This window comes from Flagellimonas algicida (assembly GCF_049629585.1).
GTDB lineage: Bacteria > Bacteroidota > Bacteroidia > Flavobacteriales > Flavobacteriaceae > Flagellimonas.
This window is the reverse complement of the sequence record NZ_JBMYIX010000001.1, coordinates 1,842,060-1,923,010: the sequence shown is the minus strand read 5'-3', so window position 1 is coordinate 1,923,010 and position 80,951 is coordinate 1,842,060. Positions and strand designations below refer to the sequence as shown.

The 80,951-nt window shown below is 43.8% G+C and carries 70 protein-coding genes, 2 tRNA genes and 1 rRNA gene (1 of these 73 only partly in view); 41 read left to right on the top strand and 32 right to left on the bottom strand.

From position 1 onward, the window contains the following. Nucleotides 1-92, top strand: a 5S ribosomal RNA gene (rrf, locus tag ACPD8L_RS08740); the annotation flags it as partial. 55 nt (nucleotides 93-147) lie between these two features. On the opposite strand, the gene ACPD8L_RS08735 is transcribed toward rrf, so the two are convergent. The 4 genes from ACPD8L_RS08735 to ACPD8L_RS08720 all read right to left on the bottom strand — a co-directional run bounded on the left by ACPD8L_RS08735 (nucleotide 148) and on the right by ACPD8L_RS08720 (nucleotide 8,825). Next, nucleotides 148-996: a hypothetical protein gene (locus ACPD8L_RS08735; protein ID WP_423942949.1), complete on the bottom strand. Its 849-nt coding sequence runs from the start codon at nucleotides 994-996 to the stop codon at nucleotides 148-150. A gap of 390 nt (nucleotides 997-1,386) precedes the next feature. Next, nucleotides 1,387-2,853 carry a glutamate synthase subunit beta gene (locus tag ACPD8L_RS08730; RefSeq protein WP_293302397.1) on the bottom strand — a complete coding sequence of 489 codons (1,467 nt, stop codon included), beginning with the start codon at nucleotides 2,851-2,853 and terminating at the stop codon, nucleotides 1,387-1,389. 8 nt (nucleotides 2,854-2,861) lie between these two features. Further along, nucleotides 2,862-7,367, bottom strand: coding sequence for a glutamate synthase large subunit (gltB, locus tag ACPD8L_RS08725; RefSeq protein WP_423942948.1), 4,506 nt, complete (start codon nucleotides 7,365-7,367; stop codon nucleotides 2,862-2,864). A 315-nt stretch (nucleotides 7,368-7,682) separates the two neighbouring features. Further along, the gene (locus ACPD8L_RS08720) at nucleotides 7,683-8,825 is read right to left on the bottom strand and encodes an acyl-CoA dehydrogenase (protein WP_116218666.1); all 1,143 of its coding nucleotides are present in this window, start codon (nucleotides 8,823-8,825) and stop codon (nucleotides 7,683-7,685) included. A gap of 239 nt (nucleotides 8,826-9,064) precedes the next feature. Between ACPD8L_RS08720 and nhaD the strand changes: the two genes are divergently transcribed. The 6 genes from nhaD to ACPD8L_RS08690 all read left to right on the top strand — a co-directional run bounded on the left by nhaD (nucleotide 9,065) and on the right by ACPD8L_RS08690 (nucleotide 13,838). Beyond that, complete coding sequence (gene nhaD / locus ACPD8L_RS08715; RefSeq protein WP_116218665.1) at nucleotides 9,065-10,450, top strand: sodium:proton antiporter NhaD; 1,386 nt, start codon at nucleotides 9,065-9,067, stop codon at nucleotides 10,448-10,450. A gap of 58 nt (nucleotides 10,451-10,508) precedes the next feature. Continuing rightward, nucleotides 10,509-11,201: a MotA/TolQ/ExbB proton channel family protein gene (locus tag ACPD8L_RS08710; RefSeq protein ID WP_116218664.1), complete on the top strand. Its 693-nt coding sequence runs from the start codon at nucleotides 10,509-10,511 to the stop codon at nucleotides 11,199-11,201. 9 nt (nucleotides 11,202-11,210) lie between these two features. Beyond that, a complete protein-coding gene (locus tag ACPD8L_RS08705) occupies nucleotides 11,211-11,597 on the top strand; it encodes an ExbD/TolR family protein (protein ID WP_116218663.1) in 387 nt (128 codons plus the stop codon). Next, the gene (locus tag ACPD8L_RS08700) at nucleotides 11,597-12,478 is read left to right on the top strand and encodes an energy transducer TonB (protein ID WP_116218662.1); all 882 of its coding nucleotides are present in this window, start codon (nucleotides 11,597-11,599) and stop codon (nucleotides 12,476-12,478) included. The genes ACPD8L_RS08705 and ACPD8L_RS08700 overlap by 1 nt, the downstream gene beginning before the upstream one ends. Continuing rightward, nucleotides 12,478-13,689, top strand: a complete 1,212-nt coding sequence (locus tag ACPD8L_RS08695) for a bifunctional folylpolyglutamate synthase/dihydrofolate synthase (RefSeq protein ID WP_423942947.1) — start codon at nucleotides 12,478-12,480, stop codon at nucleotides 13,687-13,689. Before ACPD8L_RS08700 ends, ACPD8L_RS08695 begins: the two co-directional genes overlap by 1 nt. A gap of 74 nt (nucleotides 13,690-13,763) precedes the next feature. Beyond that, nucleotides 13,764-13,838 (top strand) — tRNA-Val (locus tag ACPD8L_RS08690). A gap of 44 nt (nucleotides 13,839-13,882) precedes the next feature. Here the strand turns inward: ACPD8L_RS08690 and ACPD8L_RS08685 are convergent. The 7 genes from ACPD8L_RS08685 to galK all read right to left on the bottom strand — a co-directional run bounded on the left by ACPD8L_RS08685 (nucleotide 13,883) and on the right by galK (nucleotide 20,143). After that, the gene (locus ACPD8L_RS08685) at nucleotides 13,883-14,773 is read right to left on the bottom strand and encodes a mechanosensitive ion channel family protein (RefSeq protein ID WP_293302385.1); all 891 of its coding nucleotides are present in this window, start codon (nucleotides 14,771-14,773) and stop codon (nucleotides 13,883-13,885) included. A 13-nt stretch (nucleotides 14,774-14,786) separates the two neighbouring features. Continuing rightward, nucleotides 14,787-16,076 (bottom strand): APC family permease, encoded by a 1,290-nt coding sequence (locus tag ACPD8L_RS08680; protein WP_423942946.1) that lies wholly within the window; start codon nucleotides 16,074-16,076, stop codon nucleotides 14,787-14,789. Between the two features lie 10 nt (nucleotides 16,077-16,086). After that, nucleotides 16,087-17,316 carry a glycoside hydrolase family protein gene (locus ACPD8L_RS08675; RefSeq protein WP_423942945.1) on the bottom strand — a complete coding sequence of 410 codons (1,230 nt, stop codon included), beginning with the start codon at nucleotides 17,314-17,316 and terminating at the stop codon, nucleotides 16,087-16,089. A gap of 37 nt (nucleotides 17,317-17,353) precedes the next feature. Then, complete coding sequence (locus ACPD8L_RS08670) at nucleotides 17,354-17,509, bottom strand: hypothetical protein (RefSeq protein ID WP_293302377.1); 156 nt, start codon at nucleotides 17,507-17,509, stop codon at nucleotides 17,354-17,356. 9 nt (nucleotides 17,510-17,518) lie between these two features. Then, nucleotides 17,519-17,878 carry an outer membrane protein assembly factor BamE gene (locus ACPD8L_RS08665; protein ID WP_293302375.1) on the bottom strand — a complete coding sequence of 120 codons (360 nt, stop codon included), beginning with the start codon at nucleotides 17,876-17,878 and terminating at the stop codon, nucleotides 17,519-17,521. 92 nt (nucleotides 17,879-17,970) lie between these two features. Beyond that, complete coding sequence (locus tag ACPD8L_RS08660) at nucleotides 17,971-19,005, bottom strand: UDP-glucose--hexose-1-phosphate uridylyltransferase (protein ID WP_423942944.1); 1,035 nt, start codon at nucleotides 19,003-19,005, stop codon at nucleotides 17,971-17,973. After that, complete coding sequence (gene galK, locus ACPD8L_RS08655; protein WP_423942942.1) at nucleotides 18,992-20,143, bottom strand: galactokinase; 1,152 nt, start codon at nucleotides 20,141-20,143, stop codon at nucleotides 18,992-18,994. The genes ACPD8L_RS08660 and galK overlap by 14 nt, the downstream gene beginning before the upstream one ends. Before the next feature lie 164 nt (nucleotides 20,144-20,307). Here galK and ACPD8L_RS08650 point away from each other — a divergent pair, with 164 nt between their 5' ends. Together ACPD8L_RS08650 and ACPD8L_RS08645 are read left to right on the top strand one after the other, a co-directional pair. Next, the gene (locus ACPD8L_RS08650) at nucleotides 20,308-21,021 is read left to right on the top strand and encodes an NUDIX hydrolase (protein ID WP_423942940.1); all 714 of its coding nucleotides are present in this window, start codon (nucleotides 20,308-20,310) and stop codon (nucleotides 21,019-21,021) included. A gap of 90 nt (nucleotides 21,022-21,111) precedes the next feature. Beyond that, nucleotides 21,112-22,662 (top strand): sodium/sugar symporter, encoded by a 1,551-nt coding sequence (locus tag ACPD8L_RS08645; protein ID WP_421810058.1) that lies wholly within the window; start codon nucleotides 21,112-21,114, stop codon nucleotides 22,660-22,662. Between the two features lie 14 nt (nucleotides 22,663-22,676). Here the strand turns inward: ACPD8L_RS08645 and ACPD8L_RS08640 are convergent, their stop codons facing one another. Further along, nucleotides 22,677-23,564: a LysR family transcriptional regulator gene (locus ACPD8L_RS08640; RefSeq protein ID WP_423942939.1), complete on the bottom strand. Its 888-nt coding sequence runs from the start codon at nucleotides 23,562-23,564 to the stop codon at nucleotides 22,677-22,679. A 73-nt stretch (nucleotides 23,565-23,637) separates the two neighbouring features. On the opposite strand from ACPD8L_RS08640, the gene ACPD8L_RS08635 reads away from it, so the two are divergent. From ACPD8L_RS08635 to ACPD8L_RS08625, 3 genes are all read left to right on the top strand, one after another. Next, nucleotides 23,638-24,546, top strand: coding sequence for a DUF1338 domain-containing protein (locus ACPD8L_RS08635; protein WP_293302362.1), 909 nt, complete (start codon nucleotides 23,638-23,640; stop codon nucleotides 24,544-24,546). 142 nt (nucleotides 24,547-24,688) lie between these two features. After that, entirely contained in the window at nucleotides 24,689-26,527 is a 1,839-nt protein-coding gene (locus ACPD8L_RS08630; protein ID WP_423942937.1) for a glycoside hydrolase family 2 protein, read from the top strand. A 5-nt stretch (nucleotides 26,528-26,532) separates the two neighbouring features. Beyond that, nucleotides 26,533-27,660 (top strand): aldose epimerase family protein, encoded by a 1,128-nt coding sequence (locus ACPD8L_RS08625; RefSeq protein WP_423942936.1) that lies wholly within the window; start codon nucleotides 26,533-26,535, stop codon nucleotides 27,658-27,660. A gap of 6 nt (nucleotides 27,661-27,666) precedes the next feature. Here the strand turns inward: ACPD8L_RS08625 and ACPD8L_RS08620 are convergent, their stop codons facing one another. Further along, complete coding sequence (locus ACPD8L_RS08620) at nucleotides 27,667-30,414, bottom strand: alpha-L-rhamnosidase (RefSeq protein ID WP_423942934.1); 2,748 nt, start codon at nucleotides 30,412-30,414, stop codon at nucleotides 27,667-27,669. An 86-nt stretch (nucleotides 30,415-30,500) separates the two neighbouring features. Here ACPD8L_RS08620 and ACPD8L_RS08615 point away from each other — a divergent pair, with 86 nt between their 5' ends. From ACPD8L_RS08615 to ACPD8L_RS08595, 5 genes are all read left to right on the top strand, one after another. Further along, a complete protein-coding gene (locus tag ACPD8L_RS08615) occupies nucleotides 30,501-30,911 on the top strand; it encodes a 6-pyruvoyl trahydropterin synthase family protein (protein ID WP_116218652.1) in 411 nt (136 codons plus the stop codon). A gap of 325 nt (nucleotides 30,912-31,236) precedes the next feature. Further along, entirely contained in the window at nucleotides 31,237-31,662 is a 426-nt protein-coding gene (locus ACPD8L_RS08610) for a helix-turn-helix domain-containing protein (RefSeq protein WP_423942932.1), read from the top strand. A 409-nt stretch (nucleotides 31,663-32,071) separates the two neighbouring features. Then, on the top strand, nucleotides 32,072-35,290 hold the full coding sequence (locus ACPD8L_RS08605; RefSeq protein ID WP_423942930.1) for a SusC/RagA family TonB-linked outer membrane protein: 3,219 nt from the start codon (nucleotides 32,072-32,074) through the stop codon (nucleotides 35,288-35,290). A 139-nt stretch (nucleotides 35,291-35,429) separates the two neighbouring features. Further along, nucleotides 35,430-36,665: a SusD/RagB family nutrient-binding outer membrane lipoprotein gene (locus ACPD8L_RS08600; protein ID WP_423942929.1), complete on the top strand. Its 1,236-nt coding sequence runs from the start codon at nucleotides 35,430-35,432 to the stop codon at nucleotides 36,663-36,665. Between the two features lie 493 nt (nucleotides 36,666-37,158). Continuing rightward, nucleotides 37,159-37,233, top strand: a tRNA-Val gene (locus tag ACPD8L_RS08595). A 50-nt stretch (nucleotides 37,234-37,283) separates the two neighbouring features. Here the strand turns inward: ACPD8L_RS08595 and ACPD8L_RS08590 are convergent. After that, nucleotides 37,284-37,445 (bottom strand): hypothetical protein, encoded by a 162-nt coding sequence (locus ACPD8L_RS08590; protein ID WP_423942928.1) that lies wholly within the window; start codon nucleotides 37,443-37,445, stop codon nucleotides 37,284-37,286. Nucleotides 37,446-37,611: 166 nt separating this feature from the next. On the opposite strand from ACPD8L_RS08590, the gene ACPD8L_RS08585 reads away from it, so the two are divergent. The 6 genes from ACPD8L_RS08585 (at nucleotide 37,612) to ACPD8L_RS08560 (ending at nucleotide 41,021) form a co-directional block, all read left to right on the top strand. Continuing rightward, nucleotides 37,612-37,818 (top strand): helix-turn-helix transcriptional regulator, encoded by a 207-nt coding sequence (locus ACPD8L_RS08585; RefSeq protein WP_116218651.1) that lies wholly within the window; start codon nucleotides 37,612-37,614, stop codon nucleotides 37,816-37,818. Between the two features lie 101 nt (nucleotides 37,819-37,919). Beyond that, nucleotides 37,920-38,564, top strand: coding sequence for a hypothetical protein (locus ACPD8L_RS08580; protein ID WP_147300867.1), 645 nt, complete (start codon nucleotides 37,920-37,922; stop codon nucleotides 38,562-38,564). 90 nt (nucleotides 38,565-38,654) lie between these two features. Further along, on the top strand, nucleotides 38,655-38,927 hold the full coding sequence (locus tag ACPD8L_RS08575; protein WP_423942925.1) for a hypothetical protein: 273 nt from the start codon (nucleotides 38,655-38,657) through the stop codon (nucleotides 38,925-38,927). A 386-nt stretch (nucleotides 38,928-39,313) separates the two neighbouring features. After that, nucleotides 39,314-39,838 (top strand): hypothetical protein, encoded by a 525-nt coding sequence (locus ACPD8L_RS08570; RefSeq protein ID WP_423942924.1) that lies wholly within the window; start codon nucleotides 39,314-39,316, stop codon nucleotides 39,836-39,838. An 85-nt stretch (nucleotides 39,839-39,923) separates the two neighbouring features. Further along, nucleotides 39,924-40,502: a hypothetical protein gene (locus ACPD8L_RS08565; protein ID WP_423942922.1), complete on the top strand. Its 579-nt coding sequence runs from the start codon at nucleotides 39,924-39,926 to the stop codon at nucleotides 40,500-40,502. A 72-nt stretch (nucleotides 40,503-40,574) separates the two neighbouring features. Beyond that, nucleotides 40,575-41,021 carry a hypothetical protein gene (locus ACPD8L_RS08560; RefSeq protein WP_423942921.1) on the top strand — a complete coding sequence of 149 codons (447 nt, stop codon included), beginning with the start codon at nucleotides 40,575-40,577 and terminating at the stop codon, nucleotides 41,019-41,021. A 19-nt stretch (nucleotides 41,022-41,040) separates the two neighbouring features. On the opposite strand, the gene ACPD8L_RS08555 is transcribed toward ACPD8L_RS08560, so the two are convergent. Both ACPD8L_RS08555 and gldJ read right to left on the bottom strand, forming a co-directional pair. Next, on the bottom strand, nucleotides 41,041-42,315 hold the full coding sequence (locus ACPD8L_RS08555) for a UDP-N-acetylmuramoyl-tripeptide--D-alanyl-D-alanine ligase (RefSeq protein ID WP_423942919.1): 1,275 nt from the start codon (nucleotides 42,313-42,315) through the stop codon (nucleotides 41,041-41,043). Between the two features lie 64 nt (nucleotides 42,316-42,379). Then, nucleotides 42,380-44,035, bottom strand: a complete 1,656-nt coding sequence (gldJ, locus tag ACPD8L_RS08550; protein ID WP_116218645.1) for a gliding motility lipoprotein GldJ — start codon at nucleotides 44,033-44,035, stop codon at nucleotides 42,380-42,382. Between the two features lie 384 nt (nucleotides 44,036-44,419). On the opposite strand from gldJ, the gene porV reads away from it, so the two are divergent. From porV to ACPD8L_RS08520, 6 genes are all read left to right on the top strand, one after another. Further along, entirely contained in the window at nucleotides 44,420-45,565 is a 1,146-nt protein-coding gene (gene porV, locus ACPD8L_RS08545) for a type IX secretion system outer membrane channel protein PorV (protein ID WP_116218644.1), read from the top strand. A gap of 77 nt (nucleotides 45,566-45,642) precedes the next feature. Then, nucleotides 45,643-46,134: a cytidine deaminase gene (gene cdd, locus ACPD8L_RS08540; RefSeq protein ID WP_423942918.1), complete on the top strand. Its 492-nt coding sequence runs from the start codon at nucleotides 45,643-45,645 to the stop codon at nucleotides 46,132-46,134. 81 nt (nucleotides 46,135-46,215) lie between these two features. After that, nucleotides 46,216-47,214 (top strand): pyruvate dehydrogenase (acetyl-transferring) E1 component subunit alpha, encoded by a 999-nt coding sequence (pdhA, locus tag ACPD8L_RS08535; protein ID WP_116218642.1) that lies wholly within the window; start codon nucleotides 46,216-46,218, stop codon nucleotides 47,212-47,214. A 4-nt stretch (nucleotides 47,215-47,218) separates the two neighbouring features. Then, nucleotides 47,219-48,844, top strand: a complete 1,626-nt coding sequence (locus tag ACPD8L_RS08530; protein WP_423942916.1) for a dihydrolipoamide acetyltransferase family protein — start codon at nucleotides 47,219-47,221, stop codon at nucleotides 48,842-48,844. Nucleotides 48,845-48,938: 94 nt separating this feature from the next. Then, nucleotides 48,939-49,964, top strand: a complete 1,026-nt coding sequence (locus tag ACPD8L_RS08525) for a M28 family metallopeptidase (RefSeq protein WP_423942914.1) — start codon at nucleotides 48,939-48,941, stop codon at nucleotides 49,962-49,964. A 174-nt stretch (nucleotides 49,965-50,138) separates the two neighbouring features. Further along, a complete protein-coding gene (locus ACPD8L_RS08520) occupies nucleotides 50,139-50,816 on the top strand; it encodes an SDR family NAD(P)-dependent oxidoreductase (RefSeq protein ID WP_293302328.1) in 678 nt (225 codons plus the stop codon). A gap of 24 nt (nucleotides 50,817-50,840) precedes the next feature. Here ACPD8L_RS08520 and ACPD8L_RS08515 read toward each other — a convergent pair whose 3' ends face one another. Continuing rightward, nucleotides 50,841-51,761, bottom strand: a complete 921-nt coding sequence (locus tag ACPD8L_RS08515) for a hypothetical protein (protein WP_423942912.1) — start codon at nucleotides 51,759-51,761, stop codon at nucleotides 50,841-50,843. 85 nt (nucleotides 51,762-51,846) lie between these two features. Between ACPD8L_RS08515 and ACPD8L_RS08510 the strand changes: the two genes are divergently transcribed. The 3 genes from ACPD8L_RS08510 (at nucleotide 51,847) to ACPD8L_RS08500 (ending at nucleotide 55,266) form a co-directional block, all read left to right on the top strand. After that, nucleotides 51,847-52,446 carry a SprT-like domain-containing protein gene (locus tag ACPD8L_RS08510; protein WP_423942984.1) on the top strand — a complete coding sequence of 200 codons (600 nt, stop codon included), beginning with the start codon at nucleotides 51,847-51,849 and terminating at the stop codon, nucleotides 52,444-52,446. A 282-nt stretch (nucleotides 52,447-52,728) separates the two neighbouring features. Then, the gene (locus ACPD8L_RS08505) at nucleotides 52,729-53,808 is read left to right on the top strand and encodes a mannose-1-phosphate guanylyltransferase (protein ID WP_421810047.1); all 1,080 of its coding nucleotides are present in this window, start codon (nucleotides 52,729-52,731) and stop codon (nucleotides 53,806-53,808) included. 3 nt (nucleotides 53,809-53,811) lie between these two features. Next, a complete protein-coding gene (locus tag ACPD8L_RS08500) occupies nucleotides 53,812-55,266 on the top strand; it encodes a DUF389 domain-containing protein (RefSeq protein ID WP_293302322.1) in 1,455 nt (484 codons plus the stop codon). 3 nt (nucleotides 55,267-55,269) lie between these two features. On the opposite strand, the gene ACPD8L_RS08495 is transcribed toward ACPD8L_RS08500, so the two are convergent. The 3 genes from ACPD8L_RS08495 to ACPD8L_RS08485 all read right to left on the bottom strand — a co-directional run bounded on the left by ACPD8L_RS08495 (nucleotide 55,270) and on the right by ACPD8L_RS08485 (nucleotide 58,723). Then, nucleotides 55,270-57,099, bottom strand: coding sequence for a metallophosphoesterase (locus tag ACPD8L_RS08495; RefSeq protein ID WP_423942910.1), 1,830 nt, complete (start codon nucleotides 57,097-57,099; stop codon nucleotides 55,270-55,272). Nucleotides 57,100-57,218: 119 nt separating this feature from the next. Beyond that, nucleotides 57,219-57,986 (bottom strand): ABC transporter ATP-binding protein, encoded by a 768-nt coding sequence (locus tag ACPD8L_RS08490; RefSeq protein WP_423942909.1) that lies wholly within the window; start codon nucleotides 57,984-57,986, stop codon nucleotides 57,219-57,221. Continuing rightward, nucleotides 57,986-58,723 (bottom strand): MlaE family ABC transporter permease, encoded by a 738-nt coding sequence (locus ACPD8L_RS08485; RefSeq protein WP_116218634.1) that lies wholly within the window; start codon nucleotides 58,721-58,723, stop codon nucleotides 57,986-57,988. Before ACPD8L_RS08485 ends, ACPD8L_RS08490 begins: the two co-directional genes overlap by 1 nt. 117 nt (nucleotides 58,724-58,840) lie before the next feature. On the opposite strand from ACPD8L_RS08485, the gene pafA reads away from it, so the two are divergent. Next, nucleotides 58,841-60,523 carry an alkaline phosphatase PafA gene (gene pafA, locus ACPD8L_RS08480; RefSeq protein WP_423942907.1) on the top strand — a complete coding sequence of 561 codons (1,683 nt, stop codon included), beginning with the start codon at nucleotides 58,841-58,843 and terminating at the stop codon, nucleotides 60,521-60,523. On the opposite strand, the gene ACPD8L_RS08475 is transcribed toward pafA, so the two are convergent. From ACPD8L_RS08475 to gcvP, 4 genes are all read right to left on the bottom strand, one after another. Continuing rightward, nucleotides 60,515-61,360, bottom strand: coding sequence for a glycosyltransferase family 2 protein (locus ACPD8L_RS08475; RefSeq protein ID WP_423942906.1), 846 nt, complete (start codon nucleotides 61,358-61,360; stop codon nucleotides 60,515-60,517). The genes pafA and ACPD8L_RS08475 overlap by 9 nt on opposite strands. 193 nt (nucleotides 61,361-61,553) lie before the next feature. Then, complete coding sequence (locus ACPD8L_RS08470) at nucleotides 61,554-62,072, bottom strand: class I SAM-dependent methyltransferase (RefSeq protein WP_423942904.1); 519 nt, start codon at nucleotides 62,070-62,072, stop codon at nucleotides 61,554-61,556. Then, nucleotides 62,073-63,131 carry a 3-oxoacyl-ACP synthase III family protein gene (locus ACPD8L_RS08465; protein ID WP_423942903.1) on the bottom strand — a complete coding sequence of 353 codons (1,059 nt, stop codon included), beginning with the start codon at nucleotides 63,129-63,131 and terminating at the stop codon, nucleotides 62,073-62,075. A 165-nt stretch (nucleotides 63,132-63,296) separates the two neighbouring features. Then, complete coding sequence (gene gcvP / locus ACPD8L_RS08460; RefSeq protein WP_421810041.1) at nucleotides 63,297-66,149, bottom strand: aminomethyl-transferring glycine dehydrogenase; 2,853 nt, start codon at nucleotides 66,147-66,149, stop codon at nucleotides 63,297-63,299. Between the two features lie 126 nt (nucleotides 66,150-66,275). Here gcvP and ACPD8L_RS08455 point away from each other — a divergent pair, with 126 nt between their 5' ends. Further along, a complete protein-coding gene (locus ACPD8L_RS08455; protein ID WP_421810040.1) occupies nucleotides 66,276-67,100 on the top strand; it encodes a UbiA prenyltransferase family protein in 825 nt (274 codons plus the stop codon). Here the strand turns inward: ACPD8L_RS08455 and ACPD8L_RS08450 are convergent. Together ACPD8L_RS08450 and ACPD8L_RS08445 are read right to left on the bottom strand one after the other, a co-directional pair. Next, nucleotides 67,097-67,327 (bottom strand): hypothetical protein, encoded by a 231-nt coding sequence (locus ACPD8L_RS08450; RefSeq protein WP_116218627.1) that lies wholly within the window; start codon nucleotides 67,325-67,327, stop codon nucleotides 67,097-67,099. The genes ACPD8L_RS08455 and ACPD8L_RS08450 overlap by 4 nt on opposite strands. A 2-nt stretch (nucleotides 67,328-67,329) precedes the next feature. Further along, on the bottom strand, nucleotides 67,330-67,884 hold the full coding sequence (locus ACPD8L_RS08445; protein ID WP_116218626.1) for a sigma-70 family RNA polymerase sigma factor: 555 nt from the start codon (nucleotides 67,882-67,884) through the stop codon (nucleotides 67,330-67,332). Between the two features lie 226 nt (nucleotides 67,885-68,110). On the opposite strand from ACPD8L_RS08445, the gene ACPD8L_RS08440 reads away from it, so the two are divergent. Next, on the top strand, nucleotides 68,111-68,470 hold the full coding sequence (locus ACPD8L_RS08440) for a hypothetical protein (protein ID WP_421810039.1): 360 nt from the start codon (nucleotides 68,111-68,113) through the stop codon (nucleotides 68,468-68,470). Here the strand turns inward: ACPD8L_RS08440 and ACPD8L_RS08435 are convergent. The 3 genes from ACPD8L_RS08435 to ACPD8L_RS08425 are packed head-to-tail and all read right to left on the bottom strand — an operon-like array spanning nucleotide 68,467 to nucleotide 72,166. Further along, entirely contained in the window at nucleotides 68,467-70,503 is a 2,037-nt protein-coding gene (locus ACPD8L_RS08435) for a M3 family metallopeptidase (RefSeq protein WP_421810038.1), read from the bottom strand. The genes ACPD8L_RS08440 and ACPD8L_RS08435 overlap by 4 nt on opposite strands. 12 nt (nucleotides 70,504-70,515) lie before the next feature. After that, nucleotides 70,516-71,007 (bottom strand): 5-(carboxyamino)imidazole ribonucleotide mutase, encoded by a 492-nt coding sequence (gene purE, locus ACPD8L_RS08430; RefSeq protein WP_116218623.1) that lies wholly within the window; start codon nucleotides 71,005-71,007, stop codon nucleotides 70,516-70,518. A 4-nt stretch (nucleotides 71,008-71,011) separates the two neighbouring features. After that, nucleotides 71,012-72,166 carry a 5-(carboxyamino)imidazole ribonucleotide synthase gene (locus tag ACPD8L_RS08425; protein WP_116218622.1) on the bottom strand — a complete coding sequence of 385 codons (1,155 nt, stop codon included), beginning with the start codon at nucleotides 72,164-72,166 and terminating at the stop codon, nucleotides 71,012-71,014. A gap of 118 nt (nucleotides 72,167-72,284) precedes the next feature. Here ACPD8L_RS08425 and ACPD8L_RS08420 point away from each other — a divergent pair, with 118 nt between their 5' ends. The 6 genes from ACPD8L_RS08420 (at nucleotide 72,285) to ACPD8L_RS08395 (ending at nucleotide 79,519) form a co-directional block, all read left to right on the top strand. After that, nucleotides 72,285-73,394 carry an adenylate kinase gene (locus ACPD8L_RS08420; RefSeq protein ID WP_116218746.1) on the top strand — a complete coding sequence of 370 codons (1,110 nt, stop codon included), beginning with the start codon at nucleotides 72,285-72,287 and terminating at the stop codon, nucleotides 73,392-73,394. Between the two features lie 50 nt (nucleotides 73,395-73,444). Further along, complete coding sequence (gene obgE / locus ACPD8L_RS08415) at nucleotides 73,445-74,446, top strand: GTPase ObgE (RefSeq protein ID WP_116218621.1); 1,002 nt, start codon at nucleotides 73,445-73,447, stop codon at nucleotides 74,444-74,446. A 65-nt stretch (nucleotides 74,447-74,511) separates the two neighbouring features. Further along, nucleotides 74,512-75,036, top strand: coding sequence for a DUF4136 domain-containing protein (locus tag ACPD8L_RS08410; protein WP_293302272.1), 525 nt, complete (start codon nucleotides 74,512-74,514; stop codon nucleotides 75,034-75,036). A gap of 143 nt (nucleotides 75,037-75,179) precedes the next feature. Next, nucleotides 75,180-77,204 (top strand): S9 family peptidase, encoded by a 2,025-nt coding sequence (locus tag ACPD8L_RS08405; protein ID WP_423942900.1) that lies wholly within the window; start codon nucleotides 75,180-75,182, stop codon nucleotides 77,202-77,204. Between the two features lie 534 nt (nucleotides 77,205-77,738). Continuing rightward, entirely contained in the window at nucleotides 77,739-78,797 is a 1,059-nt protein-coding gene (locus tag ACPD8L_RS08400) for a sensor histidine kinase (RefSeq protein WP_423942899.1), read from the top strand. Then, entirely contained in the window at nucleotides 78,794-79,519 is a 726-nt protein-coding gene (locus ACPD8L_RS08395; protein ID WP_423942897.1) for a LytR/AlgR family response regulator transcription factor, read from the top strand. The genes ACPD8L_RS08400 and ACPD8L_RS08395 overlap by 4 nt, the downstream gene beginning before the upstream one ends. Nucleotides 79,520-79,624: 105 nt before the next feature. On the opposite strand, the gene ACPD8L_RS08390 is transcribed toward ACPD8L_RS08395, so the two are convergent. The 3 genes from ACPD8L_RS08390 to ACPD8L_RS08380 form a co-directional block, all read right to left on the bottom strand. Further along, nucleotides 79,625-80,002: a DoxX family membrane protein gene (locus tag ACPD8L_RS08390; RefSeq protein ID WP_421810032.1), complete on the bottom strand. Its 378-nt coding sequence runs from the start codon at nucleotides 80,000-80,002 to the stop codon at nucleotides 79,625-79,627. Between the two features lie 96 nt (nucleotides 80,003-80,098). Beyond that, nucleotides 80,099-80,884, bottom strand: a complete 786-nt coding sequence (locus ACPD8L_RS08385) for an SDR family oxidoreductase (protein WP_423942895.1) — start codon at nucleotides 80,882-80,884, stop codon at nucleotides 80,099-80,101. Nucleotides 80,885-80,887: 3 nt separating this feature from the next. Further along, on the bottom strand, nucleotides 80,888-80,951 hold the final stretch of the coding sequence (locus ACPD8L_RS08380; RefSeq protein WP_293302256.1) for a cupin domain-containing protein. Its footprint extends 248 nt past the window's final position; only the last 64 of its 312 coding nucleotides appear in the window; its start codon lies beyond the right edge, outside the window — the gene reads right to left on this strand; the stop codon is at nucleotides 80,888-80,890.

Sequence of the window (80,951 nt, the reverse complement as noted above, 5' to 3'; positions counted from 1 at the left end):
GGCCCACCCCTTTCCATTCCGAACAGGGAAGTTAAGCCCGTTTGCGCCGATGGTACTGCCACACCAGGTGGGAGAGTAGGTCGCCGCCTTCCTCAAAGCCCTTTACGTATGTAGAGGGCTTTTTTGTTCCTGGAAGTTTATTCTATATTATTGGATAGAGAAGGGGTGCATCAACTTTTTCTTATCGGCTTCCGGTACTTCGGATATAAACACATAATTACCGGGCGCTAAATCAACTTCAAAATAACCTTTGTCCCCTGCAGATAGATTGTTCATGCCGCCCAAGAAGGTAAAGCCTTCAGGAGAGGGGGAGCGTAATCCCCTTGGATTCATCCAATTCATCCACAAAAGCAAGGAATCCATAGAAGCGTTGGTTTCATATTTCACCAAATTTATATCATGTCCCACAAAATGTTCATAGGCTTTTTGGTCTAGAAAATTGGTCTCTATAATCTGTTTTCCAGCAGATAGGCTGTCTTTAAGGATAATGCCATTGGTGCTGGAGATATCAATGGTAGCCGTGGGAGTAGGTTGTGATAGCGTTGTGGCTTTGTCCGTTACCATGAACTCCTTTATCATACCATGGGAAGTATGCCATTCCCCATTGAACATTTTAACGTAACATTCCATGGCATAACGACCGGGTTCTAGATATACAGTACTACGGGCAATGTGCTTGGGTGATATAAATCCTGTGCCACCACAGAACTTTATCTGATGAAACCACTCCGGTAGTTTGCCGAAAGCTGCTACAGCATTGTCCATATCTCCTTCCATGATAAGTTTCATGCCTTCATCAAAAGGGGGTATTACCTCGGCTTTGGTATTGGCAATGCCCTTTCCTTCCGGATATCGGTCAAGCAAAATAAAGTGTACCTCGGTAGACTTGTTGTCATATACAAAGGTATTCCAGCCAGACATTAAGGTGTCTGCGGTAATAAATTCCATGCTTTGGGTGAGGACATGTACTTCACCTTTTTCCAAAGGGGATTCCATTAAGGTCATCTTTTCTTGTTCGGAGGTTTCTTTCTTATTTTGATTTTTACAAGCTAAGATGCTGATTAAAATAATGAGTAATGTAAACGAGATTCTCATGACAGGTATTTTTAGGTTTCTACAAATACCATGGCAAACGGCAATAACATGCCTTGAGATTGGTTGAATCTTGGTCGGAAGGGACTGTACTAAAGATATGAATGTTTTTTTACCGTTGTTTTTTGAAATGTATATCTGGGAGGATAATGTGTATGGTCGATATGTTGCAATATCCTGTGCAAAGGAAAAATTTGGGAATTCAACCTAACCCCAAAAAGTAAAACTCCCTGAGAATAAATTTTCTCAGGGAGTCTCCATAAAAATGGTTTGGTTGGGTATTTACTTGTTATATCAAACCCTTGGCAGGTCGCCTTCTCCTTTTAAAGGAAGATTTGATTGTCCCATTAAATAGGTATCTACGTGGTGGGCTGCCTGTCTACCTTCAGATATGGCCCAAACAATCAAGGATTGCCCCCTTCTTTGGTCACCGGCCGCAAATACGCCAGGGACATTGGTTTTATAATTGACAGCGGAAGCATTAATATTGGTCCGTGGGTCCATTTCAAGGCCCAATTGATCGGCAATGGTAGTTTCGGAGCCTGTGAACCCTAGGGCCAAAAGGGCCAAGTCACATTCCCATTCTTTTTCAGTACCCTCTACTTCTTTCAGAATTGGACGCTGTCCGGGTGCTTTTTCCCACACCACTTCAGTGGTTACCAATCCTTTTAAATTGCCATTGTCGTCACCAACAAATCTTTTGGTTGAAATGCTAAAAACACGTTCAGCTCCTTCTTTGTGCGATGTGCTGGTTCTCAAACGCATGGGCCAAAACGGCCAAGGTTGTCCCTCTGGACGGTCAGGCGTACCTTTTGGCATAATCTCAAAATTCACCACAGAATTAGCCCCATGGCGTATGGAAGTCCCAATACAGTCCGAACCGGTATCCCCTCCACCAATTACAATCACTTTCTTGCCTTTGGCGGAAAGATCTTCGCCTTTAAACGGAATGCCGTCAACCTTTCTGTTGTTCTGGGGAAGAAAATCCATGGCTTGTACCACCCCTTTCAAATCTGAACCGGGGATAGGAAGATTTCTTCGTACCGTGGCACCTCCACAGAGTACAATGGCATCGAACTCATTTTTAAGCTCTTCCGCAGAAACATCCACACCAACATGTACGCCGGTCTTGAATTGAATGCCTTCTTGCTCCATCACCTCCAAACGTCTGTCAATGACATTCTTCTCCATTTTAAAATCAGGGATACCATATCGCAATAGTCCTCCAACTTTCTCATCACGTTCAAAAACGGTCACGGTGTGCCCAGCGCGGTTCAATTGTTGGGCCGCGGCAAGTCCTGCTGGTCCGGAGCCTATCACGGCAACGGTTTTTTCAGTTCTTTTAAGGGGAGGCTCAGGAGTGATCCATCCATTCTTAAAAGCGGTCTCCACAATATTTTTTTCAATATTTTCTATGGAAACCGGGTCTTCGTTGATGCCCAATACGCATGCTTCCTCACATGGGGCAGGACACAATCTGCCTGTGAATTCTGGAAAATTATTGGTGGAATGCAATATCTTGGTCGCTTTCTCCCATTTTCCTTGATATACGGCATCGTTAAAATCGGGAATGAGGTTTCCAAGGGGACATCCACTATGGCAGAACGGAATACCGCAATCCATACAGCGGGCGCCTTGATTTTTAAGTTCAGCTTCTTTTAACGGGTTGGTAAATTCCTTATAGTTTTTGATGCGTTCTTTGACAGGGGCGTAACCTTCATCCTTTCTGTCAAATTCCATAAATCCTGTAATCTTTCCCATATCTCAAATTATAAGGTTTCCATTTTTTCTTGTTCCAAACGAATGAGTGCTTGTCTGTATTCTTCAGGGAATACTTTGATAAACTTGGGAAGGTTTTCTTCCCACTTCTCCAAAATCCTTTGGGCCAATGGGCTCAAGGTGGCATTATAGTGGTTTTCAATCAACTCCCTAAGTTGTTTAATGTCATTGTCCTCTTCCACGGGAAGTAGGTTTAGATCCTCACCGTTGCATTTTCTTTCAAAAGCGCCATCTGCATTGTACACATAGGCGATTCCACCGCTCATTCCTGCACCGAAGTTTCGACCTACAGACCCTAGGATCACGGCGACACCACCGGTCATGTATTCACAGCCATGGTCACCGATACCTTCAACTACTGCTTTGGCTCCCGAGTTTCTAACACAGAAACGTTCCCCGGCCTTTCCGTTGATATACGCCTCTCCGGAAGTAGCCCCATATAGGGTCACGTTTCCGGTGATGATGTTGTCTTCCGGTTTTAGGGTAGACTTGTATGGCACTTTAATGATCAGCTTGGCGCCAGAAAGACCCTTGCCCAAATAGTCGTTGGTGTTTCCATTTACGATCATAGTCAATCCTTTGGTGGCAAATGCACCAAAACTTTGTCCGGCAGAACCGGTGAAGTTCAGTTTCAATGTATTGTCAGGTAGACCATCTGCACCATAAATCTTGGAAATTTCGTTGCTGATGATGGCGCCCACGGCCCTATCGGTATTGTAAATAGGGAAATCCAATGACGTTTTTTCCTTTCTGAACAATGCAGGGTGTGCTTGAGCAATGATGTCAAACTCTATGGACTTGTCTATATCGTGGTGCTGTTTTTCGGTATTAAATAGTTTGGTCCCTTCCGGTACATCTATTTGGTACAGGATAGGACTTAGGTCGATTCCAGCTGCCTTGTAATGCTCAATGGCCTTGTTCCTATCGAGTTTTTGTACTTGGCCAACCATTTCATTAACGGTTCGGAAGCCAAGCTTGGCCATGATTTCGCGAAGTTCTTGCGCCACGAAGTACATGTAGTTGACCACATGCTCTGGTTTACCCTTGAATTTTTTGCGCAGCTCCGGATTTTGGGTTGCGATTCCCACGGGGCAGGTGTTCAGATGGCAAACGCGCATCATGATACAACCTGAGGCCACCAAAGGTGCCGTAGCGAATCCGAATTCCTCTGCTCCCAAAAGACAAGCTATGGCCACATCCCTTCCAGTTTTCAATTGTCCGTCGCACTCCAGAACAACCCGGTTTCTCAAATCATTGAGTACCAAGGTTTGTTGCGCTTCGGCAATACCCAGCTCCCAAGGAAGTCCGGCATGCTTCAAAGAGGTTAGGGGCGAAGCTCCCGTACCCCCATCAAAACCTGAAACAAGGATAACATCGGCCTTTGCTTTGGAAACCCCTGCAGCTACCGTACCCACACCTACTTCCGAAACCAATTTTACGTTGACTCTCGCATCTCGGTTTGCCGATTTCAGGTCGTAAATCAATTGGGACAAATCCTCAATGGAATAAATGTCGTGGTGGGGCGGTGGTGAAATCAATCCCACGTATGGAGTGGAATTTCTTGTTTTGGCAATGGCGGGGTTCACCTTTGGACCGGGAAGTTGTCCTCCTTCACCTGGCTTGGCACCCTGCGCCATTTTAATTTGGATTTCCTGGGCACTGGTCAGGTAGTTGGAAGTAACCCCAAACCTACCCGAAGCTACCTGCTTGATGGCACTGTTTTTCCAATCCCCGGTTTGATTTTTATAAAAACGAGCCGAATCCTCTCCACCTTCACCTGAATTACTCTTACCACCAATACGGTTCATGGCAATCGCAAGATTTTCATGGGCCTCCTTACTGATACTTCCGTAGGACATGGCCCCAGTCTTGAACCGCTTTACGATCTCGGTCCAAGGCTCAACTTCTTCAATTGGAATGGGGTCGTAGTTTGAAAATTCAAACAGTCCACGGATGGTCATTAGGTTTTTGGATTGCTCATTGACCAATTGGGAGTACTCTTTATAAGTCTCCGGCTCGTTATTGCGTACCGACTTTTGAAGTTTGGCAATCGTCAATGGATTGAACATGTGCTTTTCACCATTTCTTCTCCAGCGGTACTCACCACCAATCTCAATATCCAGATTGGCTGCTAATTCCTGTGTCCTGAATGCCTTTTTGTGGCGTTTGGCTATTTCCTTCTCTATTTCGTACAAGCCAATTCCCTGAATACGCGTTGGCGTATTGGGGAAGTATTTGTCCACAACCTTGGTATTGATACCAATGCATTCGAATAGCTGGGATCCCCTGTACGAGTTCAAGGTGGAAATCCCAATTTTGTTCATCACCTTCAAGATGCCCTTGCCAATGGCTTTGTTGTAATTTTTTATGGCTTCATCAAAGGTGTATTCCGTGATGTTGTTCTCTTTCATCTGTTCCCCAATGATCTCGTTGACCAAATAGGGGTTGATGGCACTAGCGCCGAAACCAAAAAGGAGTGCAAAATGGTGTACTTCCCTTGGTTCTGCAGATTCCACGATGATGCTCAGTTTGGAACGACGGCCCATTTTCTGAAGACCGCTGTTTACATAGGAACAGGCCAATAGCGCAGGAATGGCGGCCATTTCAGCGCTTACCATTCTATCGGAAAGGATGATGATGTTGGCACCCTCGTCAATGGCGTTGAAGGCCTGTTGTAAGATGGAATCCAGTGCTTCCTCCAATCCGTTATGGCCTTTGGCCACTTCGTACAGTGCGGAAATGGATACCACCTTGTAATCGGGGCTGGAATCGTAATTTTTGATTTTATCCAAATCCTCTTTGGAAATCACCGGATTTTGGATCTTCAATTTTCTGCAGTGCAGCTCATTGATGTTGAAAATATTTTGGTCACTCCCCAGTGTTAGACTGATATCGGTAATCAGTTCTTCGCGAATCCCATCCAAAGGTGGGTTGGTAACCTGGGCGAACAACTGTTTAAAATAGTTGTAGATCAATTGGGGGCGTTCGGACAGTACGGCAATAGGTGTATCCGACCCCATGGAACCGATGGGCTCTTTGCCGTTTTGTGCCATCGGCATAATAATGGTGTTGATGTCCTCCAAGGTATATCCAAAGGCGGTTCTTCGGGTTTCCAAAGGAAATTCCCCAAAGAAAACGGGACAGTCATTATAAGGGATGTCCTTTAAATGCACCAAATTATTGTCCAACCATTTTTTGTAGGGATGTTTTTTGGCGATGGATTCCTTGATTTCCTCATCATTGATGATGCGTCCTTCCTCCATGTTCACCAAGAACATTTTTCCAGGTTCCAATCTTCCATGGAATTCAATATCTTCAGGTTCCAATCCCACTACCCCGGTTTCAGAGGACATGATCACGTAGCCTTGCTTGGTCACGGAATATCTTGATGGGCGAAGTCCGTTCCTATCCAATACGGCACCAATGTAGTTTCCGTCGGTAAAAGGAATGGAGGCGGGACCGTCCCAAGGTTCCATCAAACAGGAATTGTATTCGTAGAATGCCCTTTTGGATTCTGACATATCCGCGTTCTTTTCCCAAGCTTCGGGTACGAGCATCATCATTACCTCGGGAAGGGAACGACCCGTCATCAACAGAAGTTCCACGACCATGTCCATGCTTGCCGAATCTGATTTTCCGGGCAATACGATGGGTAATATTGTTTTGATATCCTCGCCGAACCAATCACTTTCCATCAACTCTTCACGGGAACGCATACGGGAAACGTTTCCGCGCAAGGTGTTTATTTCCCCGTTATGGCACATGTATCGGAATGGTTGGGCCAAATCCCAAGTAGGGAAGGTGTTGGTTGAAAATCGTTGGTGGACCAAGGATAGTCTGGTGACCACTCTTGGGTCCAATAGGTCTTCGTAATATCTGCTGATGTCCTTTGGGACCAGCAATCCTTTGAAAATGATGATTTTAGTGGAAAGACTGGGTAAGTAAAAGAATTGGCTCTGTGACAATTTACTTTTGATGACCGCATGCTCCGTGACCTTACGGGCAATAAAGAGTTTCAAATTGAATTGAAAATCATCCAAATCCTCTCCTTTGTCAATAAAAACCTGCTTTACAAAAGGCTCGGTCTCCGAAGCAATACGTCCGGGTACGGAACGGTTCACGGGAACATCACGCCAACCGAGTAACTTTAGACCCTGCTTTTCAATATTTTCCTCAAGGACGGAAATACAGAAATCCCTTTGGTTTTCCTTCTGGGGAAGGAACACATTGCCCACGGCATAGGCTCCTGCTTCCGGCAAGGGGAATTTGCAAACTTCCACAAAAAAGTCATGTGGGATGTCTATCAAAATCCCGGCGCCATCCCCAGTTTTGCCATCGGCACTTACTGCGCCCCTATGCTCCAGTTTATCCAGAATCTCAAGGGCTTTATGGATTATATCGTTGGATTTTCTTCCTTTAAGGCTGCAGATAAAACCTGCGCCACAGTTATCATGTTCAAACTCGGGTAAATATAAACCTTGTCTCTCCAATTTCATCATTACGGAATTTCCTCAAAAATATCAAATATGATGAATAAATAATAGGGTTTCGGGACAATGTCAGCTAAAAAACCAAGGTTACGGTTCAAAGGTTAAAAAATATTCAATTTTGGAATTTAGGTAATGTTAAATTATGATAATCACAATATCAATTTTCTGAAAAGGGAATACCTATAAATAATAAGGGTCAACTCATATTTTTAAGCAAATATGAGTATGCATCTACCAATAAGTAGAGGGGAGATGTGGTTTTATTGTCTATTTCGATTGATACCCCCCAATTTTTTAGGGGTGTTTTCCGAAAACCATTCTTTAATCTTTAAGGATGCTCCTGGAAATGACAATTTTTTGAATTTCTGAGGTCCCTTCGTAAATCTGGGTGATTTTGGCATCACGCATAAAACGCTCTACATGATATTCTTTTACATAGCCATTTCCACCATGTATTTGGACGGCCTCAATGGCAGTTTCCATGGCCACTTCGGAGGCGTATAGTTTAGCCATGGCCCCAGAAAGTGTGTAGTCCTTTCCGGTATCTTTGTCCAATGCAGCCTGATAGACCAAATTACGGGCGGCTTGGATTCTGGTATGCATGTCCGCGAGCTTAAATGCAATGGCTTGATGATTGGCGATTTCCGTGCCAAACGCTTTGCGTTCCTTGGAATATTTTAAGGCCAGTTCATAAGCGCCGGCAGCAATTCCCAAGGCTTGGGCCGCTATTCCAATTCTACCGCCTGCCAAGGTTTTCATGGCAAATTTGAACCCAAAGCCATCTTCGCCAATCCGATTTTCCTTGGGTATTTTTACGTCGTTGAAAAGCAAGGAGTGGGTGTCACTGCCCCTGATGCCAAGTTTGTTTTCTTTTGGACCTATTTCAAAACCTTCCATGTCTTTTTCAACGATTAGGGCATTGATTCCCTTATGGCCTTTTTCCACATGGGTCTGGGCAATAACGAGATATACTTCTGCCGAACCTCCGTTGGTGATCCAATTTTTGGTGCCGTTGAGGAGGTAGTGGTCGCCTTTGTCAATGGCCGTGGTTTTTTGCGAAGTGGCGTCGCTTCCGGCCTCGGGTTCGGAAAGGCAAAAGGCGCCGATGATTTCTCCTGAAGCCAAACGGGTAAGGTATTTTTCCTTTTGGGCTTCTGTCCCAAAGTTTTCCAGTCCCCAACAGACTAAGGAGTTATTGACCGAAACCATTACAGAGGCGGAGGCATCCACCTTGGATAGTTCTTCCATGGCCAGAACGTAGGATAGGGTATCCAATCCGCTGCCACCGTATTGTTCGTTGACCATCATGCCCAAAAAGCCCAATTCTCCCATTTTTCTACATAATTCGGAGGGGAATTTTTGGGTTTCATCGCGTTCGATCACGCCTGGTAAAAGTTCGTTTTGCGCAAAATCCTTTGCGGCTTGTTGAATCATCAATTGTTCTTCGGAAAGTGTAAAGTCCATAAAAATGATAAATAGTCAAAAAGAGTATGTAAATATAGCTTTATGCTAGAAATTTTTCACAAAGAATAGTGGTAAAATGAGAAAGACTTAAGGTTTTATACTTTTTTTAGGGAATGGGTTTTCCTGATTTCACAATAATTTATTGGAAGAAGATTATGCCAAAAAAGTCATTTTGAATATCTTTAGCGCAGTTGAGAACTACTTCAAAAAATAAATACCTTAATTAAACCAAACTTTATATGGAGACCCTTTTAGTAGTCATTTTTGTCGTTGGATATTTGGCCATTACCCTTGAGCATAATTTAAAGATAGATAAACTTATTCCCGCATTGGCAATGATGGCCATTATGTGGGCGCTCATGACCTTTGGTCTGGACAGCTTTACCACCTGGTTTGATTCAGGGAACCATGCCCTGTTGGAAAACTTTGGAGCTTTTGGACATGAGGAGAAAATGCACCTTTTGGAAGAAACCTTGCTCCATCACTTAGGAAAGACCTCGGAAATATTGGTCTTTCTGTTGGGGGCTATGACCATTGTGGAAATCATTGATTATTTTGATGGGTTTGCCACAATCAAAACCTTTATAAAAACCAGGAGCAAGAAGAAAATCCTTTGGATTTTTTCTTTCTTGGCCTTTATTCTTTCTGCGATCATTGATAACCTTACCGCAACTATCGTATTGATATCCATCCTTCAGAAAATCATCAAGGATAGGGAAACAAGATTGTGGTTTGCAGGTCTAATTGTTATTGCGGCCAACGCTGGAGGTGCCTGGTCCCCCATTGGAGACGTTACCACTACCATGTTGTGGATCGGTAATAAGGTTACCACGGCCCTATTGATAGAACATTTGTTGCTACCTTCTTTGGTGTGTATGGTCATCCCATCATTTATTGCTTCGTTCCTTCCGATATTCAAAGGGGAAATTGATGTTGAGGATGAGGAACCTTCCAAGTCCAAGTTTGGTTCCACTATGCTGTATTTGGGATTGGGAGCGATTATTTTTGTACCCATTTTCAAGACCATAACCCATTTGCCTCCTTATGTGGGGATGATGTTGTCCTTGGCCATTGTGGCCACGTTTGCTGAGATTTACAGTAGTTCCAAGTTTTCCATTTCCAATGTGGATGGGGAAAGCGATGCGGCATCGCACCATAGTCCGGTGCATAGTGCCCTTACCAAGATTGAGTTGCCCAGTATCCTATTTTTCTTGGGGATCTTGATGGCCGTTGCGGCATTGGAGTCTTTAGGGATGTTGTTCAACTTCGCCGAAGGTTTGAAACAGGGAATGCCTTTGATGGGTACTGAAATGGCCGGTACCAAAGTTTCCGATTTGGTGATACTTTTGTTGGGTATCGGTTCTGCAGTTATAGACAACGTACCCTTGGTGGCGGCGAGTTTGGGGATGTTCTCTGAGCCAACAAACGATCAGTTGTGGCACTTCATTGCCTACTCTGCAGGAACAGGCGGTAGTATGCTCATTATTGGTTCTGCGGCCGGTGTTGTGGCCATGGGAATGGAGAAAATAGACTTCTTTTGGTATTTGAAAAAGATTTCGTGGTTGGCACTTGTTGGATTTATTGGAGGGGCCATATGCTACATGCTCATGCGAAATTTGTTCTAGAAAAATACTTTAGCTCGAAAATCTCCGTTATTATTGCAACTTAAATTGGGGATTTTATATGATTATTTTTCAAGATTTAGCGGAAGGGGCTGAAGCAACCGCTTCTATTTCGGAAGAAAAGACCCTTTCCGTCATCGATTTGATTGTTAACGGAGGAACGGGTAGCATTGTTATCATCATAGTGCTATTTATACTTCTATTTACCGCACTCTACATTTATTTTGAACGAATCTTTGCTATAAAGGCGGCGTCCAAGATCGACAAAAACTTTATGAACCAGATTCGTGACCACATCATGAATGGCAAAGTGGATGCAGCCAAAATTCTATGCGCCCAGACAGATTCGCCAGTGGCACGTTTAACGGAAAAAGGGGTTTCCAGGATTGGTAAGCCTTTGGACGATATCAATACGGCCATTGAGAACGCGGGCACCCTTGAGGTGTACAAGTTGGAAAAGAATGTGAGCGTTTTGGCCACTGTGGCCGGTGCTGCGCCCATGATCGGGTTTTTGGGAACCGTAATCGGTATGATTTTGGCTTTCCATGAAATGGCAAGTAGCGGCGGACAGGCCGAGATGGGCTCGTTGGCATCAGGAATCTACACAGCCATGACCACAACGGTGGCCGGATTGGTGGTGGGTATCATTGCCTATATAGGGTACAACCACCTAGTGAACCGGACGGATAAAGTGGTCCATCAAATGGAAGCTACTGCCGTTGAGTTTTTGGATTTGTTGAACGAACCCATTTAAGATTTCAATATGAAACTGAAGGGGAGAAACAAAATAAGCCCGGAGTTTAGCATGTCATCCATGACGGACATTGTGTTCCTGTTGTTGGTGTTCTTCATGCTAACGTCCAATGCGCCCAACGCCTTGGATTTGCTTTTGCCAAAGGCAAAGGGGAAATCCACCAATACACAAAATGTCTCGGTGACCATCAACAAGAATCTGGAGTATTTTGTGAACAACGAGAGAATCAACAAAGAATACATTGAAATTGAACTAAAAAAAGCACTTGAAGGTCAAGAAAAGCCGACAATCATCTTAAGGGCAGAGGAAAGCGTTGCCATCAAGGAGGCGGTCAACGTTATGGATGTTGCCAATAGGAACAGCTACAAGGTCATCTTGGCGGTGCGGCCAAAATAATGCCGTTTTTAGATACGAGACACAAGAAAAAATCATTTACGCTCACAACCCTCATTTTGAGCGTATTCCTGTTATTGCTTTTTTACATAGGTCTTACCTATATGGATCCACCCATTGAAAATGGGATTGCCGTGAATTTTGGCACCATGGATTTTGGGAGTGGACAGGTGCAGCCTATGGAAAGGGTTCGTTCTGAACCCAGAAATGTAGAACGACCACCCGCAGAGCCTGTGCAACAGCAACAACAGCCCCAAGAACAGGAAGTACAGGAAGAGCCTGTGGAAGAAGTCCTGACCAGTGAAACCGAGGAAACCATACGGATAAGACAGCAGCAAGAAGCCAAGCGAAAAGCGGATGAAGCTGCTAAAAAGGCCCAAGCCGAAGCGGAACGGATAGAAAGGGAGAAAAGGGAGGCCGAAGAACAAAAAAGACAGGAGCAGGAAGCCAAGAAAAAGAGCTTGGACGCCTTGATAGGCGGTATTGGTAAATCAGATGGTACTGCCACCGGAAGTGAAGGTGATGACAATAGAGCAGGTGACAAGGGACAACCTGATGGTGATCCCTATGCCACATCGTATTACGGAGCTCCTGGAAGCGGAAGCGGCGGTGGTGGATATGGCCTTAACGGAAGAGCGTTGGTCAATAGCGGTAAAGTACGTCAAGAATGTAATGAGGAAGGCAGGGTTGTGGTGCGGATTACCGTAGATAGGACGGGTAAGGTAATCAAGGCCGAGCCCGGTGTAAAAGGAACCACGAATACGGCCCAATGCCTTTTGGAGCCTGCTAGACGAACTGCACTTCTTCATAAATGGAACACCGATTCCAATGCCCCATCCCAACAAATTGGATTTGTGGTGGTCAACTTTAAACTGGGACAATAGTGACCTATAAGGAAACGCTGGATTGGATGTTTTCCCAACTTCCCATGTACCAGCAGAAAGGGATAGCGGCGCTCAATGCCAAAATGGACAATATCATCCATTTTTCGGACTTTTTGGGAAACCCCGAGAAGAGATTCAAAAGCATCCACGTAGCCGGTACCAATGGAAAAGGTTCAAGTAGCCATATGTTGGCTTCCATATTGCAGGAAGCCGGTTATAAGGTAGGTCTTTATACTTCCCCTCATTTAAAGGATTTTAGGGAGCGCATAAAAATTAATGGCCAAGTGGTCAGCAAGAAGTTCGTCAAGGATTTTGTGCGAGATCATAAAGCCTATATGGAAGGACATGAGCTGTCGTTTTTTGAAATGACTGTTGGGATGGCCTTTACCTATTTTGCGAACGAGAAGGTTGATGTCGCCATCATTGAGGTTGGTTTGGGTGGTCGATTGGATTCAACCAACATCATTGTTCCGGAAGTATCCTTGATCACCAATATAGGATTGGACCATACCCATATTTTGGGGGATACCTTGGAGAAAATTGCTTTGGAAAAAGCAGGGATCATTAAAAGAGGAGTTCCAGTGGTCATCAGCGAAAAACAGCCTGAGACAGAAGCAATATTTAGCTTGATAGCCCATCAATTGGGTTCGGGCATCGCTTTTGCGGATGATATGGATATTCCAGATTATGGCACAGATTTGCTTGGGGATTATCAGAAACGAAACATGAGAGGGGTGGTGGGTACCATTAGATCTTTGAAAGGCTTTGAAGTATCCGAGAAAAATATTGTTGAGGGGTTGAAGAACATTGTCAAGAACACCGGGCTTATGGGCAGGTGGCAAATTTTACGGGAAAAGCCCTTGGTGGTCTGTGATACGGCACATAATAAAGAAGGACTTCAGTGGGTCGTTAGGCAAATAAGTAGGCAGAAATACAATAAACTGCACTTGGTGCTCGGGTTTGTGAATGACAAGGATGTAAAAGGAGTGCTGTCCCTTTTTCCCAAAGAGGCCACTTTCTACTTTGTTAAACCCAACATGCCTAGGGGAATGGGGGTTGAACAATTAAAAGAGATTGCTGGCGAACAAGGTATTTTTGGAAATACGTATGGCACAGTAAAAAAGGGTGTAAAAGCAGCAAAATTGAATGCTAAACCTGATGATTTGATCTTTATTGGTGGCAGTACTTTTGTGGTTGCTGAAGTAGTGTAATTTTTTTTCTGATTATTCTTGTTTGTATAAAAAAAATGGTGCTATATTTGCACTCCCAATTAGGGAAATGAGTGGGGCTCTTAGCTCAGTTGGTTCAGAGCACCTGCCTTACAAGCAGGGGGTCACTGGTTCGAATCCAGTAGGGCCCACATCAAAACAGAAAGGTTGTATCTTAAAAAGGTGCAACCTTTTTTTATGTCTTTACATTAATGTCCTTATCAAATAGGGATACTCCACCTTTAACCCCAAAATCCAAAGTGGTTACGGGATAGGCTATTGAAATGTTCTCTTGTTCAAATCGATTTTTTATTCTCATGATGACATCACTCATTCCTCGACAGAAATCATCATTGGATTCAAATTTTACCCAATACCGAAGCATAAAGTTGTAGGTAGAGCTGTCTATTTTGGTAAAATAGAAATCAATGCCTTCTTCCGGAAGTAGTTCATCAATTTTTTTTACTTCATCCAAGGCTACAGTCCTAACATGGTTCAAATCATCCCCATAAGAAACACCGCTTTCCAGAATGATCCGTCTTTTTCCCCAGGTTGAGAAATTTGTAAAGGTGCCATTATATATAATCTGATTGGGAACGAAAACCTCTTGTCCCGGTACTGTTTTAATTTTTGTGGTCAGCCAACTGATATCCATGACCACACCATATTTCCCATCTATTTCTACCCAATCCCCCACTTTATAGGGGCGCTGGACATCCACTAAAAGTCCAGAGAACATGTTGGAAGCAATGTCCTTAAGTGCAAACCCAGCAATGATTCCAATAATTCCGGCTCCAGCCAGCATTTTTTCAAGAGGCTTATCAAGTCCCAGAATGTGGAGTGCCAAAAAAATACCAATTGCAAAAAAAAGCGCATAGAACATTGATGCAATTATGCGTTCTATGTTCAGATAGTTTTTTCTGAAGACCCTTTTATAAATTTTAACGCACAGGTTTTTAATGATGTTGGCTATAAGGGCAAAAAGAAGAATCACTATGATGGCCAAGACCACTTTGGGAATATGGTCAATTACGCTTTGGTGGAACTCAAGCCAGACTTGTTGTACGTTTTCTGTTATTTTTTCCATACTCGACTTGTGTTTAATGGTCGTCTTTCCTTCTTTTTTTATAGATCCATTCCACTAAAAAGCAAAAGAGCATAATGGCCACGGAAACCAATACTCCTGTTAGGTTGGATTGCAGCTGTTGATGGATAAGAATGATCAAGGCCACAATGCAAAGCACAAAGCCCGATATGGGTATTATTTTGTTTGCCTGCACTTCATTGGATAGTTTAAACCCTACAAAATTCACAATGCCGAAAATGAGTATGAACCCTACGCTCCCTGCAGTGGAGATACTTTCAAGTTGAAGGACGTTCACGAGGATCAACGTAGTGACTGCGGTAATCAACAGACCAATGGGCTGTCCCCAGAGTTTGGCCAAAAAGTGATGCGGCAATTCATCATCTTCCGCAATCTCATAATTTACCTTGCTTCCCCCGTACAGTGAAGCGTTAATGGCGGAAAATGTGGAAATTAGGGCGGCAATGGTGATTATGGTAAACCCAAGCTGTCCCAACATGGGTTTGGCCGCTTCGGCCAATACATAGTCTTCTGCTTTTGCAATCTGTTTAAAAGGTAATGACCCCACGGTGACCACGGCTATCACAATATAGAGCAGTATCACAAAAATTACGGAGAAATAATAGGCCCTTGGGATGTTCTTTTCTGGTTTTTCTATGTCCGGGGCGGCATTCGCAATCAATTCAAACCCTTCATAAGCCACAAATATGACCATTCCCCCTGCGAACAATTTTATGGGGGTTTCCCAATTTTCCAAAGCCAATTGATCTAGATTGGGATTTCCCATAAGTCCATAGGCGCCAACGCCAATGAACCCAAGAAGAATGATGAGTTTAATGATCACGGCATATGATTCAATCTTGCCCACCACTGCAATACTATAATAGTTGATGCCTGTTGCCAAAAGAATGATGGCACTTGCATAGATATGGAAATCTACGGTTTTGTTTGAGGTAATTTCCCATAGATTTGGGGCGTAGGAACCAAAAGCTGAGGCGTACAAGGAGAGCATTACAATATAGCTTACCCATAATAGATTGTTTATGGCTCCACTAAAGACGGTTTTCCCGAACCCTTGGTTGATGAATTTTACGGTTCCGCCACGATCGGGATATTTTTTGGATAGCTTCACGTAGCTGTATGACGTAAGTAGGGCTAGAATTCCGGCAAATAGAAAGGCTACAGGTGTACCACCTTTGGCGAGGGAAGCGGCCAAACCCAGTACCGCGAATATACCGCCCCCAACCATTCCGCCAATTCCTATGGAGATGGTATCCTTGAGACTTATTTTCGGGGTATCTTTCATTTTTTTGGTGTTAATCCGTCCTAATTGGAATCTGTACGTTGAACGATGAGCCATCCTTTCTTGGTCCTACGTTTATAAGGGAACAGGCCCCGTACAGGACCAACGGGTTCCCTATATCATCCAATAAAAGCTGCGGTCGCTCCAGATGATGTACCTTAATGGTATCGGAATTCTTTAAGATGACTTCCTTGGCCATGAAAAAGGACGACTCTGGTTTGGTCCAATCCATCCCATCCAAGGATTCAAGTACGGCCAATCCAGGTTCTTTGCCGGTAATGTTTCCGGTAAAATCCTTAAAGACAGCATAGAACCTTTTATGTTTTTGGTGATACCAGACGTAAGGGTCCTCCGCAGAGCTTATTTTGCCATTTTTATCCTTAATATCAAAAACAAAATCATCTGAAGGGATAAAAGGACCCGTTGGGGAGTCGGAGATGGCAACACCGTGAACCCCTTTCCAATGGGGCTCGTAGAGATTTCCTTTGAAAAACAACAGAAATTTTCCGTCTGAAGGTCGTTGGACCACAGCCGGATTGACAACAATAATATTATCGGGCATGGCTTGGGTACCTTCGGGGGAAGGGTCTACAATGTCGTTGCTTTTTACCCGTGTTCTGGGTGACAATAGAGGTTGGTCCGGTCTTTTAAAGTTGCCCGACATCAAATCTTGAAAATTATTGAATGCAATGACCCCGATTTTTTGGGACTGCTGTACTCTATTTCTCTTGTTTACATTTTCTCCCTTTGAACCTTGTGGCTGTGGGCCGGGATCTTTGGAGCCGATATAATACAGGTAATAGGTTCCATTGAATCTTTTTAGGTGGGGGTTGTGCACCATTTGTGCATCCCAGGCCAAGGAATCGCCTTCAAGGGCCCTTCCTTGTAACACCACTTTTTGGAATTTAAAATCCCTATCAGGATGGTCAGAGACCGCATAAGCAATTTTGGAATGGAGCACCCATGAATCCCCAAATTTGGGAAGGGAATCCCCAGACTCCCAAGTACTGTATAGCATGTGGTATTTTCCATCGTCTCCTTTGAGGGCACTTCCACCCCAAACAAACCTATCAGGGTCGTTCAATACGGATGGCCCTTCAAGAATATCTCCCTGTATAGTGGCATTAATGGGTAAGGGGTGAATAGTAAGTGTAGGGGATTTGTCTTCATGGCAGCTCCATAGAAACGCATTTGCCAGTAGGAGCAGTAATATGTTGGTGGTCGGGGTTATCTTTTTGTTCATATGGTTTTTCGTCGGTTGGTCTTTTTTAAGATGAGCTCTATTTTTTTTCCTCTATTGACTTGAGGGTGTATTTGTCGTAGGCCATTACATCAAATATTTTTGATTGCCCTGTGTTCAGCCATTTTTTGTAAATGAGCTTCCCGTTCATGTAGACGTACAACTCATTGTCTTTTGTTTCTTCTGTATAAACCATAATATCTGTTTATCCGTCCCAAACCGAAAAGTCGGAGACTCTGTTATTATCATCAAAGAGAATGGTAAGTCTGCCTGTGTTGATTCCCCGTTTTGAAGCTCCCAAATAATAATCAAACTTGTTTTTTGTCTTGGATTCAGGCTCACCCAATAGGTCAAGGATCTCTGTTTTTGTCATTCCTTTTAACAGGTGCTTCTCTAGCAAACTGCTCATCATGTTCCAGCGTAAAGAAGGTTCAGATTCAGACTCAACCCAATTTTTCCATCTATCCGGTTCAAAGGATTCGTGGTCAACATTTCCCCTTAGAGCCAGTCCAATCATGATGGTCGCTCCGAAAACCAACAGGCCATATGTAAAAACCTTTCTCAATAGTTATCGCTTGGGTGCTTCGCATTTATTTCCATCTAAATGCCTCTGTATCCAACAAGATAGTAATCTTTTGGAAAGCGTCCAATGGGGATCTACGCTTTGATGAAATGGGTGCGGGGCAGTTTGCGGAGAATATCTGCCGCTTGTTCTGCGGTAATATCGCGTTGGGGATTCGCAAACATTTCGTAGCCTACCATGAATTTCTTTACCGTGGCCGACCGCAATAAAGGGGGATAAAAAGACATATGGAAGTGCCACTCTGGGTGATCTTGCCCATCGGTTGGCGATTGATTGATCCCAGCCGAATAGGGAAAACTGGTTTCAAAAAGGTTGTCATAGAGGGTAGTCACCTCCTTGATGACTTGGGCAAAGGAGTTTCTTTGCGCATCATCCAATAGGGATATGTGGGCCAAAGGTTCCAAAGGAACAATCATGATTTCATATGGCCAGACCGCCCAATACGGTACCAAGGCAACAAAGTGGTTGTTCTGTACAACGATACGTTCCCCTACTTCAATTTCTTGGGATATGTAGTCGGACAGTATGGTTTTTTGATGTTGTTCCCAATAGGAAGCAAAGGCATTGTTTTTTTTCTGAACCTCTGTCGGAATGGATTGTTGCGCCCATATTTGGCCATGGGGGTGGGGATTGCTGCAGCCCATAAGCTCCCCTTTGTTTTCAAAGATCAGTACATGGTTGATATTGGGGAGTTTTCCCAGTTCATCATACTCCTTTTGCCACAGGGTGATGACCTTCTCAATGTCTTCCACTGTCATCAAGGGTAAGGTAAGGGAGTGGTCAGGGGAAAAACATACCACCTTACAAATACCGCTTTCACTCTTGGCCTGGGTCAATCCTTCTTTGAATACCTCATGGGGCACATCGGGCAACAAAGCGGCATAATCATTTACAAAGGAGTACGGCTCGGTGTATTCCGGATTGGCGGCACCACTGGCCCTAACATTTCCCGGACACAGGTAACAAGAAGGGTCGTAAGGCTTTTGCGGCGCAGCAACGGTCTTTTCATTCTTGCCCTGCCAAGGACGTTTGGTGCGTTGCGGCGATACCAAGACCCATTCGTTGGTAAGAATGTTTAGCCGGTAATGGGGTTTTTCATAGAGCTGCATCCGAGAGTTTTCTTAGGGTTGTGCCATTGCTTGTGCGTACCGGGATGGCACCTAGGTCTATGCCAAACTCCTTTTTGTAGACCTCCGAAATTTCTTTGATATAGCGCTCCATGTGGTCTCCGTGCACCAAATGGATGGTGCAGCCTCCAAATCCGCCGCCCACCATCCGGGCTCCCGCCACATAATCTTGTTCTTTGGCGTAGTCTACCAAAAAGTTCAGTTCGGGACAGCTGATATCATAAAGGTCTCTGAGCCCTTCATGGCAGGTATATAATAAACTACCCAATTGCTCAATGTCTTTTGATTTTAAGGCCTCAGCAGCATCCAGTACCCGTTGGTTTTCCTGGACAATGAATAAGGCCCTTTGGTATTGGATATCGGTCAACAAAGCTTTGGATGAAGTCAATAGGTCCAAGTCAACATCCCGAAGGGATGTGATGTGGGGATGTTGCTTTTGTATTCGTGCAACGGCCTCAAAACATTCATCCTGTCTAGAATTGTACTGTCCGTCCGAAAGCTGGTGCGATATATTGGTATTCAACAGGAGCAACTCATATGGGCCCATGGATGCAGGTACGTACGCATGATGTAAGTTGGAGCAATCCAAAAAAATAAAATGGCCGGATTTTCCATGGACCGATGAAAATTGGTCCATGATACCACACTTGGTCCCCACAAACTCATGCTCTGCCTGTCGGGAAAGGGTAATGATCTCCAATTTTGAAAGTCCAAGTTCGAATAATGCATTGAGTCCGGAAGCAAGCCCACATTCCAAAGCAGCCGAAGAACTCAACCCCGATCCAATGGGAAGGTCGCTCTCGATCTCGCAATCAAATCCTTCAAGGGAATGTCCGAGTTTTTGTATTCCCGCAATCACTCCCAACAGATAATTTTCCCATTCAATGGAGCTTTTTTCAACCTTTTGCAGGTTAAGGCGTAGAGGTGTCCCATACCCCTTGCTATGGATATGGCACATTTGGGCAGAACCATTTTTCTTGAGCCTGAAAGCGATTTTTTTATCTATCGCAGCCGGAAGGACGTAGCCATTGTTATAATCGGTATGACCACCAATTAAATTGATTCTGCCGGGAGAATCAACCGCTATTTCATCCAAGGTATGGGCCATTATACTATCCATAGTGCAATGATACAAAATAAAAGTAAAAAAAACTTTTATTTTTCTGGGCCAATGGAAGAAAAAATTGGATGCCGCAGATGGAACAAAGTGCTTATATTTAAAAAAGGTAAATAATTCATTTTGGTATATTTGGAAACATTTTTATCAACCTATCCGCACATATCTTGACCGTACATAAGTATAGACCCGAACAAAGTATTGCAATCGCTGTGGATTGTATCATATTTGGTTTTGATTCCAAAGATTTGAAACTTTTGTTGTTTCGGCGTAAAACTGACCCCCTCAAAGGGTCTTGGTCCTTGATAGGGGAATTGATAGATAATGATGTGTCTTTGGACCAGAGTGCCAAAGACATATTGTACAGGTTGTCTGGTCTCAAGAATGTTTTCCTGAAACAGCTCAGAACCTATGGTTTGGTAGATAGGGACCCCTTGGAGCGCGTGGTTTCCGTGGCCTATTACAGTTTGATCCGGATTGATGAGTTCAACCTTCAATCTTTGGAAAACCATGATGCCAAGTGGTTTGATTTTGACCAGATACCCGATTTGATCTTGGACCATGGCCAAATGGTGGATGATGCCATCAAAAGCCTACGATCCAGTGCACGATACAATCCGCTGGGCTTTGAGCTTCTCCCTGAATATTTTACCATCCAACAGTTGCAAACGCTTTACGAAAGCATATACCGGACCGCTTTTGACCCGGGCAACTTCAGAAAAAAGATGCTTTCCCTTGATATTTTGGAAAGAACGGGCGAAAAGGACAAATCAGCGTCCAAGAAGGGAGCTTACCTGTATCGTTTCAAAAAAGAAAATCTGAAACAGTTTCCAACCCAGACGGGGGATTTTGAAAGTATAAAGGAGGTGATAAAGTTCTAAATACCAATTCATTGAAATAATAAAAGTTTGGTTTACATTTATTATTTCTATATTGGAAGCCAAACATCCCCTTGGGGATAATTTGAAATTATGGATTTTGCCAAACTGGATTTCATTGTTTTTATTGGATACTTGGTCATGTTGGCCAGTATAGGTATTTGGATTTCGGTCAAGAATAGAAACCGGAACGAACAAGAGTATTTTTTGGCGGGGAAATCCCTTCCTTGGTGGGCCATTGGGGGCTCGTTGATTGCCTCCAATATTTCTGCGGAGCAATTTATAGGGATGTCCGGATCAGGCTATGTAGTGGGCATGGCAATTGCCTCCTATGAATTGATGGCGGCCCTGACCCTTATCATTGTGGCCAAGTTCTTCCTGCCCATCTTCTTGAAAAACAACATATACACCATGCCCCAGTTTTTGGAGCGCCGCTTCGATAAGCGTGTCAAAAGTACCATGGCGGTGTTTTGGGTGTTGCTCTTTGTGTTCGTAAACATTACTTCGGTACTCTACTTGGGTAGTTTGGCCCTGAAGACCATATTGGATATTGATATGCTGTATGGGGTAATAGGGTTGGCATTGTTCGCGGCTACATTCTCCATTTTTGGGGGCTTAAAAGCGGTAGTATGGACCGATGTCATCCAAGTGGTCGTGTTGGTGTTTGGCGGACTGGTCTCCAGTATTTTGGTGCTTGAGGCCTTGGGAGGAGATTTTCTAAACGGATTTATAACCTTGATCGAAAAGGCCCCGGAGAAATTCGATATGATTTTGGACAAAGGCCATCCCGAGTATAAAAATCTGCCTGGAATCAGTGTTCTGGTTGGCGGTTTGTGGGTGGCGAACCTGTATTACTGGGGAACCAATCAGTACATCATTCAACGTTCCTTGGGGGCCAAGAATATCAAAGAAGCGCAGAAAGGAACCATTTTTGCCGCCTTTCTCAAAATTTTATTGCCCATTATCGTAGTGGTGCCCGGTATAGCGGCCTATGTCTTGGGTGCTGATTTGGATTTGCCGGACGAGGCCTATCCATGGGTGTTGAAAAATTATGTGGGAACCGGACTCAAAGGATTGGCGTTTGCTGCATTGATTTCGGCTATTGGATCTTCCCTTAGTTCCATGGTCAACAGTGCCACCACCATTTTTACCTTGGATATCTACAAACCGTTGTTCAAGGAAGAGTCGAGTAAAAGACTTGTTTTCATCGGAAAAGCTTTTGCAGGGCTATCATTGCTCTTGGGTGTGATTGTTGCCCCGATGTTGGGTGGGTTGGACCAGGCATTCCAATACATACAGGAGTATACCGGTTTTATAAGCCCAGGGGTCGTGGTGGTATTCTTGTTTGGGATGTTTTGGAAGAAGGCTTCCGCCAATGGCGCCTTTTGGACCATAGTGTTCTCCATTCCCCTTTCGGTTGTTATCAAGTATGCGTTTCCCGACTTCCCTTTCATGGATCGTATGGGAGTGAGCTTTCTGGTACTTACAGCGGTATTGGTGATTATTTCACTGGTGGAGAATAAGGAAGGGGATCAAAAAGCGATTTACATCAATCCGGAACTCTTTAAGACTTCAAGGGCCTTCAACATATCCACCTTCATCATTATTGGAATCCTTGCCTTCCTGTACGCCATCTGGTGGTAGCATTCAAAGATTGATCACAGCATCGGTAGAAAATTCTGGAACGCAGCATTGTCATTGGTTTTGTTCCAGACCGCAAAGAGATTGGTTTTTTGTTTGATGTTGTTCAGTTCTATAAATCGGATGTTGTAATTGTGCTCGTCGCGCAATGAATTGGGCACAATGGAAACGCCCATGCCATTTTCTACCAACATAAAGATGGTAGGGCCATGAATGGAACGGTGGGAAATCTGCGGAACAAACCCATGGAAGGCACACATATTTAAGATCTGCTGGTAGTAGAGGGGGCTTTTTTCATTAGGAAAAAGGATGAAGCGCTCTTGGGCCAACTGCCCCAGATTTTTAAAATTTTCTTGGGTGATGGGATGCTCACTTGGCAATACCAAGGAAAAATTTTCTTCATAAACGGATTTGATGTTCATGCTGTGAGCTATCTGGTTGGATCGCATAAAACCAATGTCCAAATCCCCACTCTTAAGGGCTTCGAGTTGTTCCTCGTTGGTAAGTTCCTCAAGGTGGAGCTGTATGTGGGCGTGGCTGCGTCCAAATTCCTTTAATAAGGGAGGCAGATAACATTGCATGGCGGAACCCACAAAGCCAATGTGGATTTCACCCTGATTTCCTTGGTGTTCGGATTGCCAACGCGCAATGGATTTTTTCAATTGGGCCTCCACCAACTGAGCTTCCCGTAAGAAAAGTTGCCCGGCCCGATTAAGCGCTACGCTGCGGTTGGTCCGATCAAACAAGGTGGTTCCCAGTATCGCCTCGAGCTGTTTAATTTGTTGACTTAACGCAGATTGTGAAATATGTAAGGTTTCTGCGGCTTTCCCAAAGTGTAAGGTTTCCGCCAAAGCCAGAAAACTGCGCAGATGATGAAGCTCCAATTGATTAATTATTCTTATCATTTCATTAAAAATAAGAATTGTTTAGAATCAAAGGTACAGCTAATTTTGATATCCTGATTATTGATCATACGCTATGAAAACAACAGATACAAAAGATTTGCAGCAAATTCTCAAAGCCCTGATGGATCCTTACAAGCAAAGGGTGCCCGATGTGGAAAAGATCACTTCCGCCATGGTGAAGAACGCCATGATAGGGGACACGGATGATATCGTAAACGACCATATCGCCTTTCGGACCTTGGGGGTGCCCCATTTGGGAATCGCTTCTTTTGAAAAAATCTTCTTGCATTATGGATACTCCAAAAAGGACTACTACTATTTTGAAGGGAAAAAATTGAATGCCTATTGGTATGCGCCGCCCAATCCCGATTTTCCAAGAATCTTTATCAGTGAATTACGAGTGGGTGACATGTCCGAAGAAGTTCAGGGCATCATCCATAAGTATGCAGGGAGTCTTAAAGGAGACCCTGTGGATCAACTGGACTTGGATAATCCCCAAGAGGTGGGAGATTTCTTTTACAAACCCCTTTGGCAATTGCCCACCTTGTCCGATTTTAATACACTTGCCCAAGAAAGCGAATATGCGGCTTGGGTCATCTACAACCGCTATTACCTGAACCACTACACCATAAGCGTCCACGATTTACCGGAAACGTACAACACCATTGAAAAGTTCAATATGTTTTTGGAATCCATAGGCGTACAACTGAATTCCTCCGGGGGAAAGATCAAAACAAGTGAGGATGGATTGTTGAAACAGAGCAGTTCCATAGCACAGATGATCGATGCGGAATTTGCAGATGGTGAGACTTCCAAAATTGCGGGGAGCTATGTGGAATTTGCCGAACGCTTGCCGTTACCGGGCCATGTAAAACAATCAGGATTGGTGGACCGTGCCCAACGGAGGGATGGCTTTGAATCTGCCAATGCCGACAAGATTTTCGAAAGCACCTATAGTGAGCAGACCAACACGCTCAAATAAACGGTTTGGTTTAGAGAGATTTACCACTAAAAAATACTCTGCCCATCATCAGTGATGATTTAATAAAAGTTTTTTGTACTTTTATTCTGCACGTAAAAAGGGTCGATGTCAGTTTTGCTCGACCCCTCAAAACAAAACAGATATGATTCGTACAAAGACCATGGTCAGCGGCATTTTAATTCTTTGCTTTTTGGCCCTTTCCCAATTTGTGGATGCCCAGGAGAGTTCTTCAGATTTAAAGACCCAGTGGGCCAGTCAGCTAAATGTTGATGAGCCTTTGCCAGAGTACCCACGGCCCCAATTAAAAAGGACTAAATGGGAAAACCTAAATGGGCAATGGGACTATGGTATCACGAATCAGGCTGGTGAAGCACCTGTAACTTATGATGGGAAGATTACGGTTCCCTTTGCGGTTGAATCCTCATTATCCGGAGTCAAAAAAAGGGTAGGGAATGATGAGGCGGTCTGGTACCGTACAAAATTCCAAGTACCGGCCTCATGGAAAAATCAAAATGTGGTATTGCACTTTGGTGCAGTGGATTGGGAAGCCACGGTGTATGTGAACGGCAAGTTGGTGGGGATGCACCAAGGCGGGTATGACCCCTTTTCATTTGATGTCACCGCTACCTTGAACCGTTCAGGTTGGCAAGAACTGGTGGTTAAAGTATGGGATCCTTCCAGCGACGGTACCCAGCCCAGGGGCAAGCAGGTGACAAAGCCCAGCGGCATATGGTATACCCCGGTAACGGGAATATGGCAAACCGTTTGGATGGAACCCGTTCCCAAAAAATCCATCCAAAATATAAAAATCACCCCCGATATTGATCAGTGCACACTGATGGTAAAGACCGTAGGCAACGGACAGCTCGGAGACGGGTATTCGGTACAGCTTACGGCACTTGATGGAAGCACAACGGTAGCTTCGGCAAAGGGTTCCGTTGGACAAGATGTGGCACTGAATATCAAGGACGCCAAACTATGGTCGCCGGACAATCCGTTTTTGTATGACTTGAAGGTGGCCTTGTTGCGAAATGGCAAAAAAGTGGACGAGGTGGAAAGCTATTTTGGCATGCGAAAGATTTCTGCGGTGAAGGATGCCAATGGTCATATGCGAATGGCCCTGAACAATCAAGTACTTTTTCAATACGGCACCTTGGACCAAGGCTGGTGGCCCGATGGTCTGTACACGGCCCCATCGGACGAAGCTTTGGCCTATGACATTGAGGTGACCAAAAAACTGGGGTTCAATACCATCAGAAAACATGTGAAGGTGGAACCTGCCAGATGGTACTACCATTGCGACCGATTGGGCATGTTGGTATGGCAGGATATGCCCAATGGCGATAAAAGTGCCGATTGGAGAGGACCATCCGGCTATGACGGAAGGGAAATGGAGCGAAGCGCACAGTCGGCCCATCAATTTTATAAGGAATGGAAAGCGATCATGGACGCCAATCACAACAAACCCTCCATAGTCATGTGGGTGCCCTTCAATGAGGCATGGGGGCAGTTCAATACTGTTGAGGTCATCAATTGGACCATGGAATACGATCCTTCCCGCTTGGTCAATGGACCCAGCGGAGGGAATTTCTTCGCGGCTGGCCATACCGTGGATGAGCACAGATACCCCGGACCCTCCATGCCCCAAAGAAATCTTCACGCCCCGGACATCATCAACGGAAGGATCCTTTTGTTGGGTGAATTTGGCGGACTGGGATTGCCATTGGAAGGACATTTGTGGCAAAAGGACAAAAACTGGGGGTATAGAAACCTTACCGGAAGGGACGAATTACTGAGTTCGTACAAAGAGCTGTTGGTCAAAATCCCCGCATTGATCAAGGACGGACTTTCTGCGGCCATCTATACCCAGACCACGGATGTTGAAGGCGAGGTAAATGGTCTCATGACCTATGACAGGGCCATCATCAAAATGGATGTGGATGAAGTGCACAAAGCCAATTCAGCCTTGTACAAAAACTAGGGGCCATGAAAAGAATATTTCATTTAATAGTAGTTTCTTTACTCCTTTTTAGCTGCGTGAAACCTCAAGAAAAGACCATAAAACGGATAGACAAGAAAAATTTCGAGAAGATTGTAGATGGCAAGCAAGTTAGCCTTTACGTTCTTGAAAACGAACAAGGTACGGTGGCCGAGATCACCAATTATGGCGGCAAGGTCGTTTCCTTGTGGCTGTCCGATAAATCGGGTAATTATGAGGATGTGGTCCTTGGGCATGAAAACATCGATGATTTTCTCAATGCCAAGGAAAAATATTTTGGTGCCATTATTGGGCGTTATGGCAATCGGATCGCTCATGGAAAGTTCACCTTGGACGGCAAGGAGTATACTTTGGCCACCAATAATGGGGACAATTCCCTTCATGGAGGGAACAAAGGTTTTGATGCCGTGGTATGGGATGCCAAACAAGTGGATGCACAGACCTTGGAGCTGACCTATCTCTCCAAAGATGGGGAAGAAGGGTATCCGGGGAATCTATCGGTACGGGTGTTGTACCAATTGACGGATGCCAATGAACTCAAAATAGAGTATTGGGCCACTACGGACCAAAGTACCGTGGTGAACCTCACCCACCATTCGTTCTTTAACCTGCATGGCGCGGGCAATGGTACGATCAATGACCATCTCCTTCAGATACATGCGGCGCATTATACGCCTGTGGATGCGGGATTGATCCCGACTGGGGAGATCGCAGCCGTGGAAGGCACTCCGTTCGATTTTCAGGAATTAAAACCCATCGGAGCGGAATTGGAGGTGAAAAACCAACAGTTGGACTACGGCATGGGATACGACCATAATTTTGTGCTTGAGCAAAACGGCGAAGGCCTCAACTATGCGGCCAAGGTGGTGGAACCCACTTCTGGTAGGGCCATGGAAGTATATACCAATGAGCCCGGGATGCAGTTCTACGGAGGTAACTTTTTGGATGGTTCCATTGTGGGCAAGGAGGGCAAGGCCTATGAATTTAGGACGGCATTTTGTTTGGAGACCCAACATTTTCCAGATAGTCCCAACCAACCTGATTTTCCCTCCACCCGATTGGACCCGGGCGAGGAATATTATTCCATTTGCGTGTATAAATTCTCCGTGGAATAATAGGCCCTACTCGCTTATCAAAAAGGTATAGTCGCCTGCAGTAAGGGGAATTTCGTATACCCCTTCTTGGGTCGGTTCCATGGATTTTCCGTTCATGGTGATGTGCCCCCCGTGCAGTACCACGGTGGCGGTGCTGTTCGGTGGGATTGTACAGGAATATGCTATCGGTTCGCCCTTTCTTTCCCATTGGGAAACGATCAATCCATAGCTACTTTGAAATTCCGCTTCAAAATTGGTGAGGCCCTCCACAAAGTTGGGTTTTAGGGTAAAGTCCTTGAATCCGGGAGAGTCTTCATTGGGCAAAATGCCCCCGATTCCCTTGTAGAACCAAGCACTGATGGCTCCGAACATGATATGGTTCCGAGAAAGGTCCGAAGACGCATCAATGTCCCAGTTTTCATAGAGGGTGGTGGCCCCGTTCTTGATCCACCATCCCCATGAGGGATAGGTTTCCTGAGAGGCGAGCACATAGGCCAGGTCTGCATGGCCATTTTGGCTCAAGGCCCCTAAAATGGTCTTTGTGCCCAACAGGCCCACATCAATATGATTGGTTTTTTTGACTTCCCGGGCCAGTTGGTCCGCCACTTTTTGTTTCAATGAATCTGGTACAATGCCCCAATACAAGGGGGCACTCAATTCCGTTTGAAAACCACTGCCGTACAGACCCGTCTCTGGGTTTAAATATTTGGTATTGATGGCATTTTTGATATTTTCGGCCAGCGTTGCATACGTTTTATAATCCTCTTCCTTACCAAAATGTTGGGCCGTTTTGGCCAAGATGGTGGCATCCACATAATAGTAAATGGATGAGGTGAATTCCTTGGGCGTAACCGATTTTACGGGAACCCAATCTCCAAGACCCCAATCCGTGAGTCCGCCTTCATAACTCAGCGAAGTGATATGGTCCACATATTTTTTTAAGGGTCCGTACATCTCGTGCAAAGCACGGTCATCGCCATAAAACTGGTACAGCTCCCACGGGATGATGGCAATGGTACTGGTCCAATCCGGGCCGTTGCCCCAATCGTAGCCCCATCCGCCCCACGTGGGAATAATGGAGGGGAGCACCCCGTTTTCCTGCTGCTCGTCCCGGTGGTCGTCCATCCATTTTTCATAAACACCCAGGGCATCAAAATTATAGAGCCCCGTTTCTATGTTGATGTGTGCATCGCCCGTCCAACCGTTCTTTTCCCGTTGCGGGCAGTCCGTGGGGTAGCCCACCAGATTGGATAGGTAACTGGCATTGGTGGCTTCCCAGATTTTGTTGATGGTCTCGTTGGAGGCGTGGATCTTTCCAATGGGTTTCACATCGCTGTGGATAAAATGGGCCGTGATGTCCTCTAGGGAGAGGTCAATGGGCCTGTTGCTTTGGACCTCCACATATTGGAACCCTTTGTAATTGAAGCGTGGCCTGAACATTTCCTCATCGCCACCCTTAAGGGTGTAGATATCCGTTTGGAAAGGGTCCAAGCTGTCTTTGGGGCGGTAATGCACAATGATGTTGGATAGGTCCAGATTGCCCAGACTGTCCAGTTGTTCGGCATGCGTGACCCTAATTTCTGTGCCTTTTTCCCCTTTCAGTGCCAGTTCGGTGACCCCGGAGATATTTCGGCCCAAATCAAAAATATAGCGTTGGTCGCTCCGTTTGTCCATGCTGGCGAAGGGCAGTTTTTTTCCGGTGATGGCGGGGAGGGACTGTGCCGTAATCTGCTCCGAGGGCGCTTTGGCCTCCAAGGCATTTTTCCATTGGGAATCGTCAAATCCTGAAGTGTTCCAGCCCGGGAGTTCCAGTCGGGCATCGTAGTGTTCTGCCGTGTAGATGCTGTTGAACACCACCGGGCCCAAGGTTGTTTTCCATGTGTCGTCCGTGCCCCATACTTCGGTGGTGCCATCGGTGTACCACACTTTTAGGTCCATCAGAAAACGGGGACGGTTACGCCATCCTGCTTCGTGAAAGTTCCAGACCGCGGTGGATTGATGGTTGTACCACCCATTCCCCAACAACACCCCAATGGCCACTTCGCCTTCCTGAAAAAAGGAAGTGACATCATGGGTCACATAGAGGTTGCGACGGTCAAAGCGGGTATAGATGGGGTTCAGCCAATGGTCGTCCACTTTTTGTCCGTTCAGGTAGAGTTCGTACAGTCCGGCGGCGGTGATGTAGGCCCGTGCCTTCACCACTTTCTTTTCGGGTGCGAATTCCTTTCTAAAATAAGGGGCAGGTTTTAGGTCCATGTCCTCCACATCGGTGATCCAAGTGCCTTTCCAGTCGGAAGTTGCCATCAGCCCCGTTTCAAAAGAGGAAACGGTGATATCGCTCTGGCGGCCATCGTCTGCAGTGATCTGCACTCCCCAATAGTATTTGGTATGCGCCTCGAGCGGTTTTCCGTCGTAGGTCAACAACATACTGTCCGATGTACTGTGCTTTTCCCAAAGGCCGCCCTTGCCCTGGGCCACGGCTACGGAATCCACATCCACATACATATGGAATTCCTGCTGATGTTTCACGCGCTGGTCCCCTGCGGCAATCCGCCATGAAAACCGGGGAAGGTCGGTATCCAATCCCAAAGGCTCTACCATGTGCTCGGTGCGAAGGTCCGTCAAAGCAATGGGGCTCTTTTTTGGGGTACAGTGGATAAGGATGGTGGCAGAAATCAGGGTAAGCAACAGCAATCTGAGCATGGTCGGGTTTTTGGTCTGTGCTAAAATTACGGGAACGGATCGGTAAAACGGCAGCTTGCCCGCTTTTTTCATAAAAACGAGGGTTTCTTAAAAAACCTGATTAATTTTGCAGCCTCGGAGGGATTTTGATGCATCCCTTTGTTAAAATGATCTGCGGTATGATTGCGACAATATGTAGAAAGGCCCATTTCAATGCAGCGCACCGGCTCCACAATCCCAAATGGAGCCAAGAGAAGAACATTGCCATGTTTGGCAAATGCAACAGCCCTAACTATCACGGGCACAATTTTGACCTTGAGGTGCGGATCAGGGGAGAGGTGGACCCGGACACGGGCTTTGTGATGGACCTGGCCGTACTGGGCGAATTGATCCGGGCGGAAGTGGAGGAACGCTTTGACCATAAGAACCTGAACGAGGACTGCCCCGAGTTTGCGGACCTGCTGCCCACCACGGAGTATTTTGTGAAGGTGATCTACGATATTTTAAAGCCCAAACTGGCCCAAGGCCAATTGTTGCACATTACCCTGCACGAAACGCAAAAGAATTCTGCGGAATATGGGGATTGGTAAGAAATTTCAAGCATTGCAATTTCCTTTTTTGATGTTAAAGCTGGTTTATTGGATTGTTGGTTGGGTTGAAGTCGCCGCACCTTTTTATTAATGCCTCCATTTTTGCAAAATCATGATCTTTAAGCTATGTGTCTTTTTTAGTTGAGATTTTGATTTCTGGCCATAATCAGTGGTTAGCAATACCCTTTCATTTTTTCATCCGTCAATTCATTTGGGGCATTCATCAATTGGTATACCCTCTTTCTGTGCATAGTCATTATTTTACCGGTTAAGGTTTTGAAAGGATAATGGCTGGTTTACTATGAAAGATATATTTCAAATTTTTTTGCCAAATCGAAATATTCGGTTTTCTGAAGATGAAAATGGATCTGCCCAGAAGTATGAAAAATCCGGCCTGACTATTGAGCAGGCACTGAGAATCAAAGAGAAGGTTGAAATGGCCCTTAAGGTTGATAAGCTATACAGGAACAATGCATTGGGACTCAATGACCTGTCCTATTATATTGAGGAGGACAGGTACAAGGTCTCCCAGGTCTTGAACGAACACTTTGAGAAAAATTTTTATTCATTGTTGAACCATTACAGGATTCGTGAGGCGAAGGATCTGTTGTTGGAACAATCCTCTTTAAGTGTAAAGGCTATAATGTACGAAGTTGGGTTTAACAGTAAAACCAGTTTTTACAGCGCGTTCAAAAAAGAAACAGGAGTAACGCCAAACGACTACAGAAGCATAGCAGAATTCGCTTCATAAACTAGTTTTGCCTGCCATTTCTTACTTACCCCTTCACCTAACTTCTAATAAATTCATTGAAGACTTCTTGTATAACTTTCCGAAGTGTACTCATGCTTTTATTGGGGAATAACCAAAATGATAAATAAGAGCCGATAAAATTCTGTTAAAAAAAGTTCCTCTTCTTGGGCAATTACTTTTTTGAAGTTCACCCCGTTTTAAAAGAACTGTTTCTAAAAAATCATATAGTTGTTTTGTCCCTGCAATTGTAAAGGTAAGGTGGTGAGATGCCTTACTACTTTATTAAAAAACTTTCCATTAAGTTTTGTTTTCGTACTAAGGATATTATTTGAATTAGCTATCAAAACATTCTCCCACCTGCCTTTCTCAGTTGCACTAACTCAAATCTACTAACAAAACTGTTAACTCTATGAAAGTAACAAGACTGTTTGGGACATTGGCATTTCTTATAGTGTTCATGACATCGGCATGGTCCCAAGAAAAAACAATTACAGGTACTATAGTTGATCAGGATGGATTAACACTCCCAGGGGTCAACATTGTAGTTGAAAACACTGCCAATGGTACCCAATCTGACTTTGATGGTAACTATACCATTAATGCAAGCACAGGTCAGACACTCATATTCACGTATCTGGGACAAAGAACCGCAAGGCGCACAGTTGGTGCGCAAAATGTAATCAATGTCCAGATGGAAGAGGACACCCAAGCTCTTGAAGAGGTTGTGGTTACTGCCCAGGGCATAAAGGCCAAGCCAAGATCTTTGAGTTATTCTATTCAATCTGTTGAGTCTGACGATATACAAAAGGCTAAAGAGACCAACTTGGTAAATGCGTTAAGCGCAAAAGCCGCTGGGGTTCAAGTAACATCATCTTCAGGTTCAGTAGGGGCGTCGGCCAATATCCGAATCAGGGGAAACACATCGATTACCCGATCAAATTCACCCTTGTTTGTTGTTGATGGTGTGCCAATAGACAATTCATCGTTTTCTGAAGATGCCACACAGTCATTCAACAACTCAAGCTTGGGAGGTAGTGACTTTTCTAACCGTGCCATCGATATAAATTCGAATGATATTGAGTCAGTGAACATCCTTAAGGGAATTGCTGCCCAAACACTCTATGGTTTACGGGCAGCAAATGGTGTTGTTCTTATCACGACCAAAAAAGGAAAGGCCGGTAAAACCAGGGTATCAATAAACACTAGCACTTCATTTGCCGAATATAACAGGGTTCCGGCCCTACAAAAAGTTTATGCGCAAGGTCGTCATAATGCAGACGGTAGTGGATTTGAATATAGGGGACCCGAAACTTTTGAAGGAGATTCATGGGGCCCAAGAATTGCAGATTTGGAGTTTGACGGGGCAACAGACTACCCCTTTGATAGGAATGGTAGGTTGGTTTCTGCAGGCACTGGAAATGGAATTTCTGCAAGGGCTTATGACCATTATGATTTCTTTAAGACCGGTTTTACGACCGATGTAAACCTTTCCGTAAGCGGTGGCAACGAAAACATCAATTATCGCGCTTCCATTGGAAGGTTAAATCAACTAGGTATTGCACCAAATGAGAAATTCGAAAGAAAAACCTTTCGGTTGGATTTAAGGGCAAAATTAACAGAAGCTATGACTCTCGATGCTTCGGGGCAATATGCCAACTCTGGTGGAAACCGAGTGCAAAGAGGATCTAACATTTCAGGGATTATGTTGGGTCTTCTCAGAAATTCGCCGACTTTTGATATGGGCAACGGAAAAAAAGGTCAAGCCGCGGCCAACGACCCAGCTACGTATTTTTATGATATTCCCGGAGCAGAACTACCAGGGCACAGAAGTTATAGGGATGGGATATATAACAGCCCATATTTTGCAGTCGCCCGTAACAGAAACAATGATGATGTCAATAGATTTATTGGAAAGTTGGGGTTGACTAATAACCTTAATGATTGGTTATCTTTTTCAACCACGGGCTCCATTGATAGATATACGGACACTAGAAAAATCGGTTTTGACATATTAGACGCCTCTTTTGGAAATGGTAGGGTCATCAATGATGTAATTGCCAACCAAGATGTAAACTGGAATGCTGTCCTTACCGCAAATCATGATTTTAGCGATAAGTTTGGACTGTCCGCAAACATAGGTTATGACGGTTACTATAACAAAACCAATAGACAGTCCGTTATAGGGGATGGCATGACCATACCTGGTTTTTTTAACCTATCAAATGTAAGCACTACTCAAGCCCAAGAATTGTCGACCAAAAGAAAACTTATCGGGGCATTTACAACTGCTACCTTAAGTTACGATAACATGCTGTTTCTTACGCCCTCGTTCAGAAATGACTGGTCTTCCACTCTTCCGGTCAACAACAACACCTTCCAGTCCTATTCCTTAGGGGGTAGTTTTGTTTTTTCAGAATTATTGGGAGAAAGTTTCATGAACTATGGTAAGGTTCGGGCTGCTTACGGTGTAGCCGGTAATGATGCGCCTGTTTTTGCAACAATCACCAATTTTGGAGGCACCACGGTAAGTGGGGATGGGTTTATACAGAATGTTATTTTCCCTGCGTATGACGCTACATCTTTTGAAAGATCGGCTCGTGCAGGAAATCCAAACTTGACCCCTGAGAAAACAACCGAATTGGAATTAGGTGTTGAATTGAATATGTTCAACAGTCGGTTGAAATTAGATTTCACCTATTACGATAAGGAAACAGAGGATCAGATCATTTTTGTTGATGCTGCACCTTCCTCAGGTTTTATTGACAGGTATGAGAACGTTGGCCTTGTAACCAACAGCGGTTATGAAGTATCATTGGGAGGCACTCCTATAAAAAGTGACGATTTTGAGTGGAACATCAATTTAAACTGGACAACCTACGAGAATGTGGTCGAGGAACTGGTTGATGGGGTCGAATCCATTACCTTGAATGGTTTCTCCAGTACCAGCTCCAGAGCTATTGCTGGAGAATCGTATGGTGCTATCTTCGGCCAAAGATATGCCAGAAACGATGCGGGTGAAATCCTGATCGATGATGAAGGGTATCCTCTTGTAGATGCAGAAGACGGTATTATTGGCGACCCAATTCCAGATTGGTTGGCAGGTATCGGTAACACGTTCCAGTATAAGAACCTGGGGTTGTCAGTTCTTTTTGATATTCGTCAAGGGGGTGATGTTTGGAATGGCACCAAGGGTATCTTGGATTATTTTGGAGTATCAGAAGAAACCTTACTAAGAGATCAAACTACCGTTTTTCAAGGAGTGGTAGAATCATCAGGGCAACCCAATACTTTGGAGGTTCCTTATTCAGACCCAACAATCAGTGAAAACAACAACTTTTGGAGAAGATATGGTTTTGGGGATGTTGCCGAAGGGAATGTCTTTGATGCCTCATGGATACGCTTAAGGGAAGTAACCTTGAGCTATAGTTTGCCCCAAAAATGGTTAAAGAATACAGGAATCGAGGAGTTGTCTTTTTCTGCGTTTGGAAGAAATCTATGGCTTGACACGGATTACCCCGGAATTGACCCTGAGACGAATTTGACAGGGGACACAAATGGTATTGGTCTGGATTATTTTAACCAGCCAAACACCAAAAGTTATGGCCTAAATGTTCAACTTAATTTCTAAAAAAGTTATGAAAAATATAGCGATAAAAATCTGTCTATTAACTATTATTTCACTTGTTTCGTGTGAAATAACTGATGTAAACGTAGATCCTGACAATCCTTCGGCAGAACAAGTCAACGTTGGGGCTATTTATCCAGGTATGATTTCCCAGACACACCGCAATTTAGTTGCACTGGGAGGAAGGATTGCTGGAATAGTGGTGCAGCAATTTGAAGGATTGGATGCACAACAGATTGCGTATGGTCAGTATAACATTGGGGAAAGCGATACAGACGATCTTTGGGATTTTGGTCTGTATGCGGGATCTATGAAAGATGCATTTGTGATAATGGACAATAACCCAGGGGAGGCAAGTGCCTTGGCCAAATTGTATATGGCTGTAAATTTGGGAGTGGCCACCTGCACATGGGGCGATGTTCCTTATAGTGGGGCATTCACAGGAGATCAGGGAAACTTAACACCCACATACGACTCCCAAGAATCCCTATATCAAGTCATCCAAACTTTACTTAGTGAGTCCATTTCGGAAGGAGTGGTATCTGGCATAGGGGCATTTGCTGGCGCAGGATCTGCTGATAATGTTGATTGGGAAGGTGTGGCCCACGCATTGAAGGCAAGGTATTACCTTCATTTAACGACGGTGGATGCATCTGCGGCACAAAATGCTCTTGGTGAAATACAACAAGCTTTCTCAAGTACCGCCGAACAACCAGATTTTATTTACAGTACCCCTGCTCAAAATGCCAATCCATTATTTTTATTTGATAACGATAGGCCCAGCACCTTAGGCTTTTCCCAAGTTTTGTATGCTGAAATGGAGGCGAAAAATGATCCAAGACTACCCTTGTACACGGCGGATGGTGAAAGTTTTGCAGGTGTAGATGGTCTGTTTTGGGGACAAGCAGCTTCTCCTACTCCACTAATTTCATATTGGGAAGTTAAATTTATAGAAGCAGAAGCAATTGTTCGGACTGGAGGTTCTGATATTGATGCCCTTGCAGCACTAAGGGAAGCGGTAGTGGCCAATATGCTTTATATGGGCGTATCCCAAACTGATGCAGACTCTTATGTAAATTCTATAGCCTTTGGCGCTACCCAAGAAGAAAAAATTGAAACCATTTTAAATGAAAAATGGGTTGCTCTATACGGCAATGCGCCTATCGAGAGCTGGGTGGACTATAGAAGGACTGGGTATCCTGACCTATTGCCAAATCCAGATGCGGTGCCAAGTGTAAACCCTTCAGGAGTTATACCCAGAAGATATCTTTATCCTATTTCCGAACGTCAGACCAATTTAGAGAACTATGAGGCTGCAATAAACGCCCAAGGAGGCCATTTGTTGGATGATGATATCTGGGCATTCCCCAGTAATTAACGGCTGCTATACAAGTGGTATATAGTTGTAAAAACCACCTTAAAACGAAGTTCCCCCAAATTGTGTCCTAACCTTTTGGGGGTATTTTTATACCTATGGTCCTATATATAAATTATAGCTAACGGGACAGTAGCTATACGATTTTGATACTTTTAGGGGGATTGCCAAATAAAATAATTTTATGAAATAGTCATCTAAAATATTTTAAAGCCCAAACTGGCCCAAGGCCAATTGTTGCACATTACCCTGCACGAAACGCAAAAGAATTCTGCGGAATATGGGGATTGGTAACAATTTTTCCGATATTGCACCGCTTTTTAATCGAAAAGAATTCCTCGCGGCTTGCTGCGGGGTTTCCGATAAAATTGTCATTCCCGTGAAAACGGGAATCTAAATAACAGAAATTAGGTTTTTGACCTTTAGGTCAAAAAAAGAACCAGCCAAATACCCATTAGCTTGCTATGGGGATAGTTGGTTCCAAAAAGTCTTTAATGGGATATTAGCTCAGTTGGTTTAGAGCGCTGCCTTGACAGGGCAGAGGTCACTGGTTCGAATCCAGTATATCCCACTTTCTTTGGCCCCTTGGCCGTTACCGCCCGATGTCCTTCGGGTATTTTTTTACTCGTATTCCGCGATTTTGCTCCTTAGTTTTAGGTTGTCCCGTACCAAACGCTCGTTGCGCAGTTGTAGGAGGTCCATTGCTTTTTGAAGGATCTGGAGGCTCTCCAACTGTAGGCCTATGATCTGTTCCAGGTCGGATTTGGTGTAGGTTTTGCTCATAATTATGTTTTTAATTTCTGAGAAAAAACTTTAAAAGTTTATTTATCTCCCAATAAAGCATATCAAAGTTATATAAAGATTTTTAAAACTCCTAATAAGGTATATTTTAATGCTTACAGTATTTATTTCTCTTGGTTATTTTTATTGTTGAATCATCGCATTTACTATGGATAAACCATTTTATAATAGAGTTAAAGCGGTTTTAGCTGAAAAGGGAAAAACCAATAAATGGCTGGCTGAACAATTGGATATGAATACAAATACCATTTCAAAATGGTGCAGAAACGAAATGCAACCGAGGGTAGAAAATCTATTTCAGATAGCCGAGGTTTTGGATGTGAATGTGAGGGAGCTTCTTGTTTCGACCAAATAAACGATGATCAAATACATTAATTGTATTCCATTTTGGGGTGTATGGATGTGTTTTATATTTATATAAACAAGTTAGCTACAATGCCGAAACAAACTTCATAGATGATTTTATTATTTCTATTTATAACTTTAATCATAGTTCTTATTTATCCTGTTTTGGCGTGGAAAATGTTTAAAGCCTTAAAGGAAAAAAACAAACCGAAATTTTATCGACTTTCGACAATACTTTTAATTCTGATTATGATTCCAGGCTTTTATTGGAAAGTACTGCCAGGTTCAAATCTATTTTGGAATCCAATTGAGAAAGCCGAAGAGCGCAACTACAATTTCGAACTGACTGGATTTGAATTTAACGATGGCGAACTGATTTATGAATACGAAACCGAAAGAGCTTTTAATGGAGATGGATATTCAATTTGGATTTACAAAATTGATGACCAAACATCAAAATATTTTGAAAATCCAAAAGCGGAATTCTTTACTAAATATCCAAGTGAGGAATTAAGGAGTCATTGGGAAACTGAATTTTGGAAAAAGACACCATTTGATAAGCAGGAGAAAAAGTTTTTGGACTTTGCCCACAGCACTCTTGAGGAATTAGAATTTGAATTAGAGGACTTACTTTATGAAAAAGGGAATTACTATGCGTATAAATACTATATGCACAGGTATGGAGTTGGAAATATCGACTTTTACATAATTTGTCCGAATAGACAATTAATTGTCCGAATAAACCGTAACACCTAAAAGCACAGTAGCTAACAAAGGCTATAATTCATTGCAAGAATACAAAAACCCATAGCTGAGAGTGTTGGTAAAGTTCAAATAAACGATTGAATGATAAAGAGTTTAGAAAAAATATATGATGAGTTGAAAGATTCACTGGGGTCGGATAATCTTATGTTCGAATACTTTAATCCTGATGAATCGGAAATTCAAGGGCTTGATGTAGATGAGATTTTAAATAGAATGCTAAGCAAGGTTAAAGTCACATATTTACCATCTCAAAAAATATTTCTTGGAACAGAACACGGGAGTCAAATAGAAAATGCAATAAGCGCAATGCAAAAGATCAAATTAAGTTTAAAAACTGATTTGAATAAACTTTAACCTCAAGTAAACGATGTTGGAACAATAGCGGAATTTCTAGATGTGATGTGAGGGAGCTTCTTGTCTCGACAAAATAAAGTTTGATTAAGCAGTGTTTTTTAAAAAAGACATACAACAGAGAATAAAGCATGATTTCAATGATTCGGCAGATAAAGCGATCGATATCTTGGGCAATGCTATTTTAAAGACTGATTATCTGAAAACTGACCGAGTAATTCGATGTATCGTATTCTTGGCAAATGGAGATTTAAACAAGCTGAAAAAGTTCATTGACAACGCAATCTTAGATACAAGAGATGTAATGCTTTGGGCGGAGTACGAAGAACAAGAAGGAAATTTTAACTTTAAACGGATTCGCAATTTCAATAAAACATTTGACCAAAACAATGTCTGCAGATAAAACAAAGGACTTTTCTCATATTAAATTCGGGTTTCGAGGAGAAGGAATTTTATACAAACTGAATGGAAAAGAATATGAATTAAATTCTACGTGGATAAATGGAATTAGAATTCAGTTTGATGATTTAACAAATACGAACTTAAACGAAAAACAGAAAACCAAAATGTTTGCGGAAATTATTCAGTTCGTGAACCAAAAGGATAATGAAAAACCAATAATCTGTTATAATTCTGACTATAAAGACGCTGAATTATGGAAAAGACTCTCGACTGAATTTCGCTCAGAAATTAAAAATGTAGAGATAAGCGATATCGAAAAAGACAATATTGCACTATATAAAACGATGTCAGAAGATTTAAAAACTGGAATGGCTGAAATTAATATTAGAGGTCTGAAATTAAAAACAGTTAAGGATTTAGACAAACATTGGAATAAAATAAAGTTCACAAAAGATGGAGAATCAAACGAAAAAGTCACCTTTTGGGACAAATTAAAAGCAAAACTGAATTAAAAAACGTTTTACAACAAAGGCTATAATTCATTGCAAGAACACAAAAACCCATAGCCGAGAGCGTTAGGCTTTATTTGAGAAAAATATGAACACCCCTAAATTTTTATTCCATTATTACGAACGTGACAATGGACCATTTAGAAATATAACGGAACATGGGTTGGAAAAAGCGGAAAGCATTCAAAATAAAATATCCAAAGGGTTTAACAGCAAAAGGCCAGACAACTATATGGGTCTGAGGTTTTCGCTGGAGAAAAGAATTAAAGAACAATTTATCTCTAAAGGTGGAAAACCAAATAGGGACGACCCATTCTATTTCACTTTAGGTGAATGCGATTGGGCAAAATCTTGGTATGAAAACCCTGGAGTAATAAAAATACCATTGACCGACTTTAGATCTGACCAAATCAGTTTTACCTATCCTGACAGTATGGTTTCATTTCAATTTTATGACCAACCAAAACTGGCAACGTATAGAAAGAATTGTAATGGACAGGTTTTTTTGTTAAGTGAGATCAGTGATCTGATCAATGCGTATGGACTTCCAACAGAAGAAAAATCCCAAACCCACGAAAGTTTAAGATTCGATAAATACATAGAAGCTCAAGTGTGGGATGATGAAATAATAAAGGAATATAAAAAACAAAGTAAACCAAACCGATAACTGGAGGTTATACGAGAGTGTTGGTAAAGTTCAAGTAAACGATTGTAAATCCTGATTTATATCCAAAATTCAATGATAACAAGAAATTCAATTGCCGTTCTTCTGTTAATTTTATCATTGATGTCATGTGACTTCTTCAAAAGTCAAGATCGCCCTCAAGGTTATCCGGATTATGACTTTAGTTTACTTGAGAAGGTTGTTTATTTTGATATGGAAACCGAAGAACAGCTTTTCATTGATGATATCTCAACTATCGAAACAGTTAAAGAATACTTTCAGGACAAGGGTAATTATTTTAAAGATGAGTTGAGGAAGTTTAATGGTGTTAAGCCAAATTTCTCTTTAACGTTAATTAGCTCAATGGATACTTTGGTTTTAAGGTCATATCCTCTATCGGGTTTGAAAGGAAGGATAGAATTTGATTTCACAGAAAAATATGATCCAAATCATCCAATGAAACCAAGAAAAGTTCATCGGTTTTATATAAAGTCAGAATTGCTTGATTTGTTAGGGATGTAAGTTCAAATAGTCGGTCGGTTTAAATTAACTCCAACACCCGTTCCAAGGCCATGCCCCGTGATCCCTTGATCAGCAAGGTGCCCTTGGGCAGGGGATTTTTAGTCAGATGTTGCTTTAGGTCATTAAACGATCGGTAGGTGTTCAAAGTGGTTGTGGTCCCAAAGAAGTTTTCGCCTACTAGATACACCGCGTTAAAATCCAGCCCGGCGGCCAGATCGGCAATGGTCTGGTGTTCTTCCGCAGCCGTTTGGCCCAGTTCAAACATATCTCCAATGATCAGTACCTTGTTTGGGGCCTCCATCAGGTTAAAATTCTCCAATGCGGCCCGCATGCTGGTAGGGTTGGCGTTGTAGGCATCCAGAATAATGTGGTGGCCGTTCTTCTCCATGATCTGCGAGCGGTTGTTCTGTGGGGCGTAGGCTTCCAAGGCCGCCTTGATGTCCTCCAAGGGCACATTAAAATATTTGCCCATCACAATGGCGGCACAGCAGTTGGGGAAATTATATTTTCCAATGAGTTGGGTCTGCATTCGGGTGCTTTCGGCCTCCAAGACCACATAGGGGTTGGCCCCCACATATTGGATGTTGTAGTACTGGTGGTCTTCCGTGCTAAAGCCCATTTTTTTTACGTAACTGGCCAATTTTTCCGCTTGTATGGGGTCATCGGCATTCATAAAAATGTACTTGTCGTGGGTCATTAAATGGTCGTACAGTTCACTTTTTCCCTCGATCACGCCTTCCACGCTGCCAAAACCCTCAAGGTGGGCCTTTCCGAAATTGGTGATGTAGCCAAAATCCGGCTGGGCAATATTGCTCAAAAAAGCGATTTCCTTTTTGTGGTTGGCCCCCATTTCCACAATGGCAATTTCCGTATCGTCCGTAATGGACAAAAGGGTGAGGGGCACGCCAATATGGTTGTTCAGGTTGCCCTGGGTGGCAATGGTCCTATACGTTTTGGAGAGCACGGCATTGATAAGCTCCTTGGTTGTGGTCTTGCCATTGCTCCCGGTAAGCCCAATGATGCGGGCCTTGCTCTGCCTTCTGTGGTACAGGGCCAGTTCTTGGAGGGTTTCCAGTACATTTTGGCAAAGGATGTATTGACCGGAAGCGTTGTATTCCTCTTCATCGATCACGGCGTAGGCGGCTCCTTTTTTCAAGGCATCCTTGGCAAAGGCATTGCCGTTGAAGTTGGGTCCCTTGAGTGCGAAGAACAGGCAGTCTTTGGTAATCTTTCGCGTATCGGTACAGATAACGGGATGCTCCAAAAAGAGCTCGTGAAGCTGTTTCATTGTCATAAATCGAAGATAAAAAAAAGCCCCAACTAAACGTCAGGGCCTTTTAAAAATACTCTAGCTATTATTATTTTGCTTTCTTGTGCCTCACACTCTTGTTCTTGGACTTGGATTTAGACCCGACCCTAGACATGGCACATCTGAAACCGATGTCGTCCGTGGCCATATATTGAGGCAAATATCTTCGTTGTGCGGGATCCAACCAGAAGGCGCGGTCTCTCCACGAACCTCCTTTGTATACCCGTACCTCATCATTGATCAATGAAGTCCTGTAGTTGGAGGTGTCGTACTGACGGATAAGGTTTCCTGTGGAATCACGCTCTACCTTATGCTTTGGTGAATCGTACATTTTTCTGTTATCGGATTCATCACTGAACCTTTGGAAGAATCGTGAAGAACCTGGGTCACCATCACGATAACCACGGTTGTCACTATGGTCAAAGTTGGTCCTTAGATAGGTTTCTTCCTCGCCAACCGGTACTTCCTTGATCTCTCCGGGAAGGTTTACGGCTACGATTTTACCATTAGGTAAGGTGTCATATACGATTTGGTCCTCAAGGATCTCCACTTTTCCATCCTCGCCAATGGCCTTTTTCATGAACACGTTTCCACGGTAGTAGTTAAAGTCGCTGATTTCGTCATCCACAATGGGACGATATACATCGGCAACCCACTCGCTTACGTTACCGGCCATGTCGTATAGACCAAAATCGTTGGGTTTGTATGATTTTACTTGGGCGGTGATATCGGCACCGTCATCGGACCAACCGGCAATACCGCCGTAATCCCCTTTACCTTGCTTAAAGTTGGCCAACTGGTCTCCACGACCTACACGCTGACCGTTACGGGTGTAGTCCCCTTCCCAAGGATATTTTTTTCTACCTCTGTAGTTATTGTACTCTCTGGTCCCAACAAGGGCCTGTGCGGCATATTCCCATTCAGTTTCGGTGGGAAGCCTGTACTCGGGCATGATCACACCGCTACTTCTTTTGGCGAAGGCGTTGATGGAATCACGTTTTTGTTTTCCTTGCAAGGAGTCTATTTCGCCACCGTACACGGATTCAGGATTGTTCAAATAAGCCTCTGTGCTGAACGTACCGCCTATATCACCGTTCAATACCTTGTACTTGGCATCTTCGGCCAGATAGCCTTCTCGTTCCAACATGACCTCGTTGACCCTATCGGTCCTCCACTCGGCATATTGGGAAGCCTGTACCCAGTTTACCCCAACCACAGGATACTCGGCATAGGCCGGGTGCCTTAGATAGTTGTTGGTCATGGTCTCGTTAAAGCCCAATCGGTTTCTCCAGACCAAGGTATCGGGCAATGCCCCTTTATAGATATTGGCGTAGTTGGGATTGTCCGGAGGGTATACCGCTTTCAGATAATCCAAGTACTCGAGGTACATTACATTGGTCACCTCGGTTTCATCCATGTAGAACGATTGCACGTGCTGTTGCGTGGGCGTATTGTTCCAATCATGCATGATATCGTCCTGTACCTTTCCTTTGGTAAAGGTTCCACCTTCTACGAATACGGTTCCCGGAGGAGTTTCCTGCTCCTTGAAGTCCGAATTGTATTGAAAACCTCCTTCCTTGGCATTTATTTTCCATCCCGTGGCTCTGGATACATTCTTTGAAGAGGATGAGGAGTTTTTACAACTTGAAAAACTTGCCATCACAACGGCGGAAGAAAGTACAACTTTAATAAAGTGTTTTTTCATAATTTGGGCTTGAGTACTTTAAAAATTAAGGCTTTTTGCCTTCAGCTACTTCAACTGGTTTTGATTATTTTAATCCTTACAATGGCTTAAAACGATGTTTTTGCCATAATATTTTGCGCTCTTAAAATAATTGTGACAAAGGCGTTGTTCACCTTTGCTACACTTTTTTAACGCATGCACTGCCAAAATAGTATGGATACCACCGAGTTTTAACGGTTTTGTCCAATCATAGACCTTTAATAATACTTTAATGTATACTTTTAGTGGAACGTTCAAGTAAAAAAAGCGGGTACGATCACACGAATTTGGTCAAAAACCCGTTTACACATGTAATATGTTAATAGCTGGAAATCTCAAATCTTTTCTAAGCATTAAAAGACAAGAATGAAAAAGTTACTTATAGTGGTAGTGTTGCTTGCTATGGCCCCATGTGTGAAAGCACAGCAAGAAAGGGTGATCACTACGGCCGTTCCATTTTTGACCATAGCTGCGGATGCTCGCGCATCGGGTATGGGAGATATGGGTGTGGCCACATCAGTAGATGCCTATTCACAACAATGGAACCCTGCCAAGTACGCATTTGCGACCCAAAAAACAGGTGTGGGAATCAGTTATACCCCTTATTTGGAAAGCATCGTCAACGACGTATCCCTTTTGAACGCCAATTTATACAATAAACTTAATGAGCGAAGTGCCTTTGCCTTCAGTATAAGATATTTTGGATTGGGGGAAATAGAGCTCAGGCAAACCATAGATGAGAACCCAACCTTGGTAAAGCCCAATGAATTTGCCATTGATGGGTCCTATTCCCTGAAACTCAGCCAGACGTTTTCCATGGCCGTGGGGGGGAGGTTCATAAGCTCCAATCTCAGGTTTCAGGATGGTACGCAAGATTCCCGGGCGGCCAATGCCTTTGCAGTCGATGTTTCCGGTTTTTTCCGTTCCAGGGAAATTGCCTATGAAAGTTTCGATGGACGTTGGAGAGGTGGATTCAATATATCCAATATAGGAGGTTCCCTTCAATATGATGAAGGCGGTCAGGAAAACTTTTTGCCCACCAATCTTAAATTCGGGGGAGGGTTCGATTTTATTTTCGACCAGGACAATGTATTGGCATTGAACACAGAGTTTAACAAACTGTTGGTGCCCACTCCTAGGGATTTCAATGGGGACGGTGTCATTACCGCAGAGGATAATGACGAATATCAGAATATTAGTTTCTTCAGTGGGATTTTTGAATCTTTTGGGGATGCTCCCGATGGTTTTAGCGAAGAGCTCAAGGAAATTACTTGGGCGCTCGGCGCAGAGTACCGATTTAGGGAAACTTTTATGCTCCGAAGTGGATATTTTAATGAAAGCCAAGAAAAGGGCTCCAGAAAGTTTTTTACGTTGGGGGCCGGATTCAAGTTTAAAACAGCACAAATAGATTTATCATACTTGTTCTCTACCTCCCAGGTGAAGAACCCTTTGGAAAACACATTGCGGTTCTCGCTTACTTTTAATTTTGGGGAAGAGTTTTATAATGATTGATCAACAATACATAACATAGAAGAAAAACCTGTCCATGGACAGGTTTTCTTATTTTTGGGAAACACCTATGGATCAATATGAAAAAAGCACAGATAGGATTTGAACTTTTGGTTTTTGAGGACACTGCCGAGTTGTCACAAAACGAACAAAAATTGTTGCACATGGCTGAACAGGCCCGAGAAAATGCCTATGCGCCGTACTCAAGGTTTAAAGTGGGAGCGGCTGTTTTGTTGGAAAACGGGGAAGTGGTCATAGGGAACAACCAGGAAAATGCTTCCTATCCATCAGGTCTGTGTGCGGAGCGGGTTGCGGTGTTCCAGGCCGGGGCTAGATATCCCGGAGTGACCCTTAAAGCAGTGGCCATCAGTGCTGCATCCCAAGACCATATACTTCAAATGCCTGCTGCCCCATGTGGTAATTGCAGACAGTCCATCATGGAATACGAACAAAAACAAAAATCGCCCATAACCCTTTTGATGAAGGCGGAAAAGGGCCCAGTTTATAAATGTACTTCCATGACAGATATTTTGCCGTTGGCCTTCAATAGCTCATTTTTGAGCGATTCTTAAACCAATACTTTTTCCAAAACAGATATATATGTATTTTTGCTCCTCCCCACCACAGGGGAATTTCACATAATTGTATCATTGATGAAAAAAATCACCAAAGAAGTTTACTTGAAATGGTATGAGGACATGTTGTTCTGGAGAAAGTTCGAGGACAAATTGGCTGCTGTATATATCCAGCAAAAAGTTCGCGGATTCCTTCATTTGTACAATGGGCAGGAAGCCGTTTTGGCTGGGTCTTTGCACGCTATGGACCTTACCAAGGACAGAATGATCACCGCGTATCGTAACCACGTTCAACCCATAGGTATGGGCGTAGATCCAAGACGTGTTATGGCGGAGCTATACGGAAAAGTTACCGGAACCTCCAAAGGTATGGGGGGGTCCATGCACATTTTCTCCAAGGAACACCGGTTCTATGGTGGGCATGGAATTGTTGGTGGTCAGATTCCTTTGGGAGCTGGATTGGCCTTTGGCGATAAATATTTTAATAGGGATTCCGTCACTTTGTGTTACATGGGGGATGGTGCTGTACGTCAAGGTTCCTTGCACGAAGCATTCAACTTGGCCATGTTATGGCAGTTGCCCGTAGTTTTCATCTGTGAAAACAATGGTTATGCCATGGGAACTTCTGTGGCCAGAACCTCGCATTCCACTGAAATCTGGAAACTGGGATTGGGCTATGAAATGCCCTGCGGTCCTGTGGACGGAATGGATCCTTCCATTGTGGCCAAGGAAGTGGACAAAGCAGTGGAACGTGCCAGGACAGGAGGAGGCCCTACTTTCTTGGAAATGAAAACGTATCGTTATCGTGGACATTCCATGTCGGATGCACAACATTACAGAACCAAGGAAGAGGTAGAAGAATACAAAAAAATTGATCCCATAACCCAGGTAAAGGACGTTATTCTTGAAAAAGGATATGCCACTGAGGATGAGATCAAGGCAATTGACAAGAGAGTGAAGAATTTGGTTTCCGAATGTGAGAAATTCGCGGAGGAATCAGATTTCCCACCCAAAGAGCAATTGTACGATATGGTTTACGAACAGGAAGACTATCCATTTTTACAACATAAATTATAAGTAGATGGCAGAAGTAATCAACATGCCCAGATTGAGTGATACCATGGAGGAAGGTACTGTGGCAAAGTGGCTCAAGAAAGTAGGCGACAAAGTGGAAGAAGGCGATATTTTGGCCGAAATAGAAACAGATAAGGCCACCATGGAATTTGAATCCTTTCATGAAGGAACCCTACTCCATATTGGGATTGAAGAAGGGGATGGTGCACCGGTTGATTCACTTTTAGCCATTATTGGGGAAGAAGGTGAGGACATTTCTGCCCTGCTCAATGGGGGTGCCGCTCCACAAGAAGAAAAGGCAGCTCCTGAAGCGCAAGCTGAGGCCTCTGTACCTGCCCAAACGGCAAGCGAGCCTGCGGCCCTGCCAGAAGGCGTTGAGATCATTACCATGCCACGATTGAGTGATACCATGGAGGAAGGTACCGTGGCCAGTTGGTTGAAAAAAGTGGGTGATACTGTGGAAGAGGGTGATATCTTGGCCGAAATCGAAACCGATAAGGCTACCATGGAGTTTGAGTCTTTCTACTCAGGAACCTTGTTACATATTGGTATTCAAGAAGGGGAAGGAGCCCCGGTTGATTCACTTTTGGCCGTTATAGGTCCAGAAGGAACCGATGTGGATGCGGTATTGAAAGCACAATCCGGTGGAGGTACCACTGCCAGTGCCCCAAAAGCCGAAGCTCAACAAGAACAACCAAAAGCAGAGGAAACCACAAAAGAAGAAGTGGTTGCCACGCCAAACGGACAGCGTATTTTTGCTTCTCCATTGGCCAAGAAAATAGCAGGGGACAAAGGAATTGATCTAGCCCAGGTAAAAGGTTCCGGTGATGGCGGAAGAATTGTGAAGAAGGATGTGGAAAACTATCAACCTTCAAAAACAGCCGCGCCTGCTGTTGAAAAAGCAGCTGAAGCATCCGCGCCTGTTGCACCCATAAGTTTGCCCGTTGGCGAGGAAAGTATGGAGAAAGTGAAAAATTCAACCATGCGTAAGGTAATTGCCAAGCGTTTGGGAGAGTCCAAATTCTCTGCACCACATTACTACCTTACCATTGAGGTGGATATGGACAATGCCAAGGCATCACGTGCACAGATCAACAATCTACCCGACACCAAAGTGTCGTTCAACGATATGGTATTAAAAGCCTGTGCCATGGCTTTGAAAAAACATCCCCAGGTAAATACGTCATGGAATGGGGATACCACGGTTTACAAACACCATGTACATATGGGGGTAGCCGTAGCGGTGGATGAAGGTCTTGTAGTGCCCGTGATCAAGTTTGCCGATCAGCTTTCATTGACCCAATTGGGGGTTGCCGTAAAAGATTTGGCAGGAAGGGCTCGTAACAAGAAGATCAAGCCCGATGAAATGGAAGGGAGCACCTTTACCGTTTCCAACTTGGGAATGTTCGGAATATTGGAATTTACCTCTATCATCAACCAACCCAATTCGGCCATTTTATCCGTTGGGGCCATTGTGGATAAACCCGTCGTGAAGAATGGGGAGATTGTAGCGGGAAGCACCATGAAGATCACTTTGGCCTGCGACCACAGAACCGTGGACGGAGCTACTGGGGCCCAATTCCTTCAAACCTTGAGGGCTTATTTGGAAAACCCTGTGACCATGTTGGCATAGTGCCTTTTTGGAGCAATAAAAAGCATACCTATGATAAGAAGCATCCTTTTAAGGATGCTTTTTTTATCTTTAGAAAATTCAAAAAACGAAAACAATGAAATCCATTTTATACACTTTTGCTTCCTTATTGGTGCTCAGCTGTGGTTCTACCCAGATACAGGAAACCACCACTTTGGTATCCCCTACCTCGCAGGCAAGCACAGCAGCATCCGCAGAACCATTGACTACTTCGCCAAAAAATGGCTCGGATACCTTTTCCAATGTCGACAGGATTGGGTCGATTATGAACTTTATGGCCTCGGATGAGTTGAAAGGACGTGATTCTGGAAGCGAAGGGATAGAGATGGCCGCAAAGTATATCGAAGATTATTTTGGTTCGTATGGAGTGGCTCCCTATTTTAAATCGTATCGCGATACCTTGGCCAATTTTGAGGCTCCAGCCTATAATATTGTTGGAATTGTTGAAGGCAATGACCCTACATTGAAGAATGAATATATTGTGATCGGTGCCCATTATGATCACATAGGGACCGTTGCGCCGGAAAATGGCGATGGGATTGCCAACGGGGCCAATGACAATGCCTCGGGAACGGCTACCGTGATGGAATTGGCCCGATATTTCGGGACCAAGAAAAGAAACAAGCGAAGCCTGATTTTTGCACTCTTCAGTGCAGAGGAAAAAGGACTGTTGGGATCTGAACATCTGGCCAAAAAATTGAAGGAACAGAATCTGAACCTGTATGCCATGCTCAATTTTGAAATGACCGGTGTGCCTTTGGTGGACAAGGATTATTTTATGTATATCACGGGTTATGACAACTCCAATCTTGCTGAGGTATGCAACACCTATGCCAAGGAAAAACTGGTTGGGTTTTTGCCAACGGCCAAAGAGTACAATCTCTTTCAACGGTCCGATAATTATCCGTTCCACAAAGAGTTTGGAGTACCCTCTCATACGTTTTGCACCTTTGATTTTACCAACTTTGACCATTATCACAAAGTAGGGGATGAGGTAGATATCATGGATTTTGAACATATGGCAACCTTGGTGAACAAGTCCATCCCTGTTTTGGAGGGGATTGTCAATGCACCCACCCAAGAAATACAAGTAGCAGAATAGAATGTCATTTCGAACCCCCTTTTAGGGGTGAGAAATCTATTTTTAGTTATGTGGGTGGGGCAATTGGATATGGAAGTCGAGGTTTGGGTTTTTCATGCCTATTTGTGTCAGACTAAATGAACAGTATTTAAATGAGTAATGGATTCCCGCCTTCGCGGGAATGAAGGTTTAATTATGGCAAACATCATCATTACAGGAACAAGTAGGGGAATTGGGTTTGAATTGGTCAAATTGTTTGCCCAAGAAGGGCATCAGGTATTGGCATTGTCCAGAAATGCCCAACCCATAACCGATTTAAAACTTTCCAATGTCCATGCATTCCCTTTTGATTTGGGAAACCCTTCGGATTTTGATAAAGTGGATGAATTCCTGAAACAGTGGGGGTCCGTGGACGTCCTAATCAACAATGCCGGACGTCTGTTGAACAAACCTTTTTTGGACATCACTCCGGAAGAATTTGAGGCCGTTTACAAAGTAAACGTGTTCGGCGTGGCCGAGATGACCAAAAGAGTGCTTCCCAATATGGGCAAAACAGGCCATGTGGTCACCATCAGTTCAATGGGTGGGGTACAGGGCAGTGTGAAGTTTCCCGGATTGTCTGCCTATAGTTCCAGTAAAGGAGCGGTCATTACCCTGACCGAACTTTGGGCCGAGGAATTCAAGGAAACCGGCCCAAGTTTTAATGTACTGGCCTTGGGGGCCGTGCAGACCGAGATGTTGGAAGAAGCCTTTCCGGGCTACCAAGCCCCAGTGACCGCATTGGGCATGGCTTCGTACATCAAGGATTTTTCCCTCAACGGACAAAAAATGTACAATGGGAAGTTGTTGCAGGTAAGCAATAGCACCCCTTGATTTTTTAATGCTCCAATGTTTTTTTCAGCAGACTGGACCCCAAAAAACATTTTCCAAGATAAAATTTATAAAAGACACTTTCTTTGGTCTATCATTTTTTGATTTTATTTCGAACCTTCCCTTTTCTTTATTCCATCTCATTAGTACGGACATGAAGTCTAATTGTGAATAGATATCGTAGGCGTTTTTTATGATCCTTAGTTTTTCGGATAGTTCGTCAAATGATTTAAAATGGCCCCATGAATCACTTGCAATGATATTTTGTTCAATATACTTTTTGTCATCTTTGTTGATATGGTCATATTCTTTCTTCAATAAGAAGGTAAGTGTGCTCTTGTTTACAATATTATTTGCTAGAAGCTTTAATTTATAAAAAGAATCCGTTATGGTATTTTGACTGTCTTCTCCTGAACCATTCTGTGAATAATTGAAGGTGATCAAAGCATTCTTTTGCTCTTTTAAAATCCCGAAAGGAATAAGGTCTAAAGTTAGCTTAGTGTCCGTTCCTATTCTTGGAATATCAATGTCCAAGAAGAACACAGCATGGTCGGATTCGGGTATTGCTTTATTTGTAGAGAAAATATTGATATTGAAATTTTCAGGCAATACTTCATATAGACTTTTATTTGAAGAGATTGATTTTTCCCACTTACATGAGAATTCTTCTTTTTGTAACAGAGTATAGTTCCCATTAATATCTTTATATGCTCCAACTGTTGAACTACACGTACAGCCACATGCGGGATATTCACCAAAAACCTTAAGGTATCCATTTCTGGTATCATCGATCTTGTTGTATTCTGGAATGTCATTTTCATCAATATTTTGAAGTAAAGAAGAACAATTTTGGACTCTTTGCCAAAGCATTTGATTTAGATTATCGTTCTTTTGAGCAAAGAAAATGAGAGGTAGGATATTTATTAGTAGGTAGGTAACGGTTTTCATTGGTTTTAATTTTATGAAAATGTAAAAAAGACTTTTGATAAAAAATGCCATTAATTGACGAATGCCTATTTTCGTTTGACGAATGATGGAAACCACCCTCCAAAAATATTTACCGGAACGAGCTGTGACTCCTTGTTTTGAGTTGATCAAGACCCACGGGGTACATCTTAAAATTGTAAGCCACAGGGTTACCCGTCATGGAGATTATCGAAGAATGCCCAACGGACTCCACCAGATTACCGTAAATGCCTCACTGAACAAATACCGGTTTCTGATCACACTCGTCCACGAGATAGCGCATTTGGTCGCCTTTGAAACGTATGGTCGCCGAATAAAACCCCATGGCGAGGAATGGAAACGTACCTTTCAGCATTTGATGGTCCCTTTTATTAGGCCTGAGGTGTTTCCATCACAGTTGTTGCCCATTATTGCCAACCACTTTAAAAACCCAAAGGCCAGTAGCAGTACAGATGCCCGTTTGTCCATTGCCCTTAAGACTTTTGATATGGAAGAGCGAAAACATAGCTATGTGTATGAACTGCCCATGGGTAGTGTTTTTAGACTGTACAATGGCAAACTGTATAAAAAGGGAAAGAAAAAAGTAAAGCGATACGAGTGTGTGGAATTAGCCACGGGCAGATTATATTTGTTTCAACCTAATGCTGAGGTGGAATTGGTAGAATAATTGTCACCTTGAGTGGAGTTGAGAGGTAAACAATAACTCCAAATTGAGTTTTTTATATAAAAGAAAGTAACGTCATTTCGAAATGAGCAAAGCGATTGAGAAATCTCGATTTGATTGTTTCTTAGATTTCTCACATACGTTCGAAATGAAAACGCGAAATAAATTAAAATGAACCAGAACTATTACGCAATTTTAATGGCAGGAGGTGTAGGGTCACGGTTTTGGCCCGTGAGTACTACGGCCCACCCCNACGTTCGAAATGAAAACGCGAAATAAATTAAAATGAACCAGAACTATTACGCAATTTTAATGGCAGGAGGTGTAGGGTCACGGTTTTGGCCCGTGAGTACTACGGCCCACCCCAAACAGTTCCATGATATGTTGGGTTCTGGAAAGACCTTGATCCAGAAAACCTTTGATCGCCTGAATAGATTCATACCTACCGAAAATATTCTGATCTTGACCAACGAGCGATACAACGACTTGGTTTTGGAGCAGTTACCAAAGGTGAAACCAGAACAGGTGGTTTTGGAACCTGCCATGCGAAATACCGCTCCCTGCATACTCTATGCTTCCTTGAAAATCCAAAAGATGGACCCCAATGCGGTGATGATCGTGGCGCCCAGTGACCATTGGATTGAGGATGAAGAGGCCTTTGAACAGGATGTCATTACCTGCTTTCAAAAATGTGAAAAGGAACAAGTACTCTGTACTTTGGGGATTCAACCTACATTTCCAAACACCGGTTTTGGGTATATCGAATTTGAAAAGGGAAGTGACCAAAATCTGAAAAAAGTGTCCCAATTCAGGGAAAAACCGGATTATGAAACGGCCAAGGAATTTTTGGCCCAGGGCAATTTCTTGTGGAACGCCGGTATTTTTATGTGGAGTGTGCAAACCATTGTGGATGCCTTTAAGGAATATCAGCCTAACCAGTATAAACTGTTCGCGGACGGAGTTTCTGCTTACAATACCAATTTAGAGCGGGATTTTATACAAGAAAACTACGCCAAGGCAGAAAACATATCCATAGATTATGCTATCTTGGAACAATCCAAATCCATATATACTTTACCGGCCACTTTTGATTGGAACGACCTAGGTACTTGGGGTGCGCTCTATGATAAATTGGATAAGGATGATGCTGACAATGCCGTGGTCAATGCCAAGACCCTTTTGGACAATGCCAAAGGAAATATGATTCGCTCTCCCAAAGGAAAGATTGTTGTGGTTGATGGATTGGAGGATTATATCATAGTGGATAAGGAAGAAGTACTGTTGATTTATCCCAAAGAGAAACAACAGGACATCAAAAAAGTACTGGAACAAGTCAAGAACAAGTTTGGAGATCAGTTTGCATAATTTATGGACGAAAATCAATTTGCAGGGGCTACACCCCCACAACATGACAGTGGGGAGGATGTAAAAAAGGATTTTAAGGGATTGTTGGGAAGTGTCCGAAAGTTTCTGTCTGAACTTTTGGAGATTCGGACCAACACGGATGCCGTGGCTACCAAGGAATCCATTATTGCGGATATCCCCTTTAAGGGGCATACGTCATGGATTTTGATCTGTTCCATTTTTATAGCCTCCATCGGGTTGAATGCCAACTCAACAGCTGTGGTAATCGGAGCCATGTTGATTTCTCCCTTGATGGGTCCCATCTTGGGGATGGGCATGTCCTTGGCCATTAATGATATTGATACCCTGCGAAGATCACTTAAAAATTTCACTGTAATGGTGGTGTTGAGTGTAATTACGGCCTTCCTGTTTTTCTATCTCTTCCCGCTACGGGACGAATCCTCTGAGCTGTTGGCCCGTACCAAACCGGATATTCGCGATGTGCTGATTGCCTTCTTTGGTGGATTGGCCTTGGTCATCGCACGGGCCAAAAAAGGTACCATAGCCAGTGTAATATTTGGGGTCGCGATTGCAACCGCCCTTATGCCGCCTTTATGCACCGTAGGTTTTGGTTTGGCCATCGGTAAGCCTTGGTATGCCGCAGGGGCCATGTACCTTTTTATCATCAATACCATATTTATAGGGCTGGCCACTTTTCTGGTCATCAAATTTTTGAGGTTTCCAATGGTGCGCTACGCCAATTCGCAAAGACGAAGGTTTATTGCCAGAGTGGCTTCCATAACGGGTATTTTGGTGATGATTCCAGCAGGATTTACCTTTTATCAAGTATTTCAGGAATCCCTTTTTACCAAACAGGCCCAAGAGTTTTTGCGGGAGACCATTGAGGTGTATCAATTTAATGGCGCAGGAAGGTATGTGGATAATTTAACCAAATTGGAGTATAATGACGGGGAGGCGCCGTTGATAGAGTTGGTCTGTATGGGTGATGAGCTTATTCCGGAAAATGTGGTGAATACGTGGAGGACCCAAAAAAGTCAATATTCCAGACTAAAGGATGCCGAGCTGCACATTATTCAAGGAGGTAAGGACGATTCCCAGGAAAAGTTCAATTATGTAAGTGAGCTCTACGAAAAAAATAAGGCCGAGTTGTTGAACAAGGATGAGCAAATCCGATTATTGGAGGAGGAAGTGGCCAGTCTGACCCGAAATGTTGGAAAACAGATTCCCTTTAAAGAAATCAGTGCCGAGGCCAAAGCCAACTACGAAAACATAGCAGGGCTTGGTTTTTCATACCAGATACAGACAGATTTCAACAAATTGGATACCATCCCCGTGTTTGAGGTGCAATGGAAAAAGGCGGTGGCAAACTCCCAAAAGGAGGCGGACACCAAGAAAATATTGACCTGGTTGAAGCTGAGACTCCAAGATTCGACCTTGGTGATCAAAGAGGTAGACTAAAAACTACTCTTTGAACAGCATGCCCGATCCAGGGACATCATTTTTACCATTCCATGCAGGAAACCAATAGTGGGTAGTGGCTCCTTCGTCATCCGAGTCAAAATCATAATAGCCCACACCCAAACGTAAGGATGACCATTCCCCTCCATACATCTTATTTAAATACGCTATTGGGATGGCCACTTCCATTTGGGCACCTGTTTCGGTCTTTTTTACGACTGATTTGACACCCTCTGGGAGTAAATCTTCACGATAGATAGGGTCATTTTCCTTGAAGGTTCTTAATAAGGCAAACCAATCCTTTCCTCTCCCTGAACCGCCATTAAAGGCACTTGCTTGGAGAGGTCTTGCATCCAGGCCAATCACAATGGCATCTTGGGCCGAATGGGAGGCTTCTTCATCAATATAAAGGTCGTTGTCCTTGAGGTCGACCGCCACATAAAAGTGGTCATCGTCGTAAGCTGTGGCAAATTTCATTTCAAAGTCCGATGGACCATCAAAATCAAAAGGAGCGCCATCCATTTGTTTCACCGAGTTCCAATCTGCTTTGGACCACTCCTTTAAATTACCATCCAGCTTCACTTTTTTGGTTTCCCCAACAGCATATTTGTAGAAAGGCAGATAATTTAAAGTGGATGAAAATTCCACATTGGGTTTTTCCTCGAATAAGTAGGTGATATCCACTTCAATCTGCATGGTGGATAGGTCCTCCAATGTTTTTTGGTCAACATTCTGAATGGTCAAATCCAAAACGGTAACATCGTTGGGTTCCACTATGATGTCAGTCTGTTCAAACTGATACAATAGATCATCATTGGAAATGCCTTTGAAGCGTACCCGCATCCGAGTATCGGAATGGTTGGTGGCCCTAACCTTGCCAACCATATTTTCCGCATGTTGGTCATCAACATAAACCGGCTCTATTTTAACGGGGAAGGGTTGGTTGCTGACGAGGTCCACCAATTCTTCGGTAACCACATCTTCGTCCCAGATGCCATCCAAGAACAAGTTGGCCAGAATAGGGCCTTCCTCGGTCATGGTGACCCAGACCACATGGTCAAATTCACCATAAGCTTTGCCTCTCAAGGCGCTGCCTCCACCTGTTGTGGCCAAAGCTATATATTTTCCATTGTTTCTTTGTGTTTTCCAGTACCGGTGGTAGTGCCCTGCAAATACGTTATGGGGTCTGCCCTGAAGCAATTCTTCCACATCGTTCCATCGTTTAGTATCTTCTTGGACCCACAAAGGTTGGTGTAAAAAAGCAAGGGTCCATTTTACATCCTTGTTCTCTTCCAGCACTTTTTTAATGTATTCGTACTGTTCATCATCTATGGTGCCTCTGCCAGCTCCACGAATATTATCTTCTGAATTCAGGCAGAGAAAGAGAACATCCTTATACACGAAATGGTAGTAAGATACCCCGAACATTTCTTTCCATTTCTTTTCCATGACCTCGTTGGTGATGTCATGGTTACCCGGCACATAAAAGAAAGGAGCCTCCAATTGGGAGATAAAACCATTGAACTCCTTCCACTCTTGGTTCAGCCGTACCGTATCTCGAGTATAGCCTTCAATCAAATCGCCAACGCTCATCACAAACTCGGGCTGTAAGAGGTTGAGCTTTTTTACGCCTGTTGGGAAAACTCCCGGCCTATGTCCCCCAGTGCGGTCCGTAACGATGGCAAATTGAAATTGTTCCGGCGAAGCGTTCCAATCAATATGGTTCCAAGGTTTTTGTTGGGTGGGAATATCAATATAGATGGTGGGCTTGTCTTGGGCCACAGAAATTGAAACGGATAAAAAGACTAGAAAAATGAATGTGAAACGAGGCATGGTTGGTTTTTTTTGAAAGTTGGTAATTTTCAGTCAATAAAAGCCACCTGCACAAATTAAGGTTAGGTTAAGATTGTGGGAGTCAGATATCCGATACCAGATGTCTGACATCTGAAGAACTAGTTGCGTTCTTCCAAATACATCTGTCGCACTTTTTTAAAGAGTTCTGAGGAGTAGACAAAGTTGGTGACCGCCTTGTTGTCCGTTTTGAAGATTTCCTTGTTAGTGCCTTCCCATTCTTTGTAACCGTCCTTCAAAAAAAGGATTTTTTCCCCTATTTCCATGACCGAGTTCATATCATGGGTATTTATGATAGTGGTGATGTTGTATTCTTGGGTGATTTCCTGGATCAGATTGTCGATTAGAATAGCCGTTTTAGGGTCCAACCCTGAGTTGGGCTCATCACAGAACAGGTATTTGGGGTTCATAACGATGGCTCTGGCAATGGCTACCCTTTTTTGCATTCCCCCGGATATTTCCGATGGATATCTTGTATGGGCGTCAATGAGGTTTACCCGTTTCAATACAAAATCCACACGCTCCTGCATTTCGGCCTTGGACTGTTTGGTAAACATCTCCAAGGGGAACATCACATTGCCTTCCACGGTCATGGAATCGAACAGGGCGCTTCCTTGGAACACCATGCCCATTTCCTGTCTAAGATCGCGCTTTTCATTCATGGTAAGGTCAGAATAGACACGCCCATTATAGCAGATTTTCCCCTCTTCGGGTTCAAAAAGGCCGAGAAGGCATTTCAGGAAAACCGTTTTTCCGGAACCACTTTGCCCAATGATGAGATTGGTCTTGCCTTGTTCAAAACGGGTGGTTATCCCTTTTAGAACATGGTTGTCACCAAACGATTTGTGTATGTTGTCTACTTCGATCATCAGCCTAGGAGCAATTGTGTTAGAACATAATTCAGGATAATAATGACCACACTGGTCCAAACAAACGAGGTGGTACTGGCCTTGCCCACTTCCAAGGCACCACCCTTCATATAAAAACCATGGTAGGATGGTAATGTGGCAATGACAAAGGAGAACACAATGGTCTTTATAAAGGCATAGGTAACATGGAACGAATCAAAATCCAGTTGTAGGCCTTTTATGAACTCACCACTGGGGGCATACCCGCCAAAAACCGCGGCAACCCATCCGCCCAAGATACCCACAAACATGGAAATGGCCACGGCAAAGGGGTACATGAGCATGGCAATGATCTTTGGAAAAACCAAGTAGTTCAAGGAATTGACCCCCATAACATCCAAAGCATCTATTTGCTCCGTGACCCGCATGGTTCCAATACTCGAAGTAATGTAGGAACCCACTTTACCGGCCATAATAATGGAGGTGAAGGTCGGGGCAAACTCCAAGATCACAGATTGCCGGGTCGCAAATCCAATAAGGCTTTTAGGTAAAAACGGACTGTTCAGGTTCAAAGCAGTTTGTATGGTGACCACCCCTCCAATAAAGAAGGAAATAAAAATGATGATGCCCATGGAACCATAGATGAGTTCATCGATTTCCTTTAGGATCAGGGTCCTCATGATGGGCCACTTGGTAGGCTTTTTAAATACTTCACGAATCATGATGAAGTATTTCCCAATCGCTTCAAGGTAGTTCATGTGCTAAAAAAATAGACTTGCGGCCATAAAAATAAGAATATTGTAACGCTTTTAACCTTGAATTAAAATTTTAAAGAATATAAATGAATAGTTTTGTATCCGTTTGAAACAAATTCCATGAAAAAAACCAACCTAGTACTGGTACTGCTAATGCTATGCATTGGTGGCGTATCCTTCGGTCAACGAAAAAAGAAAAACAAAGATAAAGTGGTTGCTGTAATGCAGCCAGCCCCGATTGCCCAATCGCCAAAATTGGTGGTGGGGATTGTGGTGGACCAAATGCGGTACGACTATCTTACCCGATTTTGGGACCAATATGGTGAAGGAGGTTTTAAACGCTTGGTAAACGAAGGGTTTAATTGCAAAAACCATCATTTTAATTATGCGCCCACCAGTACAGGCCCGGGGCATGCTTCTGTTTATACGGGAACAACACCAGCCACTCATGGTGTCATTGGAAATAATTGGTACGATAAAGTTACAGGGGAAGAGGTTTATTGTGCGGGTGATGACAACTACCAATCGGTGGGTACCACCTCGGATGCCGGTCAAATGTCGCCCCACAGAATGCTCACCACTACGGTAACCGACCAATTGCGATTGCATACCCAACAAAGGGGCAAGGTGATTGCCGTGGCCTTGAAAGATAGGGGAGCAGTGCTTCCTGGAGGCCATATGGCCAATGCGGCCTATTGGTTTGAAGGAGGGGAGCAGGGAAACTGGATTACAAGTTCGTACTATATGGATGCCCTACCACAGTGGGTGAACGATTTTAATACTTCGGATGTGGTTGAATCGTACAAAAAACCATGGGAAACCTTGAAGCCCATTGAAGCCTATGTGCAGAGCGGAACAGATGACAGCGTCTACGAAGGAAAGATTGATGGAGAAACCAGTACCGCGTTTCCCCACGATCTTCCAAAACTTTGGGAAGACAATGGAAAGTTCGGTTTGTTAAGGGTAACTCCCTATGGCAATAGCATTACAGCAGATTTTGCGTTGGCAGCCTTGGAAGGTGAAAATCTGGGTGCGGATGCCATTACGGATTTCTTGGCCATCAGTTTTTCCAGTACGGATTATGTAGGACATTTTTTTGGGGTGAATTCCAAGGAAATTCAAGATACCTACCTAAGATTGGATAGGGATTTGGCCCGTTTGTTCGCTACTTTGGATGAAAAGGTGGGGGCAGGCGAATACACCGTTTTCTTGACTGCGGACCATGCGGCCATACATGTGCCAGCCTATTTGGAAGATCAAAAGATTCCAGCAGGTTATTTGGATATGGGAGGTATGCGCGAACAGCTCATGGAGTTTTTAAAATATAGGTTTGGAACCACGGATGTGGTAAAGAACATCTCCAACTACCAATTGTTTTTGGATCATAAGGTGTTGAACAATCTGGATATAGACTTGGACGATGCGGAAGAAATCATTGCCCAAGAAGTGTTGGGGTACGACGGTATTTTTAGGGTGTATACGGGCCACCAGATGTGGGAAGGCGATTATACCCACGGTATTCCTTACATTTTACAGAACGGCTACAATCAGAAACGCTCAGGAGATGTGCTCATGGTACCCAGACCTGGTTTTGCTTCCTACGGAAGAACGGGTTCTACCCATGGATCGCCCCATATTTATGATACCCATGCTCCTTTATTGCTCTACGGAAAGGGCATTAAACAGGGCAGTACCGTAAACCGTACCGAAATACCGGATATTGCCCCTACCATTTCATCCCTTTTGGGCATTGCGTTCCCCAATGGGACCACCGGCAAGCCGATTGGGGAGGTGTTAAAGTAGTTTTTTTCTGATTAGGTTCCAGCGATACGCTCGAATAAAGGTGCCTTCTTCTTTGGAAACATAACGCTTTTGCTGTTGGAAGAATGCCTTTAGATAACCCAACATGGTTTGAAGATACAGTTTGGGACTTTTGGCTTGCCAAGCCATTTTTAGGGCAGCAATCTTGGTGAGCACGAGACCGTAACGCATACGGTATAGGGCTTCGCCCTTAGCCTGATAATTTTTGATACTGTACCCATGCCCTGTTGGGCGGAGGTGCTTTACCTTCAGTTGGGGCAGGGTTTGGGTGTCAAAACCATGGTATTTGGCCAAAAGGGTGTCCACAGTGTCCCAACCCACACCGGGACGGAGACCACCCATTTTATCAAAACAAGCCTTGTGGTACAGTTTTATGGGGCCGCGGATATGGGATTTGTCCGCAATGTTCTCATAGACCCATTCGTTCCCTTTTTTAATGTAGAGCAACCCAGAGCACATGCCCAATTTCCAGTTGGACTGGAATGCATTCAAAACGGATTCAAAATAGGTAGGGGGCAAGATGATGTCTGCGTCGAACTTGCCAATTAAATTATAGTTCGTAGCATGCTGGAGTCCAAAATTGAACGTATCCACCACCTTTTTTCCAGGGATGTGTTCGTCTACGGATTGTCGTTGCACCACTTTGATACAAGGGTGCTTTTTTGCATAGTCCAAAGCAATGGTATAGGTGTTGTCCGATGAATTGTCATCCACAACAATGACCTCGTCCGGAACATGGGTCTGTGCCACAAAAGAATCCAAACAGTCTTTGAGGTAAGCTGCTTCGTTGTGTGCAGGGATGATAATGCAGATTCGCATGTGCTAAAATTCCAAAAAACAAACCATAATTCCCAATATAGTTTTGTGGTTTCTGTCATTCTGAAGGAACGTAGTGACTGAAGAATCTCCTTAGGAATGGATATTGAAACTCCATACAGATATTTCTCGACTGCGCTCGAAATGACAATACCGAATTCAACATTGATAATTGTCTATTGTAAATTGATGAGAATCACCGTTCGGCATAGACAATATAGTACCTCGGTGTGAAAAGGCGTAAAAGGGGGCGTATCCCAACTTTTTTGGTGGGGTTGGTCCATTTGGCGGAATCTTTAATGGTCCATCCCGCTTTTTCCAGCAACCAATCAAATTGCCAATCCTCAAATTCGTGGTAATGTCGGTCCCACGGATCTGTCTTGCTCTTATAAGCCGATGCAAACCAGAGCCGCATAGGTATACTGGCCACCAATTTTTGGGCCTTGATCTCCTTGAGTACGTTGAATGGGGCCACCAAATGTTCAAATATTTCAAAGGCTGTGACCACTTGGGCACTTGATTGGGAAACCACGTCAAAATTCACGTCCAAATCCTCTCCTTGGGTATTTTCCACCTGAAACCCTTGGGATTTCATGATTTCAGAAAAGGGATTTTCAACGCCCAGATCTAAAATGGATTCCGAGGTATTCACGTGTTTTTGTAAAAACGCCAAGGTATGTTTGTAGCGTTTGTTGGGAAAGTTGTTCTCGTACATTTAGTATCTATAAGCAATGGCATTGATGTTCATTCCAGCACCAACGCTTGCAAAGATAACAACATCTCCCTTTTTTAATCGATGTTGTGGCAGTTCGCCTTTCAATACCATATCATAAAGTGTGGGAACTGTGGCCACAGAGCTGTTTCCAAGTTTTTGGATGCTCATGGGCATGATGTTTTCAGGGACCTCTTCACCATAAAGCCTATAGAAACGCTTTACAATGGCTTCATCCATTTTTTCATTGGCCTGATGGATGAATATCTTTTTCAACTCATCAATCCCAATACCGCTTTGGTCCAGACAATCTTTCATGGCCTTGGGAACGTGGGTGCAGGCAAACTCATAGATTTTTCGCCCTTGCATTTTAATGTACCGGGTATCCGTACAGCCTTGGGCCGAGTTGGTCTTATCAAAATAGAGATAATAGGCCTCCTCATTGGCATAAGTAGCCGATACATGGGAAAGTATTTCTCCGGAATTTGGGTTGGCTTCAATGATGGTGGCACCGGCACCGTCGGAAAAAATCATACTGTCCCTATCATGCTGATCTACAACGCGGGAAAGGGTTTCTCCTCCAATGACCAAACACTTTTTGGCCATTCCACTTTTGATGAAGGCGTGGGCCTGTATGGTACCCTCTATCCAGCCAGGACAGCCAAAGATGAGGTCGTAGGCCACGCATTTCGGATTTTTGATCTGTAACAAATGCTTTACACGGGTGGCCAAGCTGGGTAAGGTGTCGCCTTGGATTTTTCCATAGGTCATGTCCCCAAAATTGTGCGCAAAGATGATGTAGTCCAGACTTTCCTTGTCCACTTTGGCATCCACAAGAGCCTTTTCGGCAGCAATGAACCCTATATCTGAAGTCTTTAGTTGAGGGTCTGCGTAACGCCGTTCCTGGATACCGGTAATGGCCTTGAATTTTTCTATGGTCACAGCGTTGTCCTGACCAAAGGAAGAACCGTCCGCTTCCAAAAACTCATGTTCCAAAAAGTCTTCGTTCTTGGTGACCAAGGAAGGGATATGGCTTCCGGTACCAGTGATGCCTATTTTCATGTTGAGGTTTTAATCTGTATAAGGTACTACTACCTATCTGTTTTTACTATGCATGCATAACAAGGAATATGATGTCCAAGATGCGGTTTTAAAAATGGGGTAAAATGAAAAACCCTGATTCTCAAATTGAAACAGGGCTTTTTATCAATGCGTACAGCGGTTCAACTATGCTTCTGCGTAGGCCTCAATGGGCGCACAGGTGCACATTAAATTACGATCCCCAAAAGCTTCATCCGTTCTTCGGATGCTGGGCCAAAACTTGTTTTCGGCCACATAGGGCAATGGGAATGCTGCTTGTTGTCTGCTATACGGAAACTCCCAAACGTCATGGGTGATCATGCCCAAGGTATGTGGGGCATTCTTCAAAACATTGTTGGGATTATCCGCGCTGGCTTCATCAATCTCATTTCTGATGGATAGCAAGGCATCGCAGAAACGATCTAGTTCGGCCAAGCTTTCACTCTCGGTTGGCTCGATCATAAGTGTTCCGGCCACAGGGAATGAAACGGTAGGGGCATGGAATCCATAATCGATCAACCTTTTGGCAATATCGGTAACTTCAATGCCATTGGCTTTAAAAGGTCTGCAGTCGATGATCATTTCGTGTGCGGCCCTACCACGTTCCCCGGTATAGAGCACATCAAACTTGCCTTTGAGGCGATCTTTGATGTAGTTGGCGTTGAGGATGGCTGCTATGGTGGCATTGGTAAGGCCACCTGTTCCCAACATTTTGATATATCCATATGAAATCAAGCACACCAAGGCACTTCCCCAAGGAGCGGCAGAAATTGCAGATATAGGTGTATCTCCCCCTGTTTCGATCACAGGGTTGGTTGGTAAAAACGGTTTTAACTGTTCCGCCACACAAATAGGACCTACTCCGGGTCCACCACCTCCATGTGGAATGGCAAAGGTTTTGTGAAGATTTAAGTGGCAAACATCGGCGCCAATGGTAGCCGGGTTGGTGAGTCCAACCTGTGCATTCATATTGGCACCATCCATATACACTTGTCCACCATTTTCGTGGATCAATCTTGTAATTTGTTTTATGGAAGATTCAAAGACCCCGTGAGTAGATGGGTAAGTGACCATCAAAGCAGCCAAGTTTTCGGAATGCAATTGTACCTTTTCTTCCAAATCGGCCACATCAATGTTTCCTTTTTCATCGGTCTTGGTCACTACCACCTTCATGCCTGCCATGACCGCCGAAGCAGGGTTGGTTCCGTGCGCCGAAGCGGGGATAAGGCATATGTTCCGATGCCCTTCACCACGCGATTCGTGATAGGCCCTGATTACCATAAGCCCGGCATATTCTCCCTGAGCTCCTGAATTGGGTTGTAGGGAGGTAGCGGCAAAGCCGGTGATCGTGTTCAATTGGGATTCCAAAGCCTTGAGCATTTCTTGATATCCTTGAGCCTGGTTTAGGGGTACAAACGGGTGGATGTTTCCCCAGTGCGCCCAACTCAAGGGTAGCATTTCAGAAGCGGCATTCAGCTTCATGGTACAGCTTCCCAAGGAAATCATGGAGTGGTTCAGCGCCAAATCCTTGCGCTCCAATTTTTTGACATAGCGCATCAACTCCGTTTCGGAATGGTAGGCGTTGAACACCTCATGTTCCAAGAAGGGGGTTTTGCGCTGTAATGCATTTGGAATGGTCCCTTCTGAAGCAAGGGGAACTGCGTCGTGTGTTTTTATATCGTGGGCCTCCGCAAAGCAGAGCACAATGGTCTTAAGGTCTTCCTCGGAAACGGCTTCGTTGAGGGATATGGAAACCGTATCGGCATCAATATAATTAAGATTAATGCCATGTCCTTCGGTGATTTCCCGCAGCGCGATGCTATTTTTCACTTTTACCCTAATGGTGTCAAAGTAGCAGGAATTCAATTGTTCAAAACCAAAGGACTCCAATGTTTTGGCCAATTGTGCGGCTTGGCCATGTACTTTGTTCGCAATATATCTTAATCCGTTGGGGCCATGGTAAACGGCATACATTCCTGCCATTACGGCCAAGAGTACCTGGGCTGTACAGATATTGGATGTAGCCTTGTCCCTTTTAATATGCTGTTCCCTGGTTTGGAGGGCCATACGTAGGGCTCGGTTCCCATCCGTGTCCTTGGTGACTCCTATGATTCTGCCGGGTATATTTCTTTTGTATGCTTCCTTGGTGGCAAAAAATGCGGCATGGGGTCCACCGTATCCCAGTGGAATACCAAAGCGTTGGGTGGTGCCAACGACCACATCAACACCCCATTCACCTGGAGGGGTAAGAAGTACCAAGCTAAGGATATCGGCAGCAACGGCCACTTTAATTTCATTGGCCTTGGCTTTTTGGACAAAGCCGGTATAGTCGTTCACTTGACCAAATTTCCCGGGGTATTGGAGGATGGCCCCATAAAAATCATCAGAGAAACCAAAGGTTTCGTGATTCCCGACCACCAATTCTATGCCCAACGGAATGGCCCGAGTCTGGAGCAAGCTCAAGGTTTGGGGAAGAATTTCTTCCGAAACAAAGAATTTTACGACTTCATTTTTTTTCTGTTCCCTTGACCGAAGTTCAAACAGCATGGTCATGGCTTCTGCGGCTGCGGTACTTTCATCCAAAAGGGAAGCATTGGCCAATTCCATCCCGGTGAGGTCGCTTACCATGGTCTGGAAGTTCAGGAGAGCTTCCAGCCTTCCTTGGGCTATCTCCGCTTGATAGGGGGTGTATGCCGTATACCATCCTGGATTCTCCAAGATGTTTCTTTTGATTACGGATGGGGTCAGGGATTCGTGATACCCCAATCCAATATAACTTTTGAAAATCTGGTTTTTTTCCGATAACTTTTGGATATGGGCCAAAAATTCATGTTCACTTATCCCTTTTGGAAGATTTAAGGGCTCCTTAAGTCTAATATCATCGGGAATGGTTTCATAAATCAATTGCTCCATATTGTCGACCCCAATGGTCCCAAACATTTTGGAGAGGTCTTTTTCAGCAATGCCAATGTGTCTGGCGGCAAATGTTTCTGTGTTCATGTTCAATCCAATAAAGTGCACAAAATTAGGGATTAATTCAATGAAAATAAGCAATTTTGGTAGTCTCCAAACCAAAGTTGTTAACCACTGGTTAACCTTGGGTGGGGGGTGTTCCTATTTTGTATAATGAGAAGCCTAAAATTCATCTTTGATTTCTATCTGGATGCCAGTGTGCATGTGGCCCTTGCCGTGGTTTCACTTATGGGGGTCACGTTTGATCTTTTGGAAGCTCCTTGGGATTTTTCCTTGATGGGCTTCACCTTTTTTGGGGTGATAGTATGCTATAATTTTATCAAGTATGGGGTAGAGGCCTATAAATACCTGATTGTGTCCAATGTGTACCATAAATACATACAGGTTTTCAGTTTTCTGTGCTTTGGACTTGCTGTTTATTTCTTGTTTCAATTGGATCGTGACATGTGGATGGCCATTGCGATTTTAGGTCTTATATCCACATTGTACGCGGTGCCCTTGCTGCCAGAGGCCAAAAACCTGAGAAATTTGGGAGGATTTAAAATTTATATTGTGGCCTTGGTCTGGGTTGGTTTTACGGTGCTCTTACCTGTTTTGGATGCCAAAGTTCCTGTAGGGTGGGATGTGTGGATATGGTTCCTGCAACGTTTTATTTTGGTGGTGGTCCTCATATTGCCCTTTGAAATACGAGATCTTGAATGGGATGATGAAAACCTCAGGACCCTGCCTCAGGTTTTGGGCGTAAAAAGTACGCAACAGTTGGGAATGGTATTGGTGGTCCTTTTCTTTGTACTGACTTTTTTCAAGGATGAAATCCATCCCTATGAAATAGTAATGCGATTAATTTTGGGTGTTGTATTGGTTGTTGTGCTAAGGTCACACAAGAAGATGCAAGAACGCTATTTTGCTTCGTTTTGGGTAGAAGGACTTCCCATTTTGTGGCTATTGCTTTTTTGGGTGTTGAATGGACTTTTTTAAAGTCTTTTTTCCAAGTCTTTTTTCATGCATTCCTTGTCCTCTTTGGAAAGGACGTTCAGTCCCGCCTTATCGCACAAAGACGTAAGGGTGCCGTTACGCTTGGAGTAATGTGCACAAGTCTTGCAATACAGTATATGCAAGCGAAGCTTTAGGATTTCCCAAAAGCTGGCTTCCTTGTACTGTGATTTGGTGCAGATATGTGATGCCTCTTCACATGAAATCTTCATAACTAAAACCAATTATCATTTAAACAACCCATAAGTGCCGTTCTTGCCCTGTGGATCATTACCCATAGGTTGGACGGATTAATCCCCAATTCATTACAGATATCCTCAGTGCTCATGCCTTGAATCGTTTTCATTTGAAAGACCATGGCCTGCTTACGGGGCAATTTGGAGATACATTCCTGTATGGCCGACCCCAGTTCTTCGTTCTCAAGTGCATTGTCGCCATCCTGGCTAAAAGGGTCCGCTACCTGTTCCTCGATCCAATCTCCTTCCGAATCGGAACTGGCCGCATAGTTCACCCTAACTTCAGCTTTTCCTTTTTTGGAATTAATTTTTCGGTAGTGGTCAATGACTTTGCGCTTTAAGATAGCGATCAACCATGTTCGCTCCGCTGCATCACCTTTGTAATTTTTGGCGGAATTGAGTCCGGCAAAAAATGTCTCCTGTACCAAATCCTTGGCAATTTCGGCATCGCTGACACGCGCCACTGCATAATTGAACAGATAATCTGCGTACTGGTCTACCCAATTGTCCGGATGAAGTTGATGTTCGGCCATAGTTGTTAGAAGTGTCAAAAGTAATGATTTTACCGAATGATCTTATACCCAATTTGTTGTAAAACATTCAAAGGAAAGGTATTGGAGACAATTACGCTATTCCTTTAATCCAAGATTAACACGGGTTCCATTTTTGGTCCTTGGACAAAGTAGTGGACCGCAGGTGTGGGTTTTATTTGTAAATTTATGAAAATCAGCAAGTAACCATTTATTAGACGCTTCGGTTATGGTCAAAATTGCATGTGTATTGTCCATTTTGATGTTGTTCAACAGTTGTTATACCTATCAGCAACTCAATACCGCTGATTTCGACTATGTGGTCGGGAAGCGATATGAAATCAGGATGGGGGACCGCGAGATGGAGAAAGTGCTTATCAAAGCGGTGACCGATTCGACCTTGGTGGTGGTGCAGGACAAAACGGAAATGACCATTCAGAAATCCATGATCACCGAAAGCCGGATGCGAAAATATTCCGTAGGAAAAACCATTGTGGCCTCGGCACTGGGAGCGTTTGTGGTCATTGCCACCATTGGAATCATTTCCTGGTCCAGTGGAAGCAACAAGTCGTTTATTGAATGTTGCTAGTCTTTTGTTTCCAGTAGTCCGGCCCGTTCCAATAAAGCATCGATTTTAGGCTCGGAGCCCCTAAAACGTTTGTACAGTTCCATGGGATTTTCCGTGCCTCCTTTGGAAAGTACATGTTCCTTGAACCTGTCCGCAATTTCCTTGTTGAAAATCCCTTTTTCCTTGAAATAAGCGAAAGCATCCGCATCCAAAACCTCGGCCCATTTGTAGCTGTAATACCCGGAGGAATATCCACCTTGAAAAATATGGGAGAAAGAAGTGCTCATGCAGGTTTCGGGGTTGTCCGGGAACAAAGCAGTGCTTTCAAAGGCTCTGGTTTCGTAATCTTTTACATCTTTTATATTGGATGGGTCCGAACCGTGCCAGACCATATCCAAAAAGCCAAAACTCAATTGTCGGATGGTGGCCATGCCCTCTTGAAAAGTGGCGGATTCCTTTATCTTTTCAACCAATTCCATGGGAATGAGTTCCCCCGTTTCATAGTGAAAGGCAAAAAGTTCCAAGGCTTCTTTTTCATAGCACCAGTTTTCCATTACCTGACTGGGCAGTTCCACAAAATCCCAATACACCGAAGTTCCGGAAAGACCTGGATAGACCGTGTTGGCCAACATCCCATGAAGGGCGTGCCCAAACTCATGGAACAAAGTGGTTACCTCATTGAAGGTAAGCAACGAAGGTTTTGAAGCAGTTGGCTTCGTGAAATTGCATACGTTGGAGACATGGGGCCGACTATTTTTGCCGTTACGGGTATACTGTGGTTTGTACGAGGTCATCCAAGCCCCACCACGTTTCCCGGGACGGGGATGGAAATCGGCATAAAAAAGGGAAACAAAGTTGCCCGAGTCCCCATAGACTTCATAAGTTTTTACCTCATCATGGTATTTGTCCACATTAAAAACCTCCTTGAAGGTAAGGCCGAACAATTTTTCAGCGACTTGGAAAACTCCGTTGATGACATTCTCCAGTTTAAAATAAGGTTTCAATTTTTCATCGTCCAAATTGAACAGTTTCTGCTTTAATTTTTCAGAGTAGTAGGCACTGTCCCATTTTTCCAAATGATCAATACCATCCAATTCTTTTGCATAGGCCTCCAACTCCGCAAATTCCCTCTCGGCGGCAGGCTTGGCCTTCTCCAAAAGTTCGTTCAAAAACTCAAGCACTTTTTCAGGGGTTTCGGCCATGCGTTCTTCCAGGACAAAATGGGCATGGGTAGCGTAACCCAATAGGTTGGCGCGTTCATGGCGAAGGGCGACAATTTGCAGTACATTTTCTTGATTGTCCAATGCATCATTATGGAATCCCTTACTGCCAAAGGCCAAGGACAATTCTTTGCGCAACACCCTATTTTCAGCATATTTCATAAAAGGGATATAGCTGGGGTAGTCCAAGGTGATCAGCCAGCCTTCCTTGTTTTTGGATTGCGCCAATTGGGCGGCCGCTTCTTTGGCGCCCTCGGGAAGACCTTTTAAATCTTCTTCATTGGACAATAACATTTCGTATTTGTTGGTTTCGGCAAGTACATTTTCACCGAATTTCAGTTTTAGTTTGGACAGTTCGGCATCAATTTCCCTAAGTCTTTTTTTATCCGCTTCGTTTAGGTTTGCCCCGTTTCTGCTAAAGCTTTTATAGCGCTTTTCCAACAAAGTCTTCTGCTCAGGAGTGAGGGAGAGGTTTTCTCTTTGTCCGTAAACCGTTTTGATGCGTTCAAAAAGCGGTTGGTTCAGGGTAATGTCATTGCTGAACTCTGATAGTAAAGGAGAGACTTCCTGCGCAATTTTTTGGATTTCCTCATCGGTCTCGGCAGAGTTGAGGTTGAAAAAGACGCTAGAAATACGGTCCAATTGTTGTCCTGAAAAATCCAAGGCCTCCAGCGTGTTCTCAAAGTTGGGCGCTTCGGGGTTTTCCACTATGGCGTCAATCTCTTTTTTGGCACTTTCAATAGCCTCCAAGAAGGCAGGCTTAAAATGTTCGTTCTTGATCTTTGAAAATGGAGCTTGATTAAAGGGCTCCAAGAGAGGGTTATTATTGGGCATTTCTGCGTAGGTTTATTTTTTGTTGCGAACTTCATCCGCTCCTTTGATTACTTTTTCTTTGAGGCCTTGTTTGTAGTCCACCATTTTGGATAAAACTTTTTGGTCTGAACTCCCAATAATTTGGGCAGCCAAAATCCCAGCATTTTTGGCGCCGTTCAAGGCTACGGTAGCTACGGGAACCCCACCGGGCATTTGCAGGATAGACAATACGGAATCCCAACCATCTATGGAATTGCTGCTTTTTACAGGGACTCCAATAACAGGTAAGGGAGACAAGGAGGCTACCATTCCGGGAAGGTGTGCAGCACCACCGGCCCCGGCTATAATGACCGAGTATCCATTTGTATGGGCGTTTTTGCCAAAATCAAAAAGTTTTTCTGGAGTTCGATGTGCGGAGACAATGTCCACATCCACTTCAATATTGAACTCTTTTAAAATATCGATGGCGTCCTGCATAACAGGCAGGTCGCTGGTACTTCCCATGATTACGGCTACTTTGCTCATATTCTTATTTGCTTACAACGTTGATGGTTTCTTTTACTTTTTGGGCCACTTCACGGGCTCTGGCCATATCTTCGTCCACAATGGTCACATGTCCCATTTTGCGGAACGGACGGGTCTGTTTTTTACCGTAGATATGGGGTGTTACCCCATCCATCTCCAAAATGGTATCCATATGTTCATAGACCACATCCCCGGTATGGCCTTCGGCTCCGACCAAATTTACCATGATTCCAGCCACTTTGCTATCCGTCTTTCCCAAAGGCAGGCCCAAAATGGCCCGGATGTGCTGTTCAAATTGGTTGGTAAAACTGGCCTCAATGCTATAATGTCCGCTGTTGTGTGGTCTTGGAGCCACTTCGTTGACCAGAATTTGGTCATCCTGCGTTTGAAACAATTCCACGGCCAATAATCCTACGGGTTGCAGATGTTCAGCCACTTTGAGAGCCACTTCAGTAGCTTTTTGTGCTACGGAAGCGTCAATTCTGGCCGGACAGATAACATATTCAACTTGGTTGGCCTCTGGGTGAAACTCCATTTCCACCACAGGGTATGTTTTTACTTCACCTTTGGTGTTCCGTGCTACGATAACGGCCAATTCATTTTTAAAATCCACCATTTTTTCGGCAATGCACTCCACATTGGGAAGACCGTTTAAATCTTCTATTTTCCGAACGACTTTCACACCTTGGCCGTCATATCCAAATTGGGCACTCTTCCAAACAAAAGGAAGTTGGAGGCCTCCGTTGGAAATACTGTCCTCTATCTCGGATGTATAGGCAAAACGCATGAACGGGGCAGTTGGAATATTGTGGTCCGTATAGAACAGTTTCTGGGTTGCCTTGTTCTGTATAGTCCGCAAGGCTTTGGTCGGAGGATAGACTTTTTTACCCTCATGTTCCAATTTCTCTAGGGCGTCCACATTCACATTTTCAATTTCAATGGTAAGGACATCCACATCCTTTCCAAAATTGTAAACGGCGTCAAAATCCATAAGGCTGCCTTCCACAAATTCATTGCAGGCAATTTTGCAGGGCGCTTCGGGTGAAGCATCCATGACCTTGGTATGAATGTCCCATTTTCGGGTTTCGTAGAGCATCATTTTGCCTAATTGCCCACCCCCTAAAATACCGAGTTTAAAATTGGAAGAGAAAAAATCCATGGATCATTAAATTGGAATGACTGCAAAAATACATGAATTCCTTGAAGGGATGAAAGATGCTGGGCATACCACCCCCAAAAAATGCTATCTTTGCCAACCTGACCAAAATACTGATACGTTGATCAAGCTAAACAACAAGTTGTTTAAACCTTACTTAAAGGAAGAGCAAATCCTTGCGGCCATAGAAAAAATGGCGGCGGAAATCGCTGAAGATTATAAGGATGAGACTCCCCTTTTTGTAGGTGTGCTCAACGGAGCCTTCATGTTTGTGGCCGACTTTTTAAAGGCGTATCAGCATCCTTGCCAAGTTTCTTTTGTACGGTTGAGTTCCTACCAAGGTTTGACTTCCACGGGGATTGTGGAGACCTTGTTGGATGTGCAGGAAGATATGGAAGGAAAGAGCGTTATTATTTTGGAGGATGTGGTCGATACGGGAAGAACATTGAAACAATTGGTACACCTGTTCTCCCAGACCAATGTGAAGGAATTTAAAATTGCTGCCCTTTTTTACAAGTCCGAAATCTACAATGGTGAATACGCCATTGATTATGTGGGATTGGAAATCCCGGATAATTTTATTGTGGGCTACGGTTTGGACTATAATGAAATGGGTAGAAATTTGAGGGAAGTATACCAATTAAACCAAGCAGATATGATCAACCTAGTGCTTTTTGGAAAGCCAGGAGCAGGAAAAGGGACCCAAGCCGGGTTCTTGAAAGAGAAGTACAATTTGAAACACATTTCCACAGGGGATGTGTTCCGATACAACATTAAAAACGGAACGGAATTGGGCAAGTTGGCCAAATCCTATATCGATAAGGGCGACTTGGTCCCCGATGAGGTTACCATCGATATGCTAAAGGACGAAGTGGAGAAAAATCCAGAGGCGTCAGGCTTTATTTTTGATGGTTTCCCAAGAACAGCGGCACAAGCGGAGGCTTTGGACAATTTTTTAGAATCCAAGGACATGAAGGTGAACGCCACCATCGCTTTGGAAGCCGATGATGAGGTGTTGATTGCCCGTTTGTTGGAACGCGGGAAGAGCAGTGGACGTTCCGATGATCAAGATGAGAGCAAAATCCGTAATCGTTTTGATGAATACAATGAAAAAACAGCCCCTTTGAAAGCGTATTACGAGAAGCAGGGGAAATTCCATTCCGTAAACGGAATTGGGGACATTGCAGAAATCACCGAGCGTTTGGGCAAGGTAATAGATGCTTTGGACTAAGACGGAGGTAGCATTTTACCCTTCACCTTTCTGCTAACAAAACCATTGACATGACCGAAGGCAATTTTGTGGATTATGTGAAAGTGCACGTATCTTCCGGGAACGGAGGCAAGGGTTCTGCGCATTTACATCGGGAAAAGTATGTTGCCAAGGGAGGTCCGGATGGTGGTGATGGTGGCCGTGGAGGTCACGTGATCGTGAAGGGGAACAAAAATCTGTGGACCTTGGTCCATTACAAGTTCAAAAAGCATTTTAAGGCGGGTCATGGGGAGCATGGCAGCAAAAATAGGAGTACCGGTGCCGATGGGGCCGATACCTATTTGGAAGTTCCCCTCGGGACCGTGATACGGGATACCGAGACCAATGCCGTTCTTTTTGAGATTACCGAGGACCAGGAAGAGAAGATTGTCCTGGAAGGCGGAATGGGAGGTCGCGGCAATTGGCATTTTAAAAGCCCTACCAACCAGACTCCTAGATATGCACAACCCGGAATCCCGGGGCAGGATGCCCAGATAACCTTGGAACTTAAGGTTTTGGCCGATGTGGGTCTTGTGGGATTCCCCAATGCCGGGAAATCTACCTTGCTGTCCGTGATGACCTCGGCTAAACCCAAGATCGCCAATTATGAGTTTACCACCTTAAAACCCAATCTGGGTATTGTGGAGCATCGCGATTTTCAGAGTTTTGTCATGGCCGATATCCCCGGAATTATTGAAGGTGCAGCGGAAGGCAAGGGTCTGGGCCATTATTTTCTGCGTCATATTGAACGCAATGCCACCTTACTTTTTCTAATCCCTGCCGACAGTAAGGACATCAGTCAGGAATATGCCATTCTTTTGGATGAGCTGAGACGGTACAATCCGGAGTTGTTGGATAAACAGCGCATCGTGGCCATTTCCAAATGCGATATGTTGGATGAGGAGCTCATTGAGGAAATGCGACAGGAAATGAAGCCCGATTTTAAGGATGTTGATTATCTATTTATCTCATCGGTAAGCCAATTGGGCATTCAGCAGCTCAAGGATAAGCTGTGGGCGCTATTGAACGAATAAAGGCGCCTGTTCTCCCACCCAAGCCAAATAATCCTTAATTTTAAGCTAATCCAGATTTATCTGCCATGCGAAACCTATGGATTATTGCACTGTGTTGCCTATTGGCCTCTTGTGTCTCCATTCGGGTCAATTACGATTACGATAAGGGAACGGACTTTAGTAGCTATACCACCTACAATTATTTCTCCGATTTGGATTCGGGTCTGACCCAATTGGACGAAAAGCGCCTCATTCGGATTTTGGATTCCACCCTGCAGATAAAAGGATATCGTTTGGCAGAGGAACCCGATTTTTTCATCAACATTCAAAGCAGTGAATTTCGTAGTCCGTCTAATAGCGCTGTAGGTGTTGGTATTGGTGGTACGGGCAGAAATGTGGGCGGCGGAGTTTCCGTTGGATTGCCCATTGGAAATTCTGGAATACAACGTCATATTCTATTTGATTTTGTGGATGCCCAACGTGATGCGCTGTTCTGGCAAGCCTCCACTGAAAGTGGCTATCGCGATAACGCTTCCCCAAGTGTTCGTGAAGAAAGGTTGAGGGCCTTGGTTAAAAAAACATTGTCAAAGTTTCCCCCAGAAACAAAATAAAGACAAGAATGAAATCAACCTTGGGGTTGTATGTTGGTGGTTGATTATCAGTTTTTTGCTGGTTTTTGTAACAAAGACAGATACGGACAGTCTAATTTGTTATAACATCATTTTTTTCAAAAGAAACACTTAATTCAACACGTATGAAAACAACACAAAGGATCAAATGGGTCTGTGGGGTTTCCCTATTCATGTTTTTGGGAGTTGCCCTTCATGCCCAAGAAAAACCTGGCGATACCACTTTGGCCAGTTCCCATGACGAATTGGTTTCCTTGGCCGCATTGGATCAAGGGGATTACCGGTACACCGTGGAAGATTATTTTGGAAATCCCAAGGGGTTCACGTTCCGATTTTCCCCGGATGGAAAATACTTGTCCTACAGGGAAAGCGATGAGAATGGCAAACGTCATATTTATGTGAAGAACCTGGAGACCAACGAGGTTAAAAAAGCCATTGAGGAAAAGGATGAGTTGGTCAGGATTTATGGCTGGTTAAACAATACCAGACTATACTTTTCCATGGATAAGGGAGGCAATGAAAACTATCATATTTATGCAGTGGATTTGGATGGGAGCAACTTGAAGGACCTCACTCCCTTTGATGGTGTGCGGGCAGATTTCACAGAGTTGTTGCGTGATGATAAGGAGCATATCATTGTTTCCATGAACAAGAACAATGCCCAGGTCTTTGAGCCCTTCAAGCTGAATGTGGTCACAGGGGAATTGACCCAACTATATACCAATGATGACCCGGCCAACCCTATCTTGGGGTACGATTTTGATAGAAACGGGAAACTGAAAGGATTTACACGTCTTCGGGATGGAGTGGAGCAGGATACCTATTATGAGGATGGCAAAGGAGGTTTCCAAGTCTTGAAACAGCTAAATTGGAAGGATAACTTTTTTATCACCAGCTTTAACTATGCAACGGAATATCCGCATGATGCCTATGTGGTCTCCAATCTGGACAATGATAAGGCGGAAGTGCAACTGTTCGACCTTAAGGAGAACAAAACCATAAAGAAGGTCTTTTCCAATGATCAATACGATGTGCAGAACATGGGGCTCTCCAGAACCAGAAACCATGAAGTGGATTATTTTACCTACGAGGGTGAAAAAAGTATGGTGGTTCCGGTGAGTGAGGTCTTTAAAAAATTGGATGCCAAGGTGAAGAGTGAACTTCCCGGAATGCAGTACAGTATATTGGATAGCACTGAAGATGAAAATCTGTACATGCTCTATGTGGACAGTGACCGGGTGTATGGCATGTACTATGCGTACAATGTGGCCAAGGATGAACTTACCGAGTTGTACAATACCATGCCGCAGTTGAAAAAGGAGGATATGGCCGAAATGCGCCCCATAACCTTTACCAGTAGGGACGGTATTACCCTACATGGGTATATTACCTTGCCCAAAGCAGCTTTGGCCGGCCAAAAGGTGCCCGTAATTGTAAACCCACATGGAGGTCCGCAGGGTATCCGGGATTCTTGGGGCTTTAACCCGGAAGCGCAATTGTTTGCCAGTAGGGGCTATGCCACACTTCAAGTAAATTTTAGGATTTCCGGGGGGTATGGTAGGGAATTCTTGGAATCTGGCTTTAAACAGATTGGAAGAAAGGCCATGGATGATGTGGAGGATGGTCTGCAATATGTAGTGGAACAAGGTTGGGTTGATCCAGACAAAGCCGCTATTTATGGAGGTAGCCATGGTGGGTATGCCGTATTGAGAGGCTTGACCAAAACTCCTGACCTGTATGCCTGTGGAGTGGATTATGTGGGGGTATCCAATTTGTTCACCTTCATGAAGACCATACCACCATATTGGAAACCGTACCTAAAAATCATCAAGGAAATATGGTATGATGAGGACGTTCCAGAGGAAAAGAAGATTATGGAAGAAGTTTCCCCGGTATATCAGATTGATAAAATCAATAAACCTTTATTTGTAGTGCAGGGAGCGAACGACCCAAGGGTCAATATAGATGAATCGGACCAAATTGTGAGTGCGTTGAGAGGGAAGAGCTATGATGTGCCCTATATGGTAAAATATGATGAAGGCCACGGATTTGGCAAGGAAGAGAACCGTATTGAGCTCTATAAGGCCATGATGGGCTTTTATGCCAAACATTTAGGGCAACAGGAAATCCCCCAGCCATTGAAAGATTGATTTATAGAACTGATTTTCAATTTAAAAGGAGCTTTTTTAGCTCCTTTTTTATTTGTTGCCTCTTTTGGGAAATTACGGTTACCGTTCACTAGGTCTTTTTTACCACTGCCCATAATTCAGGTGTACATGAATGGAAAGCCCTGTAATTTAGTGCCGTACAAAACCCTAAAACCGAAACAATGATAGCACTTGTACGATTGATGATAACCTTATTGGTGGATATCTTCCTGTAAAAAATAATCATGAACCTTTAAAAAATCAGACAATGAGAAAATTGAGTACAACGCAGAAAGCTATTTTGGTCATGGGAATCATCGGGACTTCAATAGGGCTTTATGGAAAATTCAATGGGTGGGAATATGATTCGTACTTTGTATTCTTTTATACAGGGATGACGTTAATGTGGGTGGCATTTTTAAATAGCGGCAAATCATACTGTAGACTTTTCTGGAAAAAGCAACCACAAAATCAGTAAGGGGCATTCCCATAGGTTGAACTGCTTAAAGTATATTTGGAATACCGTAGACCATATTCATGGAATTGAACAATAAAAAACGCGAGTACGCTTTTTGGGTCCTACAGATTTTCGGATGGGGTTTCATTAACCTGGTTTCTGTTTTTGTGGTAAAGCAGATCAGTATATCCCTGCTTATCTATTCGGTGATTATGGGTACAGTACTTGGTATTGCGGTGACTTTTTTGTTGCGGCTGTACCTAAAAAGAGCTATACAGTTTGATGGCTTCGGGATCAAGGAGTTTATAAAGGTTTTACTTTCCTTTCTAGTCGCATCCTTTTTGTTCGCTGTCCTGAACTTTATTTTTGGATATGTATATGTTGAGTTTGGCCCGGCATTGACCCCTTCAGAGCTCCAAATGTTCAAATATCACGACAATGTTGGGATACAGGTGCTCAATTCCCTGTTTCTTATTGGAGCTTGGACGGTAACCTATTTGGTGATCAAGTTGCTTCTTAAGCTTAATCGGGACCGAATAGAACGCTTGGAACTCAATACCCACCTTAAACAAGCACAGCTAAATACCTTAAAGGGTCAGATAAACCCCCACTTTATGTTCAACAGCCTCAATAATATCAGGGGATTGATGTTGGAAGATGTGGAAAAATCCCGGGAAATGCTCACCAAACTTTCGGAAATCTTGCGGTTCTCACTGACCAAGAACAGCAACAATGCCATTTCGGTCCGGGAAGAATTGGAAATGGTGGACAATTATATAGCGCTATCCAAAATCCAGTTTGAAGATCGTTTGGAATTTGTCAAGAATGTGGATAAGGATACCTTAGATCTACAAATCCCACCCATGATCATACAGCTATTGGTGGAAAATGCTACCAAACACGGTATCTCTAACCTCAAAAGCGGAGGAACCATTGTATTGAACATCAAGAAAGAACAAGAACTCTTGATATTGGAAGTCCGCAATACGGGCAAACTCCAAATAGCCAAGGATTCTACCCAATTGGGGTTGCAAAACATACAACAGCGGTTAAAACTCCTTTATACCAATAGGGCATCCTTCAATTTGGAAGAAGTTGCCGATGAGGTGGTGGCCAATATTAAAATCCCACTGGTATGAACATCAAAGCTGTCATTGTGGAAGACTCCAGATTGGCCCGGAACGAGTTGAAGGAGTTGATCAAAAAGTATGATGATATTGAAATCCTGGGAGAGGCTGAAAATGTGGACGCTGGGTTTGAGCTGATCCAGAGTACCTCGCCAGACCTCTTATTTTTGGATATCAACATGCCTGAAAAAGATGGTTTTGAGCTTTTGGAAATGTTGGATGAAGTGCCCATTACCATATTTACAACGGCTTTTGACGAGTATGCTATAAAATCCTTCGAGTACAATGCCTTGGATTATTTGCTGAAACCTGTAAGTGAAAAGCGTTTTCATATGGCCATGGAAAAAGTGCGGACAAAATTGGAATCTAATCGCATAGGAGCCGATATGTCAAAAAAACTTAAGGAGAGCAGTCAGATTTTTATCAAGGACGGGGAATCATGCTGGTTGGTAAAAATTGGGGATATTTCCCATTTCGAGATTGTGGGCAACTATACCCGGGTATTTTTTGGGGATAAAAGGCCATTGCTGTACAAATCATTGAACCTGATAGAGGAAAAACTTCCCGAAGCATCCTTTTTTAGGGCCAACCGTCAGCAGATCGTGAATACCCATTTTATTGAAAGTGTGGTGCCTTGGTTCAACGGAAAACTCAAACTTATCATGCAAAATGGGGAAGAAATAGAGGTTTCACGAAGACAATCCTACATTTTTAAGGACCGTATGAGTCTATAATCAAAAAGCGAAGAGGAAAGATGTTGTTTAATGTCAGTTCGAGCGGAGTCGGGAGTTTGTTCAATACATCCCGACTTCGTTCGATATGATAAAATCACCAATACATCAAGGGCGCAAAAGGTCCTTGTATCTATCCTTATAGCCGATTAAGGCCAAAATATTCAAGACTAATAGACCTAGTCCGGGGCCTATACCGGCTGGAGCTAAGGTGGCATGGAACAGTACGGCATTGACCGATACACTCATCAGTATCACAGCCATAAGTGCTCCATATTTGTTCAGGATAAAGGCAAGTCCTGCCAAAATTTCTACAACTGCAACTAATTTAAGGGTGTAGGTTGATGAAACTGCGCCGAAATAGCTAATGGCCGCATCCGGCATGTCACCTGGAGGAGGTAAGAAGTTCAGGAACTTGTTGAGCCCAAAAATCAGAACAAAAAGCCCCAATAGGATTCGAACTGCCAAAAAAACTTTTGAATTCATGGGTATGATTTTTATTGGTTGAACAATAAAAATACCTAAAAATTGAATATATGATAATTTAACCCTAAAAATATTTTGTTATAAATAAAAAATTTCTCATAAAGATTTTAGGAGCCCTCCGTCAATGGGGATGTTGGTCCCAGTAATGTACGCTGCCCTGTCAGAGGCCAGAAATGCGACTAGATATCCATATTCCTCGGGTTTTCCAATCCGTTTCATGGGTACCTGTTCCTCCATGTTGGAACGTACTTCTTCTGGGGTGACTCCCATTTTTTCTGCCTTTTTTGTATTGAGCTGGGCAATGCGGTCCGTATCAAAATATCCGGTCAGGATACTGTTGGCCGTAATGTCATCTTGGGCAATATCGTAGGCCAAACTTTTGGACCAAGTGACCACCGCTGCACGGATGGAATTGGATAACGCCAAGTAATTCAAGGGTTCCTTGACCGAGATGGAGGCCACATTGATAATGCGTCCCCACTTTTTCTTTTGCATTTGTTTTAAGGCCAGTTCGGTGGTCAGTACAACCGATTTAAAGAGCAGGTCAAAGGCCTGCTGGTAGTCCTCAATGGATTTTTCCAGTGCACCTCCGGCAGAAGGCCCTTGCGTATTGTTGACCAGAATATCTACCTCGTTTTGATCAAAAAATGAAGATATAGTCCGTTTAAAAGCTTCAAAATTGGAGAAATCAACAATCAAAAATTGGTGTTCTTGCCCAAAGGAAGTGTCCATTTCCTTGATGATGGCCTTCATTTTTTCCTCATTTCTGGCCATTAGGGTAACACTTGCACCACTCGCGGCCAATTGTCTGGCTATGGCCGCGCCAATTCCTTTGCTACTGCCGCCTACAAGAGCGGTCTTTCCTTTAAGGGATATATTCATAACTTATTTATATTCTTCCCGAACGGGGCTAAAAACATCCATCAATCTGCAGGCTGTCAAGGCTTTT

Bases quoted from the DNA above. Each gene is read 5' to 3' on its own strand.
- ACPD8L_RS08735 (WP_423942949.1), bottom strand. From the start codon at position 996: ATGGAATCCCCTTTGGAAAAAGGTGAAGTACATGTCCTCACCCAAAGC.
- ACPD8L_RS08730 (WP_293302397.1), bottom strand. From the start codon at position 2,853: ATGGGAAAGATTACAGGATTTATGGAATTTGACAGAAAGGATGAAGGT.
- gltB (WP_423942948.1), bottom strand. From the start codon at position 7,367: ATGAAATTGGAGAGACAAGGTTTATATTTACCCGAGTTTGAACATGAT.
- ACPD8L_RS08720 (WP_116218666.1), bottom strand. From the start codon at position 8,825: ATGGACTTTACACTTTCCGAAGAACAATTGATGATTCAACAAGCCGCA.
- nhaD (WP_116218665.1), top strand. From the start codon at position 9,065: ATGGAGACCCTTTTAGTAGTCATTTTTGTCGTTGGATATTTGGCCATT.
- ACPD8L_RS08710 (WP_116218664.1), top strand. From the start codon at position 10,509: ATGATTATTTTTCAAGATTTAGCGGAAGGGGCTGAAGCAACCGCTTCT.
- ACPD8L_RS08705 (WP_116218663.1), top strand. From the start codon at position 11,211: ATGAAACTGAAGGGGAGAAACAAAATAAGCCCGGAGTTTAGCATGTCA.
- ACPD8L_RS08700 (WP_116218662.1), top strand. From the start codon at position 11,597: ATGCCGTTTTTAGATACGAGACACAAGAAAAAATCATTTACGCTCACA.
- ACPD8L_RS08685 (WP_293302385.1), bottom strand. From the start codon at position 14,773: ATGGAAAAAATAACAGAAAACGTACAACAAGTCTGGCTTGAGTTCCAC.
- ACPD8L_RS08680 (WP_423942946.1), bottom strand. From the start codon at position 16,076: ATGAAAGATACCCCGAAAATAAGTCTCAAGGATACCATCTCCATAGGA.
- ACPD8L_RS08675 (WP_423942945.1), bottom strand. From the start codon at position 17,316: ATGAACAAAAAGATAACCCCGACCACCAACATATTACTGCTCCTACTG.
- ACPD8L_RS08670 (WP_293302377.1), bottom strand. From the start codon at position 17,509: ATGGTTTATACAGAAGAAACAAAAGACAATGAGTTGTACGTCTACATG.
- ACPD8L_RS08660 (WP_423942944.1), bottom strand. From the start codon at position 19,005: ATGCAGCTCTATGAAAAACCCCATTACCGGCTAAACATTCTTACCAAC.
- galK (WP_423942942.1), bottom strand. From the start codon at position 20,143: ATGGATAGTATAATGGCCCATACCTTGGATGAAATAGCGGTTGATTCT.
- ACPD8L_RS08645 (WP_421810058.1), top strand. From the start codon at position 21,112: ATGGATTTTGCCAAACTGGATTTCATTGTTTTTATTGGATACTTGGTC.
- ACPD8L_RS08640 (WP_423942939.1), bottom strand. From the start codon at position 23,564: ATGATAAGAATAATTAATCAATTGGAGCTTCATCATCTGCGCAGTTTT.
- ACPD8L_RS08635 (WP_293302362.1), top strand. From the start codon at position 23,638: ATGAAAACAACAGATACAAAAGATTTGCAGCAAATTCTCAAAGCCCTG.
- ACPD8L_RS08630 (WP_423942937.1), top strand. From the start codon at position 24,689: ATGATTCGTACAAAGACCATGGTCAGCGGCATTTTAATTCTTTGCTTT.
- ACPD8L_RS08625 (WP_423942936.1), top strand. From the start codon at position 26,533: ATGAAAAGAATATTTCATTTAATAGTAGTTTCTTTACTCCTTTTTAGC.
- ACPD8L_RS08620 (WP_423942934.1), bottom strand. From the start codon at position 30,414: ATGAAAAAAGCGGGCAAGCTGCCGTTTTACCGATCCGTTCCCGTAATT.
- ACPD8L_RS08615 (WP_116218652.1), top strand. From the start codon at position 30,501: ATGATTGCGACAATATGTAGAAAGGCCCATTTCAATGCAGCGCACCGG.
- ACPD8L_RS08605 (WP_423942930.1), top strand. From the start codon at position 32,072: ATGAAAGTAACAAGACTGTTTGGGACATTGGCATTTCTTATAGTGTTC.
- ACPD8L_RS08600 (WP_423942929.1), top strand. From the start codon at position 35,430: ATGATTTCCCAGACACACCGCAATTTAGTTGCACTGGGAGGAAGGATT.
- ACPD8L_RS08590 (WP_423942928.1), bottom strand. From the start codon at position 37,445: ATGAGCAAAACCTACACCAAATCCGACCTGGAACAGATCATAGGCCTA.
- ACPD8L_RS08585 (WP_116218651.1), top strand. From the start codon at position 37,612: ATGGATAAACCATTTTATAATAGAGTTAAAGCGGTTTTAGCTGAAAAG.
- ACPD8L_RS08580 (WP_147300867.1), top strand. From the start codon at position 37,920: ATGATTTTATTATTTCTATTTATAACTTTAATCATAGTTCTTATTTAT.
- ACPD8L_RS08575 (WP_423942925.1), top strand. From the start codon at position 38,655: ATGATAAAGAGTTTAGAAAAAATATATGATGAGTTGAAAGATTCACTG.
- ACPD8L_RS08570 (WP_423942924.1), top strand. From the start codon at position 39,314: ATGTCTGCAGATAAAACAAAGGACTTTTCTCATATTAAATTCGGGTTT.
- ACPD8L_RS08565 (WP_423942922.1), top strand. From the start codon at position 39,924: ATGAACACCCCTAAATTTTTATTCCATTATTACGAACGTGACAATGGA.
- ACPD8L_RS08560 (WP_423942921.1), top strand. From the start codon at position 40,575: ATGATAACAAGAAATTCAATTGCCGTTCTTCTGTTAATTTTATCATTG.
- ACPD8L_RS08555 (WP_423942919.1), bottom strand. From the start codon at position 42,315: ATGACAATGAAACAGCTTCACGAGCTCTTTTTGGAGCATCCCGTTATC.
- gldJ (WP_116218645.1), bottom strand. From the start codon at position 44,035: ATGAAAAAACACTTTATTAAAGTTGTACTTTCTTCCGCCGTTGTGATG.
- porV (WP_116218644.1), top strand. From the start codon at position 44,420: ATGAAAAAGTTACTTATAGTGGTAGTGTTGCTTGCTATGGCCCCATGT.
- cdd (WP_423942918.1), top strand. From the start codon at position 45,643: ATGAAAAAAGCACAGATAGGATTTGAACTTTTGGTTTTTGAGGACACT.
- pdhA (WP_116218642.1), top strand. From the start codon at position 46,216: ATGAAAAAAATCACCAAAGAAGTTTACTTGAAATGGTATGAGGACATG.
- ACPD8L_RS08530 (WP_423942916.1), top strand. From the start codon at position 47,219: ATGGCAGAAGTAATCAACATGCCCAGATTGAGTGATACCATGGAGGAA.
- ACPD8L_RS08525 (WP_423942914.1), top strand. From the start codon at position 48,939: ATGAAATCCATTTTATACACTTTTGCTTCCTTATTGGTGCTCAGCTGT.
- ACPD8L_RS08520 (WP_293302328.1), top strand. From the start codon at position 50,139: ATGGCAAACATCATCATTACAGGAACAAGTAGGGGAATTGGGTTTGAA.
- ACPD8L_RS08515 (WP_423942912.1), bottom strand. From the start codon at position 51,761: ATGAAAACCGTTACCTACCTACTAATAAATATCCTACCTCTCATTTTC.
- ACPD8L_RS08510 (WP_423942984.1), top strand. From the start codon at position 51,847: ATGGAAACCACCCTCCAAAAATATTTACCGGAACGAGCTGTGACTCCT.
- ACPD8L_RS08505 (WP_421810047.1), top strand. From the start codon at position 52,729: ATGAACCAGAACTATTACGCAATTTTAATGGCAGGAGGTGTAGGGTCA.
- ACPD8L_RS08500 (WP_293302322.1), top strand. From the start codon at position 53,812: ATGGACGAAAATCAATTTGCAGGGGCTACACCCCCACAACATGACAGT.
- ACPD8L_RS08495 (WP_423942910.1), bottom strand. From the start codon at position 57,099: ATGCCTCGTTTCACATTCATTTTTCTAGTCTTTTTATCCGTTTCAATT.
- ACPD8L_RS08490 (WP_423942909.1), bottom strand. From the start codon at position 57,986: ATGATCGAAGTAGACAACATACACAAATCGTTTGGTGACAACCATGTT.
- ACPD8L_RS08485 (WP_116218634.1), bottom strand. From the start codon at position 58,723: ATGAACTACCTTGAAGCGATTGGGAAATACTTCATCATGATTCGTGAA.
- pafA (WP_423942907.1), top strand. From the start codon at position 58,841: ATGAAAAAAACCAACCTAGTACTGGTACTGCTAATGCTATGCATTGGT.
- ACPD8L_RS08475 (WP_423942906.1), bottom strand. From the start codon at position 61,360: ATGCGAATCTGCATTATCATCCCTGCACACAACGAAGCAGCTTACCTC.
- ACPD8L_RS08470 (WP_423942904.1), bottom strand. From the start codon at position 62,072: ATGTACGAGAACAACTTTCCCAACAAACGCTACAAACATACCTTGGCG.
- ACPD8L_RS08465 (WP_423942903.1), bottom strand. From the start codon at position 63,131: ATGAAAATAGGCATCACTGGTACCGGAAGCCATATCCCTTCCTTGGTC.
- gcvP (WP_421810041.1), bottom strand. From the start codon at position 66,149: ATGAACACAGAAACATTTGCCGCCAGACACATTGGCATTGCTGAAAAA.
- ACPD8L_RS08455 (WP_421810040.1), top strand. From the start codon at position 66,276: ATGAGAAGCCTAAAATTCATCTTTGATTTCTATCTGGATGCCAGTGTG.
- ACPD8L_RS08450 (WP_116218627.1), bottom strand. From the start codon at position 67,327: ATGAAGATTTCATGTGAAGAGGCATCACATATCTGCACCAAATCACAG.
- ACPD8L_RS08445 (WP_116218626.1), bottom strand. From the start codon at position 67,884: ATGGCCGAACATCAACTTCATCCGGACAATTGGGTAGACCAGTACGCA.
- ACPD8L_RS08440 (WP_421810039.1), top strand. From the start codon at position 68,111: ATGGTCAAAATTGCATGTGTATTGTCCATTTTGATGTTGTTCAACAGT.
- ACPD8L_RS08435 (WP_421810038.1), bottom strand. From the start codon at position 70,503: ATGCCCAATAATAACCCTCTCTTGGAGCCCTTTAATCAAGCTCCATTT.
- purE (WP_116218623.1), bottom strand. From the start codon at position 71,007: ATGAGCAAAGTAGCCGTAATCATGGGAAGTACCAGCGACCTGCCTGTT.
- ACPD8L_RS08425 (WP_116218622.1), bottom strand. From the start codon at position 72,166: ATGGATTTTTTCTCTTCCAATTTTAAACTCGGTATTTTAGGGGGTGGG.
- obgE (WP_116218621.1), top strand. From the start codon at position 73,445: ATGACCGAAGGCAATTTTGTGGATTATGTGAAAGTGCACGTATCTTCC.
- ACPD8L_RS08410 (WP_293302272.1), top strand. From the start codon at position 74,512: ATGCGAAACCTATGGATTATTGCACTGTGTTGCCTATTGGCCTCTTGT.
- ACPD8L_RS08405 (WP_423942900.1), top strand. From the start codon at position 75,180: ATGAAAACAACACAAAGGATCAAATGGGTCTGTGGGGTTTCCCTATTC.
- ACPD8L_RS08400 (WP_423942899.1), top strand. From the start codon at position 77,739: ATGGAATTGAACAATAAAAAACGCGAGTACGCTTTTTGGGTCCTACAG.
- ACPD8L_RS08395 (WP_423942897.1), top strand. From the start codon at position 78,794: ATGAACATCAAAGCTGTCATTGTGGAAGACTCCAGATTGGCCCGGAAC.
- ACPD8L_RS08390 (WP_421810032.1), bottom strand. From the start codon at position 80,002: ATGAATTCAAAAGTTTTTTTGGCAGTTCGAATCCTATTGGGGCTTTTT.
- ACPD8L_RS08385 (WP_423942895.1), bottom strand. From the start codon at position 80,884: ATGAATATATCCCTTAAAGGAAAGACCGCTCTTGTAGGCGGCAGTAGC.